Below are 115,343 nucleotides of genomic sequence, written 5' to 3'. Positions count from 1 at the left end.
TACATCGCCTGCCTGGCCGCGATCCTGATGCTGACCTCCGAGTTCAGCGTCCGTTTCGTCTCGCTGTGCTTCGTGGCCGTGCTGTCGGTGTTCGTCACCAATTCCGGCTCCTCCGTCTATTTTGTGCCGGTCATGGTCCTGCTCCTCGGCTACCTGTGGCATTCGAAGGTGCGCCTCATCCATGTTGTCGTGCTGGTCGCGTCGCTGTGCGCCTACCTGCTGCTGTCCGGCGTGCTCGAGCACCTCGAGACGCGCTTCTTCGAGCAGGACGACGGCAGCCTGTCGCACCGGATCGACGGCGTGAACGCGTGGCTGGCGCTGACCCTGGAAGAGAAGCTGATCGGCGTCGGCTTCGCGAACGATCCCTGCGTGCGCTGCTACTACCAGGACATCGGCATGATCTTCAACCTGCTGACCCGCGGCGGCATCGTCGTCGTGCTCGCCTTTGCCCTGGTGATGGGGCGCATGCTCCTCGCCAACGGCCTGGTCCTCTCCGTGCTCCTGATGTTCATCCCCATCAACGAGAAGATGTTCTTCTACGAAGCACCCATCTGGCTCTTCATCCTGTTTGCCATGACGCCCTTCGTGCGCCGCACCGCGCCGCTGCGCAGCCCGACGGACGATGCCGTGGTCGTTCCTGCCGCCGGGGTCGCGCCGGGCCACTGACAGCGCGCCGGATGCGCCTGGTCCGCCCTCCCTGCATTTTATGCCGTGGTTTCAGCACTTCATCGCAAGTCGATGGCTGCGGCGGTGATGCGCCGGTAAAGTTCGAGCATACCAACGCTGCAACACCAAGGGAGAACACCATGAACATCCGTAAAAACTTCGAAGCCATTTTCCTGAGCGCCGCCGCACTGGGCCTGGTCGCCAGCTACGCCACCGCCTCCGCCCGTCCGGTCGAAGTCGTCAAGCAGGAATCGGCGATCCTGATCGACTCGACCGTGCACGTGGTCGTGGTCAAGGCGCCGCGCCTGAGCGTCGCGGAAAAAGCCGGCCTGAAGTAATGCAGGGAAGGGCTGGCGCAGGGCCCGGCAGGACGGTCAAGGATACCGTTGTCGAATCTCGCTAGGATTCCCTGTCGGCTTGGTACAATTGTGTTTTCGACATACGCAAGCCCAACCCGACATGATTGACATCCAACTTCTCCGCAAAGACATCGACACCGTCGCCGCGCGCCTGGCGACCCGCAAGTTCCAGCTCGACGTGGCCGGGTTCAACGCCATCGAGGCGGAACGCAAGGCGATCCAGACGCGAACCGAGGAACTGCAGGGCAAGCGCAATTCGCTGTCCAAGCAGATCGGCATGATGAAGGGCAAGGGCGAAGACACCACGGCTGTGATGGCGGAAGTGGCCGGCCTGGGCGACGAGCTCAAGGCCAACGAGGTCGCCCTGGGCGAAGTGCAGGCGAAGCTGGCGCGCTTCATCGAAGCGGTGCCGAACCTGCCGCACGAAAGCACGCCGCAGGGCACGGACGAATCGGGCAACGTCGAAGTGCGCAAGGTGGGCACTCCGCGCACGTTCGAGTTCGAGGTGAAGGACCACGTCGACATCGGCGAAAAGCTGGGCCTGGATTTCGACACCGCCACCAAGCTGACCGGCTCGCGCTTCTCGATGATGAAAGGCGGCATGGCACGCCTGCACCGCGCGCTGGCCCAGTACATGCTCGACACCCACACCGGCCAGCACGGCTACACCGAGTGCTACACCCCGTACATGGTCAACGCCGACTCGCTGCGCGGCACCGGCCAGTTGCCCAAGTTCGAAGCCGACCTGTTCTCGGTGAAGAAGGGCGGCGCGGAAGGCGAGGGCGAGCACTTCTACCTGATCCCGACCTCGGAAGTCTCGCTGACCAACGTGGTGCGCGACGAGATCGTGGCGCTCGACCAGCTGCCCTTGAAGATGACCGCGCACACCCCGTGCTTCCGCTCGGAAGCGGGCAGCTACGGTCGCGACACCCGCGGCATGATCCGCCAGCACCAGTTCGACAAGGTCGAGCTGGTCCAGGTGGTGCATCCGGAGCAGTCCTACGCGGCGCTGGAAGAGATGGTCGGCCAGGCCGAGTTCATCCTGACTTCGCTGGGCCTGCCGTACCGCGTCATGTCCCTGTGCACCGGCGACATGGGCTTCTCGGCCGCCAAGACCTATGACCTCGAAGTGTGGCTCCCGGCGCAGAACACCTACCGCGAGATCTCCTCGCTGTCGAATTGCGAGGCCTTCCAGGCGCGCCGCATGCAGGCCCGCTTCCGCAATGCCGCCGGCAAGCCGGAACTGCTGCACACCCTGAACGGTTCCGGCCTGGCCGTGGGCCGCACGCTGGTGGCGGTGCTGGAGAACTACCAGCAGCTTGACGGCAGCGTGATCATTCCGGAAGTGCTGCGTCCGTATATGGGTGGGCTGGAGCGTCTGGTGCCTGCTGCCTAAGTTTTTCTGCCGCGGACGAATTTGCTCTTCCGTTTTTACAAGACCATCGCTATAATGCGTGTCTCTTGCAGCGACCACGCCGCACAGAATTAGGAGAGGTGGCAGAGTGGTCGAATGTACCTGACTCGAAATCAGGCGTACGGGTGACCGTACCGTGGGTTCGAATCCCACCCTCTCCGCCAGTATTAATAAAAAAAGGCTCCCTCGGGAGCCTTTTTTTATTTACTGGCGGAGAGGAGGAAGCCCCCCTGCGGGGCTTCCGTGTGGGATTCGAAGCTTGGCGCGTACTCGCGCCAAGGCGGCCCGCGGCACGTGGGCGAATCCTGTCTACCGTTCCAGCAGAGGTATGCAGGCTCCCATCGGGAGCCTTTTTTATTTTCCAGCCTGCCCAATGCGGAGTTCAACGCCTCAACCGATCAGACTGCTGAGCACTTCTCATCCATTCCGAAAATAGTTGGAAATTTTTCATTCCTGGTTGCACACTTACCGCTAGTCCCACTCGGCCAGCGACCAACCATGTTGAAACCTCTCCTCGGCATCGCCCTTCTGCTTACCCTGGCGCCCGCCGGCGCCCAGACCCCGGCCGCGCCCGCCGAACCGGCCGCCCCGGGCCAGGTGGTCAAGATCACCGGTTCCAAGTCGACGCCGACCGGCGAGAGCGCCAAGGTCTACGCCGCCAAGCGGCGCGTCCTGCGCGGGACGCTGGCGCAGAAATGCGCCCTCGACAGCGTCTACTTTTCTCAGCAGGACGACGAGGAAACCTATATCGAGCAGCTCGAGCAGATGCAGGAACCCGGCGAGATCAGCGAGACCGGCACCCCCATGCCGTCCGCGACCTTGCAAAAATTCAATCCGAACGCCCCCTACGGCGACGCATCGAACGCGGTCGACTCCTCGTCGATCACCGGCGCGGCGTCGAGCAACAACGTGGGCCCGTGCGAGGTCGGCGACCGCCGCTTCGCCTCGGGCCGCGAGCGCATCATCCGCAACGACAAATCCTTCGCCCGGGCCCTGGAGCACCTCGATGCCAAGGAATACGACAAGGCAGCAGCCCAGCTGGAGGCCGCCTACAGCAAGATCGGCTATCCGGAAGCCGCCGTCCTGCTGGCGAAACTGAGCCTGGACGGCCTGGGCGTGCCGCGCAGTACCGACAAGGCCCTGTACTGGCTCGACCGCGCCGCCGGCCAGCGCTTCGATGCCAGGAAGGACGCGCTGCGTTTCAACCCGAAGGAGCCGGAAGCCCTGAACGGCATGATCGAAGCGGCGCTGCTGCTCGCGCGGATCCACCAGCACGGCATCGGCGGCGTCAGGAAGGACCAGGCCGCCGCGCGCAAGTGGTACGCCAAGGCCGCCGACTTCGGTTTCGTGCCGGCCCTGAATACCCTGGGGCTGGCGTCGCAGGCCGGCGCCGGCGGTCCCAGGGACCTGAAGCAGGCACGCGGCTACTTCCAGAAGGCGGCGGAAGAGGGCTATGTGCCGGCCCAGTTCAACCTGGCCAGGCTGTATTACGCCGGCGGCGAGGGCGTGGCGCAGGACTATGCCCAGGCGGGCGCCTGGTTCGCCGAGGCCGGCAAGTCCGGCCATGCCAGGTCGCTGTACGCCATGGCCCGCATGTACGACCTGGGCGAGGGCGTGAAGGCCGACCAGTCGAAGGCGATCGTCTACTACAAGGAGGCCGCCCTGAAGCTGCTGCCGGAGGCGCAGAGCGCGCTGGCCACCTATTTCTACACCGGCGAGCAGGTGCCGAAGAACCTGGCGACCGCGCGCCAGCTGTTCAACCAGGCGGCCATGGGCGGCGATTCGGAAGCCATGTTCAATCTGGCCGCCATGCTGGTGAGCGGCGAAGGTGGGGACAAGGACCTGGGCATGGCCTATGCTTGGCTCAGCCTTGCCAAGGCCAGCGGTCTTGAGCGCGCCGGGGCGGCGCTAGGCCAGATCGAACCGAAGCTGTCGGCGGAGGATCGCGCCAAGGCAGGTGCGATCTTGAACCCGAGAACTGGCAGGTAATGAAATATTATTTCATAAAGATTGAATTTATGAAATTTTACTGCGTGTAGCCTTTCGGGAATTGTTTTCATGGAATACATTGGTCTTCCACAAAGCTGAAACAGCCGCTATAATGCGGCCTCGCTTACGGCGACCACGCAGCACCGATTTAGGAGAGGTGGCAGAGTGGTCGAATGTACCTGACTCGAAATCAGGCGTACGGGTGACCGTACCGTGGGTTCGAATCCCACCCTCTCCGCCAGTAAATAAAAGGGCTCCCGAACGGGAGCCCTTTTTATTTGCGGGCGGAGAGGAGCAGAGCCCCTGCGGGCTCTGCGTGTGGGATTCGAAGCTTGGCGCGTACTCGCGCCAAGGCGGCCCGCGGAACGTGGGCGAATCCCACCCGTGAGCAGCCGCACAGTTTGCTATGGGATTCGAAGCCGCGCGCAATATCAAGGCGCGTGATCGGCCGTGGCGGAATGCCCATCCCCATGCTTGCCGCCATGCGCAGGCACCGCATTCTCCCAGCCTCCGCCCAGCGCCAGGAACACCTGCGCCTGATCCGCCGCCAGCTGCGCACTCGACGCCGCCAGCATGCTCTCGGCATTGGCCAGCCCCCGCTCGGCGTCCAGCGCGCTCAGGAAGTCGGTGCGCCCGGCCTGGTACAGCCGGGCCGCCTGCCGGGCCGCCAGCGCGCTCTGGTCGCGCGCCGCGCGCAGCGAGGCGTTGCGCTCGAGCTCGCGGGCGTAGACCGTCAGCGCACTTTCGGTCTCGCGCAGCGCGTTCAGCACCACCGCGTCGAAGCGCGCCAGCGCGCCGGCCGTGTCGGCCCTGGTCTGGGCGATGTGCACCCGCGCCGGGCTGAGCGCCGGCAGGCTCCACGAGACCAGCGGACCGAGGGTGAACTTCCAGGTGCTGGCGTCGCCGAACTGCTCCATGAAGCCGACGCCCCCGAAGGACGCGCCCAGGGTGATGTTCGGGTACAGCTCGGCGGTGGCGACGCCGATCCGCGCGGTAGCAGCGGCCAGCCGGCGCTCGGCCTGGCGCACGTCGGGTCGGCGGCGCAGCAGGGCGGCGCCGTCGCCGACCGGGACTGCCGAGGCCACGCGCGGCGGCGTGGCGCACCGGGCGACATCGGGCGGGAACTGGCTCGGCACCTCGCCGCTCAGGACCGCCAGGCGGTACAGCGCCGTGCGGCGGCGCGCCTCCAGCGGCGGCAGGTTGGCGCGCAACTGTTCCAGCTGGGCCTGGGCACGGCTGTTGTCGATGGCGATGCCGCGGCCGCGCCGCACCCGCTCGGCGGTCAGCCTGGCGAATTCCTGCTGCAGCGCGACCGACTGCCGGGCCACCTTCAGCTGGTAGCCGGCCGAGCAGGCGTCGGCGTAGGCGCGCGTGGTATCGGCCGCGACCATCACGTGGGCGAGGTCGCTGGCCGCCTGCGCCGCCTCCCGGTCGGCATGCGCCGCCTCGATGGCGCGGCGGATCCGGCCCCACATGTCCACCTGGTAGGCGACCTTGATGTCGCCGTCATAGATGCCGGTTCGCGGCAGCTGTTCCGGCAGGCCGATCGAGGCGCCGGCGATGCGGCCGTATAGCGGCGCGGCGCCCATCTCGACTTCCGGGCGCTTGTGCTCCTCGACTTCTTCCAGCACCGCATGGGCGCGTTCGAGGTTGGCGGCGGCCACGCGCAGCTCGGCGTTGGCGCTGAACGCCTTCGCGATCAGGCGGTCCAGCACCGGGGCCTGGTACAGGCGCCACCAGTCGGCCGGCAGCGGGTCGGGCTTGAACGGCGCCTCGCGCGCGCCCATCAAGGGCGCATTCGCGGCCTCGCGCTCCATCACAGCCTCTTGCGGCACGCGGTAGTCGGGGCCGACCGTGGTGCAGGCGGCAAGCAGCGCCAGCGCCGTCAGCGTGAGTGCGGAGCCAGCTGTGGAGAGGGATCGGTGCATCTTCATCCCACGGTGTGCTGCCCCGGCAGCACCTTCACGGTTGCGGTCTGGCCGGCCACCAGGCGTACGCCGGCCGGCACCCGGTCGATCGCGACGCGCACCGGGATGCGCTGGGCCAGGCGCACCCAGTTGAAGGTCGGGTTCACGTTGGGCAGCATGTTGGCGCCGGTGCTGCGGTCGCGGTCGGTGATGCCCTCGGCGAAGCTCTCGACGTGGCCGGCGATCGGCTGGTGCGATCCCATCAGGGTCACCTCGACCTTGTCGCCGACCTCGATGGCGGGCAGCTTGGTCTCTTCGAAATAGCCTTCCACATAGAAGCTGCTGCGGTCGATGAGCGCCATCACCGGACGGGCGGCGGTGGCATAGGAACCTTCGCGCAGGTCGAGGTTGGTCACGATGCCGTCCACAGCCGACACCACGTGCGAGCGTTCCAGGTTCAGCCTGGCCGTGTCGCGGTCGACGATCGCCTGGGCCAGCGCGGCCCGTGCCTGGTCGCTGCGGGTCTGGCCCTGCTCGCGGGTCTCCTGCGAGACCAGGTCGTCCAGCTCGGCATTGCGGCGGTGTTCGCGCAGCGCCTGGGCCAGGGCGGCTTCGGCGGCGCCCACCCGGGCCTCGGCCTGGCGCAGCGCCAGCGCGAAGCGCGCGCGGTCGATCTCGAACAGCGGCGCGCCGGCGGCGACGCGCTGGTTGTCGTGCACGTAGACCCGGGTGACCTGGCCGGTCACGTCGGGCGCCACCTGCACCACATAGGCCTTCACGCGGCCGTCGCGGGTCCAGGGTTCGAGCTCGTAATGGCGCCACAATTGCCAGCCCGTCCAGGCTGCGCCGGCGGCCGCCAGCAAGGTCAGCCCGACGCGGCCGGCCGCCGGAAGGAAGTTTTTCGTTGCCATATCAGGACCAGTTGCGTGTGAGGTAGGCCAGCGCGCCGAGCACGATGACGAACAGGGAAAAATCGAACAGTGCCGGGTGCCACACCCGGCGGTAGAAGCCGGTGCGGGCCAGCGCCAGGTTGAGGATGCGGCACACCACCAGCGCCGCCAGCGCCAGCAGCAGCAGCGGAGGGAGGTAGAGGCCGTAGATGCTGACTTCGCCGATCATGTCGGGTCCTTGCTGGATGGGGTTGGAACAGGCGCCTGGTAAGGCAGCGCGTGCGGGAACAGGTCGCGGCGCATGCCGGTGAGGGCGGCGAGCGCCTCGCGCTGGCTGGCGCCGGCCGGGCCCGCGCAGATCGCGCGCAGGGCGTTGTCGAGGGAGGCCAGCAGGCGCGCTTCGCCTTCCCTCGCAAGGGCCGGCAAGCCGGCGAAATGGCGCGCCAGCTGCGTCATCACGGGCTTGACGGCGGCTTCGCCGCGTCCGAGACGGGTACGCACGGCCTGCAGCAGGGTCATGTTCAGGCCGATGCGCAGGTCGCGCAGGGCGTCGGCCGCCTGCAGGTCCTGGCGCGCGCCGGCCAGCGCCAGGCGCGGCGTGAGCAGGCCGACGCGGTCGACCATGCGCGCCGAGAACTCGGCCGGCGAGGTCACGCGCTCGCCGCTGCCCAGGCGCGACAGCTCGCGCCAGCCGGCCTTGAGCACGCGGCGCGCGGTCCAGGCGGCGCCGACGCTGCGCAGCACCCGGGTGGTCAGGACGGCGGCGGTCAGGCCCAGGATCTGCGCCAGCATGCCGTTGGCGAAGGACACGACATCGGCGTTGTGGGTGTCGACCAGGGCCAGGGCGCCGCAGATGCCGAACACGAAGGGCAGGGCGCGCCCGAAGGTCGAGGGCCGCGCCACCAGCACGCCCAGCACCAGGAAGGTCGGCGCGCAGGCCAGTACCAGCGCCTCGAAACCGTGCACGGCCGGCAGGATGGCCAGCAGGTACAGGGCCGCCACCGGGATCGAGTAGATCGTCCAGGCCAGGAAGCTCTGGATGAAGGGCGCCGGATCGTCCTGGGTCGAGAAGAAGCAGCACAGCACCGCGGCCATCATCGGCGCCGCCGCGCCGGCCGGCCAGCCGGTCAGGATCCAGAACGCGCAGCACAGCAGCACGGCCACGACGGCGGCGAAGGCCGACAGCAGCGCCATTCCGCGGTCCTGGTGCAGGGCGCTGGCCGGAACGCCCGGCAGGTGGCGCAGCGCCTGCGGCAGGCGCCCGTGCACGCCGGCATCGATGTGCTGGCGCAGCGCGCGCGTCTCGACGCACAGGTCGACCAGCATGTGCAGGCGCGCCGCCAGGTTCGTCTCCAGCATGCCGCTCCAGCCGAGTTCGCGGTGCGGGGCCGGGGCCAGCGCGTCGATGCGCGCATGCAGGGCGGCGCCCTGTGCGGCGAGCGAGACTTCCTTCGGGGTCTCGGTCAGCGCCGTCACTTCCTGCAGCAGCGTGCTCCAGCGCGCCGACACGTCAGCAGCGTCGAGTTCGCGCAGCGCCGCCAGCCGGTCCTCGATGGCCGAGACGACGGGCACGAACTGCGCCAGGCGCTCCTGCAGCGCGTTGACGGCCTTTTCGGTCCAGCGCAGGTGCGAGGTGTCGAAGGGCAGGTGGGTGCTCATCAGGCGCAGTTCGGTGATGTCGCCGGAAAGCCTGCGGCGCTCGCCCGCGCTGCGCGGATCGCCCGCCGGCTTGAGCGCATCGCGGATCCAGTGGTGGGCATCACGCACCGCGCCGTCGAGGCGTCCCAGCAGCACCGGGGCGAAGCTCTGCGGTAGCACCAGGCTGTGCACCAGCGTCGCGCAGGTCATGCCCAGCACGATTTCCTCGACCCGCGCGAGCGCGATGTCGAAGATGGCGCCGGGATCGCTCACCGCCGGAAAGCCGATCAGGCCCGCCGTATAACCGGCCAGCATCAGGAGGTAGGAGCGCGGGGTGCGGTCCAGCAGCGAGAAGTACAGGCAGCCGCCGATCCACAGGGCGAGGGCGAGCGACAGCAGTTCAGGGGCATTCGCCAGGTGCGGCACCAGGAGGGTGACCGCGACCGCGCCGAGGACGGTGCCGCCGGCACGGTACATCCCCTTGGAGCGGGTTGGCCCGGCAAAGGGGGCGGAGACGACGTAGGCCGTCATCATCGCCCAGAACGGGCGCGGCAGGCCGATGCGCATCGAGATGTAGACCGCGAGCATCGCTGCCGCGAAGGACTTCACGGAGAACAGGATCTCCGACCTGCTGGCCAGCTTCATGCGTCCCTGGATGCGTCGGCGCCGTCGGAGGTGATGTTGGCGATCGCGGCAGGCAGGCCGGACAGGACGCGCAGGCAGGCTTCCACGTCGCCTGGTGCGAAGGCGCCGAACAGCTTGCGGCGGAAGGGGCGCAGGGCCTGGTCCATCTGTTCCGCGGCCTGGCGTCCGTCGTCGGTCAGGCGCAGGATCCGGGCGCGGCGGTCGTTCGGGTCTTCATGGCGCTCCAGCAGGCCGGATGCGATCAGCTGGTCGACCACGCGCACCAGCGACGAGGCCTCCAGGCCGAGCGCCACGGCCAGCACGCCGGGCCGCACGCCATCCACGCCGAAGCGGCTGATCAGGAGCACCGGCAGGCCGGTCGCCTGCGACAGGCCATAGTCGGCCGCCACCTTGTCCGCCGCGGCGCGGTAGGCGCGCGAGGCATAGGTCAGGGCGGAGGTGAGACTGCCCAGGGTCTGGTCCGACAATTCCATGGTTATTTTGGATGCTGATTGTTGCGGTGCAAAAGTTTAGCATGCGAAGTAATTGCCCGCAACCGGAGGGGCAGACTTGCGCGGCCGGCCTTGGTTGAAATCCGCGCCAAGCGCTACACTGTCGGGCTGGTGCTGTCCGTCATCGCAAGGAGGTATTCATGGTACAGAAACGCTCATTCTTCGGCACGCTCGCCGCGATCGCCTGGTCCTTCATCGGCCTGCGCCGCAAGCGCGATTTCGACGTCGATGCGGAAGGCGCCTTCAACCCGCTCTACGTCTTCATCGCCGCCCTGCTGGCGCTGGTCGTCTTCATCGGCGCCCTGATGCTGGCGGTGCGCTTCGCGGTCTCGTGACGGTGAGCGAACCCCTCGGCGCAGGCCTTGCCGCCTGGCTGGACGAGCATGCCGCCGCGCTGGACGAGGCCGCGGATGGCGGACCGGACCTGTTGCAGCTGCTGGCGGCACACGGCCTGTGCGGGGCCGGCGTGCCGGAAGATCGCGGCGGCCGGGGCGGCACGATCAGTAGCGCAGCGAGCACCGTCGCTGCGCTGGCCGAGCATTCGCTGTGTGCGGCCTTCGTGTTCTGGGCCCAGCGCGCGGTGATCGAATGCCTGCTGCTCAGCCCGAACCGTGGGCTGGCCGATGAACTCCTGCCCCGGCTGCTGGACGGCAGCCTGGCCGCAGCGCCCGGACTGTCGAACGCCATGCGCACCCTGAGCGGCTTCGACCGCCTGCATGTCCAGCATGCCGCAGCGCCTGGCGGCGGCACCCTGACGGGCGAAGTCGCCTGGGCCACCAACCTGGCGCCGCGCGGCATCGTGGCCGCCGTGGCCGCCAGGGCGGATGGTCCGCCGGCCCTGTACGCCGTACCCGGCGACGCAGCCGGCGTGGAGCTGGCGCTGACGTCCGGTCTGATGGGCCTGCGCGCCAGCCGCACCGGCAGCGTGCGGCTCGATGGCGTCCACCTGTCCGATCGTTGGCGCCTGCATGCCGATGCCCGGGCTTTCCTGCCGACGCTGCGGCCGGCTTTCCTGGCCTTCCAGTGCGGCTGGGGCGTCGGGCTGGCGCGGGCCAGCCTGCGCGCGGCCCGGCGCGCCGGCGAGGCGGCGCCATCGATCCTGGCGCCCGAGATCGAACAGCTGGAGCACGCTCTCGATACGTACTGGCGCGATCTGTCCGAAGGCGCCGACGATGGCCGCCTGCAGCGCGAGCCGGCAAGCCTGTTCGGGCTGCGGCTGCGGATGGTGGAACTCGCGACCGCGGCGGTGCAGCTGGAATTGCAGGCGCTTGGAGGCAGGGCCTACTTGCCGCAGCAGGGCGCGGCCTTCGCGCGCCGGTGGCGCGAAGCCGCATTTCTTCCGATCGTTACCCCGAGCGCGGTGCAGCTCAAGACCGAGCTGGCGCGCGCCGGCGAGGGCTAGCGCAGGAAGATGAAATCGTTCCCCACCCGGTGCCGCCAGGTCTGGATCAGGTCGCGGTAGGCTTCGCCCACCGGCCGCACGCGCCGCTCCAGGTCGCACAGGCCGTACTGGTTGACCGTGCCCGCATCCAGGGTGAGCGCGCTGTCCCAGTCGACCTGGTCGACCAGGCTGTACCAGGTAAAACCCAGGATCGGCACGCCGTCTGACTTCAGGCGCACCAGGTTCGACCACTGCTTGTCGAGCCAGGCGCGCGCATCCTTTTCGCCGGTGCCGGCGTCGCGATTGTTGGTCTCGGTGTGCATCACCGGGATGCGGTAGCGGTGGTAGTACTGCTGGGTGATCACGTAGTAGCCGAACAGTTCGCACGACGTGGTGCTGCCGTCCGGCTTGATGACGTGCTCGTTGGTGGCGTAGTAATCGTTGCCCATGATGCAGACCGGCTTGACGCTGCGGTTCAGGAAAAAGTGGTAGTCCTTGCGCGTCATGCCGTGGTCGAACAGGTACTCGTACATCCTGCCGCTGACGTCGTGGCCATAGGTCAGGTCGAGGGCCAGGAAGCGCAGCTCGTTCATGTGGCGCGCGATCTCGGTGGCCTCGGGGGCGGAGGGGTGGTAGTACTCGGACGATTCGCTCTGGATGAACTTGGCGTCCGGCCGCACCATCATGATCGCTTCGGTGGCCAGGATGTTGGCGCGCGCCAGGTTGCGCATGGCGGTAACAAAAGCCCGGTCCGAGCGCAGGCGCTCGTTCCACAGGCCTTCGTGGGCCGAGAACTTGGCGGTGATGTAGATCTCGTTGATCGGCGTGTACAGGTCGACCCAGGGATAGCGCTTCGCAAAAGCGGCCGCGTACTCGGTGAAGTAGGGCACGAACTCGGGGTTCTGGAAGTTGCCCAGCCAGTCGGGCACGCCGAAGTGGCACAGGTCGACGATCGGCTTGATGCCGCGCTCGCGGATCTCGGCGAAGACCTCGTCCGTGAAATCCCAGTCGTAGCGGCCCGGCCCCTGGTGCACCCGGTAGTAGGGCGGGCCGTAGCGCAGCGCGTCGATCCCGAGCGCACTGACCAGGGACAGGTCTTCCTTCCAGTGCCGGTAATGGCCGGTCTTTTCCATCTCGTCGACGCGCAGCCCGGCGCCGTCGCGTCCGGCAACGACCGGGTAGCTGCCTTCGATCCCGGTCGCAAACATGAAGCCTTGCATGGCACACTCCTTATTCCTGCACTGGCGAATCCATCATCCCGCCAAATCAGGGCGACATGCAAGCCCAAAGCCGTAACAATTGGTGTCCGTGGGCGTCCGCGCAACAGTCCCGGATGTGAGCCGCGATCCGCTCAGCGCGCGTAGCTCGGCCGTTTCGGATCGTAGGTCCACTCGGGGAACAGGTAGCGCATCGCCAGCGCATCGTCGCGCGCACCCTGCGCCACCTGCTTGTACAGGGCGTGCGCCGCCTCGATGCGCACGAGGTCCGGTTCGATGCCCAGGCCGGGACGATCCGGGACCGCGACCGCGCCGTCGACGATCTGCGGCGGTTCGCGGGTCAGGCGCTCGTCGCCTTCCTGCCAGATCCAGTGGGTGTCGATCGCCGTGATGCGCCCCGGCGCGGCGGCTGCGGCGTGGGTGAACATGGCCAGCGACACGTCGAAGTGGTTGTTCGAATGCGAGCCCCAGGTCAGGCCCCAGTCATGGCACAGCTGGGCCAGGCGCACCGAGCCGCCCAAGGTCCAGAAGTGCGGATCGGCCAGCGGAATGTCGACCGCGCCCAGCAGGTACGAGTGTCCCATCTGGCGCCAGTCGGTGGCGACCATGTTGGTGGCGGTGCGCACGCCGGTCGCGCGTTTGAACTCGGCCATGATCTCGCGCCCAGAATAGCCCTGCTCGGGGCCGCAGGGGTCTTCGGCATAGGCCAGCAGGTGGCCGTATTCCTTGCAGACCGCGATCGCATCATGCAGCGGCCAGGCGCCGTTCGGATCGACCGTGCAGCGGGCCTCCGGCCGGCGCCGCTTGATGGCGGCGATCGCCTCCAGCTCGTCCTGCGCCGACATGACACCGCCCTTGAGCTTGAAGTCCTGGAAGCCGTAGCGCTCGGCCGCCGCGTCGGCCAGGTCGGCGATCGCTTCGGTGCTCAATGCTTCGCGCCCGCGCATCGCATACCAGTCGTCGCCGCCGCGCTGGGCGGCGTAGCCGAGGTCGGTGCGCCGGCTGTCGCCGATATAGAACAGGTAGGCCAGCATCGGCACGCGCTCGCGCTGCTGGCCGGCGCCCAGCAGTTCGCAGACCGGCACGCCGAGGTGCTGGCCCAGCAGGTCGAGCAGCGCCGCCTCGACCGCGGTGATGACGTTGTCGAGCCGCAGATTGATCTCGTGCGGCTGGCGCAGCACGGCGGCTTCCGCGGCCGAGCTGACCTGGTGCTGCATGCCGCCGGTGTGCGCGCCATGGCTCGCGCGGATCAGGTTCAGGGTGCGCTGGTAGCGCGCGACCTCGCTGCCTTCCACCAGCGGCACCGCCTTCTGCAGCGCCTTCAGGATGCCGTCGCCGCCGGGCACTTCGCCGATGCCCAGGCGCCCGTCGCTCGACTCCAGCAGCACCAGGTTGCGGATGAAGTAGGGGCCATGGGCGCCGCACAGGTTGAGCAGCATGCTGTCGCGGCCCGCCACCGGGATGACGCGCATGGCGGTGATGGTGGGGCTCGAGGAGATAGGTGCAAGGTTCATGGTTCGGATGGCGGCATGCCGTAGTAGTGGGGGGCGCCGTCCAGGACCACGTCAATGCGGTCGAGCACGACACCAGGATCGAGTGCGTACACGCGCAAGCTGTGCACGCCCGGCTTGAGCCTGGCCAACGTGGTGCTGCGCACCGCCATGTTGGACAGGACGTTCTGCTTCCACTCGTCGCTGCGCCCGACGGTGGTGTAGTCGAAGGTCTCGAGCGGCCCGTCGTCGAGCTGGACGGCGATGCGCAGGCGGTGTTCGGACGTGAGGGCGTGCACGGGCACGGCGACGAAGCGGAGAGTAGCGCCGCCTTCGCTGCGGGTCTGGAAGCGGTATTCGAGGGGCTTGGCCTTGGAGAGCGACGCGACGCTGCGCTTCGGCAGGTCGAGGCGGGCGCGCATGGCTTTGCCCGAGGTGCCGAGGCCGGGCTGCGCTTCCCAGTCGCCACCGGCTGCCGCGCTCCCGGCGGGCAGGGTCACGATACGCTCGCGCTCGCCCGGCAAGGCCTGGTCGCCCGCGCTGTGCGCCTGCACGTTCAGCTTGATTTGCTTGCCGCCGCATTCGAGCGCCAGCAGCGGCCTGGCCGATCCGTCGTAGTCCAGCGTGATGCGCTGCTCGTAGCCATTCGATGCGTCCAGCCTGCCGCCATGGACCTGCGCGCGCAGGCCCTGTGCGCCGGGAGCGACCGACCACGCCGCCGCTTCGCCGCCATAGCTGACCAGGGTCACGGTACGGCTGGCCGCCCGGCCGGCCGGCAGCACCAGGGTGCTCGCCTCGACCGAATGCGGCGCGGGATAGACCAGGCCGCAGCCGCGCCGCGCGGACGCCGTCCAGGACGGATAAAGCGGTTCCGCGAACACGGGAAGCCGGCGTGGCGCGATGTCCATCATGTGGGCCCACTTGCCGCCGCCGAGCGCGTTGTAGGCGGCGGCATCGCGCAGCAGCCCCGCATGCGCCTCCTGCGCCTGGCGGGTGTAGAAGGCGGAGGAGGGGCGCTGCTGCAGCGCGTATTCGGCGGCGAGGTCGAGCTTCAGGATGCGTTCGTTGAGCCTGGCGCTGGAGCGCACCGGGTAGAGCACCAGTTGGAAATATGCGTCGCGCAGCTCGGCCGGCAGGCGCTGTTCGATGGCCTCGGCGCGCGCCACCAGCGCGGTGTAAGCCGCCAGGCGCCGCTCGGCCTCTTCGCCGCCGCTGCGCACATACTCCGTGCCGCGCACGGGCCGCGTCGGTTCGGTCTGGCTCCAGCCCATGAATTCGGGGCGGCGCTCCCAGGCCAGGCGGTAGTACTCCTGCTGGATGGCGGCGATCTCTGCACCGTGCTCGGGGCCGAAGGCCTGCGCGGCCCAGGCGCGCAGATGACGCGCCGGGTCCTGGCGCAGCACGCTCGCATCGAAAGCGGCATCGAGGAAGTACTGGGTCAGGTACTCGTTCGGCTTGATGTCGCCCACGTTCACCACCCACATGCGGCGCGCGCCCGTGCTCCAGGCCCGATCGAGCTGGTCGCGGATCAGGGCCGGGTGGGTCGTGCCCAGCCACAGGTAGTCGTGCGGGCGGCCCCAGTAGGAGATGTGGTAGTAGATGCCGTTGCCGCCTGGACGGGCGCCTTCCTTCGCCGTGCCCAGCTGGTGCAGGTAGCCGTAGTTATCGTCCGGCCACACCAGGCTGACGTCGCCGGGCACCTTCAGGCCGGCGTTGTAGTAGTCCAGCACCTCCTTGTACATCGTGAACACGGTCGGAATGCTCGATGCCGGCTTGCCCAGGCTGCGCGCGAGCATGTCGCGCTGCAGCCCAATCACGTGCTGCACGGTGTCGCGCGCATGTTCCGGGCTGGTGGCGCCTTCCATGGCCGAGTCGTGCACGCCGCGCAGGCCGAGCGTGTAGACGTTCTCGAAACCCTTGACCTCCTCGACGCGCTCCTGCCAGTAGCCGAGCAGGCGTTCGCGGTTGCTGAAGAAGTTGAAGGGGCCGTCGGACTTCTTCCATTCGCCGACATTGTTGCGCATCATCGGCTCGGCATGCGAGCTGCCGACCAGGATCGCGTAGTCGTCCGCGGTCTGGGCGTTGCCCGGCACGGTGTAGAAGGCGCGGGTGGAATCATGCATGGCCGGCCACACCAGGTTGGCCTTGAGGCGCCACATCAGTTCGAACACGCGCGCGTAGGTACGCGGGCCGATGTCCCTGGCCGGATCGAAGGTCTTCGCGGCCCAGGGCTGCAGGCCCCAGTCCTCGTCGTTGATGAAGATGCCGCGCCAGGCCACGGAAGGCGCGGGCGACAGGCGGCGCTCCCCATCCAGGGACAGGCCGGCGCGGCGGCGCGGCGTGACGTCGGCCCACCATTCCCAGGGCGAGATGCCCAGTTCGCGCGAAGCGTCCACCACGCCGTAGACGGCGCCGCGGCGGTCCGCCCCGGCGACCAGCAGCACGCTGCGGCCGCCAACCGTGCCGGCGGCGCGGAGGTAGCGCTCCTGCTGGCCGGCGAGCGGCGCCAGGTCGACCCCGATCGCCTGCGCGACCTGCGTTACCAGTGGCGAGCCGATGGCGCCGATCACGATGCAGCGCTCGCGGCAGTCGTCCAGGCTGTCGGTGCGGGTCGCGGAAAAACCGGTCAACTGCTGCAGGTCGCGGCCGAGCAGTTCGCCGGCAAGGCGATAGGTGGCCTGCGCGTCGGTGACGATGACCGGCAGGCGCCCATCGGCGTCCATCGAGAAAGGCGCGGAATGGGCGAAGCCGTGTGCGAGCAGAAGGCTCAGAGCGAGAAGGCGTCGTGTCATGTTGGGCCATTGCGCTAATGTATTAGTGCATTATAACGAGTTTGCATGAGAGATTATGCGTCGATCAGAAACGCTCACGTCGCTGAGTGGGACGCGATGGTCTTCCCGGGCCTGCCCCCACCGAAGACCAGGCCGCCCTCGTTCGACCGGCACTAATGTGCTAGCATCTTGTCAATTCGGCAGGAGCCAGACTGGTACTTCGCCGCCACGCGCCGCGTGGAGCTTCGAATAACAATCATGCAGCCTTTGATGGCTTCAACAATGGAAACAATCGCATTCAGCGGCCCGTTCACCCTCGACCGATCGCGCCAGGCCGCGGTCCAGGTGTACGAATACCTGCGCGAGGAAATCGTCAACCTCACGCTCAAGCCCGGAACCCTCCTGTCGCGCAACGAACTGTCGGCGCATTTCGAGCTGTCCGTTACCCCCATCCGGGATGCCCTGATGCGCCTCGAGGAAGAAGGACTGGTCGACATCTACCCGCAGCACGCGACGCGCGTGCGCGGCATCAGCATCGCCTCGGCGCGCCAGGCCCATTTCCTGAGGCTGTCGATCGAGCTCGAGGTGGTGCGCACGCTGGCCCGGAAGAACGATGCGGCGCTCGGCCAGTCCCTGCAAAGCCTGGTGCTGCAGCAGCGCGCGGCGCTCAAGGCGAACGACCTGGAATCCTTCTACCGGGTCGACCATGCCTTCCACCGCCAGCTCTACGTCGCGGCCGACGTCGAGGAATTGTGGCGCCTGATGCGCCACCGCAGCGGCAACATGGACCGCCTGCGCCGCCTGCACCTGCCGCTCAACGGCAAGGCCGACCAGATCCTGAAGGACCACGGCGCCATCGCCGACGCGGTCGCGCAGGGCGATGCCGCCGCGGCCGAGGCGGCGGTGCGGCGCCACCTGTCGGGCACGCTGTCGGAACTGGATGCGCTGCGCGAGCAATACCCGAACTACTGGATGCCGGGAGCGGACTGAGCGGCGCTACGAGCGGGCTGCGCTTGATCTGCATCACAAAACCCGGGCAATGGCCCAGAACATGCCGACGGCAGCATGCTCCAAAGCGTATCGGCGCCGCGCGAAGCGTGCGTCGCTTCTATTCTGGAGCCGGACATGTACAAACGCATATTGTTACCTACCGATGGATCGGAGGCATCCCGACGCGCCATCGACGCCGGCGTCGAATTCGCCAGGGAAAGCGGGGCGGAGCTCGTCGCCATGACAGCCACGGCGCCGTTCCGGGCCATCACCGCCGATGCCGAGATGCTGGAACTGACCGCGGAGCAGTACGAAGCCAGCAGCCGCCAGCACGCCCAGCGCCGCCTGGACGAGATCGCCAATCTGGCGCGCGACGCCGGCGTACCCTGCACGGCCGTGCAGGTCGTGTCCGACGATCCCGACGAGGCCATCATCGCCACCGCGCGCGAGCGCATGTGCGACCTGATCATCATGGCCTCGCACGGACGGCGCGGCGTCAAGGGTTTGCTGCTGGGCAGCGTGACGCACAAGGTGCTGGTGCACAGCGCGATTCCCGTGCTGGTGCACCGCTAGGCAGGAGGGCAGAGGCAGCATCAATACCGCAAGCTGCGGTATTGATGAGCGCTGCGCATGAATCGCCCGCTTTATTGTTGAGCTGGAGAACTGAATCCCCGTTCAGGGCAGCAGTCCGGCCGCGCGCGCCGCCTCGTCCAGCGTGTCTCCGCCAAGCGCCATGTGCTGGATCGCAGCCAGGCCCCACTGCGCCGAGCCGTTGGTGCTGATGCCGCTCATCTCGTCGACCGGACGCAGCACCGCCGGGCCGTCGATGCGGCGCACCGTATGGCGCGGGCTGCCGCGCTTGAGCCAGTCCGAGGCGAAGAACTCGCGCCAGGCCCGCAGCGCCAGCGCCCGGTCGCCCAACTGGTAGGCGGCGTAGGCGGTCATGCGCGAATTGGTGTCGCTCATGCCGCGCCCGCCCGGATCGCGTCCCAGCAGCGCCACCACCTCCTCCCTCGGCGCATTGTAGGTGCGGCAGTACTGCAGCCAGGTCTTGCGGTACTCCGGCACGTCGACCAGGGTCAGGAGCTCGGAATTCATCTCGACCACGCCGAACACGCCGTTCAGGTTCGAGAACGAGGGCTTGTCGCCGGGGCCGTGGAAGCGCCCGGTAGTGTGGTCGTAGGGCGCGCCGGCCGCGAACCAGCCATACTTGAGGGCCGCGATGCTCTTCATGCCGTTGACGATCTTGTCACGCCAGCGCACGTCGCCGCTGCGTTCCCACTCGGCCAGCCAGGCCGAGATCAAGGAACCCCAGACGGTGCCGAAGGAGGCGCCGATAAAGGCGTCCGGCCGCGCGCCCGCCACCTTCAGCTTGCGCGAGATGTCGACCTTGTGCAGGTCCTTGTCCGAATCGAGCAGTTCGCGCATCAGGTCGCCGACGCGCTCGTCCGCCGTCAGGAAGTAATAGATGCGTCGGTAGGCCGCGTTCGAGACGCGCGGCTGCTTCGACGAATCGGCCCAGTGCTGCACCGCGTGGCGGGTGCCGAAACCCTTGAAAGGACCGAGGTGGTAGACGTCGACCTCGCCGGTATGGCGTGTCATTGCTTCGGCATAGCGGAACAGGTCGGCGCGCCCGGTGCGCAGGTAGCTGTACCACAGCCACAGGTCGGTCGACAGCTCCGAATTGTCCCAGGCGTAGCCGCCGATGTCGTAGCGCCACATGTGGCGGTCGGGGTCGTAGCTGTGCATCACGTCGCCATAGGACCAGAAGCCGTACCAGCGGTGCTGTTCGGTTTCACGCAGGTACTGGTCCAGCTGCAGGGCCAGGCGCTCCTCGATCAGCTTGCGCGCCGGTGTCCCGGCATCGACCGGGTCCCAGTCGCCGAACACGCCGCATTGATGGATGCGCTGCGGCGTGAGCACCAGGCGCGCCGGCCGCGCCACCTGCTCGGCCATGTCGGACAAGGCCTGGTGCGAGGGCGTTCCGCCCAGCACCCACAGCTGCAGCTCGGAGCTGCGGGCCACGCCCGTGGCCGAGTCCCAGCCCGCTTCGTAGTCTTCGTAGGTGATGTTCAGGCCGGCGATCTGCTTCTCGTGCGTGTCCATGCCGTCTTCGCCGCGGTAGGAGCGCACGTCCATGCTTGGGGCCGAGGGCGCCCACATCCAAGCGGTCACCTCGGCCATCGGGCTGGCCGCATTGCGCACGTCCAGCTGCACCGGGGCGCGCTGCCAGAAATCCTTCAGGCCCAGGGCCACGCCGCCCGCGGCCCCGCCGGCGTACAGCAGGCCCTTGCTGCGGGTGCCGGCGTTTGAGTCGATCCAGGCGCGGCCCGCGCGCAGGCGCTTCTGCAGGGTGAAGCCGTCCGGCGAGAGCTGCGCCAGCGTGAAGTCGCCCCATTCGGGGATCCACTGCAGGCCGTCCTGCACCGGCTTGGCCATGCCGGCGAGCGGCGGCAGGGCCTTGCCCGCCACCTGGGCCGCGCGGTAGGCGTCGCCCGGGTCGCGGCGCAGGCCGGTCACCGGCCGCACCGCCTCGCCCCAGACGCCCACACCTTCGCCCGAGAAGCGCACGTGGCGGTCGTAGCTCTGGTCGCTCATGGGCACCTGGGCGCTCACGCCCAGGCCGGCGATGAAGTCCTGCTCCGGATTGCCGTCGTAGATGAAGGAGTGCACGATGCGCACGCTGTCCGAGCCGGTATAGAAGTACAGGCGCACCGAGAAGGGCAGCCAGTCGCGGCTGCCGTCGCTGTGCATGCCGTCGAACTTGACCACCGCGCGCACCGGGCCGCTTTGTTCCACCGTGACGGCAAGCAGCTTGCTGGTGAAGGCCTGGCGCGCCACGCTGCCGCTCTTCTCCAGCTGGGCGCCGTCCTGGCGCAGCGCCACCAGCTTCATGTTCTGCATCGTCACGCGGCCGGCGCGGGTCGCGCTGCGCACCAGCACATCGCCGCGGCGCGGCAGCATCCATGCCAGCTCGCCCGCGGTGACCACGATGTCGTCCGCGCTTTCCTTCACCGAGACCGTGCCGCGCGCCTCGGCGCCGCGGCCCAAGCTGTAGCCTTCGGACGTGGCGCCGCCCGCGACCGCGTGCGCGGTCCACTTCAGCGAGCCGTCCGGCCAGTAGGCCAGCGGCCAGGACTGCATGGCGGGACCGTTCGCGCCCAGCGTGAAGTCGAGCCGTTTGTTCGCGGGCAGGCGCAGCGTGCCGCGCGGCCAGGGCACGCCCAGGGTGCAGCCCTCGAAGCGGGCCGGGGCCTGGCCGTCCAGCCAGCGCAGTGCGGTCTCGGACACGGGGACCGGCTTGGCGCCGGTGTTGGCCGTTACCGCGCCGGCCAGGCCAGGGAAGGAGGCAAGGAAGGGAAGGGCGCTGGCCGAGCGAAGGAAATGTCTGCGCGATGAAATGGGCACTGTCGGTCTCCGTGTCGGCACTGCCGCTGGGCGGCGCGCCGGTCTGTATTGAAGTGGAAGGGGGCGTGGTCGCTGCTGATATATTAGTTGACGAAGCGAATACTAGATCGTCTCTGGCCCGTGGTCGACATGTCGTGCTGAATCACTCAAGTGGATGACTGAACGCGGCCAGGCCATCCGATCACAAGATTGAGTGCATCGACGGCGGTACGCCCTGTAGACTTATGTGGCATACTAATATATCAGCGCCCGTCAACCGACTACCCTGAACCCATGAAAAAACTTTTCGCAGCATTCTGGATCCTCATCGGCACGCTCGCCTGCCTGCCGGCCCTGGCGGACGACCTGCGGCCCGCCTTCCTGCTCACCGGCGCACTGCACCGCGACGGCCAGGACCTGTCGGGCCAGTGGACCTATTCGAAGGATCTGTATCGCACCGGCCTCACCGACATCAACGGCTGGGTAGCCAAGTCGCGCATGCAGCGCTACCGCGACCTCGACGTCGCCGCCATCGAGGCCAAGGGCGGGGTGGACTTCTTCGAGTTCGACCTCGACCGCGGCCCGATCGTCAACGTGCCGGGCGCCTGGAATGCCGCCGCGCCGGAGCTGCGCTACTACGATGGCCTGATCTGGTTCCAGCGCAAGTTCAATGCGCAGGCCCTGGGCGGCAAGCGCGCCTTCCTGCGTTTCGAGGCGGTCAACTACCGCGCCTACGTCTACCTGAACGGCAAGGAAGTGGGGCGCCACGAGGGCGGCTTCACGCCCTTTGTGCTGGAAGTGACCGAGCTTCTCCGCGCCGGCGACAACCGCCTGGTGGTCGGCGTCGACTCGACCCACGACGCCCAGTCGATCCCGACCTCCATCACCGACTGGGACCTGTACGGCGGCATCACGCGTCCGGTACGCCTGATCACCACCCCGGCCACCTTCATCGACGACGCCATGGTCCAGCTGCGCCCGGACGGCCGCATCGCCGGCGAAGTGCGCCTGCAGGGCCCGCAAGCCGCGAACCAGCAGGTCAGCGTGGCGATCGGCGCGCTCGCCACCGTGCGCGCCACCACCGACGCGAGTGGCCGCGCCAGCTTCGAGCTGGCCGCGCCGAAAGGACTGGAGCGCTGGTCGCCCGAGAAGCCGACCCTGTACGAGGTGCGCTTTTCCGCCGCGGGCGACGCGCTACGCGACCGCGTCGGTTTCCGTACCATCGCCGTGAAGGGCAATCAGATCCTCCTGAACGGCAAACCCATCTGGTTGCGTGGGATCTCGCTGCACGAAGAAGAGTTCGGCCCCAACCCGGCGCGCAACATGACGGAGTCGAGCTCGCGCGCGCTGCTGCACGAGATCAAGCATGGCCTCGGCGGCAACTACGTGCGCCTGTCGCACTATCCGCATTCGGAAACCACGGTGCGCCTGGCCGACGAGATGGGCCTGCTGGTGTGGAGCGAGATTCCGGTGTACTGGACGGTGGACTGGGACAACCCGGCGGTGCTGCGCAAGGCCCTGGCCATGCAGGCCGAGACCATCTACCGCGACCGCAACCGCGCCTCGGTGATCATGTGGAGCGTCGGGAACGAGACCCCGGTTGCAGACGCGCGCACGCGCTTCCACAGCGCCATGGCGGACAACGTACGCAAGCTGGATCCATCGCGCCTGGTGAGCGCGGCCCTGCTGGTGAAGCACGATGGCGACGCGCTGGCGATCGACGATCCGCTGGTCGGCAAGCTCGACGTGCTGGCGGTGAACATCTACGCCGGCTGGTACGGTTCCGACACGCTCGACGCCGTCGCCAAGCTCAAATGGAAAGTGCCGAGCGACCGCCCGCTGATCCTGTCCGAGTTCGGCGCCGACGCCCTGGCCGGCTACCGCAACGACGGCATGAAGAAGTTCACCGAGGAATACCAGGCCGAGTACTACCGTCAGACCCTGGCGATGGCCGATCACATCCCGACCCTGCGCGGCATGTCGCCCTGGATCCTGAAGGACTTCCGTTCGCCGCGCCGCGAGCACCCGGTGTTCCAGAACGGCTGGAACCGCAAGGGCATCGTGTCCGAGACCGGGGTGCGCAAGCAGGCCTTCGGCGTGCTGGCCGACTATTACCGTAACAAATAAGCCGCGGCAAATAATTTCATCACATACCTGGAGTCATCCATGAATTCGAACATCAGCGGCGCCCCGGTCGTTACCGCGATGCGGGTCGTTCCCGTCGCCGGCCAGGACAGCATGCTCATGAACCTTAGCGGCGCCCATGGCCCCTGGTTCACCCGCAATGTCGTGGTCCTGACGGACAGCGCCGGCAACGTCGGCCTGGGCGAAGTGCCGGGCGGCGAATCGATCCGCCAGACCCTGGAAGACGCGCGTCCGCTCATCGTCCGCAAGTCGCTGGGCGATTACAACGCCGTCCTGAACGCTATCCGCAGGGAGTTCGCCAAGCGCGATGCCGGCGGCCGCGGCCTGCAGACCTTCGATTTGCGCACCACCATCCATGCGGTCACCGCGGTGGAGTCCGCTTTTCTGGACCTGCTGGGCCAGTTCATGAACGTGCCGGTGGCAGCCCTGCTGGGCGAGGGCCAGCAGCGCGCCGCGGTGCCGATGCTGGGCTACCTGTTCTACGTCGGCGAGCGCCAGCGCACCGGGCTGCCCTACCGCAGCGAAGAGGGTGCGGACGATGCCTGGTTCAGGCTGCGCAACGAAGCGGCACTGACCCCGGAGGCGGTGGTGGCGCTGGCCGAAGCGGCGCAGGCGCGCTACGGCTTCCAGGACTTCAAGCTCAAGGGCGGCGTCTTCTGCGGCGACGAGGAAATGGAAGCGGCCGTGGCCCTGCACGAACGCTTCCCCCAGGCGCGCGTCACGCTCGACCCGAACGGCGCCTGGTCGCTGGAGGAAGCGGTACGCCTGTGCCGCGACAAGCACGATGTGCTGGCCTATGCCGAAGACCCCTGCGGCGCCGAGAACGGCTTCTCGGGCCGCGAAGTGATGGCCGAGTTCCGCCGCGCCACCGGCTTGAAGACGGCCACCAACATGGTCGCCACCGACTGGCGCCAGATGGCCCACTCGATCCAGCTGCAGTCGGTCGATATCCCGCTGGCCGACCCGCATTTCTGGACCATGCAGGGCTCGGTGCGCGTGGCCCAGCTGTGCGAGATGTTCGGCCTGACCTGGGGTTCGCACTCGAACAACCACTTCGACATCTCGCTGGCGATGTTCACCCACGTCGGCGCGGCGGCGCCGGGCAGGGTGACGGCGATCGACACCCACTGGATCTGGCAGGACGGCCAGCGCCTGACCAGGGAGCCGCTCAGGATCGAAGGCGGCGAGGTCAAGGTGCCGGCCCGGCCGGGCCTGGGCATCGAGCTGGACGAAGATGCCTTGGCGGCCGCGCACCAGGCCTACAGGAACATGGGCCTGGGCGCGCGCGACGACGCGGCGGCCATGCAGTTCCTGATTCCGGGCTGGAAGTTCGATAACAAGCGGCCTTGCATGCTGCGATGAGAAAAGCGGCGCGATGCGCCGCTTTTCTTATATCCGCGGGGGATTCTTCGGAATCGGGTGTTCCGAACGGAAGGGGACGGCCGGCAGGCCGGCGCCGTTGACCAGGTTGGGCGTGGCCGCCTCATGCCAGCCGAAGCGTACGAACTTCGGTTCGCTCACGAGCGGGCTGTCGACGAGCACCTCGCCGTCCCGGATCGTGGCCCTTGCGGGATGGTAGCGGCCATCGCTGCCGGCGATCTCGAACCAGTCGAGCGGCTTGCCGTCGCGGGCAGCCAGCCCCTGCGCATGGTCGAAACTGAGGATCGCCTGTCTGCCGGCGAAGCGGATCGCGCGGTAGGTCGGGCCATAGGGCACGATACCCGGCCGCTCGTAACTCTCGGCCAGCGCCAGGTTGGCCAGGCGCAGCCCGACGCTCTGCTTGTCGCGCGGATGGATGTCGCGCAGGTCGTCGGCCAGGTCGGTGGTGACGATCATGCCGGTATTCGGAATGCGCAGCGCATCAAGCTGGGCCTCGCGCAGGCGCGGCAGCGATTCCGGGCCGCCGACACCCTGGTCCTTGCGCACCACGGAATACAGGTGCGGCGCCAGCTGCACGTAGTAGAAGGGCAGATCCTGCCCGAAGGCGCGGCGCCAGCCCCGGATCATCGCTTCCATCTTCGCCGTGTAGGCGGGACCGTCGTCAGTGTGGAGGATGTTCGATTCGCCCTGGTACCAGAGCGCGCCCTTGAGCTTGACGGGCGCCAGGCCGGCGATCATGCCGTTGTACAGCGAGGCCGGCTTGTCCTTGACCGCGGGCGGCAAGTCGACCTGCCCGAGCAGGTCCGGAGGCGTCCACGATTCGATGCGGGTGCCGCCCCAGGTGGCGTCGATCAGGCCCACGGGCGTGCCCAGCTCCTCCTTGATGCGGCGTCCGAAGCTGTAGGCGGCCGCCGAGAACTGGGTCGAGATGAGTGCGGCAGGCGTGCTGCGCACCCAGGCGCCGCTGACGTCCTCGCCCAGCTGGGCGGCCTTGAGCCTGGCCACCTTGAACAGGCGGATCTCGGGCTGCTCGGCGCCGGCGAGCGCTTCCTCGGAGCCGAAGGTGGGCAGCTGGCCCTTCTTTTCGCCGAAGGGCTTTTCCATGTTCGACTGGCCCGAGGCCAGCCACACTTCGCCGACCAGCACGTCCTTGACGACGATCTCCTTGCCGGCGCCGCGCACCGACAGCACGCCTGGCGTCGACGGCGCCTGGCTCAGGTCGAGGTGGAGGCGCCAGCGCCCGTCGCTATCGGCGACCGTGCCGAGCGTCTGGTTCCCGAAGCGCACCGATACCGCCTCGTTCGGCGCCGCCCAGCCCCACACCGGCACCCAGGCCGCGCGTTGCAGCACCATGTGGTCGGACAGGACGCTGGGCAGGCGCACCTCGGCGCCGGCGGGTAGGGCCACCAGCAGGAACGCGACCAGGCCGGCCGCGCGGGCATGAGGGGATCTCATGACGGGTACTTCGGTCCGATGTTCAGGAAGGGGCCACCTTGCAGGAAGGTGGTGAGGTCGTCCGGCGCCGGGTACGTCACCTCGGTAGGCAGCTTGTCGAGGAACCGCGCCGAGCTGTCTTTTGCGACGAAGGCCAGGTGGCGCGAATGGCGGTCGTCCCACCAGCTGCCCGGGTTGCTTGAAACGCCGAAGGCGATGGTGTGGCCGACCCGTGGCGTGACCAGGGAACGGCGCAGCAGTTCGACCAGGTCGTCCAGGCTGAGCCAGGTGACCATCTGGCGGTGGGTGCCGGGTTCCGGGAAGCAGAAGCCGATGCGCATGCACACGGTCTCGATGCCGAATCGGTCCCAGTAGTAGCGCGACAGGTTCTCGCCCCAGACCTTGGACAGGCCGTAGTAGCCGTCGGCACGCGGCAGCATGCCGGCGTCGACCCGTTCGCTGGTCTGGTACATGCCCATGGTGTGGTTGCTGCTGGCGAAGACCACGCGCCGGATGCCCAGCTTGTGCACGGCTTCGTACAGGTTGACCATGCCGAGGATGTTGGCCTGCATGATGGGTGCGAATTCGACTTCGGTCGAGACGCCGCCGAAGTGCAGGATCGCGTCCACGCCTTCGCACATGCGCATGACCTGGTCGCGGTCGGCCAGGTCGCACTGCACCACTTCCTCGCCCGGGCCCGCGGGTCCGATGTCGGCGACGTCGGCCAGGCGCACGATGTCGGCGAATTCGTGCAGGCGTTCGCGCAGGCGGCGCCCCAGGTTGCCGCCGGCGCCGGTGAAGAGGATGCGTTTGAATGGTTTGCTCATGGTGCTCATGGCCTTATAGGACTGGTTGAAACGGATGCGCCATTACCGGCGCATTCGCGGCGGGTGTCAACGTTCGGTCAGCGAACGCTCACGATCTTGAGTAATTCTGCAAATGCTGAACAATAGCACGCTAAGCTACTAATATATTAGCTCAGCGGCCCGGCGAGGCCGTCCTGTTCCCATCTCGGAGACCCTCGATGTTCCGTTCCGCTCCCTTGAACCTGTCCGCCTTTGCGCTGGTCGCCTTCCTCGCGGCCGCCCCGGCCCATGCCGAGCGTGCCCAGTACGACTTCAATCCCGGCTGGAAGCTGATGGTCGGCGACCCGGCGGGCGCGTCCCAGGCCGGCTTCGACGACAAGGCCTGGAAGCCCGTCACCCTGCCGCGCGCCTGGAACGAGGACGACGCCTTTGCCAAGGACATCGTCGACCACTCGACTGGTATCGCCTGGTATCGCAAGCGCTTCAGCGTCAAGGACCTCAAGCCGGGCCAGAAGGTCTTCCTCGAGTTCGAGGGGGCGCGCCAGGCGGCGGAAGTGTTCGTCAACGGCCGCCGCATCGGCCTGCACGAGAACGGCGTCACCGCCTTCGGCTTCGAGATCGGCGGCGCCCTGGTGAAGGGCGAGAACGTGATCGCGGTGCGCACCGATAACCGCTGGGACTACAAGGAGCAGGCTACCCTCCAGCGCTACCAGTGGGCCGACCGCAACTTCAACGCCAACTACGGCGGCCTGCCGAAGAACGTGCGCCTGCACGTGACCGAGCCGCTGTACCAGACCCTGCCGCTGTATTCGAACCTGGGCACCACCGGGGTCTACGTCTATGCGCGCGACTTCGACATCGCCGGACGCACGGCCACCATCGCCGCCGAATCCGAGGTGCGCAATGACGGGCAGCAGGCGCGCAGCTTCACCTACGAGGTCGAAGTGCGCGACAAGGACGGCAAGACGGTGGCGCGCTTCGCCGCGCCTACACAAACCCTGGCGCCCGGCGCCACCACGGTGGCCAAGGCCAGCGCGCAAGTAAGGGGGCTGCATTTCTGGAGCTGGGGCTACGGCTACCTGTACGACGTGCTCACCACCCTGAAGGTCGACGGCAGGCCGCTCGACCGCGTCATCACCCGCACGGGTTTCCGCAAGACCGAATTCGGCAATGGCGTGATCAAGCTGAACGACCGCGTGCTGCAGATGAAGGGCTACGCCCAGCGCACCTCGAACGAATGGCCGGCGATCGGCCTGTCGGTGCCGGCCTGGCTGAGCGACTACAGCAATGGCCTGGCCCTCGAGAGCAACGCCAACCTGATCCGCTGGATGCACATCGCGCCGTGGAAGCAGGACGTGGAGTCGCTCGACCGCATCGGCCTGATGCAGGCCATGCCCGCCGGCGATTCCGAGAAGGATGTCGACGGGCGCCGCTGGGGCCAGCGCGTGGAGACCATGCGCGACGCCATCGTCTACTACCGCAACAATCCGAGCATCCTGTTCTACGAGTCCGGCAACAAGGGCGTGAGCGCCGAGCACCAGCTGGAGATGAATGCGCTGCGCGACCGCTTCGATCCGCATGGCGGACGCGCCGCCGGCAGCCGCGAGATGCTGAGCACCGCGCTGCAGCAGGTGTCCGAGTACGGCGGCGAGATGTTGTACATCAATAAGAGCGCGCGCATGCCGATGTGGGCCATGGAATATGCCCGCGACGAGGGCGCGCGCAAGTTCTGGGACGAACTCAGTCCACCCTTCCACAAGAACGGCGACGGCCCGCCGCACAAGGGCCAGCCGGCGCCGTCCTATAACCACAACCAGGACAGCTTCGCGATCGAGACCGTGCGCCGCTGGTACGACTACTGGCGCGAGCGTCCGGGCACCGGCACGCGCGTCTCGAGCGGCGGCGTCAACATCATCTTCTCGGACAGTAATACCCACCACCGCGGCGCCGAGAACTACCGCCGCAGCGGCGAAGTCGACGCCATGCGCATCCCGAAGGACGCCTTCTATGCGCACCAGGTGATGTGGGACGGCTGGGTCGACGTCGAGCGCCCGCGCGCCCACATCGTCGGCCACTGGAACTACGCGCCCGGCACGGTGAAGCCGGTGCACGTGATCTCGAGCGCCGAGACGGTCAAGCTCACCCTGAACGGCAAGGAGGTCGGCAGCGCACGCCAAAGCGAACGCTTCCTGTTCACCTTCGACCAGGTGGCCTGGGAAGAGGGCGAGCTGAAGGCGGTCGGCTATGACGCTAAGGGCAGGCAGGTGTGCGAGACACGCCTGGCAACGGCAGGCAAGCCGGTGGCGCTGCGCCTGAAGAACATCCCCTCGCCGCACGGCCTGCGCGCCGACGGCGCCGACCTGGCGCTGGTGCAGGTCGAGGCGGTCGATGCCCAGGGCCGCCGCAACCCGGTGGCGCTCGACACCGTGCACTTCGAACTGGATGGCCCGGCCGAATGGCGTGGCGGCATCGCGCAGGGGCCAGGCAACCACGTGCTGGCGCGCTCGCTGCCGGTCGAGGGCGGCGTGAACCGGGTCTTGGTGCGCAGTACCACGCAGCCGGGAAAAATCACCCTGCGCGCCCGCGCCGATGGCCTGGCGCCGGCAACGCTGAGCTTCGCCTCCAAAGCGGTCACGGTGGAGGGTGGCCTGGCCGCGCTGCCGGCGCCGCCGCCGCTGCGCCTGGACCGTGGGCCGACACCGGCTACGGCGTCCTTCACGGTCTCGCGCATTGCGGTGCCGGTGGCCTCCGCGCAAGCCGCCAGCAACGGCGAGCAGGCCGTGCACTCCTTCGACGACGACGAAACCACCAACTGGACCAGCAAGACCGGCGAAGCGGCGGACATCACCTACCGGCTGGCGCGACCCGCGCTGCTGCGCGAAGTGACGCTCAAGCTGGCCGGCTGGCGCGAGCGCAGCTATCCGCTGCGCGTGTTCGTGGACGGCGTCGAGGTCTGGCGCGGCACCACCTTGACGAGCCTCGGCTACGTCACGCTGCCGCTCAAGCCACACCGGGGCAGCCAGGTGCGCATCGCGCTCGACGGCCAGGCCGACGACGCGGGCGCGATCCAGCTCACCGAGGTGGCGAACCAGGCCAATACCGACACCGGCGCCCAGCGCGTTGCGCGCACCGCGTTGGCCATCGTCGAAGCCGAGTTCTACGAATTCCCGGAATCCTGATTGCGGGGGAGCTTCGATGAATCTTGTCGGTATTCCGTTTCGCCTCGACCGCTCGCGCAACGCGACGGTCCAGGTGTTCGAGCACCTGCGCGAGCTGATCGTCAGCCTGGCGGTCGGGCCGGGCACCGTGCTGCCGCGCCCGCAGCTGTGCGAGTACTACGGGCTGTCGCTCAGCCCGGTGCGCGAGGCGCTGCTGCGCCTGGAGGAAGAACACCTGGTCGACATCTATCCGCAGCACCAGACGCAGGTGCGCCGGATCGACCTGGCGCAGGCGCGCCAGGCCCACTTCCTGCGCCTGTCGGTGGAGCTGGAAATGGTGCATACGCTGGCGCAGCGCGGCGATGCCGCACTCGGGCGCGCGCTGCAAGGCCTGGTCGCGCGCCAGCGCGCCTGCCTGGAAGCGGGCGACCTGGCGGGCTTCACGGCGGTGGACATGGAGTTCCATCGCGTCATGTACGACGCGGCGGCGATTCCCGACCTGTGGGCGCTGGCCCGCAGCCGCAGCGGCAACCTGGACCGCCTGCGCCGCCTGCACCTGCCGATGAACGGCAAGGCGCGTTCGATCCTGGCGCAGCACGCCGAGATCGCGGAGCGCATCGCGCGCGGCGACGCCGAGGGCGCGCAGCGCAGCGTGCGCACCCACCTGTCCGGCACCCTGAACGCGATCGACGCGCTGCGCGAGCGCTACCCGGAGCTGCTGCTGCCGGTCGATTACCGGAGCTGAGGCATGCGATCGCGATCGAGCGATAACCTGGCGCGGCCTTGCGATGTCATAAACGGCATCAGTCGCCATCGGCAGATGTGGCGATTTCGCACCAACCGCTCAAGCCCATGAGTGTTTGGCGCAATTAGTTCGAAGCCGGTTGTTGTATTGATTTCATTCAATAACAATCGACTGCGTTCATCGTTGAGCACAACGATCACATAAGACAGACAACAAGGAGGAGAGATGGCACCGTATACCAAGCATGGGTTCCCCGTAAACCGTATCAGTCAGGCAGTCGCCATGGCACTGGCTTCGCTGGTCGCGACTGGCGCATACGCGCAGCAGGCGGCGACGTCGCAGGCATCGTCGACCTCATCCACGGCGGTAGCCGCGGCGGATGGCGCTGTCGAGACGGTGCTGGTGGTCGGCTCGCGCGAGTCGCAGCGCAGCGCGATCGCACGCAAGAAGAACGCCGCCACCGCGCAGGATTCGATCATCGCCGAAGACGTCGGCGCTTTCCCGGACCGTAACGTGGCGGATGCGATCTCGCGCATCGCCGGCGTGGCGGTCGACCGCGGCGAATTCGGCGAGGGCATCAGCGTCTCGATCCGCGGCAACGGCCCGGAACTGACCCGCGTGGAACTGGACGGCATGGGTGTGCAGCAGGCCGGCGGCGCCGACATGTTGGGCGGCATCAGTGCCGGCGCCGACACCTCGGGCGGACGCGCGGTCGAGATGCGCCAGCTCTCCTCGGACCTGATCAAGAGCGTGGACGTGGTCAAGGGCTCGACCGCCGACATGACCGAAGGCTCGCTCGGCGGCGGCGTGCGCATCCAGACCCGCAACGGCCTCGACTTCAAGAAGGACTACCTGTCCTTCCGCGTGGCGGCCCAGCAGAATTCGCTCAACAAGAAAAAGAACCCCAACCTCAACCTGATCGGCGCCAAGAAGTTCATGAACGACCGCCTGGGCGTGCTGGTCAACCTCTCGAAGAGCAAGGTCAACCAGGAAGCCCACTCGATCAACCAGGGCGGCAACAGCGGCGTGGTCGGCCAGTACCGTCCGATGGACTTCGACAATTCGCCGGAGAAGACGGTCGCGCTGCGCCCCGATACCCTGAACCTGAACGACGCGGCCTCGACCACGCCGTTCTACACGGTCCCGTACAGCAATGCGGCGATGGGCAACTGGACCAGCATGACGCCGAAGGACGTGCTGGAAGGTTCGGCCGCGGCCAAGACCAAGGCCGAGTGCTACCAGAAATTCCCGCTGCTGCCGGCCAACGTGGCCAGCCAGCTCAGCACCGGCAACAACGGCCGCACCAATGCCCAGAACATCACCCAGCTGGCGCTGCTGAGCTGCCTGGGCCAGTGGAACGACTGGGTGCCGAGCAATACCCGCTACTTCGTCAACCGCTGGAACGACGACCGCACCAGCGGCGACATCCGTCTCGACTTCAAGGTCAACGATGCGCTCACCGTCTATGCCAAGCATAGCCGCAGCAAGGGCGACGTCATCTCCTACAGCACCAACCTCGGCTACGGCGGCGTCGCCGTGAATCCGGCCACCGTGCGCGGACCGAACGGCTTCAGTGGCGCACCCTTCGTCGACACCATCTCGACCACCCAGCTGGCCAACGGCGCCTGGGGCACCCGCGCCCTGAACCCGGCCTCCGGCTACTACCTCTATCCGGGCGAGCTGACCTACCGCAGCACCGGCGCCCTGAACGGCGCGGTGTCCAACGTCAACCCGAACTCGGTGACCGTCGACGGCAACCACCACGTGACCGGCTTCGAGTTCTCGGACGGCGTCTACGGCGTCGACAACACCACGATCACCACCGGCACCAAGTCCAGCTATACCCAGGCCGGCGGTACCTACAAGAAGGGCATCGTGCGCGCCGAGTTCCTGATCGGCGATTCGAAGTCCGATTTCTACCGCTACGAAAAGCGCATGGGCCAGAGCGCCTACCTCGGCGCCACCAAAGCCACCGTGCTGCCGAACGGCATCTGGAACTATACGGCGGCTGGCTCGGTGGACCTGAGCAACCCGAACAGCTGGCTGACGCTCGCCAACCAGGCTGCGACGGCCGCGGTCGCACCGAGCTTCACCACCCCGGGCGCACCGGCCTATACCGCGGCCCAGCTGCCGCGCGTGAACGGCGCCACCACCCTGGCGTTCCAGAACCCGCGCATCAACGAGTCGTTCGAGAAAACGGCCAAGCTGGACCTGGATGTGTACACCGACGAGTACATCCCCTTCGTCCCCTCGATCAAGGTCGGCTACAGCCGCCGCAAGAGCGGCTACGACCACTGGGGCACCGGCGGCCCGACGGTGCAGGACGCCGTCGGCACCTTCGGCACGGCCGGCTACATCCCGGGCATCTACGTCTCCACCAACAACCTGCGCACCACCTTCCAGGTGTGCGAGAACACGCCGGGTTCGCTGGCGCCGGGCGGCCGCCCCTGCCAGTACGGCTACAACCCGAGCACCGACCCGCGCAACGCGCGCCAGGGCACGATCGTGATCTCGCCGGACCAGTACCGCGCGCTGTTCAACCAGGGCTACACCAAGGAGCCGACCGCGCAGTTCTATGCGGGCGATCCGGACCGTCCAGGCACCCTGACCAACGGCTGGACCGAATTCGATATCGACAAGGTCTACGCGCTGCTGGGCGTGCCGAACTACAACCTCGACTGCATCAAGGAGTGCATCGGCAGCGACGGCCAGATGTACAAGCAGCCGGTGAACTCGATCGTGGAAACCGTCGATGCGGGCTACATGATGGCCAACTTCGAGGTCGACCGCCTGCCGTTCACCCAGCGTTCTCTGCCCTTCGGCATCGTCTTCGACGGCAACGTCGGCGTGCGCGCCGTGCGCACCAAGGTGATTGGCAGCGGCCAGCTGACCTTCCGCTCGATCGTGCCGACCGCGGCCTACAATCCGCTCGACCCGAACAACGTGAACGGCATCAGCACTCGCGTGTACCGCAAGGACACCGCGATCAATGCGACCACCACCGACTACCTGCCGTCGGCCAACCTGAACACCTGGCTGATCCCGGACAAGCTGGTCCTGCGCTACAACTGGGGCAAGACCATCGCCCGTCCGGCCGCCGGCCGCCTGATCCCGAACGGCACCTGCGAATACGACGGCCGCAAGCTGGTCGACCTCGATTCCGAGGGCAACGAAACCGCGATGCGCTGCACCGACGTCATGGGCAACCCGGAGATCAAGCCGCTGACCAACCACAACCAGAACCTGTCGCTGGAATGGTATGCCAACCGCGACATCATGCTGGCCGGCGCTGTCTACAAGCAGGAAGGCGTGACCGGCGCGCCTACCCTGATCGAGACCGTCGACGACATCAAGCCGTTCGCCGGCTCCGACGCTGTCGACCCGCAGACCGGCAAGCCGCTGTCTGACCTGGTGTTCACCCAGCGCCGCTGGACCAACCAGATCCCGTTCACCCGCAAGGGCTTCGAGGTCTCGGCCAAGGTCGCCTTCACGGTCCTGCCGTGGTACCTGCGCTATACCGGCGTGGACGCGAACTACACCCGCAACAAGGCGACCCTGAACGGCGGCGGCCTGCGCGACCTGATCACCGGCGAGCTGCTGCCGGTGGCCGGCGAGCCGCGCCACTCGTGGAACGCCTCGGTGTGGTACGACGACGGCGCCCTCTCGATGCGCGTCGGCCTGCAGGTGAAGGCGGATACCTTCTCGTGCACTTCGGGCTGCAACACCAACTCGGTGAACAACTACCCGGTGGTCGGCATGACCAACGTGCGCTTCCCGACCTACAGCCCGGGTGCGCCGCTGTTCCGCCTCGGCACCCGCTACGTGGACGCCAAGATCGCGTACCGCTTCAACAAGAACATCGAGTTCTTCCTGGAAGGGCGCAACCTGGGCAAGACCCACACCGGTTCCAACACCGGCGGCTACTCGGTGTTCGCGGATGGCACCCCGAACGTGTACACCGACTCGTACGCGGGCAGCACCTACATGGCGGGCCTGAACTTCAAGTTCGGCGGCTGATCATCTCGTAGGGTAGTAAGGCCAATGGCCGCCGCACTTGCGGCGGCCATTTTCGTTTACGGGACGCGGATCCGAAACAATCACCGTATTGATCGGTTGCCGATGCAATTTTGCCATTTCGATCAGTTCGGTGATTCTTTCGACCCTGAATGGATTAACTCGACCCTGCGCACATAGAATGTTTTCAAGGCCAAGCCGTATTTCAAACTACAGAGCCCATGGAGACATCGATGAATCAAGCCATGACCAGCACCTCCGTGCTGCATCCGACCCGCTGCGCCCGTGCAGTCGCCGCAGTGATCGCCCTCCTGGCGGCACAAGCCGCGCTGGCGCAGGAAACCGCGCAAGCACAGGCCGCGCCTGCCGCATCCGCTTCCACCTCGACCGCCCAGGGCCAGTCCGGCGCCGGCGCGACCGCTTCCGGTAGCGCCGGCGACGCGGCGCCCGCGCCGCAGGTCGTCCACATCGCCGGCACCCGCCAGTCGGTGGCCTCCGCCATCACCCGCAAGAAGAACGCCGGCACCGTGTCGGATTCGATCGTGGCCGAAGACATCGGCCAGTTCCCCGACAAGAACGTGGGCGAAGCGCTGTCGCGCGTGACCGGCGTGCAGCTGTCGCGCGATTTCGGCGAAGGCACCCAGGTGGCGATCCGCGGCGTCGAGCCGGACCTGAACCGCGTCGAAGTCAACGGCATGTCGGTGCTCGGCACCAATGGCGGCGCCGGCCGCGGCGCCGAGCTGCGCGAGCTGGCCTCTGAGCTGATCGGTTCGATCGACGTCTACAAGGGCCTGACCGCCGACATGACCGAAGGCGGCGTGGGCGGCACCGTGCAGATCACCACCCGCAAGCCGCTCGACTTCAAGAAGCCGACCATCGGCACCAGCATCGCGGCCGAGCACTCGACCTCGCGCGGCGGCGTCCAGCCGCGCGGCAACCTGTACATGGCCGACAAGTACTTCGACGGCAAGCTGGGCCTGATGGCCAACTTCGTCTACGACAAGGTGCTGACCCAGAACGACTACGCCCGCAACACCTCGTGGCGCTTCCTGCAGGACTGGGACAACTCGCCGGAAAAGACCGTCAACAGCATCGACCCGAAGGTCGCGGCCGTAGGTAGCGCCGCCGCCTGCGCCACCTCGGGCCTCACCGCCGCGCAGCAGACCGCCTGCCGCAGCCAGTGGTTCGACTATTCGCCGGGCATCGCCCGCTACGGCCTCTGGACCCGCGACCACAAGCGCTCCTCGGGCGAGGTCACCGCCCAGTACGCGTTCAGCAAGGAATTCAATGCGTATGCGACCTACCAGGCCAATACCCAGCGGCAGCGCCTGAACGACCGCAACTTCGGCACCGATTTCGCCAACGCAGGCCGCCTGGCCAATACCGGCCGCGCTCCGGTCTACGGCGCCAACGGCGTGCCGACCGCCGCCGGCGCCTGCACCGCGCCGACCAGCGCGACCCCGGGCATGGTGGTCAGCAACCACCACGTGACCGAATACGTCGTCGGCTCCTGCCTGTTCGGCGCAGGCGTGGGCGGGCAGGGCGCCTTCAGCACCTCGGCGCGCGACTTCCAGCTCGACATCGACTCGCGCTACCTGTCGTCGGGCTTCAGCTTCAAGCGCGACCGCCTCGAAGTGACCGGCCTGCTCGGCACCTCGAAGTCGCTGTACGACAGCGACAGCAACAGCATCGTGCTGACCCAGAATGCGCCCGGCCTGAAGGTGGCGCTCGGGCCGGACAGCATTCCGCGCTTCACCTTCCCGGCGGGCTACAGCCCGGACAATCCTGCATCCTATGTCCAGGCCCAGCTCCAGTACCGTCCGAGCGAAACCGAGAACAAGGAACACCAGGCCAAGATCGACTTCAAGTACAAGCTCGACACGCCGTTCTTCAACAAGGTCTGGTTCGGCGCCCAGGCGCGCAAGTCCTCCTCCGAGCAGTTCAACGGCGGCGGCTACCTGGCCAGCAACGGCGCCAACCTGAGCTCGACCGCCGACGACATCAACGTGCGCGGCGCCAACGTCAACCAGACCGCGGTCTACGATCCGCTCTACACCGGCTCGGCGCAGCGTCCGAACGATACCCAGACCTTCATCAACTCGGGCTTCGCCACCCGCTACCTGAACGCGGCCCAGATGGCCGCCCTGGTCACCGCGGTGCAGGGCCGTTCGCCCGGCACCTTCTTCGACGGCTACGACAAGGTCTCCGGCCTGCCGGGCAACTGGATGTCGCCGGTCTACGCCAACGCGACCCAGTTCTTCGACACCTCGAGCTTCAACCACGCCTACCTGCGCAACGCGCCTGGCAGCGACGGCAACATGTACCCGCAGATCCCGGCCTTCATGATCGACGAGCGCATTGCCGCGACCTACCTGCGCCTGGACTACGCCACCCAGGTACTGGGCAAGGAAGTCGAAGGCAACGTCGGTGTGCGCTATACCCGCACCCGCGACCGTTCGACCGGCCTGGCGCGCTATTCGGTGCGTACGCCGAATGCGGGAGGCACGACCTTCAGCGACATCGTCCTCAGCAACTCGGTGGCGACCGTCGAGAACACCTACAACGACGTGCTGCCGAGCTTTAACGGCGCGGCCTGGCTGATCGACAACAAGCTGGTGACCCGCGTCGGCTGGTCGAAGGCCATGGCGCGTCCGCGGATGGACCTGCTGGCCCCGAACGCCACCTGCATCCGCGGCAGCGGCGATCCGGCCTTCGGCGGCGACGGCACCGACGACTGCAGCGCCGGCAATCCGGACCTGAAGCCTTACCGCTCGACCAATACCGACCTGAGCATCGAGTACTATCCGGGCGCCGACAGCCAGCTGTCCGTGGCCTTCTTCAAGAAGGACATCACCAGCTACGTGATGGAGCGCGTGCTGACCCGCGGCGTGGACCTGTTCAAGAACGGTGAGCTGTTCGACGTCACCCAGGCCGTGAACGGCGAGGGCGCCACCACCAAGGGTGTCGAGATCGCCGGCCGTACCGCGCTGACCTTCCTGCCGGGCTGGCTGAACGGCTTCGGCGTCGACGCCAACTACACCCGCATGGACTACAAGTATGCGGCCGGCACCGAGCGCCTGAACGTCCTCGACAACACCGTGCTGCCTTACCCGGGCATGTCGAAGAACGCGTACAACCTGTCGCTGTGGTACGACAAGGGTCCGATCAATGCGCGCCTGGCCTACAGCTACCGCGACCGCTTCTTCACCGGCGGTAACGACGTCTCGGGCAACCCGGTGTTCGAAGCGGCGACCGGCTACCTGGATGCGAAGATCCAGTATCGCTACAACGACAACATCACCTTCGCGCTGGAAGGCAAGAACCTGACCGACGAAGTGAAGCGCCTCGACGCCGGCGACAGCTTCCGCCTGAACGAGCTGGCCTGGGCGGGCCGCCGCTACTACTTCACGGTGTCGATGAAGCTGTGATCGCCTTGTAACGACTCCTGTTCCGGGCTACGCGCCCCGATTTGCCAGTCATCTCGCGATGACTGGCTTTTTTACTTGCCGAGGTCCTGATGAACCGTCCTGCCGTTTTCGCCGCCGCCATGCTGGCGCTGCTCGCCATCCAGCCGATCGCCGCCGCGGAAATCAGCTTCGCCAACCCGCTGGTGCGCCAGCGCGCCGATCCCCACGTCACCCTGCAGCCGGATGGCTGGTACTACTACACCGCCACGGTGCCCGAATACGACCGCATCGAGGTGCGCCGCGCGCGCAGCCTGAACGAGCTGGGCGCCGCCGACGCCAAGGTGGTGTGGCGCAAGCACGCCAGCGGCGAGATGGGCGCGCACATCTGGGCGCCCGAGATGCACCGCATCGACGGCAAGTGGTACATCTATTTCACCGCCGGACGCGCCGACAAGATCTGGGAAATCCGCCTGTACGTGCTCGAGAACGCGTCCGCCAATCCGCTCGAAGGGGAGTGGCTGGAGCGCGGCCAGCTCAAGACCGGCTGGGAGAGCTTCTCGCTCGACGCCACCACCTTCGAGCACCGCGGGCAGCGCTACCTGAGCTGGACCCAGCGCGCACCCGACGGCAGCAAGGGCACCAACATCTACCTGGCCAAGATGGACGGGCCGCTGGCGATCCGCCAGCCGGCGGTGCTGCTCACGCGGCCGGAGTACGCGTGGGAGAAGATCGGCCATGAGGTCAACGAGGCGTCCTCTTTCCTGGTGAAGAACGGCAGGGTATGGATGACCTATTCGGCCAGCGCGACCGACGCCAACTACGCGCTCGGCCTGCTCAGCGCGCCGGCGGATGCCGACCTGCTGGATGCGCGCGCGTGGACCAAGTCGCCCGTGCCGGTGATGCGCAGCAGCGCGGCCAACGGACAGTACGGGCCGGGGCACAATAGCTTCACGACAACGCCGGACGGGAAGACCGACATCCTGGTCTACCATGCGCGCAATTACCGCGATATCGTGGGGGAGCCGCTGCGGGATCCGAACCGGCATACGCGGGCGCAGGTGATTCGCTGGAAGGCGGATGGGTCGCCGGATTTCGGGGAGCCGGTGGCGGACTGATCGTGCTTGGTGACATTTAAAGGATATTCAGCAAACCTTTATTGGTAAGATCGATTGGTTTGCTATTGAATTTTCTCGGATGCACCGTCACTTCGCCTGCCTGTTAGCCGTCTACGGAGCCTGCGCCCATGCCCAGATCGAAGCGTCTGCGCCAGCCCAGAAGGTAGTCGTCAGTGGCGCCCGGACCGACGTCGAAACAAGCCAGGATTTTGTCGCCGGGAAGATCATCATCGGTCAGAAGAAGATCGCCGACAGCGGCCTGCAGAACACCGGCGAACTGCTCCGTCGTGAGCCCGCCATCAGCGTCGACAAGAGCGGCCGCATCGGCCTGCTCGGCCTGCCCGGCTACACCCAGGTGCTGGTGGACGGCCAGGCTCCGGCGGGCGACACCATGAACATCGACCTCGTGCGCGTCGAGCGCATTGAGATCGTCAAGACCACCACTGCCGCCACCGGACCGTTCGGGATTGCGGGCACCATCAACATCGTCCTGCGAAAAAAGCAGCGCAAGACCTCGTCCCGCTTGCACGGCAATGTGCGGACCGAGGGTGGCAAGAAGGGCATGGACTTGACCTGGACGGCCACCGGCGTGAGCGATGGCTCGTTCAGCCATACCTTCACGCTGTCGCGGTGGCGCCGCTTGTCCAGCGCGCACAGTGAATATGTCCAGACCAGCGAACGACCGGGAAGGGGTGCGGTCCGCGAGTACGACGGCCAGGCCCATATCCCGGGCCTGTTAGAGTCGCTCAATGCGAACAGCGTGCTGGTCTGGACCCTGGATGCCGATCATACGCTCACCTTCAGCCCGGAGGTTGCCCGCTACAGCTCCGACAATCACAGCGATGAACAACGGCGCTGGATGACAGGCCTCAGCGCATCGGCAAACCAGACCAGCAAGACACCGACGAACAATCTGAACCTGCCCTTGCTGTGGAACTGGAGGATCGACACGGACAGCAGCCTGGCCCTCAAGCTGGTCGCGAGCGGCTCGCGCTCGGACAGCCGACTGCGCAGGGACGAGCTGTGGTCGCCGGGCGGCCCGCGCCAACGTGTGCATGAGCAGGACCGCAGCACGCGCAACTACTTCCTCGACCTCGACTACGCGCTTGACACCGAGGACGGTCACTGGATCAGCGCCGGCGCCAAGTTCGCGCGCAACGACAGCGATAGCAGCTACACCGACCTGGTCGACGGCCGTCCAGACCCCAGCCTGGCAGTGCTGGGGCCGGAAACGGGATCCCATTTGACCAGTGCACGGCTGTTCATCCAGGACGAATGGCGGATCAACCGCCGCTGGGCCGTCAACCTGGGCGCATCCGGCGAACGGCGCCGCTACCGGCTGGTCGAGGGCCCGGCCAGTAGCCGTCCGCGATTCAAGCTGTGGTCGCCGTCGGCGCACGTGTCGCACCGCATCGGCGGCAATCGCAAGCGCCAGCTCAGGGCCTCGCTGGCGCGCAGCTACCGCACGCCCTTCTTCGACGAAATGCTGCTGCGTCCCACGATCAATCCGTATGCGCCATGCCCGGCCGTGGGTTTGTGCGGCGCCAATGGGATCGACCTGGCCGACAGCAGCGGCAATCCCGCCCTGCGGCCGGAGCGCTCGCTCGGCCTGAACCTGTCATATGCGCACGGCTTCGGCCGCGACAGCGAGGTCAGCCTGGAATTCTACACACGCGACATCAGCGACAAGAACGGCCTGGACGTCGCGCTGGTGGAGGTGCCCTGGGCGAGCGTTCCGCGTTACGTGGCTCGCCAAGCCAACCTGGGCCAAGCGCGGGTGCGCGGCCTGGACCTGGAAGCTCGCCTGGCGGGCAAGGATTTTTCGCCGACGCTGGCGAACCTGGAGCTGAGCGGCAGCATTGGCCTGGCCGATTCGACGCTGAGCGAGCTGCCCGGCCCCGACAACCATATCCCAGGGCAGTCGCCCTGGCGCGCCAAGCTGGGTGGCAGCTACTCACTGCAGTCGCTGCCGATGAAGCTGGGTTTCGATGCCAGCTACCTGCCCGATGACTGGGTACGCAGCAGTGCCAAGCAGCGCGTCTACGAATCGAACCGACGCACGCTGAACCTGAATGCGAGCTGGAGCCTCAGCAAGACCACGGTCCTGCGGCTCAACCTGGATAATCTGCTACACCGGCGTACCTCCCGCATCGACGAATACCTGGAGCGGGACAGCCTCGTCCGCCTGTCGACCTGGAACACGAATCACGCGCGTGTCGTGGTGCGCTTCGAGACCAGTCTATGACCACGAAAGCAAGCATATGAAGAAGATTCTCGCCCTTTGCGCACTGGCGTGCGCGTTCACCCATACTGCCTCGGCCCAGACCAGGGAGCGGCCCAAGAGCGAATGCCTGAAGGCCTGCAATGAGCTGGACGGATTCAAGGGGATGGAGCGGATCGAGCGCAAGCTGGTCGAGGTGCGCGACAGAAAGAAGAACGAAACCGATCCGCGCAAACTGGAACAGCTGGCCAGTCAGGAGCAGGAGCTCGTCGACGAACGCGATGATCGCCGCAAGGACGTCTGCAGCTACATCTGCGAACACAATCCTGCGGGTTGATCGCTACTGCTTCAAGGTCCGCTTCGGGGTGCGTAAGGTGACTATCGACGATTTCAAACCAGACCCGGATGCGTGGCGGGAGCAGTAAACGCATCTCGAGTAGGAGACGTGAGCGCGCGGCAGGCGAAATGTCGTCCGCTTTCGTTGTCCGCTGGGTTACGCAGTTCGAGCACATTGCACGTTCATCAGTGCTGCCCGCCGAGGCTAGCTTTCACATACGCCAGCCACTTGTCTTCGGCGTTTGGCTTGCCACGGACGGATTCGATACGCTCGAAGCTACGCCAGGTAGCGGGGTTCCCGCGAAAAACCAGATAGCGCTCGCCGACCGTAAAGTTGGGCCGTAGCACGCAGTCGGAATCGTTGTACAGGCGCCCTCCGCCACGCTCCCAGAACTCCTTGTCGCTATGGTCTGTCGATCCAGGTCGGGGGCGCGTTTCTCCTCTCGCACCGATAATGACAAAGCGCGGCTCATCTGGTCCGAGGATTCGCTCTTCGACTTCGAATTCGTACTCCACCGATGGGCGGCCGCCAGAAGCAGGAAGAGGAGAAGGAGTTGCCCTGATGACCCTGGCGACGGACACATCGGTCGCGATCGCCATTTGCTGCTCGGGTGTTACCACCTGTTCCATTGGTGGCACCGTGCAGGCATGACCGAACGGAACGACAAGTGCGTTGAAGAGCAGAACGACACAACGACGTTTTACGGTGCCAAGTTTTTGCGGGAGACTCATCATCGCTTGCCATCTCAAGTCAACTGATGGCCGATGATAGCAGTCCGACGTGCGTCCAAAACACTCACTCTGTCACGCGCTGCCCATCGCATCACATTCTTGACTCCTGCAGCCTCCGGCCCCGGGACCAGGCGGAGGCTGCTCACTACCTCAGGTCACCACCAGGCCGCGTAGATGATCACCAGGATCGCGCACACCACCGCCGAACCGAAGGCGAAGCCCGGCTCCACCTTGAACAGGCTGCGCTCGACCTTGACGATCGTCGATGCCGGCTGGCGGCCCAGCAGGCTGATGATGGCCATGCCGATCACGATCATCAGGAACACGATCAGGGTGCGGTCCAGGAACGGGATCTCGTAGACGCCGCTGCCGTTGTTGGCCGCGAAGCCGATCGGCGCCAGGAAGGACAGGTCGACGAAGTCCGGCAGGAATTTCAATACGATCGACAGGCCCACGCTGGCGATGGCTGCGAACATCGCGGCGGCGCCGGTGGTGCGGCGCCAGAAGAAGCCGAGCAGGAACATGGCAAGGATGCCTGGCGAAACGAAGCCGGTGTATTCCTGGATGTACTGGAAGCCGCCTTTCTTGTCGATGCCCATCAGCGGCGCGATCGCCACCGCGATCGCCATCGCGACCACCACCGTCATGCGGCCGATCCAGACCATGTGGCGCTCGCTGGCGTCGGGGCGGAACTTGGGGCGGTAGATGTCCAGGGTGAAAATGGTGGCGATGCTGTTCGCCTTGCCGGCCAGGGAAGCCACCACGGCTGCGGTCAGGGCGGCGAAGGCGACGCCTTTCAGGCCTTCCGGCAGCAGGGTCAGCAAGGTGGGGTAGGCGCGGTCGGGATTGAGTTCGCCGCCCGGGCGCAGCGAGTCGCCCAGCATGCCGCCCTGGTCGAGCGCATAGGCGGCGATGCCTGGCAGGACCACGATCACCGGCATCAGGAGCTTGAGGAAGGCGGCGAACAGCAGGCCCTTGCGCGCCACCGGCAGGCTGGCGCCGAGGGCGCGCTGGGTGATGTACTGGTTGCAGCCGAAGTAGCTCAGGTTGACGATCCACATGCCGCCGATCAGGGTCGACAGGCCGGGCAGGTCCATGTAGTTCGGGTTGTCGCGCGAGAGCACCATGTCGAAGTGGCCACCGGCGCGCTCGAACAGCTCGCGCACGCCGACCATCGCGCCTTCGTTGCCCGACAGGCGCGCCACCAGGTCGAGCGCGATCCAGGTGGTGACCAGGCCGCCGATCACCAGGCAGAACACCTGGATCACGTCGGTGTAGCCGATCACCTTCATGCCGCCCAGGGTGATGATGGTGGCGAACACCGCCAGGAACAGCATGCAGGGCAGCACGCCGATGCCGACCATGCTGTTGATGGCCAGCGCGCCCAGGTACAGGATGGCGGTCAGGTTCACCACGATGTACAGGACCAGCCAGAACCAGGCCATGACGGTCGCCACTTTGGGCCCGTAGCGCTGCTCCAGGAACTGCGGCATGGTGTAGATGCGGTTCTTCAGGTAGACCGGCATGAAGAACACCGCCACGATGATCAGGGTGGCGGCCGCCATCAGCTCGTAGACTGCGATGGCCATGCCGATCCGGAAGCCCGAGCCGCTCATGCCAATGAACTGCTCGGCCGAGATGTTCGAGGCGATCAGCGAGGCGCCGATCGCCCACCAGGTGAGCGAGCCCTCGGCCAGGAAGTAGTCGTGCGATTCCTTGCCGGAGCCGTTGCGCCGCCGGTAGATCCAGATGCCGTAGCCGGCCACGATCACGAAATAGGTGAGGAAGACGAATGTGTCGAGTGAGGAGAACGAATTCATTGGGTAGCGGTGTCTCGTCTTAGCAGTGCGGCGCACTTCCTTGTTATCCGGCCGGCTTCGCGGCGGGCAGAGCGCCAGGGACGGGCTCCGCGGTCCCAATCTTTGCATAACGGGCAAGAACTGCGTGCCCCTGCACGAAATACTCATCCGCTTGAGCGAATGCCCGTATCCGTCCTTACATCCGATCACCCGGCTGATTCTTTCGCCGCTGCGTTGATCGTTGTACGGAAGAGCACCTAGAATGTCCCGCATATAATAAGGAGACAGCATTGCCGAACACCTCCCCAGCCAGGCGCTCGCTCCTGGCCGCAGGGCTTGCCATGCCCGTGCTGGCGGCCTGCCAGCTGCCGCGGCGCAGCGGCGCACTGGCGCAGCGCAGCGTACGGGTCCAGGCGCCCTTCGAGATGCCGGCCATCGCCATCCCCGATTTCTCCGGCAGCCGCCGCTTCCCCATCACCGACTTCGGCGCCGACCAGCAGGACCAGGCCCGTACCGATAGCGCCATCGCTGCGGCGATCGCCGCCGCCAACGCCAACGGTTCCGGCGTGGTCGTGGTGCCGCCCGGGACCTGGCCGACCGGCCCGGTCCACCTCAGGAGCAACGTCAACCTGCACGTGGAGAAGGGCGCGACCTTGCTGTTCTCAAGCCAGCCGCAGGACTACCTGCCGCCGGTGGCGACCACCTGGGAAGGCCTGGAGTGCCTGAATTATTCGCCGCTGGTCTACGCCTACGAGTGCGAGAACGTGGCGATCAGCGGCCAGGGCACGCTGCAGGCGAAGCTCGACGTCTGGCGCGTCTGGTACGCCCGGCCCAAGCCGCACATGGACGCGCTGGTCGCGCTGTACAGGATGGCGGACGCCCTCAGGCCGCTCGCCGAGCGCGACATGACCCGCGGCCAGGCCAACCTGCGGCCGCAATTCGTGCAGTTCAACCGCTGCCGCCATGTGCTGGTGGAGGACATCCACATCGTCGACAGCCCGTTCTGGACCGTGCATCCCTACCTGTGCCGCGACGTGGTGGTGCGCCGCGTGAATATCCGCGCGCACGGCCACAACAACGACGGCGTCGACCCCGAGATGAGCCAGAACGTGCTGATCGAGGATTGCGTGTTCGACCAGGGTGACGATGCTGTGTCGGTCAAGTCAGGGCGCGACCGCGACGCCTGGCGCCTGGCTACCCCCTCGCGCAACATCGTGATGCGCAACTGCCGCGTGAAGAACGGCCACCAGATGATGGCGATCGGCAGCGAGCTGTCCGGCGGCATCGAGAACGTCCTGGTCGACAACTGCCACTTCGACGATGCCGGCCCGCGGGCCAGGACCGCGATCATGAACCTGCTGTACGTGAAGACCAACGAGCGCCGCGGCGGCTATGTGCGCAACATCCACATGAACAATGTGAGCGCGACGAAGATCGAGGGCGGCATCCTGAGCGTGGAGACCGACGTGCTGTACCAGTGGCGCACATTGATGCCCACGAATGAACGGCGGCTGACGCCGATCGCGGGCCTGTACATCAGCAATGTGGAGGTGGCCGAGGCGAAGTTCGTCTGCCAGGTCAAGGGCCAGGCCGAGCTGCCGGTGCGGGACGTGAGGCTGCGCGACCTGCGCGTGCGGACCCTGCGCGGCGCCCCGGTGATCACCGAGAATGTCGAAGGTTTTGTTTACGATGCGAATCTGAAGGAGCGCGCATGAAGTCGTTTGATTCAAGGAGTGACAGGCAGGCGGGGCGCATGCGCGCCCTCGCATTCGCAGTGGCGGCGGCAATCGGCGGTTCGGCCGCGGCCCAGGAGCTCGGCATTCCGCAAGGATCCGGCCAGCAGGCCGGGACGCCCAGCGCCCAGGCCGCGTCGAAGTCCGGCCAGGTGATCCTGATGCCCGCGCTGACCGCCGGCGCCGCGAACACGCTCAGCCTGCTGTCGTCGAACGACGGCGCCAATTTCGTCTCGCTCGCCTCCGAAACCTGGACCCCGCCGTCCGGCAAACTGAATGATCCCACCCTTGCGCGCCATGCCGACGGCCGTTACGTGCTGGCCTATGCCGGCGCCGCACCGGGTTCGATCGGGCTGGCCAGTTCGCAGGACCTGCGCCGCTGGAATGCGACGCGCGAAGTCCAGCTTGCCTCGGGCCAGGTCCGCGCGCCCAACTGGGTGCGCGGCGCCGACGGCCAGCTCCACCTGGTCGTCACCATCGGGCGCGGCAGCCAGGTCCTCACGCCGGACGCGCAGCTGGGCAATCTGTCGGCGCCCGTGCCGATGCGCGGCCTCGAGGACGGCTACACCGACACCGTCGTCGCCCTTGATGGCGACGGCTTCGTGGCGGTGACGCGCGAAGCGGCCAGCGGGCGCCTGGTGCTGGCGCGGGCGGCCGACCTGAAAGGGCCGTGGCGCATCGAAGCGCAGTCGACCCTGAATGGCCTGGGCACGGACATCAAGGCGGCCGGACTGGTGCGCCTGGGCGCGACGCTGCGCCTGTACACCCGCGGCAACGACGGCCAGCGCGCCTGGTTCGCCGACAGCCAGGACGGCGGCCGGACCTGGAGCGCGCAAAGCCGCCTGACGGGCACCGCCGCCATGGCGTCCTCGTTCGGGGTCATGGGTGAAGAGGCCAAAGCCTTCGATCGCATCGCTGCGCCCAAGGGGCGTCCGAAGACGATCGCCTGGGACCAGTATTCGCTGAAGGTCGACGGCAAGCGCATCGTGGTCTGGTCGGGCGAGATCCACCCGTTCCGCCTGCCGAACCCTTCGCTGTGGCGCGACGTGATCCAGAAGATGAAGGCGCTCGGCTTCAACGGCGTGGCCTTCTACTTCGATTGGGGCTACCATTCGCCGGCGCCGGGCGTGTACGACTTCTCGGGCATCCGCAACGTCGAGCGCGCGCTGCAGATCGCGAAAGAGGAGGGCATGTACGTGATCGCGCGCACCGGTCCTTACGTGAATGCCGAGCTGACCGGCGGCGGCTATCCGGGCTGGATGTTCCGCAGCCGCGCCGAAGCGCGCACCGACGATCCGGTCTACCTGTCCGCCGTCGACGAGTGGATGACCCAGATTAATGCGATCATCGCGCGCCACCAGGCCAGCGACGGCGGCGGCAACGTGATCGCCTACCAGCTCGAGAACGAACTGGGCAAGGTGGAGCCGAAGCACGTGCGCCAGATGGAGCACCTGGCGCGCAAGGCGCGCGCAGACGGCATCACCGTGCCCTTCTTCCACAACGCGGCCGGCCGCCTGCCGGACTGGGCGCCGAAGAACTCCAGCGCCCCCTGGGCCAACCAGGGCCCGACCGACATCTATGCTTTCGATGGCTACCCCGGCGGCAGCTGCGACGTGTTCGCCAACCCGGCGGGGGCCAACAAGGCGCCCGACTGGGGCATCTACGCGACGGGCAGCGGCAAGGTCGGTTCGCTCACTTCGCCGGGCACGCCCGGCTTCGCCGCGGAGCTGGGCGGCGGCTGGTTCGACTACTGGGGTTCGAACGGCACCTACAACTGCACCGCCGAGCGCCAGGGCACCGGCTACCAGCGCGTGTTCTACGGCACCAACCTGATCAACCGGATCACGATCCACAACGTCTACATGACCTTTGGCGGCACCTCCTGGGGCTGGCTGGCCGGCCCGGTGGTGTATACCTCCTACGACTACGGCGCGCCGATCTCGGAAGACCGCGGCATGCGCCCGAAAGCCTATGCGCTGAAGCAGCAGGGCATGCTGGTGCAGGCGGCCGAGCAGGTGCTGGCCGAGATGGACAAGGGGCCGGCGCTGGCGCCCGCGGACGGCAAGGTCAAGGTCTACCACAACGTCAACCGGCGCCTGGGCACGCACGTGATCTTCGCCGCCCACAACCCGACCGACGGCAAGGGCGAGGAAGCCTTCAGCGTCAAGCTGGCCACGCGCGACGGCGAGTACAGCTTCGGCACCACGCTGCGCGGGCAGGATGCGCGCATGCTGCTGGCTTCCTACGACATGGAGCGCCAGCGCCTGGTGTATTCGACTTCCGAGCTGCAGACCCACTTCCGCAACGGCGAACGCGATATCGCGCTGCTGCACGGGCGCGACCGGCAGGCCGGCCAGACCGTGCTGCGCTATACCGGCGCGCCGACCGTCGAGGTGCTGGCAGGGCAGGTGACCTCGCGCTGGGATGCGGCCAAGGGCGACCTGGTGCTGGACTACGTGCACGACGGCCTGGCGCGGGTGCGCATCTCGGGCGGCGGCAGGGCGCCGATGCTGCTCCTGCTGGCGGACGAACAGACCAGCCTGCGTTTCTGGACCCAGGAGACCGGCGGCGGACGTGCGTTGCAGCTCAGCCCTGCGCTGGTGCGCTCGGCCCAACTCGTTGGCGGCAAGCTCGCCATGCGCGGCGACGCCGGCGAGGACAGCACGTTCGAGATCTGGGGACCGGCCTTCGAGGCCGCCAGCTTCAACGGCCAGGACCTGGCCTTGACGCGCCAGCCGGACGGCAGCATGCGTGCCGGCACCGTCAAGGGGCCGGAGGCGGTGAACCTGCCGGACCTGGGGCGCCTGGCCTGGACCCGCCGCATGGACAGCCTGGAAAGCGCGCCGCGCTTCGACGACAGCGCCTGGGTGCAGGCCGACCGCCGTCCGTCCGCGGCCCAGACCTGGACCATGCCGGAACGCGGCCAGCCGACCCTGTCGATGAGCGACTACGGCTTCCACCACGGCGACGTGTGGTACCGCGGGCGCTTCACCGCCCTTGACCCGAAGGCGAACCAGCTGGAACTGTTCTACGGCGCCGGCGGCGCGGGCCTGATCCAGGTCTGGATCGACGGCCGCTTCGTCGGCCAGCATGAGCTGGACACCGGCCGCTCCTTCCCGGAGACCACCGACAGCGTCAAGCTCTCGCTGGGCGAGCTGAAGCCCGGCGAGCACGTCATCTCGGTCATGGTGCGCAACAACGCCCACAACTGGAACCTGATGGCCGACGACTACCACCGCGAGGCGCGCGGCCTGATCTCGGCCTCGCTCACCAAGCGCGGCGGCCAGCGCTTCGGCGTGCCGATCGCCTGGCGCATCCAGGGCCGCCAGGGCGGCGAGGAGATCATCGACCGCATGCGCGGCCCGATGAACAACGGCGGCCTGTTCGGCGAGCGCCAGGGATGGCATCTGCCCGTGGCCTCGCCGAAAGGCTGGCAGGCGGCGCGCACCACCGATGCGCCGCCAGCGGCCGGCACCTACTGGCTGCGCACCAGCTTCAAGCTGGACCTGCCGAAAGGGCATGACATCCAGCTCGGCCTGGCCTTTGGCGACACCACCAAGCCGCGTTCGGAGCGCGAAAACCGGGCGCTGATCTTCGTGAACGGCTGGAACATGGGGCAGTTCATCGCCCACATCGGCCCGCAGCGCACTTTCGTGATCCCGCCGGGTATCCTGAACCCGAACGGCGAGAACACCATCGCGCTGGCGGTGACGACCGACGGCCGCAAGGAAAACGCGCTGGAGCCGCTCAAGCTGGTCAAGCTGCGCGCGGTGCGCGGCGGCGTTGACCTGGAGATCATGCAGTAAAACGGAGCCCGCACCGATGCCCACATCTCGCCTGATCCTGGCCGCGCTGGCGGCCGGCCTGAGCTTCTCCGCCGGAGCCCAAGCCGGCGACGCCCTGACGCTGCACTATGACAAGCCGGCCGCCGTCTGGACCGAAGCCCTGCCGGTCGGGAACGGCCGGCTGGGGGCGATGGTGTTCGGCCGGCCGGGCGAGGAACTGCTCCAGCTGAACGAAGCCACGCTCTGGAGCGGCGGGCCGGTGGGCAAGAACATCAACCCCGGCGCGTACGCTGCCCTCGGCAAGGTGAGGGAAGCGCTGGCCAGGGAAGATTACGCCCAGGCCTACGCGCTGTCGCGCCAGATGCAGGGCCTGTACACGCAAAGCTTCCTGCCGCTGGGCGACCTGAAGCTGCAGCAGGATTTCAAGGGCGGCGATGTCACCGGCTACCGGCGCGCGCTGGATATCCGCGACGGCATCCAGACCACGAGCTTCACGGTGAACGGCGTGCGCTACCAGCGCGAGGTGTTCGCCTCCAGCCCCGATCAGGTCATCGTCGTGCGCCTGCAGGCGGACCAGCCGCGCCGGATCAGCCTCGACCTGGGGGCCGCGAGCCCGCTGCGCTCCACCAGCACCGTGGAGCAGGGCGTGCTGCGCCTTGGCGGCAAGGCGCCCGCGCAGGTGGACCCGAACTATGTACGCGACAACCTTGAACCGGTCGTGCAGGACGACCCCGCCGGGTGCCGCGGGATGCGCTTCGCCCTGCTGGTCAAGCCGGTGGTGCGCGACGGCACCGTGACGCAGCAGGACGGGCGCATCAGCATCCGCGACGCCTCCGAAGTGACCCTGCTGCTGTCGGCCGCGACCAGCTTCAACGGCTTCGACAAGTGCCCGGACAGCGCCGGCAAGGACGAGGGGGCGCTGGCCCGCGCTCACCTGGAGCGGGCATCGCGGCGCGATGCCGCCGCCCTGCGCGCGGCCCACGTGGCGGATTTCCGCGCTTTGTTCGACCGCATGTCCCTGGTCATCAATCCGGGGGCGGAGGACCGCAGCGCGCTGCCCCTGGAGCGCCGCCTGCAGGAATACACGGACGGTGGAGCCGACCCGGCGCTGGAAGCGCTGTACGTGCAGTTCGGTCGCTACCTCTTGATCTCGTCCTCGCGCACGCGCGGGGCGCCGGCCAATTTGCAGGGCATCTGGAACGCCTCGGTGAGACCGCCCTGGAGCAGCAACTACACCACCAACATCAACGTCCAGATGAACTACTGGCCGGTGGAGAGCGCCAACCTGGCCGAGCTGTTCACGCCGCTGGACGACTTGATCCGCAACCTGGCCGTCACCGGCAAGGAGACCGCGGCGTCCTACTACCGCGCGCCCGGCTGGGCGCTGCACCACAATTCCGACATCTGGGCCGCCAGCAATCCGGTCGGGAACCTCGGCAAGGGCGACCCCAAATGGGCCAACTGGGCCATGGGCAGCCCCTGGCTGGCGCGGCACCTGTGGGAGCACTACCAGTTCACGGACGACCGCCGCTACCTGGAAAGCGCCTATCCCATCATGAAGGACGCGGCGCGCTTCCTGCTCGCCTGGCTGCAGCCGGATGCCCAGGGCCGCCTGGTCACCGCGCCCTCGACTTCGCCGGAGAACGATTTCTACTACGGCGAAGGACGCAAGGGTAATGTCACCGTCGCCTCCACCATGGACCTGGGGATCGCGCACGACCTGTTCGAGAACGTCGCCGCCGCCAGCGAGGTGCTCGGGGTCGATGCCGCGTTCCGTCGCCAGCTCAAGGATGCGCGCGCCAGGCTGTTGCCGTTCCAGGTCGGCGCCCGGGGCCAGCTGCAGGAGTGGCACAAGGACTTCGAGGAGGTCGAACCGCATCACCGCCACGTGTCGCACCTGTATGCGCTGCACCCGGCGCGCGTGATCTCGCCCCTGTCGACGCCGGAACTGGCCGCCGCCGCGCGCCGCACCCTCGAGCTGCGCGGCGACGACGGCACCGGCTGGAGCCTGGCCTGGAAAGTCAATTTCTGGGCGCGCCTGTACGACGGCAACCACGCCTATACGCTGTTTCGCAAGCTGCTGCGCCTGACCAAACCGGGCGACAAGCACGGCGGCGCCTACGCCAACCTGTTCGACGCCCACCCGCCGTTCCAGATCGACGGCAACTTCGCCGGCACGGCCGGGGTGATCGAGATGCTGCTGCAGAGCCAGAACGGCGAGCTGCACCTGCTGCCGGCGCTGCCGGACAGCTGGCGCGACGGCCGGGTGAGCGGCATGGTCGGGCGCGGCAACCATGTGGTCGACATCGACTGGGAGGCGGGACGCCTGAAGTCCGCCCGCATCACCGCCCGTGTGGGCGGACGCACCGCGATTCGCAGTCCGGTGCCGGTGGTGGTCGAGGGAACGGGCATCCGCAGCAGGCCGGACAGGATCGGGCACACGCTGTCGTTCACGGCCGTCAAGGGCCGGACCTACGTGCTGCGCCCGCGCTGAGTGCTCAGCGCTGCGCCAGCCGCGACTCCAGCACCACACGCTGGCCAAGGCGCAGGTCGGGCACATAGCTCATTCGCATGTCCGCGCCATCGGAGCCGCGGTTGAAGTCCATGGTGATGTTGCCGTCTCCCGAGACGAAGCGGTAAGGCGCAATCGCGGCCAGGCGGATCGGCTTGTTATCGTCGATGATGGCATCGATGTAATGCGCGGACGTCAGCACGCGCAGATACCAGCCATTCGACATCTCGTAGGCACCGGATATTTTTTCAGCCTCCGCAGCGCGGATCCGTGCCGCCTTGCTGGGAGCACTGACCTGGACCGAGGCGATCGGCGCCGTGTCCGCAGGCGGGTAGGGCATGGTTTGGGCATCCGCGCCGGTGGCCGACAGCAGCAGGGATGCGGCAAGGAGGATGGGGGAGCGCATGGTGGTTCCTTCACGAAGCGGAAATGGACCCTGGGGCGCCGGGATGCGTCCATGCGCATCCCGGATGATTCAGTCTAGGGCGTCCACCACGGCGTGCAAGGACCAAGACGGACACATCACCAAACAATCTGAATCGGCGCAAAGCAAGACAGGTGCGACATGATTCAAAAGCCGGGGGCGGCAGTCCAGTTTTGCGTCATTTTCAAGGCACATCATTCAACGTTGCGCGAGCCGCGAGCTGAGCACCATGCGCTGGGCAAGCCGCCCGTCGGGCTGGTAGCTCATGAGCATCTCATCGCCTGCCGCGCCGCGCTTGAACTGCATGCTTACCTTGCCGTCACCGGACACGAACCGATACGGCGCAACCGGCACCAGGCGCAAGGGCGGCTGGTCGTCGATGATGGTGTCGATGTAGCGGCGGCCGGTGTGCACGCGCAGGTACCAGCCGTTCGACATCTCGTAGGCCCCCGAGATCTGCTGCGCTTCGCGGGTCGCGATGCGCGGGGCAGTGGAGGGCGCCGTCACCTGCACCCACGAGATCGGCGCGGTGTCGGGCGGTGGGTAGGCCATGGCCTGGGCGCCCGCGCCGCCAGCGGGCAGGAGCAGGGAGACGGACAGGAGCAAGGAAAGGGGACGCATGATCGTTCCTTCGCGAAGGGGGAAGCGGCCTTCGGAACAGGCGTCGCGCGCGGGCGCGGTGTCGACCGTCGGGATGCCGCGCTGCGCAGGGCGCAACGCGGATGATTCAGTCTAGGATGAGGCCCGCGGCGCGCAAGGGCGCGCGGCGGCCCATCACGAATCAATCTCAGTGCCGGTCGAACCAGAACGCTGCGAAATGATTCAGATTCCGTGGCATTGCACGGATTTTCGAATCATATTTGAGCGTGCCGCTCAACCGGCAGCAGCGACCGGAACGCCGGCCTGCTGCAGCGCCTCGCGCCACTTGGCGCGATAGGCTTCCAGCCCGGCCAGCGCACGCGGCGGCTTCGGCACGCTCAGGCCCGGCGGCGTGGCGTCGCGGTAGCGCAGCAGCCAGCCGCCGCAGGTGGTGCCGCTGGCGTCGTCCGAATAGCTCAGCGCCTGCTGCGGCCTCAGGCCGGCGAGCAGGGGGCCGAACCAGGGATTGGCGGTGAAGCTGCCCTCGACCGTGATCGGGCCGCGGGCGCCCAGCGCGTCGAGGCAGTAATCCGTCATCAGGACGCAGTACAGCGTGGCCAGTGCAAAGCGCTCGCCCGCATCGCGCGGCGCCAGGCCCTCGATGCGCCCGGCACGGCCGGCGAAGGGGCCGCCGCTCTCGGCAAAGCAGGGAATCGCCATGCTGGCGCGCGCCACCATCTGCTCGAGCTCCAGGTAAGAACAGGTGGCCGGCTGGTCGCCCGCCAAGGCGCCGAATTCGCGCCCGCCCATGAAGCGCATGCAGGCGACCGGCTGGCCCAGCGCACTGGTGTTGGCCAGCATGTCGGCGTCTTCGCGCAGGCCGTCCAGGCCCGTGCCGAAGGCGGCGGCGATGACCCAGGTGCCGGTCGAGAGCACCGTGCGCGGCCCGCCGGCGGCATCGCTGCCGAGGTAGCGCACCAGCGAGGCATTGCTGTCGTGGATGCCGCACAGGACTTCGCAGTTCGGCGGCAGGCCGGTTGCTTGCGCGACTTCCGGCAGCAGGGTGCCGAGCGAGGCCGACGGGGCGGCGATCGGCGGCAGCTTGTCCAGCCAGCCCATGCGCGCCGGCAGCGACGAATACGCCTGGTGCACCGGATCCCACAGGTCGGTGTGACAGCCGAGGGAGGTCGCTTCGCCTGCGGCCGTGCCGCACAGGCGCCAGGCCCAGTATTGCGGGTACATCAGGATGTGGCGGCTGCGTGCGAACTGTTCGGGATGGCGCTGCTGGAGCCAGGCCAGCTGGCGGCCCAGGTTCAGGCCGGCCGGCAGCAGGGGCGAATAGGTCTCGGCGTAGGCCGGGCGCAGGGACGCGTAGTCCAGGCCGGGCAGGGCGGCTTCATAGTCGAGCACCGGCAGCACCAGGCCTGCGTCGTCGACCAGGGCGGCGGTGGCGCCGTGGGTCACCGGGACGATCGCCGACACCTGTGCCTGTTTCGCGAAGCCGCGGCAGGTCGCCAGCATCCACTGCCAGATGCCCTCGACGTCGTGGTGCGGGTAGGGTCCATCGTTCAGGATGGCGTTCGGGCGGCGCGCTTCCGCGATGGCGCGGCCGCCGGCGTCGACCAGGGCCAGCTTGACGTTGGTCTTGCCGATGTCCAGAACGATGAGGGCGTCGCCCGTCCTTGCTTGCATTGGGTGCTTTCCTGGGTCAGTGGCGGGTCGGCTTGCCGCGCACCAGGCGCGACACGGCGATGGTGGCCAGCAGCAGCACGCCCACCACGATGGTCATGTAGATGCCGGGGACGTTGGCCAGGGCCAGGCCGTAGGTCACGGCGCCCATGGTCAGCACGGCCAGCATCACGCCGCCGATGGTGCCGGCGCCGCCGGCGATGCTGACGCCGCCCAGGATCACCATGGTGATGATTTCCAGTTCCCAGCCGGTGGCGATGTTCGGGCGGGTGCTGTCGATGCGGCCGGTGAGCAGGAAGGCTGCCAGGCCCGCCATGGCGCCGGTGAGCATGAACAGGCCGAGGCGGTAGCGGTCGACGGCGATGCCGGAGAAGCGCGCCGCGTCCGGGTTGTTGCCGATCGCGTAGATGCGACGGCCGGTCGAGGTCCAGTGCAGCACCAGCGCGAACAGCAGGGCGAAGCCGAGCAGGATCACGAAGGAGCGCGGCACCATGCCGAAGAACACGCCCTGGCCCCAGCTGGTCATCGCTTCCGGATAGTTGGTGAAGGCCTTGTCGCCCAGCACCACGCTGCCCAGGCCCCGGTACAGCGAGAAGGTGCCGATGGTGACGACGATCGAGGGCAGCATGAAGCGGGTGACCAGGAAGCCGTTCAGCCAGCCGCACACCAGGCCGGTGCCCAGCGCCACGAACAGCAGGCTTCCCGCCGGGGCGCCGGCCTGGTGGGCCAGGCCCATTGCGACCGAGGACAGCGCCAGCGTGCCGGCCACCGAGATATCGATCTCGCGGCAGATGATCAGGAGGGCCATCGGCAGCGCGATCAGGGCCTTCTCGCTGAAGTTGGCGGTACCGTCCAGCAGGTTGTACGGATCGAGGAAGTGCGGCAGGGTGACGCCGCCGGCCACGAACACCGCCAGCAGCAGCACGGCCAGCAGGCTCTCCCAGCGCGCCGCCAGGTGGCGCAACGCCGGCTTTTCGCGGTCCAGGATGGTGTAGCGCGAGGTGCTGGCTGCGGCTTCGCTGGCCGCCTCGGTTTGTGCAATGGTGGTCGCGTTCACGCGGCGCTCCTCAGGTTGTCAAGCTTGTGCAGCGGCAGGATCTGGCGGCTGCGGTTGCGGTTGCCGCGCGCATTCATCAGGACGGCGACCAGGATCACGGCGCCGGTCAGGGCGCTTTGCCAGAAGGGCGAGACCTGCAGCACCGGCAGCGCATTGCCGATCACCGACAGGAACAGCGCGCCCAGCATGGCGCCCAGCACCGAGCCGACCCCGCCGGCGATGCTCACGCCCCCGATCACGCAGGCGGCGATCACGGTGAGTTCGAAGCCGTAGGCGATCTCGGTGTAGGCGACCGCGTAGCGCGCCACCCAAAGGTAGCCGCACAGGCCGGCGACCATGCCCGACAGGCCATAGGTCCAGAACAGGCGTTTCGCGGTCGGAATGCCGATGTAGGCGGCGCAGTGCGGCGCGTTGCCGATGGCGTACAGGTCACGGCCGAAACGCGTGTAGCGGGCCACGAACACCATCAGCAGGACGGTGGCCAGGGCAATCCACACCAGGTGCGGCAGGCCGAACAGGCGCTGCAGCGGGAAGGCGACGAAGCCGGCCGGCATCTGGTGGGCCGAGACCCAGGTCCCGCCCGAGATCACGAACACCAGGCCGCGGTACACGCTCATGGAACCGAGCGTGACGACGATCGGCGGCAGCTGCAGATAGCCGATCAGCCAGCCGTTCAGCAGGCCGGCGACCAGGCCGGTGGCGGTGGCGGCCAGCATCACGAGCACCAGCGGCAGGCCGGGGTTGGCACTCGCCAGCATGGCCGCGACCATGCCCGCCAGGGCCAGGGTCGACGCGACCGACAGGTCGATGCCGCGCGTGACGATCACCAGCATCTGGGTCAGCGCCAGCATCACGAGCAAGGTGCTATCGGTGAGCAGGTTGGCGAGCGAGCCAGCGCTCACGAAGACCGGGGCGCGCAAGCCGACCAGCAGCACCAGCGCGACCACCATCAGGGCGAGCAGGGGCTCGCGTTGCTTCAGGATGTACATATTCATGCTGCCACCTCGTTTGCGGCATTGAGCTCGACGCCGGATGCGGCCGCGACCACGGTTTCGGGCGTGGCGTCCTGGCGCGCGAACTCGCGCACCACGCGGCCCTGGCGCATCACGACCACGCGGTCGGCCAGGCCCAGCACTTCGGGCAGTTCGGAGGACACCAGGATCACGGACAGGCCGCGCTCCACCAGTTCGCTGATGAAGCGGTGCACCGCGGCCTTGGAGCCGATGTCGATGCCCTTGGTCGGCTCATCCAGGATGATGACTTTCGGATCGGTGGCCAGCCACTTGCCGAGCACCACCTTCTGCTGGTTGCCGCCCGAGAGTTCGGCGACGTTCTGCTGCAGGTGGTGGGCCTTCAGTTCGAGCTGTTCGGCGAAGCGGCGCGCCACTTGCGCCTCCGCACGGGCGCGGGTGAAGAAGCCGAAGCGCGACAGGATCGGCAGGGTGATGTTGTGGGCGATCGGCTGGCTCAGGTGCGCGCCGTGCTGCTGGCGGTCTTCCGGCACGTAGGCCAGGCCGGCGGCGATGGCGTCGCGCGGGGCGCCGAAGCTCGCGTCCCTGCCTTCCAGGTGCACGCTGCCGCGCACATTGCTGGTGAGGCCGAACAGGGCCTGCATCACTTCCGAGCGGCCGGCGCCCACCAGGCCGTAAAAACCCAGGATCTCGCCGCGGCGCAAAGTGAAGCTGACGTTCTGGAATTCGGTCGGGTGGCACAGGTCGCGCACTTCCAGCAGCGGCGCGCCGATCTCGACCTGGGCCTTCGGGTAGGCGTGGTGCACGGCGCGGCCCACCATCAGGGCCACCAGTTCCGGCTCGCCGATGTCGGCCAGGCGCCCTTCGGCCACGAACTGGCCGTCGCGCAGCACGGTGTAGCAGTCGGCCACCTCGAAGATCTCGTCGAACTTGTGCGAGATGAAGATGACGGCGGTGCCGGCGGCCTTCAGCTGGTCGATGATGCGGTACAGCTCGCGGATCTCGCGCTGCGACAGGGCGGCGGTCGGCTCGTCCATGATCACCACGCGCGCATCCTGCGACAGGGCGCGCGCGATCTCCACGAAGTGGCGCTGGGCCACCGACAGGTCGCGCACGCGGGCGCGCACCGGCAGGGCGACTTCCAGGCGCGCGAACAGGCGCTCGGCCTCGTCTTCGATGTTCTTCCAGTCGATGCGCCTGGTGGGGCCGCGGGTCGGATGACGGCCCACGTAGATGTTCTCGGCGACGGTCAGTTCGTCGAACATGACCGTCTCCTGGTGCACCGCGGTGATCCCGGCCGCCATCGCCTCCTGCGGGCTGCCGAAGGCGACTTCCTTCCCGTCGAGCAGGATGCTGCCGGCGTCGGGGCGGTGGATGCCGGTCAGGGTCTTGACCAGGGTCGACTTGCCGGCGCCGTTCTCGCCGATCAGGGCCATGACTTCGCCCGGGCGGATGGACAGGCGCACGCCATTGAGCGCGTGGACGCCGTTGAAGCGCTTGGTGATGCCGCTCAGCTGGAGGACCGGTGCTTCGGCAAGATTCGCGGATGCTGCGTTCGCGCCGGGTAGGGGAGGGCTTGCAAGTTGGGTCACTGGCATACGGGTGTCGCTAAAGGTAAAAGGCGCCGCGCGGAAAAGACATCGCGCGCGGCGGCGGGGCCGGTCAGAACAGCTTGGCGAACTGCTCGACGTTCTCGGCGTTGTAGGTGAACGGCGGGCCGAGGGCTGCTTCGCCGTTGGCATCCAGGGTCACGTTGCCGAGGCGGCCGACCGAGACGCTGGCGCCGTCCTCCGCCTTGGCCTTGCCGGTCACGAACTGGTGGGCGGCATAGGTGGCGGCGTAGCCGAGGTCGATCGGGTTCCAGATCGCGAATTCGCGCACCGCGCCGCTCTTGACGTGGCCTGCCATCTCGGACGGCAGGCCCAGGCCGGTGACGAACACCTTGCCCACCAGGCCTTCGTCGGCGACCGCCTTGCTGGCGGCGACGATGCCGACCGTGGTCGGGGCGATGATCGCCTTCAGGTTCGGATGGCTGCGCAGCAGGCCGATGGCTTCGCGGTAGCTCTTGTCGGACTGGTCGTCGCCGTAGACGGTGGCCACCAGCTTCAGGTCCTTGTATTCGGGCTTTTCCAGCACCTTCTTCATGACGCCGATCCAGAGGTTCTGGTTGGTCGCCTGGGCCGAGGCCGACAGGATCGCCAGCTCGCCCTTGCCGTTCATTTCCTTGGCCGCCATCTGGATCTGCTTCTCGCCGATCATCTCCGGATTCGACGGGTTCAGCTGCATCTGGCGACCGCCGGGGGCCAGGCCGCTGTCGAAGGAGATCACCTTGATCCCGCGCTGCATCGCCTTCTTGGTGATCGGGACCAGGGCGTTCGGATCGTTGGCCGAGACCACGATGGCGTCGACCTTCTGGCTGATCAGGGAATTGATGATCTCGATCTGGCCTTCGGCGCTGGGCGTGGTGGGGCCGGTGTAGATCACCTCGACGCCGCCGATCTGGCTGGCCGCTTCCTTGGCGCCGGTGTGGGCGGCGTCGAAGAAGCCGTTGCCCAGGCTTTTCACGACCATCGCGATCCTGGTCTGTTGCGGCGCTGCCGGATCGGCCTTCTTTTCACCGCAGCCGGCCAGGCCGGCGAGGATGCCGACGGCGGCCGCCGCGAGCAGGAAGTGTTTGAACGGCTTGATCTTCAATGGGAAAGCTCCATCAGGGCAGCGGACTGCAAGTCATAGGGCGCGCTGTAGCGCGGGGCGTTTTGGGCGATTGGATCGCCGTCGGGTTCGACGGTGACCACCTTCACGCCGTACTGCTCGAGCAGCTGCACGGCCTTGTCGGAGGCATTGGTATCGGTGATGACGGTGGACACGCGGTCCAGGCCGCACAGGATCAGGCCGGCCTTGCGCGCGAACTTGGAGCTGTCGGCCAGCACCACCAGTTCCTCGGCCTGGCTGATCAGGCGCTTCTCGGCCTGGATCAGCAGCGGGTCGGCTTCCATCAGGCCCAGCAGCGACAGGCCGTACACGCTCATGAACATCTTGGTGGCGTAGTGGTGCTGGGTGATGTCGTTATCGAAAGGCGAGAGGATGACGTTCTGCTCGCGGTACACGCGGCCGCCCGGCACGATGATCTCGTTCTCGCTCGAGACCAGAAGGCGCTCGGCCATCAGGAAGGAATTCGTGAGGATCTTCAGGTGCTTCTCGGTCAGGAACTCGGCCATCATGAAGGTGGTCGTGCCACCGTTGATGATGATCGTTTCGCCGTCGGTGCACATGCCGGCCGCATGGCGGGCGATGGCACGCTTGCGCGCGGCGAAGCACTGGATGTTGTTCTGGAAGGTCTCGCTGGTCAGCGAGAACTGGCGCGTCTTCGGCAGCAGGTTCTCGGCGCCGCCGCGGGTGCGGGTGAGCAGGTTGCGGCCAGCCAGCCAGCTGATGTCGCGACGGACCGTCGCGGGGGATGCGTTGAGCCATTCGACAAGCTGCTGGACCGTCGCCGTCTGATGCTCGGCAAGCAGCTTCAGCAAACGCTTGCGGCGTTTGTGATTCACCATGTTGTCTCCTCCGAAAGCCGTCTGTTTTTAATGCGGCATGTCCGTCGTTCCTGCTGGAATCGCGGTGTGTATCAAAAGTATTAATCAAGCACTGCCGTAACGTCAATCACCAAATGATCAAGGGCCTGATTATTTTCCTTCGCTGCAACGCACAAACGCGCAATTCGCTCAAGTCGATGATTGATTGGGACTTGGTCAGCAAGTTGATTATTTCTGCGTTGACACCCCTTGCCCGGCTGCTTTCTACTGTCTGTCGATGCCGCGAACGTGGCGGTTGCAGGACATTGGAAGAGAGACGCATCGTCCGCTCGGACGATGACAAAACAATCAACTTGGAGAATATCTTGATGGGCGCAATGAGCGAAACGAAACAACGCGAAGCAATCACTTCGCGCTGGGACGACGGTGTGGCCGCGAACATGAGCGAGCCGGAGCTGTTGCTGTACCGTTCGAACCTGCTGGGTTCGGACCTGCGCATTACCAATTTCGGCGGCGGTAATACCTCGGCCAAGGTCACCATGACCGACCCGCTCTCGGGCGAGCAGGTCGAGGTGCTGTGGGTGAAGGGCTCGGGCGGTGACCTGGGTTCGATCAAGATGGACGGCTTCTCGACCCTGTACATGGACAAGCTGCAGGCCCTGAAAGGGCGCTACCGCGGCCTGGAGCACGAAGACGAGATGGTCGGCTACCTGCCGCACTGCACCTTCAACCTGAACCCGCGCGCGGCCAGCATCGACACCCCGCTGCACGCGTACATCGCCCACAAGCACGTCGACCACATGCACCCGGATTCGTGCATCGCGATCGCCGCCTGCAAGAACAGCAAGGAACTCACCGCCAAGATCTTCGAAGGTGAGCTGGGCTGGCTGCCGTGGCAGCGTCCGGGCTACGACCTGGGCCTGAAGCTGGAACAGGTGTCGCAAGAGAACCCGCAACTGAAGGGCATCATCCTGGAAGGCCACGGCCTGTTCACCTGGGGCGACACCTCGAAGTCGTGCTACGAAACGACGCTGGCGATCATCAAGCGCGCCGAAGATTGGCTGGCTGCGAACATCCAGCAGCCGGTGTTCGGCGGCCAGGCCAAGCAGGCACTCCCCTCGAACGAGCGCGCCGCCCTGGCAGCCCGCCTGATGCCCCTCCTGCGCGGCAAGATCAGCCAGGACGAGTACAAGCTTGGCCACTTCGACGACAGCGACGCCGTGCTGGAATTCGTCAACTCGCAGGACCTGGCGCCGCTGGCGGCCCTCGGCACCTCCTGCCCTGACCACTTCCTGCGCACCAAGATCCGCCCGATGGTGCTGGACTTCGACCCGGCAGCGCCGGACTTCGATCGCCTGGTCGCCGGCCTGGACCAGGCACTGAGCGACTACCGCGCCGATTACACCGCCTACTACGAGCGCTGCAAGCGTTCCAACAGCCCGAAGATCCGCGATGCCAACCCGATCATCTACCTGATCCCGGGCGTCGGCATGCTCTCCTTCGCCAAGGACAAGGCAACCGCGCGTATCGCCGGCGAGTTCTACGTCAATGCGATCAACGTGATGCGCGGCGCGAACGGCGTCGACAGCTACGTCGGCCTGCCGGAACAGGAAGCCTTCGACATCGAGTACTGGCTGTTGGAAGAAGCCAAGCTGCAGCGCATGCCCAAGCCGAAGAGCCTGGCCGGCCGCATCGCCCTGGTGACCGGCGGCGCCGGCGGCATCGGCCAGGCGGTCGCCCGCCAGCTGCTGCAGGAAGGCGCCTGCGTGATGGTGACCGACATCGACAGCGAAGCCCTGGCCGCTGCCCAGCAGGACCTGAGCAAGGTGGCAGGCAAGGACAACGTCGCTGTCGTGCGCGGCAACATCACCAGCGAGGAAGACGTCGCCCAGGTGCTGGCCGACACCGCCCTGCGTTTCGGTGGCGTCGACCTGCTGGTGTCGAACGCCGGCATCGCTTCGGCGGCGCCGCTGGACGAAACCACGCTCGATATCTGGAAGCGTAACCAGGACATCCTGGTGACCGGCTACTTCCTGGTCAGCCGCAGCGCCTTCCAGATGATGAAGCAGCAGAAGCTGGGCGGCAGCATGGTCTTCGTGGGCAGCAAGAACGGCTTGGTGGCGTCGGCCGGCGCATCGGCCTACTGCACCGCCAAGGCGGCCGAACTGCACCTGGCGCGCTGCGTCGCGCTGGAAGGTGCCGAGCACGGCATCCGCGTCAACGTCGTCAACCCGGACGCGGTCATCAAGGGCTCGCGCATCTGGGACGGCAAGTGGAAGGAAGAGCGCGCCGCATCGAACAAGATCGGCACCGACGACATCGAAGAGTTCTACCGCAAGCGCTCCATGCTGAAACTGAGCGTGCTGCCGGAAGATATCGCCGAAGCCGTCTACTTCTTCGCCAGCGACAAGTCGGGCAAGAGCACCGGCAACATCCTGAACGTCGACGCCGGCAACGCCGGGGCATTCACCCGCTAAAATAGAAGGCTGCGCAGCGGGCATATCGTTCGCTAGCGCAGCATGAAGGAGACACGCATGAAACACCTGATCGACGCCGGCCTGGTGCAAGACCAGAACGCCAAACTGGAAGCCAATCTGCAGGCTGACTACGACGCCCTGGGCGGCGTGCTGTCGCGCCGCGGCCTGGACATCGACAAACTGACCGCACTGGCCCAGACCTTCGAAGTGGCGGTCCCGAGCTGGGGCGCAGGCACCGGCGGTACGCGCTTCGCGCGCTTCCCGGGCCGCGGCGAGCCGCGCAACGTGGTCGAGAAGCTGGAAGACTGCGGCGTGATCAACCAGCTGACCCGCGCCACCCCGGCCGTGTCGCTGCACTTCCCGTGGGACAAGCCGAGCGACGCGTCCGAACTGCGCGGCGTCGCCGAAGAACTGGGCCTGGGCTTCGACGCCGTCAACTCGAACACCTTCCAGGACCAGCTCGGCCAGGAACACACCTATAAATACGGCAGCCTGACCGCCAACAACGCCCAGGCACGCGCCCAGGCAGTGGCCCACAACATCGAATGCATCGAGCTGGGCCAGGCGCTCGGTTCCAAGGCGCTGACCGTCTGGGTCGGCGACGGCGCCAACTTCCCGGGCCAGAGCAACCTGCGCGGCGCGCTGGAACGCTACCTGGACAGCATGCGCGAGATCTACGCCGCGCTGCCCGAGGACTGGAACATCTTCATCGAGCACAAGCTGTTCGAACCGGCCTTCTACGCCACCACCATCGCCGACTGGGGCACGAGTTTCGCCTGCGCCACCACCCTGGGCCCGAAGGCCAAGTGCCTGGTCGACCTGGGCCACCACGCACCGAACACCAACATCGAGATGATCGTGGCGCGCCTGGCGCAGTTCGGCAAGCTCGGCGGCTTCCACTTCAACGACAGCAAGTACGGCGACGACGACCTGGATTCGGGCTCGATCAATCCGTTCCAGCTGTTCCTGGTCTTTAACGAGCTGGCCGACGCCGCTCTGCGCGAAGGTCCGGGCTTCAAGCCGGCCTACATGCTGGACCAGTCGCACAACGTGACCGATCCGATCGAAAGCCTGATGAGCAGCGCCGTCGAAGTGCAGCGTTCCTTCGTGCAGTCGGCCCTGGTCGACCGCGCCGAACTGGCTTCGCTGCAGGAGCAGAACGACGTGCTGCAGGCCGCCCAGTGCCTGAAGCGCGCCTTCCGCACCGACGTCGGCCCGATCCTGGCCATGGCGCGCGTGCGCGCCGGTGGCGCCGCCGACCCGGTGGCGGCCTACCGCGCCAGCGGCTACCGCGACCGCGTCGCCAGCGCCCGTCCGGCCAAGGCCGGCGCAAGCAGCAGCGGCATCGTCTGATCCTGAAGACATGAGCACCACGACGCGCGCATTCCGGATGAAACTCAAGCCGGGCAACGAGGAAGAATATCGCCGCCGCCACGACGAGATCTGGCCGGACCTGGCCGCGCTGCTGAAGGGGGCAGGGATCCACGATTATTCGATCTTCCTGGACGAAGAGACGCTGGACCTGTTCGCGGTCATGAAGCTGCATCCGGGGCACCAACTCGGGCCGCTGCCGGAACATCCGGTGATGAAGCGCTGGTGGGATTACATGGCGGACTTGATGGAAGTCGAGCCGGGGAACCGGCCGAAGGAGTGGCCGTTGAAGCAGGTGTTTCACCTGGCCTGATTGCTTCTATACCGTAGCGTGGGCGGCTTTGCCGCCCACGCGTTCAACCAGTTGAAGAATAGCCGCGCAGGCTGCAGCACGGTGATTTGAACGCGTGGGCGGGAGACCCGCCCACCCTACGTTTATCTGGCCTTGTCGAGCAACCCACGCATCTTCAACCATTCCTCCGCCCGCCGCGGCCAGCTCGACGCCGTCCCCAGCCCATCCCGCATCCCCATCCCGTGCGACCCCTGCTCGAACAAGTACATCTCCGCCGGCACCTTGTGGCGCGTGAGCGCCTGGTACAACAGGATGCTGTTCTCAACCGGCACCGCCTGGTCGGCCTGGGTGTGGATCAGCAGCGTGGGAGGCGTCTGCGGCGTCACCTGGCGCTCGGGCGACATCAAGGCCAGGTCCGCCGCGGACGGCGAAGCCCCCAGCAGCGCCTTGCGCGAGCCGGCGTGCATCGCGGGGCCTTCCATTGCGATCACCGGGTACATCAGCATCAGGAAGTCGGGCCGCGCGCTCAGTTTGTCGAGCTCCGCACCGGTGCGCCCGAGCGGATGCTCGTACAGGGTGCCGGCGGTGGCCGCCAGGTGCCCGCCGGCCGAGCTGCCCATCACGCCGATGCGGTCCGGCTGCACCTTGAAGCGCGCCGCCTGCGAGCGCACCAGGCGCACCGCGCGCAGCACGTCGCGCAGCGGCGCCGGGTGGCCGAATTCCTGCTGGCGGTAGGTCAGGACAAAGCTGGCGATGCCCAGGGTGCCGAGCCAATGCGCGTACTGCTCGCCCTCGCGCCGGGTCGACTGGCGCACGTAGCCGCCGCCAGGGCAGATGATCACGGCGGTGCCGTTCGGCCGGTCCACCGCCGCCGGGTAGACGGTCAAGCTCGGCTCGGTGATGTTGGTGGTGCGGCCATCCTCGTCCACCTTGTTGGGCCCGAGCTCCGGTTTGGCGTCGGGCACGCCTTCGGGCCACAAGGGCAGCACCAGCGGTCCCGCCGACGTGGCGGCGTCCGCGGCGGGCAAGGCTCCAAACGTCGTGAGCGCGAGGCCGGCAGCCAGCTGCGTCATCGTGCGTCTCCTGTTTTCATTCATGGAATATCCTCTTATGGTAAAGCTAACTGAACTTTGCAGTATCTTTGCATCCGTCGCCCTGCTGGCCGGCTGTGCCAGCCAGGGCGTGCGTCCCTTCGACAATGCGGGTGAGCTGGAGCTGGTGAGCGCCCCGGGCATCGACCCGTCGACCGTCTGGTCACGCGGCGCCGATGGCGTCGTCAAGGTGAGCGGCAAGCCGGCCGGCTACATCGCCACTCGCGCCAGCTATGTCAACTACCGCATGCACGTCGAATGGCGCTGGCCGGGTAAACCTGGCAACGCCGGCGTGCTGCTGCACGTGGCGTCCGGCCCGAAAGATGGCGCCTGGCCGCTCAGCCTGCAAGTGCAGACCAAGCACGGATTCGCCGGCGACATCCTGCCGATGGCCGGCGCCGGCTTCGCTGAGCCGCTCACGACGGCGCCGGGCGCCTACCCGGCCATCAAGGGGCATACGGGACCGGACAGCGAACGGTTGGTGGGCGAATGGAACAGCGCCGACATCCTGGCGCGCGATGGCGTGATCGAGGTGAGCGTCAACGGCGTGCCGCAGAACCGCGTCAGTGCGGTGAAGCCGGCAGCCGGCCGGATCGGCTTCCAGCTCGAGGGCGTGCCCTACGAGCTGCGCAACATCACGATCACGCCGATCGACTGATCACTTTCGCTTCAGCCAGGCGTCGGGAACGGGCACCACGACGATGTTCATCGAGCGGCCGTCTTCCGACAGCATGGCCGACTGGATCTGGATCTTGGTGCCGTCCGCGCTGAAGGTCGGGTGCGGGTGGTCGGCCGCGGTGGTCTTGTGGCCGGTGGTGAGCATCATCATCTCGCGGGTCTTGCGGTCGATCAGGTAGACGCTGCGGCTGAAGTCGTCGCCGACGGCGAAGCGGCCGTCGCTGGAACCGTGCACGTGCCACAGGCCACTGCCGGAAGGGGTCTGTCCAACGATTTGCATCTGCCGGGTCCGCAAATTGACGATCGCCAGGCCGGTTGGCTTCTCGCGGGTGCCGGTCTGGCCCCAGCCGTCGTCCTGGCCCGGGTTGGCGCCGCCGACGTCGGTGGCGGGACCTTCCACGGCCTTGGCCGCGCCCGGAATCGGACGGTGGCCCATGATCGCCATCGCCACTTCATCCTTCGAGATCACCGCCTCGTGCGTCACCCATTCGTAAGAAGCCTCCGGGTACAGCGGGCGCAGGCCGCTGCCGTCCGCCATCACGGTCCAGGTGCGCTGCGGCGACTTGCCGCCGGTCTCCCAGCAGAACACGATCTCGCCCGGGTTGTACAGGTTGGCCTGGATGTGGCCGACCTGGAAGGGCACCGAGACCACGTGCTTGACTTCGCCGGTCTTGACGTTCAGGCGCGCGATGCCCTGCGGGCCGGCACCCATCTTGCGCGGGCCGAAGGCCGGCTCGATCTTGGTGCCGGGCGCCAGGTGCTTGGCGGCCTGGCCCGGACCGACCTTGAAGTAGACCCATTCCTCGTCCGCGTCCAGGGCGAGGTCGCCGCCGGCTTCCAGTTCCGGCGGCAGGTTGGCGGTCACGCGCTGGTAGCTGCTGGCCGGCTGCATGCGGCCGGCGGCGCTGTCGGCGAAGACGCGCGCCAGGTCGGTCTCGACGATCTGCAGGATCTTGTCGTTGTCCGGCGCCTTGCGCATGTAGTACAGCTTCATCGACTTCTGCGCGAGATTGAGCATGCCGGTGTAGCCGCCCTCGGTCACCTGCACCAGGTCGCCGGTGGCCTCGTTTACGGCCACCGCTTCGCTGCCGGCCAGGCGCGATCGGAACACCAGCCACTTGCCGTCCGAGGTCCATTGCGGGTGGGTCGGGTAGATCTTCGAGTCGCCGTGCGGCTTGCTGGTCAGGAAGGTGAGCATGGTGCCGGTCACCGGGTCCTTGACGACTTTGCGCTCGGACGGGAAGCGCTTGCCGATCTGGGCGGACGCGTCGAGGCTCAGCGTGAGCGCGGCGGAAAGGCAGAGGAGGGTGGCTAAGCGGGATGGCATGGTGGGGTCTCCATATTGTGATGTTGTCCGCTCATTCTCCCAGCAGGAGTTGCTCAGATCTAATCATTCTGGTGATTCTTTCTGCGTCTTTACTGCCGGGTTGAGCGGTGGCGCATAGAATCAAGGGAAAGCTATAACACATGGAGACCCGTCGATGTCATACCTAGACGCCTTGATTCGCGCCGGCGCGATCCTATTGCTGGCCTGTGGAATCGCACAAGCGCAGACCCCGGCACCGGCCGTCAATACCGACCCGGCGCGCGCCCAGGTCAAGCTGCCCGAGCCGGCCAACCCTGCGCTGCCTTCGATCATCCTGATCGGCGATTCCACCGTGCGCAACGGCCATGACGACGGCCAGGGCAAGGGCGCGGAGGGGCAGTGGGGATGGGGCAATCCGCTCGCCGCCTACTTTGATCCGGCCAAGGTCAACGTGGTGAACCGCGCGGTCGGCGGCCTGTCCAGCCGCACCTACGTCACCTCGGGCCACTGGGAGCGCACGCTGGCCTTCGTGAAGCCGGGCGACATCGTCCTCATGCAGTTCGGCCACAACGACGCCTCGGCGATCAACGACGACAAGCGCGCCCGCGGCAGCATCCGCGGCATCGGCAGCGAGTCCCAGGAGATCGACAACATCCTGACCGGCAAGCGCGAAACCGTGTACAGCTACGGCGGCTACCTGCGCAAATACATCGCCGAAATCCGCGCCAGGGGCGCCACGCCGGTGGTGGTGTCGCTCATTCCGCGCAAGGCCTGGGTGGAAGAAGGACCGGATGCCGGCAAGGTCCGCCGCAACAAGGGCGACTACGCCGGCTGGGCCGAGCAGGTCGCCCGCATGGAAAAGGTCGGCTTCATCGACCTGAACGAGCTGGCGGCGCGCCGCTACGACGAGATGGGCCGCGAGGGCGTGATGAAGATGTTCCCGACCACCGTGCCGGACGAGCGCATCCACACCAACTGGGCCGGCGCGGCGCTCAATGCCCAGCTGGTCGTCGGCGGCCTGAAGGCGCTGGGCGATCCGCGCACGGCGAGCTTCCTCAAGCCGGTCGAAGACGTGCGCCCGGTGGTCGACGCGCGCACCGTGCGCGAAGAAGCGCCGCTGGATGCCAAGTTGCCGACCCTGTTCCTGGTGGGTGACTCCACCGTGAAGAGCGGCGGCCAGAACGGCGCCATCGGCTGGGGCGAGCGCATCGCCCAGTACTTCGATACCCGGAAGATCAATGTGGTCAACGCCGCCATCGGTGGGCGCAGCAGCCGCACCTTCTTCACCGAAGGGCGCTGGGACCGCGTGCTCGGCCAGATGAAGCAGGGCGACATGGTGGTCATCCAGTTCGGCCACAACGACGGCGGCCGCATTGGCGACCCGGCCAACAAGAACCGCGCCTCGGCGCCCGGCATCGGCCCGGAGACGGTCGAGGATACCCGTCCAGACGGGATTAAGGAGCAGGTGCACAGCTTCGGCTGGTACACCGCCAGGTACATCGCGGACGCGAAAGCGAAGGGCGTGACCGTCGTCATCGCCTCGCCCATCCCGCACCGCGACAAGTGGCAGCAGGAGCGCGATTTCACCAACTTCGCCGATTGGGGCCGCCAGGTTGCCCAGGCAGGCGGCGCGCACTTCATGGACCTGACCATGCTGGTCACCGACGGCTACCACAAGATCGGCGCCGAGCGCGTCGACACCTTCTTTTCGGACGCGCGCACCCACACCAATGCCGCCGGCGCCGAATTTAACGCGCAGCGCGTCGTCGCCGGCCTGAAGGCGCTGCCGGGCAATCCGCTGCGTCAGTATTTCTCCGACAAGGCAACGGGCATCCAGTGATGAAGGCATTGTTCGCGACCTTGCTGCTCGCCGCGGGCAGCGCGCAGGCGGCCTGTGAGAGTTGGGGCGAGAAGGGCGCTTTGCTCCATCAGGACAATTTTGACGGTTCGCTGGAGGGCTACGTCAGCGAATATGTGCGCAAGCCGGTCAACTTCATCGGCAACCGCGACGGCCGCCTGGTCATCGATGTCGACTCGGGCGCCACCGTCTGGCTCGACAAGCCGCTATCCGGCGACATCCTGATCGCCTACACGCGCCGCGTCGTAATGGCGGGCGGCCCGAACGACCGCCTGTCCGACCTGAACCACTTCTGGATGGCGCGCGACCCGGCCAACAAGAACCTGTTCACCCGCTCGGGCAAGTTCGAGGACTACGACGACCTCGACATGTATTATGCCGGCGTCGGCGGCAACCACAACGAGACCACCCGCCTGCGCCGCTACGCCGGCGGCCAGCGCGTGATGGTCGCCGAGCGCCTCGGCGCGGACTGGATGCTCCAGCCCAACCGCGACTACCGGGTCGAGATCGCGGTCTACCGCGGCTGCACCCGGATGCTGCTCGACGGCCGCGAAGTATTTTCCTATCGCGACCCTCACCCGTTCACCCAGGGCTACATGGGATTTCGCACCACCTGGTCGCGCCACACCATCGATAACCTGACGATTCACCAGCTGAAATAAAAAGGAGACACCCAAGATGACCACCCCCATGCCGCGCCGTGCACTGATCGGCCTGCTCGTTGCGAGCCTGTTCCCGGCCATGAGCGCCATTGCCCAGGACGCGCCGGCGGCCCAGGAAAAAGGCCCGGCCGCGGCCGATGCGATGCTGCACGCCCTGGACGTCAAGTACCCGACCCGCTACCAGCCGATGGAAGCGGGCGAGGTCAAGGCCGTGCTCGACCGCGTGTTCGCCTACCTGGACCGCACGACGCCGGCTGAGCTGATCCACAAGGGCGACAATTCGCCGATCACCGACCTGAGCAAGGCCGAGCCGGACGCTGTCTTGAGGCCGGGCGACTTCCGCCTGACCAGCTACGAATGGGGCGTCACCTACCTGGGCATGCTGGCCGCCGGCCAGGCCACCGGCGACCAGCGCTATACCGACTACACCCAGAAGCGCCACGCGCTGCTGTCGCAGCTGACCAGGACCTACCTGCCGGTGGTGCAGGCCGACCGCGCCAACTCGATGGCGCCGATCAAGAGCTTCCTGAACCCGCACGCGCTGGACGACGCCGGCGCCCTGTGCCACAGCTTCCTGAAAGCCCAGGTGGGCGGTTCGAAGGTCGACTACAGCCAGATGGTCGGCATCTGCGGCGACTTCGTCACCAAGCACGAGTACCGCCTGAAGGACGGCATCCTGGCGCGCGGCGGACCGGACGGCAAGGGCGGCCGCAAGATGCGTCCGCTGCCGGACACGATCTGGCTGGACGACATGTTCATGGGCGTGCCGACCATGGCCTACCTGGGCAAGGTCACGGGCAACCGCAAGCACTACGACGACGCCGTCAACCAGGTGCTGCAGTTCTCGAAGCGCATGTTCAACCCGAAGCTGGGCATCTACATGCACGGCTACGTCGAAGGCATGCGCGACCATCCGGAGCTGCGCTGGGCGCGCGCCAACGGCTGGGCGGTGATGGCCATGGTCGAGGTGCTGGAAGTGCTGCCGAAGGACCACAAGGGCTACAACCAGGTGCTGGCGCAGCTGCGCGCCCACATCAAGGGCCTGGCCGGCTACCAGACCAAGGAAGGCTTCTGGCACCAGCTGATCGACCGCAACGACACCTACCAGGAGACCTCGGCCACCGCGATCTACACCTACGCCATCGCACGCGCGGTCAACCGCGGCTACGTCGATGCGCAGATGTACGGTCCGATGGCGAACCTGGCCTGGAACGCGGTGGCCAGCAAGGTCACGACCGCCGGCCAGATCGAGGGCATCTGCGTGGGTACCGGCATGGCCTTCGACCCGGCCTTCTACGCCTATCGTCCGACCAGCGTGAAGGCGGCGCACGGCTACGGCCCGACGCTGCTGGCCGGCGCCGAGATCATCGAGATGAACAAGAAGTACAAGTTCGGCTTGAATGACAGCGGCCTGATGTTCCAGGGCGCGCGCTGACCGATGTGATGGCCGGGTCCGACCCGGCCTGCTGAAAAACTCGGGGGGTGATCGGCGTTGCCGGTCACCCCCCGTGTCGTTTATGGTTTCGCGGCCCTGATCCTGTCAACCAAGCTGGCCGGCACCGCGAATGCCGTCCCATGCCGCACCCGCTGCTTGGTGCCGGCGCCCGGGAAGCGCAGCTTCGCCGTCACGTCCTCCCAGTTCACCATGTCGCGCGTGCGCAGTGCGCCGTAGTACCCGGCCGTATAGGCGTCGTAGTACACGATCACCTCGTCGCCCACCTGCAGCACGCTCGGCCCCTCGCTCCACAGCCCGGACGGCGTGATCGGCGCACCCAGCGCACCGAACGGTCCCTCGAAGCTGGACGCCTGCGCCACCCGCAGGTGCTTCATCGGCGGATAACGGGTCTCGTCCTTCACCAGCAGCCAATCCTTGCCGAAAGCGTGCGCCAGCGTGGCGTCGATCACCGAGAAGCCCGGGTCGTAATACAGGCGCGTCGGCGTGAAGCTGACGAAATCCTCCGTCGTGGTGGCATAGATGCGGTGGTTGTACTTTTCCTCGCTCTTGCCCTCGGTTTCCGGGAAGCGCCCCGGGACCGTGGACGACCACAGGATCAGGTAGTGGCCCTGTTTCGCGTCGTAGAAGAGCTCGGGCGCCCAGGCGTTCAACGCGGTCGGCTCGTGGCCCATCACCGGGATCTCGCGCTGGGGTGACCAGTTCAGCAGGTCGGGCGAGGAGGCGTAGCCGATGCCGCGGTCGTTCCAGCCGCTGGTCCAGACCATGTGGTACAGGCCGTCCGGCCCGCGCACCAGGCTCGGGTCGCGCATCAGTTTCGCGCCGCCCACGGTGGGCGTGAGGAAGCTGGCGCCGCCGTGCAAGGCTTCCCACTGGTAGCCATCAGTACTGGCGGCCAGGTGCAGGCCGTCGGCGCCGTTGCCGATGAAGTAGGCGAACAGGTAGGCCTGCTTTTCCCCGCTGCGCAGCAGCGGCGCGCAGCCGGCCAGCAGGGCGGCGCCGGCGATCGCGCCGAGGGCGGCGCGGCGCTTCATCGGGCACTCCCGGTGCTGGAGACGCGCACCTCGCGGTTGCTCTCGTCGCCGGCCGGTCGCTCGGCCTTGCGGCCCGGGCTGGGCGGCACGGCGAAGGCGCTGACCGGGTCGGGACGGGCCGGGTCGAAGGCGAAATCGTCGACCACGTGGCTGGCCACCGGCAGTTTCGCCTGGCGCATGCCGAGCACGATGGCCTTGGCCAGCACGTAGCTGCCGTAGTTGTTGTGGTGGGTATTGTCGAGGCGGTCCGGTGCGGGCAGGGCGAAAGCGGCCTTCGAGCCCTCGACGCCGAGCGCTGCATACATGGTCTGGCTCATCGCATGCAGGTCGATGAAGGGCACGTTCAGTTCCCGAGCCGACTGGCGCGCCGCTTCGGCGTAGTCGGTCAGGGTGAGCTGGATTTTCCCCGCCGGGTCGAAGCGGCGCCGTTCCATCGACGAGACGATGACCGGCAGCCCGCCCCGGGCGCGCACCATCTCGACGTGGGTCTTGATCTCGGCCTTGTAGGTGGTGAAGGGGCCGCCCTTGCCGGAGGCGATCTGCTTCTGGTCGTTGTGCCCGTACTGCATCAGGAGCGTGTCGCCCGGCTTCATCTGGCTCAGGATCTTGTCGAGGCGGCGCTTGGACAGCGAATCGCGGTAGGTCTCGCCCGACTGCGCATAGTTGGCCACCGCCACCGAGGGCTTCAAGAAGCGCGGCAGCATCTGGCCCCAGCTGTTGTAAGGCTCGCCCGGCTGGTCGCTGACGGTGGAGTCGCCCAGCAGGAACAGGGTCGGCACCTGTACCGGCGTGATCTCCACGGTCCGCACCGCCGGGCGGGCGCCGTTGAATTCCAGGGTCAGGCGCTGGTCCCAGGCCCAGGCTTCGCTGACGGTCTCGCGCGGGACGTTGAGCTTGACTTCGCCCGGCGCAACGCCGTTCGCCGCAGGGATCTGCGGAGTGCGCACGTTCACGATGAAGCTGCGCTCGAGCTTCTGGCCGGGTGCGGCCTGCACGTTCTCGAGCGCCAGGCGGCGCAGTTCGGACTTGATGGTGGTGGTAGACGGCTGGGTGTCATCGCCCAGGGTGACCGTCACGCGGTAACTCCCTTCCGGGAGGTCGACCGAAAAATAGCTGCCCTGGGCCGCGCCCGGCTCGAAGCCGTAACCGCGGCCGGCGTCGTAGGTGGTGCTGGTGCTTACCGGGGTGTAGCCGGCCGGGGCCGCGCTCCCGAAGGCGAAGCGCTTCGCCTGGTCCGCCCGGGGCTGGGAAGCGCAGCCCGCCAGCAGGAGGGCGCCGATGGCGGCGCCAAGGATGGTCAATCGCATGTTCGTCCTTTCAAGACGCCGGCAGGGCGTCGCCCACCAGTGCCAGGTTCTGGATCGCGGCCAGGCCCCACTGGGCGGTCTCGTTGGTGGTCACCCATGGCACCTCGTTCACCGGCTTGAGCACGGCCGGACCGGCCACGCGCCGCGGCGCGAAGGGCGGATACGGCCGGTTGGCGCCGGCGAATTCTTTCCAGGCGCGCCGCGCCAGCTCGGGATCCTTGCGCTTCCAGGCCGCGTAGGCCGTCATGCGCGAGTTGCCCTGGTAGATGGCGTCGGTGCCGCCATGGGTCTTGCCCAGCCTGCGGCGCTGTTCCTCGGCGGGCGCGTTGTACAGTTCGCAGTACTCGATCCAGGCCTTCTCGAAAGCCTTGTCGCCGGTGAGGTTGATCAGTTCGTCGAAGATCTCGATGGCGCCGAACACCGCGTTCAGGTGCGAAGCCTTGACATCGGTGCCGATCATATTGTGCAGGCGCCCGGTTTCCAGCTCGTAGCCCATGCGCTCGGCATTGAAGAAGCCATGCGGCATGGCGGCGATGTCGCGCATGCCGGTCAGGATGCGGTCGCGGTACTTCGTGCTGCCGCTGCGTTCCCATTCGGTGAGCCAGTTGGCCACCAGCGAGGCCCAGTCGGTGCCGAAGCTCGCCCGCACCGGGAACTGTCCCTTGGGCGGCTGGTTCGGGAGTTTGCGCACCGGGTCGACCGCCTCCAGGCGCTGGTCGGCGTCGAGCGTCTCGCGCATGACGTCGCCGATGCGTTCGTCGGCCGTCAGGAAATAGTACATGCGGCGGTAGACGGCGGTGCTGATGCGTACCTGCTTGGCGCTGCAGCCCCAGTGCTGGACGTTGTGGCGCGTGCCCAGTCCGGCGAAGCGGCCCAGGTGATAGGTATCGACGTCGCTGGTGTGGCGCACCATGGCTTCGCCGATGCGGAAGATGTCGGCGCGGCCGGTACGCAGGAAGGAATACCACAGCCACAGGTCGGGCGAGAGTTCCGAGTTGGCCCAGGCATAGCCGCCGACGTCGTAGCGCCACTCGTGGCGGTCAAGATCGTAGGTATGGCGGAAGTCGCCGTGGTCCCAGAAGCCATACCAGCGGCGCTGCTCGACTTCGTTGCGGTAGAAATCGAAGTGGGCATCCAGCCGGTCCTCGATATTCGCCTTTGCGGGCGTGGAGCGGTCGGGCAGGGACCACATGTTGCCGAACACGCGGGTGGCGAGAATGTGGGCGGGCGCCGCCACCAGCTGTGGCGGCGTCTGGACATGGGCCGCCATCTGCACCAGGCGCTCGCGCGCCGGCGTCGCGCCAAGGGCCCACAGGGTCAGCTCGCTGCTGCGCGCGACGCCGACCGGGGTGCCGAAGCCTTTTTCGTAGTCCTCGTAGGTGATGTCGAGGGCCTGCAGTTCTTCGGCGTGGGTGTCCATGCCCATGCCGTCGTGGTAGAAGCGCAGGTCCATGGCCGGCGCGTCGGGCGACCACATCCAGAGCGTGACCTGGGCCGCGTCGGTATGGGCATTACGGATGTCGAGCTGGGTCGGGTGGCGCTGCCAGAAGTCGCGCATGCCGAAGGCGACGCCGCCGGAGGCGCCGCCGATGTAGCCCAGGCCCGGCGCACGCCGGCCCCAGGCCGCGTCGATCCAGCCATGGCCGGCCTTGGTGCGCTTGCGGATCCGGAAGCTGTCGGCGGACAGTTGCGACAGGCTGTAGTCGCCCCAGGCCGGCACGTACTGCATGTTCTTGCGCACGCGCTCGGCGATCTCGGAGACTGCCACGCCCTGGCCCGCCAGCTGGGCCTTGCGCACCGCTTCGCCCGGGTCGCGCCGCAGGCCGGTGAGATTGCGCACGCCTTCGGCCCACAGGCCGCCGCTGTTATCCTGCAATTCGCCGCCGAAGCGCACGTGGCGGTTGTGCTCTTCGTCCGTCAGCGGCACGTCGAAGCGCAGGCCGATCCCGCGCACGAAGTCTTTCTGCTCGTCGCCGTCGAAGACGAAGGTGTGCATGATGCGCACCGACTCGGCGCCGGCGTAGAGGTACAGGCGCACGGTGAAGGGCAGCCAGGCGCGGCTGCTCTTGAGGTCGCGGTGCATGCCTTCGAGTTTGACCACGCTGCGCACCGGGCCGCGCTGCTCGAGCGTGACCTTGGCGAGCTGGCTTTCGTAGGCAGTCTGGCGCGTGCTGCCGTCCGGCTGGTCGTCGCTCAGCGCCACCAGCTTGCCGGCGCGCGCGATCTCGGTCTTGCCGCGCCGGATGCTGCGGATGATGTCGGCGCCCTGGCGCGGCACGACGCATTCGATGACGCCGGTGTCGATCATGATGGTGTCCGGAGATTCCTTGACGGCCAGCGCCTGGGCGGGCAGGCGCGCCTTGCCGGGCTTGAGCTGCAGGCGTCCCGGCATCGCGCCCTGCGCGGGCAGGGCGTGGGCGGTCCATTTCAGGGAACCATCCGGCCAGTAGGCGAGCGGCCAGCTCTGGCAGGCCAGTTCGCCGCCAGGGCTGGACAGGGCAAAGGCCTGGTCCTTGCGCAGGGCGCCGCGTGGCCAGGGCACGCCGAAGGTGGTGCCGGTCATGAGCGAGGGCGCGCCTTCCAGCCAGGACAGGTCTGCGATGGTCGGGGAGGACGGCGCGGTGGGTGCGGCGACGGCGTCGACCGCGCGCATGCCGAAGGGCAGCGCGGCGGCCAGTGCGCCGGTCTTGAAGAAGCTCCGGCGGGACAGCGGGGCCATGCTCAATTCCCTTTGGCGAGGGTGATTGCAACCGGCGCACGCAGGCGCGCCGCCTCCTCTGCCACGTGGCGCTGCCAGTCGGCCTGGGTGGCGAAGGGGCTGCCGCGGGTCCAGGCGGCGCCCACGTGGTAGCTCAGCGGTTGGCCGGAGCTGACCGGCGCGATCACCAGGCCGTTGCGTTCGTCGGCGGCAAAGCCGGAGGCGCTCGGCACGATCACCGCGACGCCGAAGTCGCCGAAGCTGCGCTGGGTGACCCATTGCACCAGGCTGCCGTCCTTCTTGTTCTCGCTGAAGTCGACCTTGACTTCCTGGCCCTTGTCGCTCGGGCGCTTGTTCAGGCCCACGGCCGCGTTCAGGCTGGCCGGGCCCGTGAAAGTGAAGGTGCTGTCGATGCGGTCGAAGTAGCGGCCGGCGTCGACGGTGAAGCGCTTGACTTCCGAGACCTTGGTGCCCTGGGCATCCCAGCCGTCGTAGTGCAGCTCGAACACGGTGCGTACCGGGCCGTTGGCCAGGATCTTCCAGGTCTTGTAGTTGGTGCCGACAAACAGCTTTTGACCGTCCCAGATGCCGGTGCCGCCCGCGCCGCGGGTCGGGCCGACGTTGTACATGTCGATGCCTTCGCCTTCGTCGACGTGGTAGTGATCGTGGCCGATGTTGTACCAGCGGTCGACGATGGGGTAGGGCACGCGCTTGAACCAGATGTCCATGCCGCTCGTGACCAGCACCTCCTTGTCGCTGCCGACGGGTGCCGGAGCGGCGAGGGCCGGGCCATAGGTGCGGTGGGCCAGCTTGTCGTTCTCCCAGGCGAAGTCGTCGAGGCGTTCCTGCACGAAGCGCGCGTAGGTCTTGGCCGGGAAGGGCGGTACGGTGGCGCCGGCCTTCTCGATGGTGACCGTGGTGCGCTTCTCGCCGGCCTTGAACGCGACCTGGAACAACAGCTCGCCGTAGCCGGCGCCGATCATCTTCGGGTCCTTGCCGGTGGGAGCGATATTGGTGACCTGGTAGGGCAGCACGCGTCCCGCGGCGTCCTTGACCACCAGTTGCTGGTTCAGGGCCTGCGGCAGGGCCTCGTTGACCTTGGTCCAGGGGATGGCAATGGTCTCGGCCGGGCGGGCGATGTCCAGCGTGTGGCTGACGGTGACGGTGAGGCGTTCGGCAGCGTTGGCGCCGGTGGCGAACAGGGCTGCAAGGGCGATGGCGGACAGGGCGAAGCGAGTAGTCATGTCGGAATGCGCTTATCGAGATGGGTGACTTATTTGGACGAATGCGGCGGCGGGGTCATGCCTTCGCCGAGGAAGAAGCTGGGATGGGGCGGCTGGTTGTAGCCGGCGTTCTGGGCCGCCACCTGCACCCGGTACTGGGCGTCATGCATCAGGGTCGGCAGGCGGTGCGTGGTCGGCACGGTGGTGCTGAACACCAGCAGGGCGTCGTCCGTATTGCTGCGCCAGACGACTTCCTCGCGCCAGTCGCCGAACAGGTCGGCAGAGATGACCGGGTTGGCCTTGGTGCTGTTGTTGGACGCGGCGCGCAGCGGCGCGGCGTCCAGCAGCAGGTCGAGGCGCTGGGCCTGCGGGTTCCACTTCTCGATCCTGGTGCCGTCGAGCGATTCGCGCAGCAGGTCGCCGTCCCACCAGAGGCCGAAGTTGTAGGCGCGCGGGCGCACCGCCGAGATCTGCTGGCCCTTGGCGTTGTACAGGCCGCCGGCCGGATTGGTGATGCCGCCGATCGCGGCCCAGCATTCGTTGCCCGGATGGGCCGCGTCGATGTCCATGCAGATGCCGCGGCCGACGTCGATGGTGCTCGGGATGCCCCACAGGACCTTGCCGGTGGCGGCATCGCGCATGGCGGCGCCGTTGCCGCGGTAGCACTTGGGCGATTCGTGCACCATGAAGACCTGCAGGCCCGGCAGGCTCGGGTCGTGCTTGGTGACGTGGAGGGCATCGCCGTGGCACAGGTTCGACGAGTACATCAGCTTGCCGCTGCTGGCGATGGTGGCGGCGCCGTAGACGATGTCGTCGCGGCCGTCACCGTCGGCGTCGGCCACCGCCATCCAGTGCGCGCCTTGGCCGGCGGCCTCGCCGTTGCCGGGCGTGTCGCTGTCGAATACCCAGCGCTGCGTCAGCTTGCCGTCGCGCCAGTCCCAGGCCGCCAGCACGGCGCGCGTGTAGTAGCCGCGCGCGAACACCGCGCTCGGCTGCTTGCCGTCGAGGTAGGCCACGCCGCCGAGGAAGCGGTCGACCCGGTTACCGCGGTTGTCGCCCCAGGACGCACCAATGCCGCCGCGCGCCGGCGTATAGCCGGTGGTGGCCAGCGCGGCGCCGCTGCGGCCGTCGAACACGGTCAGGAATTCCGGACCATCCAGGATGAAGCCGTTCTTGTTGCGGTAGTCGGCCTTGGCGTCGCCGATGACCTTGCCCTGGCCGTCGACGCTGCCGTCGGCGGTCTTCATCATCACCTCGGCGCGGCCGTCGCCGTCGAAGTCGTAGGCGAGGAAGGTGGTGTAGTGGGCGCCGGCGCGGATGTTCCTGCCCAGGTCGATGCGCCACATGAAGCTGCCGTCGAGGCGGTAGGCGTCGATATAGGTCGAGCCGGTGTGGCCGCTGTGCGAATTGTCCTTAGCATTGGTCGGCTGCCACTTGACCAGCAGTTCGTAGCGGCCGTCGCCATCGAGGTCGGCCGCCGAGCCGTCGTTCACCTGGTAGCTGTAGGCCACACCGTCCGGCGTGACGCCATCCTGCGGCTTGCGCAGGGGGATGCTCAGGAAAGGCTGCTGCCAGGCGGCGACCGGCTTGGCGTCCTCGCCGGCTTCGGCATTGCCGTGCACGCCCCGCACGCTGTAGCTCGCCCCTGGAGCGGCGCCCTTGTCGACGAAGTTGGTGGCGGCCAGCGGCGCATCGTTGAGGCGCTTGCCGTCGCGGTAGAGGTTGAAGCTGGTGGCCGCGTCTTCCTGGCCAAGCAGGCGCCAGCTGACGAAGTTGCCGTCCTGGGTGTGGATCGCGACCACGCCGCGGTCGAGTCGTTCGAGCTGCTTGCCGGCGAGCTGGGTGAGGGCGGGCGCCGTGCTCGTGGTCGCGCAAGCGGTGCAGGCAAGGGCCAGCATGCCGAGGGCGATGCTGCGCTTGCTGGTGTCGTTACAGGTCTTGGGTGCCATGGTGTCCGGGGTTGGGCGTCGAGGGTAGCTCATCCGAGTATTGGATGCCATGCCGACAGTGTCAACAATCGGGGGGGGGCGGCGGGACATTTAATCAGTCGCTTGAGCGGATCCTGCGCCGTGTGAATACAGCGCGAGCGCTCCCTTGCGCTCAAGGCGCTGATCGAAGCAGGGCTTGAGCAGAGCGGGATATGGACGCTCATGCGCATGCCAGCGTAGACTGTGCGGATTCGTTCTCTACCAGCCAGACCATGATCATCTCGTCCGCCACCGATTTCCGAGAGGCCGCACGCCGCCGGCTGCCGCCTTTCCTGTTCCATTATCTCGATGGCGGCGCCGGCGCCGAGCAGACGCTGCGCAGCAATGTCGACGACCTGCAGGCGGTGAAGCTGCGCCAGCGCGTGCTGCGTGGCTCCGAGCAGCTGGACCTGGGCGTGCAGTATTTCGGCCAGGATTACGGCCTGCCGATCGCGCTGGCGCCGGTCGGCCTGACCGGCATGTATGCGCGCCGCGGCGAAGTGCAGGCGGTGCGCGCGGCCTGCAAACGCAACATCCCCTTCATCCAGTCCACCGTCTCGGTATGCCCGCTGGCGGAAGTGGCGGCCCAGGCCTCGAATCCGATCTGGTTCCAGCTCTACGTCCTGAAGGATCGCGGCTTCATGCGCGACGTGATGCGCCGTGCCTGGGAGCTTGGGGCCACCAACCTGGTGTTCACGGTCGACATGCCGGTGCCGGGCGCGCGCTACCGCGACGCCCACAGCGGCATGAGCGGCCCCAACGGCCCGCTGCGGCGTGTACTGCAGGCGATGACGCATCCGCGCTGGGCCCTCGACGTGGGCGTGTTCGGGCGTCCGCACGATCTCGGAAACATTTCGGCCTACCGCGGCAGCGCGACCGGGCTGGCCGACTACATCGGCTGGCTGGGGGCGAACTTCGATCCTGGCATCAGTTGGCCCGACCTGCAGTGGATTCGCGACGAGTGGAAGGGCAAGTTCATCGTCAAGGGCATCCTCGACCCGGAAGACGCGCGCGATGCGGTCGCCTTCGGGGCCGACGGCATCGTCGTGTCGAACCACGGCGGGCGCCAGCTGGACGGGGCGCCGTCCTCGGCCCAGGCGCTGCCGGCAATCGCGGCGGAAGTGAAGGGCAAGCTGGCGATCTTCGCCGATGGCGGCGTGCGTACCGGGACCGACGTGTTCCGGATGCTGGCGCTGGGTGCGGATGGGGTGCTGATCGGGCGGGCGTTTGTCTATGCGCTGGCGACGCAGGGGCAGGCGGGCGTGGAGCGGCTGCTGGCGATCATGGAGAAGGACTTGCGGACCAATATGGTGCTGACCGGGGTGCAGAAGGTAGCCGAGATCGGGCCGCACTTGCTGGCGAAGTGAGGTTGAGCGGGGCAGGGCTGCGCGATCATTGATGCGCGGCGTTTGCATCGCGGCGATCGGCCGTGGCGATGGCAGCTACGTCCGCTATCGACCCATCGCGTATCCAAGTCAGCTTGTGGTTCATCGTGGGAACTGTTGAGCCGAACTTGATGGGCTGACTTTCCTAGTCAGGCTATCATCCTCTCCGAGTATCGATAGCATTAAAATGATTCTGGAGCAGGGTATATACCTGATCATATGAGACCGGCTTAGCCAAGTGAACATCAAATCCGGCCTCTAAGGACTTGCCAACGGTTCGTGCGTCATTCCAACCGCTCACAGCGACAAGAAATGGTTGAGTCCACGAACCAGACCTGATCGCTAGGGCTAGGTCATGACCACTGAGCCCTGGCATTCCAATATCAGAAAAAATTACATGCGGGGAAAAGCTTAAGATTTTATCAAGTGCATCTGTTGCCGAATAAACAGTTTCGACGTCATAACCTAATGTTGAGATCAATGCGGAAAAAAGCTGCGCCAAGTCCGCATTGTCATCGACAACAAGAACTCGGCCTAGTGGCAGAGTCATCACGACGTACGGGCCTATGAGTGCGGCGGACCAAGGCACGGCGCAGAGGAGGGAAGACTATCTGAGGAAGATAGGGGGGAGAAGCGCCAGACTAGCACAGATTGCTGTAGAGCGCGCGCAGATGAATGCCAAGCCCGGCGAGTTTCGCTCCTAACCGATCCTGCTCATACATCAGGATGAGGCGCTGGAACGACTGGCACGGCGTCGAACCGGGCTGCCAGCAATCAACATTCGAACAAGCGCGCTTGGAGGGATGCCCTCTTTGAGAGGGGGATATCGGTTGCCCTAATGCCCGCGCCGCCCAATCCGCTGATGCACCCGCCGCTGCGCCACCCACACCCCGACCGCCACCACCGGCACCAGAATCCCCAGCATCAGATCCGGATTGATCGGCACCCCGGCCGCCTTGGCCGCCTTCCCCGCATAGCCGAGCAGCCCGACCAGGTAGTAGGAGATCGCCGCCACCGATAATCCTTCAACCGCCAGCTGCAGCCGCAGCTGCTGCGCCGCACGCGCATTCATCGATTCCAGGATGCGCCGGTTCTGCAGCTCCTGCACGATGCCGACCCGGGTGCGCAGCAGGTCGTTGGTGTCGGCGATGCGGCGCGCCAGCGCGTCCTGGCGCGCGCTGACCGCGGCGCAGGTCTGCATGGCCGGCGCCAGGCGGCGTTCCATGAATTCCTCCACCGTGGGCGTGCCCTCGATGCGCACTTCGCGCAGCTCCTCGATGCGCGCCTTGACCAGGCCGAAATAGGCCTTCGAGGCCGAGAAGCGGTAGCCGTTGTCGAGCACCAGCTTTTCCAGGCGTGCCGCCAGCCGCGTGATCTGCCCTAGAAGGCGCTGCTCGTCCTGCGCGCCATGTTCGACGGGCGCCATGTCGGTCGCCACCATGGCGCTGGCCAGCGAGGACAGTTCCGCTTCGATCGCGTCCAGCTCGGTGCCGACCGTGCGTGCGGCGGGCAGGCCGAGCAGGGCCATCATGCGGTAGGTTTCGATCTCCAGCACCCGCTGTACCAGACGTCCGCCCTGCAGGTGGCGCATGCCGAGGTCGCGGATCACGAAGCGGCTGAAGCCGTCGGACTGGATCGCGAAGTCGGTCCACAGCTCGGCGCCCTGCATCACCGAGGAACCGGCCAGGCCGTTGCGCTCGAACACCGAGGGCAGGCGCGAGGCGTCGGCCGCGCCCTTGACCAGCGCCACGTGGGCCGCAGCCATCAGGCTGCCTTCCAGGCTGGCCAGCCAGCTGGCGGGCAGGAAGGACAGGGGCACGTGGGAGAAGGCCTCGTACGCTCCCATGTCCGGCGGGAGCGGCGTGGTCACCGTATAGGTGGCGAACTCGGTATGGCATTCCCACTTCAGGCGGAAGCTGCCGAAGTCGTGGAAGAAGTGGCTGCTGCCCGGGCCGGGGGCGGCGACGCCGAAGTGGCCGCACAGGGCTCCCAACAGCTGGTGCTGGGAATGGCGCCCCGGCGGACCGGCTTGCCCGCCGTGATAGACCGCCAGGTGGGTGATCGCCTCGGGCGCGTCCAGACGCATGAACGGGCGCGAGTGAAGTTCGGCGGCGAGCGGCACCCGCAGGGGATGGTTCAGCGATACGTTGAAGTCTCTCACTCGACGCTCTCTCAGTAGTATTGAAGTATTCCTTTTCGCTATTCTGTCATTACTTGACGTTTTGTGCGCTGCATCAAATGATTAACATCGAACACTCAGGAGCTTGAGCGGAAAGTGTTGGAAATGATCATCAGACATAGCTTTTACTCACCCGACTCACTTTCCCGGGTTGCGTTCCTGCACATGCTTTGAGCACGGTCAGGCGGCCAGCGTTTAGCGGCGCTTTCATTTCTAGGCGAACTCATCTGTCAGCATTTCGTCAGACGCCCGGCCGAGGATCGATCTGTCAAGCCCGCACCATTCTGGTGCAATTTGGCAATCCATCCAGGAGGAAAACATGACTACCCGCAGCTTCCTGCGCCGCAGTTTTCACCACCCCTGCCCGCTCCGCCAACCCCGACTTTCCCTGCTCGCGTTCGCCGTCGGCGCGGCCCTGCTGTCCGCCTGCCAGTTTCCCGGCGGCGGCCGGGTCGATGAGCTGAACAACCTGCGCGGCCCTACGCAAGACCTCACGGTCGAACTGCGCGAAGGCACCAACATGGCGGCGGCGCCATCGCCGGACGGCCGCCTGATCGTGTTCTCGGCCCAGGGCGCGCTGTGGATCATTCCGCGCGAAGGCGGGCAGGCGCGCCGTATCACCGACTGGCGCGTCGAGCCGACCGCGCCGGTGTGGTCGCCCGATGGCAGGCGCATCGCTTTCCAGAACTACGCGCCGGAAGGGAACTTCCATATCTGGACGATCTCGCCGGACGGACGTGATCTGCGCGAGCACACCACCGGTCCGTACGATGACCGCGAACCGGCCTGGCTGCCGGACGGCAGCGGCCTGGTGTTCTCGTCGGACCGCAGCGGCGACGGCCAGTACAAGATCTGGCGCGTGGACGTGAATGGCGGCGCGCCGGCGCAGATCACCACCGGTCCTGGGGCCGAGAGCAATCCGGTGGTGTCGCCGGACGGCGCCCGCCTGGCCTATGTCGACGGCGCCAACGTCGTGACCGCCCCGATCGGTGGCGGCGCGCCGACGGTCGTGGCGCCGGGCACGGCCCCGGCCTGGACCCCGGACGGCAGCGCGCTGGTCTACCAGAACGCCGCGCGCCAGCTGGTGGTGGGCGGCACGGCGGTGACGACCGACGAGGACATCTTCCCGTTCCCGGTGCGCTTCCTCCCGGACGGGCGCTTCCTGTACACGGCCGATGGGCACATCCGCATCCGCGACGCCAGCGGCGCCAATCCGAACGACGTGGCTTTTCGCGCCGAACTAAGGCTGCGCCGGCCCGACATCCGCGAAGGCAAGGACCGCAACTTCGACAACTTCAGGCCGCGCCAGGTGAAGGGCATCAGCGCCCCGGTCCTGTCGCCGGATGGGCGCAGCATCGCCTTCGTGGCCCTGAACGACGTCTGGGCCATGCGGATCGGCGAAGCGCCGGTGCGGCTGACGAACGATCCGGACCGCGACGTCAACCCGCAATGGACCGCGGACGGGCAGGCGGTCTACTTCTCGTCCGAGCGCAACAATGCCGGCCAGCTGGCGGTCGACCAGGTCGACGTGGCGACACGCGCCCGCACGCGGCTGGCCGCCATCCCGGGACGCTCGATGGCGCTGCCGAAGCTGTCGCCGGACGGCGGGCGCATCGCCTACACCACCTTGTCGGGCCAGCTCGAGATCTGGAACCGCGCCGCCGGCACCTTCGAGGTGATCCTGCCCTCGGTGAGCACCCAGGTCAGCACCCCGCAATGGACGCCCGACGGCCAGCGCATCATCGTGGTGGACAACGAGCGCATCAACAACCGCTTCCGCGAGGGCTACAACAAGCTGCGCGTGATCGACCTGGCCACCCGCACCGGCACCTTCTACGCGGTGGCGCCGGCGCCGCGCCAGATCGCCGAGCGCGACGAGGGCGCTGCCGTGCTCTCGCCGGACGGGACCCGCGTGGCCTTCATCATGGATTCGCGCCTCTACGTGATTCCCGTCGGTCCGAACGGCGCCCCGACGGGCGAGGCGCGCCGGGTTACCGAGGACATCGCCGACCTGCCGTCCTGGGGCGGCGACTCGCGGACCATCCTGTACAAGTCGGCCGAGCGGGTGCGCACCGTGCGCGTCGACGGCAGCGGCACCCGCGAGATTCCGGTCAGGCTCGAGTATCGCCAGGCGGTGCCGGAAGGGCGCACCGTGATCCGTGCGGGGGCGCTGTGGGATGGCGTCGGCAGCAGTTTGCGCCAGAACGTCGACATCGTCATCCAGGGCAACCGCATCGTGTCGGTCGGACCGCAGACCGATCATCCGGCCGGGGTGCGCGTGGTCGACGCCAGCGGCCTGACCGTGATGCCGGGCCTGATCGAAACCCACCTGCATCCGCTGACCCTGTACCAGGGCGGCCAGTTCGGCCAGATCGCCCAGCTGATGCTGTCCTACGGGATCACGACGGCGCAGTCGGTGGGTGGTCCGCTGCACCAGAGCGTGGAGATGCGCGAGTCGCTCGAGGCCGGGAACCTGCTGGGGCCGCGCCTGTTCGTCTCGCCGCCGCTGTGGGAGGGCAACCGCCAGTTCTACCATTTCGCGCGTACGCTGCGCACGCCGCTCATCGCCGAGCTCGAGATCGCCAAGGCCAAGCGCTTCGATGCGGACTTCTTGAAGAGCTACGTGCGCGCGCCGATCCCGATCATGGAGCGGATCGCGCAAGGGGCGCTCGACCTGCGCGTGCCGAGCGGCACCCACATGGTGCAGCCGGGCGCGGCGACGGGCCTGGGCGGCACCACCCACCTGTCGGCGACGCAGCGCATGGGCTACGGCTGGTCGAAGTCCTTCGCGCGCGCGATCACTTACCAGGACGCGGCCGACATCTACGGCAAGGGCGACTTCCACCTGATCGACACCCTGTTTTCAAGCAGCGCGCTGGCGGGGCTGGATCCGGGCATCGTCACCGATCCGCGCTTCATCCTGGTGCCGCCGAACTTCGTCCCTAGCCTGCAGAACGCCCAGCCGCCCACCGCGACCCAGCTGGCCAGCATCATCAACGACGCCACCCAGCAGGCCAAGGTGCGCGCCGCCGGTGCGCTGGTCGCCAACGGCACCGACTCGCCCCTGGTGGTGCCGGGCATTTCGCTACACCTGAACATGCGCGGGGCGGCGATCGTGCAGGGCAACCTGACGGCCCTGTACTCGGTGACACGCGACGCGGCCCGCATCGCGCTGGTGGGCGACGACCTCGGCACCGTGGAAAGCGGCAAGCTGGCCGACCTGATCGCCGTGGGCGGCAATCCGCTGGCGGACCTGCGCGCCGCCGCCGACGTGCGCTTCGTGGTCAAGAATGGCCGGGTGATCACGGTGCCGGAGATCCTGGCGCCGGCGCAGACGCCGGAGCAGCTCGAGGCGCGCCGGCAGGCCCTGGCCGCGCGGGAGACGCTGTGCCGCGAGGAGCCGCATCACTGCGAGGAGCCCGGCGGGGGCCACGCGCACTGAGCGCGTAATCCCGCTAGCCGGCCTCCTTGCGCGCCCGCGCATCGAGGCCGGCCAGCACGTCGATCGGCAAGGGGAAGACGATCGTGGACGACTTGTCGCCCGCGATCGTGCTCAGCGTCTGCAGGTAGCGCAGCTGCATCGCGCCCGACTGCTGCGCCAGCACGAAGGCGGCCTGCTGCAGTTTTTCCGAGGCCTGCAGTTCGCCTTCCGCGTGAATCACCTTGGCGCGCCGTTCGCGCTCGGCCTCGGCCTGGCGCGCAATCGCCCGTATCATCGATTCGTCCAGGTCGACGTGCTTGATCTCGACGTTGGCCACCTTGATGCCCCAGGCGTCGGTCTGGGCGTCCAACACCTGCTGGATGTCGAGGTTCAGGCGTTCGCGCTCGGCCAGCATCTCGTCGAGTTCGTGCTTGCCGAGCACCGCGCGCAGCGTGGTCTGGGCCAGCTGGCTGGTGGCTTCCATGAAGTTGGCGACCTGGATGATGGCGCGCTCCGGGTCCACCACCCGGAAGTAGATCACGGCGTTGACCTTGACCGGGACGTTGTCGCGCGAGATCACGTCCTGGGTCGGCACGTCGAGCACGATGGTGCGCAGGTCGACCCGCACCATCTGCTGCAGTACCGGGATCAGGATGATCAGGCCCGGCCCCTTCACGCCCCAGAAGCGGCCGAGCTGGAAGACGACGCCGCGTTCGTATTCGCGCAGGACCCGGATCGACGTGACCAGCAGCGCCAGCAGCAGGAAGAACAGGACGCCAAGGCCAAGGCCGATACCGGTGATCATTGCATTCTCCTAGCTGTTCTCGACAGGGATCACTTCGAGCTGCAGGCCGGTGCGGCCGACGATGCGCACGGTTTGCTCCCGGCGCAAGGGCGTGCTGCTGATGGCGCGCGCAGACGATGCATCGTCTGCTCACCCTCGACCTTGACCCAGGCCTCGTTGGCGCGCCGTTCGCCGACCTGTTCGACCGTGCACAGCGTTCCGATCAGGCTTGCGGCGCCACTCCTGACCGGGCGGCGGCGCGTCCTGAGCGCCAGGCGCACGGTGCCGAACAGCAGCAGGGCGCTGGCGGTGGCCAGCGTGCCGACCAGGCCGGGCGGGATGCCGTAGCCGGGCAGGTCGGTATCGATCAGCATCAGCGCGCCGGCCACGAAGGCGGCGATCCCGCCCAGGCCGAGGATGCCGAAGCTGGGCAGGAAGGCTTCCGCGCCCATGAAGGCCAGGCCGAGCACGATCAGGGCCAGGCCGGCGTAGTTCACCGGCAGCAGCTGCAGGGCATACAGGCCCAGCAGCAGGCAGATCGCCCCGATCACGCCCGGCGCCACCGCGCCCGGGTTCATGAACTCGAACACCAGGCCGTAGATGCCGACGGTCATGAGGAGCAGGGCGAGGCTGGGATTGGCGATCGCGGCCAGTGCCTTGGTGCGCCAGTCGGGCGCGAACTCGACCAGCAGCGCGCCTTTCGTTTGCAGGCGGCGCGGCTGCCCCAGCACATTGACGCTGCGGCCGTCCAGCCGTGCCAGCAGGGTCGGGACGTCGGGCGCCACCACATCGATCACGTTCAGGCGCAGCGCTTCCTCGGCAGTGAGGCTGACCGATTCGCGCACCGCGCGCTCGGCCCAGTCAGCATTGCGGCCGCGCAGCTGGGCTAGGCCGCGCAGGTAGGCGGCGGCATCGTTGAGCGCCTTGGCCTGCATGGGCGAGGCCTCCTTTCGGGCGGCCCTGGGGGCGTCCTTGCCGTTGTCTCCTGGCGCGGGCTGGCCGGCGGGGGGGCGATGGCCCGATGCCGATCTCGACCGGCGTCGCCGCGCCGACGTTGGTGCCGGGCGCCATCGCCGCGACGTGGCTGGCGTACAGGAGGTAGGTGCCGGCGCTGGCGGCGCGTGCGCCGCTGGGGGCGACGTAGACGGCGACCGGCACGGGTGCGGCGAGGATGGCCTTGATCGCGGTGCGCATCGAGGTGTCGAGGCCGCCCGGCGTGTCCATCCGGATGACCAGTAGCGCGTGCCCGAGCGAGGCGGAGCGCGCGATGCCGCGCACGACCTGGTCGGCGCTGGCCGGGCCGATGGCGCCGTCGATGGTGAGCAGGCCAACGGCGGCAGGCCTGGATGCAGGGGCGGATGCTGCCGGGCCGGCGCCGAGGAGCGCAAGCAGGGCTGCGAGCGAGAGCGCGGCCAGGACCGGCAGCAGCGCGGCGAGCTTGTGGCGCAACACGGTCGCCTCCCAGGATCAGGCCTTGCCGGCCGCGAACCGGACCGGTCAAGACTTGGACCGCGATCCGCATCCGGGTGTTCCCGGCTTGCGCCCATCCGCTTACGGTTGAGTCGATAACGAGAATGCATTATCATTAGAGCCTTGTCCCTGCTCCGAGGTGCCCGATCCATGAAATACCCCTTCCTGCCGATGCTGCTGGCCCCGGCCCTGTTCCTGTCCAGCCAGTGCGCGTTTGCCGACGATCCCGTGATGGTGATGGGCGAAGTCCGGGTGAGCGCCCAGCGTCCCGGCGGAGCGCTGCTCTCGAATAGCGTCATGAGTTCGGTCGACGTGCTCGGCGCCGACAAGCTCGAGGACAAGAACGTCGCCAACAGCTGGGAACTGCTCGGCCAGCTGCCCGGCATGCAGCTCACCGAGACCCGCATGGGCGCGGAGTCCGGCAAGGCGAGCTTCCGCGCCTTCAATGGGGAAGGCTATATCAACGGCATCAAGGTGCTGATCGACGGCGTTCCCAGCAATGTCAACAGCGGCAACCAGCGCTTCATCGACATGGTCTTCCCGCTCGAGGTGGACTACATCGAAGTGGTGCGCGGCACCAACGATCCGCGCTACGGCCTGCACAACATCGGCGGGAACATCAACTTCGGCACCCGCCAGGGCGGCAACTACCTGGACGGGCGCCTGAGCGTCGGCAGTTTCGCCAGCCGCGAAGCCCAGCTGGCGTTGGGACGCGAGAGCGGCGGCCTGGCCCAGAACTACTTTTTCGCCAAACAGCAATCGAACGGTTCCCGCGCGCACAGCGGCTCGGACAAGTACACGGTGGGCGCCAAGTGGTTCCTGAGTTCGCCCGACAAGGCGCTCAAGGCCGGCCTGGTGCTGCGCAGCTACCGCCACGATGCCGAGGAACCGGGTTTCCTCACCGCGCAGGAGCTGTCCGGCGACCGCCGCCAGTCGCCCGCGAAGAACGCCAACGACGTCAGCGAGCGCGACATGCGCCATGCGAGCGCCCACCTGGACTGGCAGCTCACGCCGCAAACCTTCTGGAGCAACAAGCTGTACTACAACCGCTACCTGGATGACCGCCGCGTCACCTTCACCAGCAATCCAGCGGGCACCGCGCCGCGCCAGCGGCGCCTGTGGGACGAGGCCCAGACCGGCTTTCTCAGCACGCTGACCTGGCGCGCCCACGCCGCTTTGGTGGTCGAGAGCGGCATCAGCGCCGAGCGCCAGGACAACGCGTATGGCCGCCTGCGCTACAGCTTCGCGCTGCCGACGAATTTCACCACCCCGGCCGCCGTCCAGAACGACGACAGCTATACCCTCGACAATACCAGCGCCTACGTGCAGGCGATCCTCAGGCCGCTCGAATCGCTCAGGATCATCCCGGGCTTCCGGCTGGATAAGTTCAGCGGCGGCTTCCTGAACAATGCGAATGGACTGCGCGCGCGCCTGCAGGACTATGGCTGGATCCGGCAGCCCAAGCTCAGCATGGTCTACAGCCCGGCGCAGGAACTGAGTCTGTACGCCAACTGGGGGCGCACCTTCCAGATCCTGACCGGTTCAGGCGCGCCGGCCTACCTGACCCCGGGACAGGAAGGCTTCGCGCCTTCGATCAATACCGGCAAGGAGCTCGGCGTCAAGTTCAAGCCGGCGCCCGGGGCCGACCTGCGCATCGCGGCCTGGCAGCAGGACGCCACCGGCGAAGTGGCCAACATGCCGGCCACCGGCACCACGGTCGGCCTGGGCGAGACCCGTCGCAAGGGGCTCGACCTGCAGGTGTCAAGCCGCATCGGCGAGCGCGTCGACCTGACGTTCTCGCACTCGCTGCAGAAAGCCGAAGTGGTGAGCGCGTTTACCGCCGACGGGGTGTCGCTGGCCGGGAAGGAGGTATTTCACACGCCGCGCCACATCACCAACCTCGGCGCCGACTATCATCTCTCGGAGCGCTGGCGCTTCGGGCTGCAGGGACGCGCGCAGGGCAGCTACTACATCGACAACGCGAATGCGCTCGGCAAGTTCGGCGGCCTCGTGCTGTTCGACGCCAGCGTGCGCCATCAGCTTACCCGGACCGTGAGCCTGGACCTGCAGCTCAAGAACCTGGCCGACCGCCGCCATGCCTACGCCTGGTACGATAACTTCTTCTGGCCTGCCGCCCAGGCCCAGCCGATGTTCTCGGCGGGAGCGGGGCGCGCCGCCTATCTGTCGCTGAACGTGAAGCTGTAAGGCCATGACGAAGCTGCTCCATTCCCGCATCATGGGCATCGACGCGCTGCGCGGCCTGGTGATGGTGTTCATGCTCGCCGACCACGTGCGCGAGACCTTCCTGCTGCACCTGCAGGTGTCCGACCCGATGGACGTGGCGACGACATCCGGTCCGCTGTTCGCCTCGCGCCTGCTGGCGCACCTGTGCGCGCCGGTGTTCGTGTTCCTCACCGGCCTGTCCGCCTTCCTGTACGGAGCGCGCCAGCAGGACGGCGCAGGCGCGGCGGCAGGCTTCCTGTGGAAGCGCGGCCTGTTCCTGGTGGTGCTGGAACTAACGGTCGTCAACTTTGCCTGGACCGCGAGCTTTCCGCCCAAGGTGATCTACCTGCAGGTGATCTGGGCGATCGGCCTGTCGATGCTGGCGCTGGCGGCGCTGGTGCGGCTGCCGCGCGCATTCCTGATCGCGCTCGGTCTGGCGATCGTCGCCGGTCACAACCTGCTGGACCCGCTGCACTTCGCGCCCGGCCATCCGCTGCACGCCATCTGGGCGGTGCTGCACGAGCGCGGCTGGCTGGAGTTCGGCGACACGCTGCGCCTGCGTACCTCCTATCCGGTACTGCCCTGGATCGGCATCATCTGCCTGGGCTATGCCTGCGGGCCGTGGTTCGGCGCAAGCTTCACGCCGCAGCGCCGCGCAAGCCGACTGCTGGGGTGGGGTATCGGAGCGCTGGTCGGCTTCCTGCTGCTGCGCGCGGCGAACGTCTACGGCGACCGGCCGTGGAGCGCCGGCACCACGGCGGTTGACACGGTGATGGGCTTCTTCAACGTCACCAAGTATCCGCCTTCGCTGCTGTTCACCGCGCTGACGCTCGGAGCGGGCCTGTTGCTGCTGCGCGCGCTGGAACGCCGGCAGGGAGCACTCGTGCAACGGCTGGCGGTGCTGGGCGCGGCGCCGATGTTCTTCTACATCGCCCACCTGTACGCGCTCAAGCTGCTCTTGATTGCCTTTTCCGCATTCGACAAGGACGCGGCCCGCTTCGACGGGGTAGGGCCGGTGTGGGGCGTGAGCGCGCTGCTCTGTGTGGCGCTGTATCCGGCAGTGGCAGCGTTCGCACGGCTCAAGGCACGGCGGCGCGATATCGCCTGGCTGAAGTACCTGTAGGCCGCCGCGTGCTACCATCGGGGGTTATGAAACACCGATTATTCCTGTTCGACCTGGACGACACGCTCCTCGACTTCAAGGCCTCCGAACAGCTCTCCTTTGTCCGTACGATGGGCGAGCTCGGATTGCAGGGGGACCTCGAACCCTTGTTCCAGCAGTACCAGGCGATCAACCTGGCGCTCTGGCGCGCCTTCGAGGCCGGCTCGGTCTCGAAGGAGGTGCTGAAGGTCGAGCGCTTCCGCCGGACCTTTGTCGGCAACGGCCTCGACCTGGACCCGGCGAAGGCGAGCAGCCTGTACCTGGAATCCCTGTCCGAGACGGTGGTGCTGGTCGACGGTGCGCAAGCGCTGTGCGAGAGCCTGGCCGCTTGTGGCGAGGTCGGCATCATTACCAACGGCGTGCACCACATCCAGCACCGGCGCATCGCCAGCTCGGGATTGAAAGGGCACATCTCCTTCGTCGCGACGTCGGAGGCCTGCGGCCACGCCAAGCCGGACAGCCGCTTCTTCGAATTCAGCGCCCGGATGGCGCGCGCGCGGCCCTTCGCGAGGCACGAGACCGTCATTGTCGGCGACCGCCTGGACGCCGACATCCTTGGCGCCAACCGCTTCGGCATCGACAGCTGCTGGTTCAACCCCGGCGGCCTGGCCAACGACAGCCTGGCGCTGCCCAGCTGCGAAGTCCGCGCCCTGGACCAGGTCGTCCCCGCGCTGAGGCAGCTGGCGCTGGCCGCCTGAGACTTTTTGGCAACAAAAGGCGCCGGCATCCGTGCCGGCAATTTTTTTGGCGCTGTCAGCGTTAGCTATGGATGACTCCCATCGCGATGCGCAGCAACTGCTCCACCGTCGTGATCCGTCCACCGTCGAGCGTCCGACGCCATCCGAGGTAGTTCGGCAGGTAGCGCGAAGCTACTCCGCGGAAGCGGCTCAACCATTGCCGGAAGCGCTGGTGGTAGGCGTTTACGTTCTGCACATGGATGGCGCCGGCAACGCCACGCCGTACCCGCACGCCTGCACGCAGGTTCACCGCCTGGTGCGCAATGCCATGCTTGCGGGCGAAACTGCGGTACGCCGCATGGGCGTCGCTGACCAAGAGCACCTGCCGGTCGAGCCGGGGCAGCAGGTGGCGCTCCAGCTGCGCCGCCGTCAAGGAGCCACGGCCGACCACGGCATCGACGGTTTGGCCACCGCGGTCGCGAGCGACCAGAATGCAGTCCAGTTCGCGTGAAATGCCGCGCTTGCCCGCCCGGCCGCCACGCCGGCGTGCCGGACGGTTCAGCTTGCGCGCGCCTTTCTGCGATTCCAGCATGAACATCTCGTCCGCTTCGGCAATGCCGCCCAGACGTGTCGGCTGGGCATGCCTGGGGCGCTCCAGGAAGCGGTGGCGCCAGCGGAAAGCGGTATTGCGGTGCACGCCGACCTCGCTGGCGGCTGCGCGCACCGATTTCGAGTCGAGCACAGCGCCCAGGTAATCGAGCCATTTTTCACGTAGCCGGAGCCGCGCCAGCGGCGTGCCGCTCAGGTCGTTATAAGTGCGGCCGCAGGCGCGGCAGCGGTAGCGCTGCAAGCCGTTCGCTTGCCCATGCCGGTAGTAACGTTCGCAGGCACAACTGGGGCAGCGACGCACCGCTCCGCCGATCTGGCCGATAAGGGCGATCACCTGGTCCAGCCCGGCAGCGGGAAGCAGGGCGGCCAGCGTTTGCAGGCGCTGGGGCAGGTTCAGTGCAGGGAGTCTGGCAAACCACTTCTTGAAATGCGGTGCGCGCATGGTCGTTCCCGTCTGTGGTGACAGGCGTTCGACCATGAAGCAGCTCAGCAGTTCCGCGCTCATCCATAGTTAAGGTTGACAGCGCCATTTTTTTTGCGCGGCAGGTCTTGTAATACTCCCCTTATACTCCACCTGGAGTACAAGGAGAAGATAATGCACCCAACCGTACGTGTTCCCGAGAGTGAGAAAGTCACCGTCAACGTCGGCCTGGTCGACCTGGCCCAGGTCGACCTCCTGATCAACGAAGGCTTTTATTCGAACCGGACCGACTTCGTCCGTACCGCCCTGCGCAACCAGTTGCTGGCCCACGCCGACGCACTGCGCCAGATCGTGGTGCGCAAGCGCTACGTGCTCGGGCAGCACCGCTATACCCGCAAGGAGCTGGAGGAGGTGGTCGCCAGCGGCCAGCGCCTCGAGGTCCATGTGCTCGGACTGGCCGTGATCGAAGACGACGTGACGCCGGAACTGGCAAGCGCTGCGATCGCCTCGGTCCAGGTCCTGGGCGCCTTCATCGCGTTGCCCGCCGTGAGGCAGGCGCTTGCCGACCGTATTCACACATAGAACAGGATTCCCATGAAACCCATCGACGAATTCGTGCGCCAGATGATGGCCTCGGCCGAGCGCGTCCGCGCCGGCGACCCCGGCGCCGCTACCGACGTCATCCAGCGCGCACTGCAACAGGCAGGCTTGATGACCCCGGCGGCGCCGGCTGAGGACACGCCCACCATCATCGACATCAATCCGGCACCCGGCGCGACGCAGGCGCCGCCCAGGGCCAAGGTCCGGCCGCGCTCACCAATGACTGGTGCGCGGCCAGGCTGGCAGCGCCAGCCGCATGCCCCCGCCGACCTCGGACCGGGCCGCTTCATCGACGGCAGCTTCGCCTGCCCGGAAGGCCGGCGCCGCTACAAGCTGTACGTGCCGGCCGGCGCCGCCGAGGGTCCGCGCCCGCTGGTGGTGATGCTGCACGGCTGTACTCAGAATGCCGACGACTTCGCTGCAGGCACGGCGATGAATTCCATCGCCGAGGAACACGGCTGCCTGGTCCTGTATCCCGAACAGGACCGCTCCGCCAACCATAACAGCTGCTGGAACTGGTTCGAGCCAGGCCAGCAGCGGCGCGGCAGCGGCGAGCCGGCCATCCTGGCGGCCATGACGCGCGAGATCCTCGCCGAGCACGGCGCCGATCCGCGCCGCGTGTATGCGGCGGGCCTGTCGGCCGGCGGCGCCATGGCGTCCATCCTCGGCGCGGAGTATCCGGAACTGTTTGCGGCGATCGGCATCCATTCCGGCCTGGCGGCCGGTACCGGCAAGGACATGATCTCGGGCCTGCATGCGATGAAGCATCCGCCTTCGCCCACGCCAGCCGGACAGGGCGTGCCGGTCATCGTCTTCCATGGCGATGCCGACCACGTGGTCAACGCCGGTAATGGAGAGGCGGTGCTGCGCCAGTTCAGCGGCGCGCAGGCGGGGAGCATGCAGCGCGAGCGCCAGGACGGCAATGCCGGCGGGCGCCGCTTCACCCGCAGCTGCTGGCGCGACGCGCAGGGCCGGCGCCTGGCCGAGCACTGGCTGGTGCATGGGATGGGGCACGCCTGGGCCGGCGGCAAGGCGGCCGGTTCGCACACGGACGCCAGCGGACCGAACGCCTCGAGCGAGATGCTGGCTTTCTTCCTTGAGCACGGCCGCTAGGGCCGTCCGGCGTCAGCGCTTGATCGCGTGCAGCCACACGGCCGCGATCCGCTCCGCCTCTTCGTAGCCGGGCTCCCCCAGCTGGCCGCCGAAGATGTCCGGGTCCAGCTCTTCATAGCTCCAGTGGTCGCACTGGGCTTCCAGCTCGGGCCGGATCGCTTCCAGGAATTCGTCCTGCGCGCCGGTGATCGCCACGCCCGTGTACAGCATCAGGTTGCCGCCCCGGCGCAGCCGTCCCAGGCTTTCCTTGACGATGCGCACCGACAGCTCGGCGCCGCGCATGCCGCCGCCGTGGCGGTAGGGCAGTTCGCTCGGATCGAGCACGTAGGGCGGGTTCGACACGATCAGGTCGAAGTCACCAATCAGGCTGTCGAACAGGTTGCTGTGACAGGCCTGCAGGTTCGGCAGTTCCGCCAGCCGCGCGTTCACCACCGTCAGCGCCAGCGCGCGCGTGTTGATGTCGGCGCCGATCACCTCGGCGTGCGGGAAGTGGCGCGCGATCGCCAGCGCGCCGGCCCCGCCGCCGCAGCCGATGTCGAGCGCCCGCACCGGACCGGAACCGAGCCAGGGAAAGGCGCGTCCCATGGTGCCGACGAAACGGTAGGTATCGGGACCGAAGAAGACGGCGTCGTCGTCGTCCGTGGGATAGGCCGAGTGGAAGGCCAGCAGTTCGCCCAGGCTCGAGGCGCGCAGCGTCGAGCGCAGCAGGGCGCCGTCGGGCTCGACGATGCCGGCCTCGCGCATCAGGTCCAGCAGTTCCGGCGCCACGTCCTCGGCGGCGAAGGGCCGGCTCCAGCCGAAGATGCCGCGCAGATCCAGCGCCCGTTCGTTGCCGGGGCGGCGGTTGATGCGGCGGTGCGTGGACGGGGTCACCGTGATGAAACGGTAGTCGTGCTCGCGCAGGTAGCGGCCGAGGGCGACGAGGGCATGGGCGTGTGGACTTGTCATGCCTGCCAGCGTCGCATACCGTATGCGGTGCTGCTGTGCGCGAGCTAACGCTGATCGTGAGCTTGGCAATGGGAAATTGCCGCGCATATGTGAACATGCGAACAGTCCAATACGGCAGGGGTGTCCATACTCGATCACACGGGGGCGGCATGGCCGCCTGGCCCGACAACAAGGAGGGGAACATGGCGAACAGGGACGGGATCGAAGGGCCGCTCGGCCGCGTGGAACGTGAAGTCGCCCGCGAACGCCACGAACGTGCCCTGCACGACGAGGCGCGCAGCGGGCTGGCGCCGCTGGAAGAGGAATTTCGCCTGAAAGATGCGCGCGAACGCGCCGACACCAGCAATTTGAAACGGCATCAGGGGCGCTGATGGCGCCGCCACTGGCCATGAGGAGAACAGGCGATGAAATGGGAAGGTGATCGACAGAGCGACAACGTGGAGGACCGCCGCGGCGGCGGTGGCAGCGGTGGTTTCGGCTTCGGCGGCAAGACCGTCGGTATCGGCACCCTGGTCATCGCGCTGATCGGCAGCGTATTTTTCGGCATCGATCCGAGCGTGATCCTCGGCGGCGGTGGCGGGCCGGTGCAGGTGCAGCAGGCGCCCCAGGGACCCCAGGGCGCACCGGCGAACGACCGCGAGACCCAGTTCGTCAAGACCACGCTGGCCTACACCGAAGACGCCTGGGCCCAGATCTTCGCGGAGCAGGGCGCGCAATACCGGCCGGCGAGGCTGGTGTTGTTCGAGGGCGCGACTCCGACCGCCTGCGGCACCGGCCGCAGCGCCACCGGCCCCTTTTATTGCCCGGCCGACGGCCAGGTCTATATCGACCTGAGCTTTTTCCGCCTGATGCAACAGCGCTTCAACGTGGCCGGCGAGTTCGCCCAGGCCTACGTCATCGCGCACGAAGTCGGCCACCACGTGCAGAATCTGCTGGGCCTGTCGGACAAGGTCCACAACGCACAGCAGCGCGCTTCAGAGCGGGAAGGCAATGCCCTCTCGGTGCGCCTCGAACTGCAGGCCGACTGTTTCGCCGGCGTCTGGGCCAACCGCACCAACAAGCGCGAGCAGATCCTGGAGGCGGGCGACGTCGAGACTGCTCTGGCGGCGGCCACCGCCATCGGCGACGACGCCCTGCAGCGCCAGTCGCAGGGCACCGTGGTGCCGGATTCGTTTACCCACGGCAGCTCGGCCCAGCGGGTGCGCTGGTTTACGCGCGGCCTGGAGACCGGCAGCGTGGAACAGTGCAATACCTTCGAGGCGCGCCAGCTATAACAGACCAGCTCCGGCTGTGACCATCCGCGAAAAGCGGGTCGCTTGTAGGACAAGCCCTCGTCGAGCGGCCCGTTGCCCGGAAAATCCGCAAAACGCCCCGTTCGTTTCCGTGCGCGTATCGCCATCCTTAGTGTTTTGACATAACGTATTTGCACGAGCCCGCCAAGCTGGCGGGCGTTTTGTATCCCGTTGCAAACAATCATCGAGGAGGAGTTATGCTGGCAATGAACTACCGCGGGCCTTACCGCGTCCGCGCCGATCACAAGCCCGACCCCGTCATCGAGCACCCGGGCGACGCCATCGTGCGCGTCACCCGGTCCTGCATCTGCGGCTCGGACTTGCACCTGTACCATGGCCTGGTGCCCGACACCCGCGTCGGCCACACCTTCGGCCACGAGTTCATCGGCGTTGTGGAAGAGGTCGGCTCCGGTGTGCAGCACCTGAAGGTCGGCGACAAGGTGCTGGTGCCATTCAACCTGTTCTGCGGTTCCTGCTTCTTCTGCGACCGAGAACTGTACGGCAATTGCCACAATACGAATCCGCAAGCCACCGCAGTCGGCGGCATCTACGGCTACTCGCACACGGCGGGCGGCTACGACGGCGGCCAGGCCGAGCTGGTGCGCGTGCCGATGGCCGACGTCGGTCCGATGGTGATTCCCGACGACATCCATGACGACGACGCCGTGCTGCTTACCGACGCGGTGCCGACCGGCTACCAGGCGGCCGAGATGGGCGACATCAAGGAAGGCGACACGGTCGTGGTGTTCGGCGCCGGCCCGGTCGGCATCTTCGCCGCCAAGTCGGCCTGGCTGATGGGAGCAGGGCGCGTGATCGTGGTCGACCATATCGAATACCGCCTCGAGTTCGTCAAGCGCTATGCCCAGTGCGAAGTGGTCAACTTCAAGGAAGTGCAGGACATGGCCTTGCACATCAAGAAGATGACCGACTGGATGGGGGCCGACGTCTGCATCGACGCGGTCGGCTGCGAAGCCTCGGGCAGCGCCATGCAGACGCTCACCGGCCGCTACACGATGATGCAGGCCGGCGCCGCGACCGTGCTGCACTGGTGCATCAACTCGGTGCGCAAGGGCGGCAACGTGTCGATCGTCGGCGTCTATGGCCCGACATTCAACGCGGTCCCGATCGGCAACGCCCTGAACAAGGGCCTGACCCTGCGCATGAACCAGGCCAGCGTCAAGCGCCACCTGCCGCGCCTGATCGAGCATATCCGCGCGGGACGCCTGAATCCGAAGGAAATCATCACCCACCGCGTGCCGCTGGAAGAGGTGTCGGATGCCTATCACATCTTCTCGGGCAAGCTCGACAACTGCATCAAGACCATCCTGATCCCGCCAAACGCCAACCAGGTCAAAGCGGTCTCGGCCAGCGCAATGCATTGAGGAGCGAACATGGAACCACGCAGCGATATCCAGGAACACCACCATCACGCGCATGGTCACGACCACGACCACGACCACCTGCAGCGGCACCCGAGCCAGGGCCACATCGCGCCGCGCCGCGCCTCGCGCCAGGAACTGCAGCACATCAACGGCTGGGGCGCCGACCTCGACCGCAAGAACCGCCCCGCCGTGCCGATGGAACGCACCCCGCCGCGCTTCATCAACCAGCCCGAGGGCGATCCGGTGCAGCAGCAGGAAAAAGTGGAAGTGCTGGTCTCTCCGGAACGCCCGGGCATCACCCAGATCTTCGGCACCGTGCAGCCACCTTCCGGCCTCTCGGGCATGATCCGGCGCCTGGCCTTCAAGTCGACCGAGAACGACCTGCGCCACTGGCTGCTCCTGCTGCTGGCCGACCGCGTCAACGTGGTCGAAGGCATCGCCGACGACCTGGCGCACGGGAAGGTCCCGAACGTGCTGGGCGAGATGGGCATCAAGGCCGAAATGAAGCACAACCCGGCCGGGCTGGCCAAGAAGGTGGCGATCACCGCCGCCGTGGTGGGCACGGCGATCTACCTGATGAAGCGGCGCGACCGCGACGACGATCGCTACGAGCGCAGCCGCTACGAGGGCGACCGTTACGGCGATCGTTACTACCGCTGAGCCTCAAGCGCTCCGATGAGCAGGGGCAGCGGGCCCTGGCGGGCCTGCTGCTTGCGCTCAACCGTAGCGTGGATCGTTCAGTACGGGCGACGCCTCGGTCTGCACCAGCACCGGTGCAGGGCGGGGCGCCGCCACCTTGGCGGGCGCCTTGCGCTTGGCCGGCTTGCGGCGGAACTTGATCCAGACCACCAGGCCGGTGATGAAGAACAGCATGGGCGTGAGGCCCACCACGCTGATCAGGATGCGCCCGGCCAGGCCAAAGGCTTCGCCGGTGTGCAGCGGGAACAGGGTGCTGACGAACCAGTCGCCGCCGCGGGCCGTGAGCGGGTCGATGGCGCGTACTATCTCGCCGCTGCCGGCATCCACGCTCACGCGGGTGGCGCCTGCACCGTGGCGCAGCTCGCCCGGCTGGCGCACCCGCACTTCATAGGGCTGGTCCGGCTTGGCCGGGATGCCGATGCGCGACACCCGGCCTTCCGGGTAGCGCACCTGCGCCGCCGCCATCGCCGCACCGGCGTCGATGCGCGGAACCTCCTTCGCGCTGGTATTCAGCGCCTTCTCGTTCTTGGTCAGCGGCGCGACGGCGCGGATGGCCGGCGTCACCCAGTCCGGGGCGTTGAAATAGACCCCCGAGAAGGCCAGCACCAGCAGCACCGGCGCCACGTAGAAGCCGGCGGCGCGGTGCAGCTGGAAGTTGAACTTGGGCCAGTTGCTGCCGCGCCGTACCGAGATCGCATGCCAGAAGGCCGATAAGGTCATCTTCGGCCACCACACCACGATGCCGCTCAAGCACAGGAGCATCAGGGCCAGGCCCTGCACGGCGATGACGATCTTGCCCGCATCGCCCGCCATCAGGTAGCGGTGCAGGTGGAACAGGGTCGGCATCAGGAGCGGCCGCGACAGGCCGGCTTCGCCCCAGTCGCGCTCCCCCAGGATCGCCAGGTTGGCCGGGTCGACCATGACCTGGCGCGTCACGCCCTGCGTCCAGCTGGAATCCGGCTTCTGCGGCCGGTACCAGGCGACGTACACGTCTCCATGCACTTCCGGCAGGAACAGGGTGTCGGGCCGTCCATAGCCGGGCTCGTCCTGCAAGCGCGCCATCACCGCCGCCACCTGGGCCGGGGCCGGGCGGGCTTCAAGGCCGGCGGGGGCGCCTGCGGGCGGGGCCACCCTCAGCAGACCCGGATTGAGCCAGGCATCGAGTTCATGGCGCCAGCCGATGACGGTGCCGGTGAGCCCTTGCAAAACAAGGATGGTGCCGAAAATCAGGCCGGCCCAGAGGTGAACGGTGCGGATGAGCGGTTTCATGTCGGGAATGATAACCTAAATGAGAATGATTCTCGATCTTGCGTCATTACATGATAACGATTATCATTTAGGAATTCCTGCTGAGCAAGCGTATTTCGTATCCATGAATAAGAACAACTCACTTAAAGCGATCCCCGCCGCCGTCGCCACCGCATGCATGTTGATGGCCTTACCCCACGCCATCGCACAAGAACAGACGCCGCAGGAGAACAAGGAAGAAAACCTTGCCTCGGTCGTCGTCACCGCCACCCGCACCGCCAAGGCCGTCGACAAGATCCCGGGCGCGGTCTCGGTCATCACCCAGCAGGAACTCGCAACCCAGTACCTGATCGCCGACGATCCCTCGCAGGCGCTCGCAACCTACGTGCCGGGCTACGCCCCGAGCCGCCAGAAGATGACCTCCACCGGCGAGTCGCTGCGCGGCCGCCAGCCCTTGATCCTGTTCGACGGCATCCCGCAATCGAACCCGCTGCGCGCCGGCATGCGCGAAGGCTATTTCGCCGACAGCGCGATCATCGAACGCATCGAAGTCATCAACGGTGCCTCGGCCATGCAGGGCATGGGCGCGACCGGCGGCATCATCAACTACATCACCAAGACCCCGCGGGTCGAGGGCACCACGTACACGGTGAACGCCCGCCTGGCCAGCCAGTTCGAATCCGACAACCTGGACTGGAAGACCGGTCTGACCGTCAGCCACAAGTCGGGCGACTTCGACATGCTGGCCTATGCCAGCGTGCAGCGGCGCGGCATGGGCTACGACGGCAGCGGCCGCCGCCTGGGCATCGACGCGGTCCAGGGCGATACCATGGATTCGCACGGCAACGACCTGTTCGTCAAGATGGGCAAGAACTTCGGCGACCAGCGCCTGCAGTTGACCCTGAACCGCTTCGACCTGGCCGGTGACGGCGACTACCGCAGCGTGCCGGGCAACCTGGCGCAAGGCCTGCCGACCAGCTCGGCACCCGGCACGCCGATCGGCATGCCGCCGCGTAACAAGGTGCGCAGCGCCAGCCTCGACTATCGCCACAACGACCTGGGCGGCGGCTACCTCACCGTGCAAGTGTTCGGCCACGAGTTTTCCGCACTGTACGGCGCCACCAATACCTCCACCTTCCAGGACCGGGCCATCGCCCCGGTCGGCAGCCTGTGGGACCAGTCGCAGGTGGTGACCGACAAGCGCGGTTCGCGCATCACCTGGGTGCGACCGGACGTCCTGGTGCAGGGGCTGGAGCTGACGGCAGGTGTCGACTGGCTGCAGGACAACCCGCAGCAGCGCCTGGCCGGTACTGGCCGCACCTGGGTGCCGGAACTGAAATTCCGCTCGCTGGCGCCCTTCACCCAGCTCGAGTACGAGTTCGGCCCGGTGACCGTGCGCGGCGGGGTGCGCTTCGAGGACGCCAAGCTCGATGTCGACACCTACACCACCCTGGCCGCCTACGGCAGCCGCCGGGTGGAGGGCGGTTCGGCCGAGTTCTCGAAAGCTGTGAAAAACATCGGTGCCGTGTGGCGCTTCGCCCCGGGCTGGTCGGCCTTTGCCGGCAGCTCGGAAGGCTTTGGGCTGCCGGACGCCGGCCTGGTGCTGCGCGGCGTGGCCGTGCCGAACCAGTCGGTGTCGAGCCTGATCAGCCTGCAGCCCATCGTTACCCGCAACAACGAGGTCGGCATCAACTGGCGTGGTCCCAAGGGCCAGTTCGGCCTGTCGCGCTACGATTCGCGCTCCAAACTCGGCAGCGTGATCCGCATTACCTCGGCCGGCATCGGCCTGGTCGAGCGCGTGCCGACCACGGTCAAGGGCTGGGAAGCAAATGCCGAATGGCGCCCGAGCAAGGAGTGGAGCGTGTTCGGCACCTGGGCCACCCTCGACGGCAAGACCGCCGCCACGCAAGGCGCACCGATGGACCTCGACCTGGGCGCCCGTTCGCAGGGCCCGGACAAGTCGGTACTGGGCGCCAACTGGATATTCCGTCCCCAGACCCAGTTGCGCCTGCAGGCCACCCACCTGCGCGACCGCGACATCAACATCGGCCGCCGCGTCGGCACCAGCAACCTGGAAGAGCACTTCAAGGGCTACACCCTGGTCGATGCCGCCCTGACCTGGGACAGCGCCTACGGCCGCTTCGGCCTGAGCCTCGAGAACATGTTCGACAAATACTACGTCGGCTACTACTCGCAGTCGGCATCTGCAGTTGATGTCAATGCCACCTACGCCGGCCGCGGCCGCACCCTGGCCCTGAGCTGGAACCGCAGCTTCTGAGGCCGCCAAGGCAGGCCGGCAGCCTTGCCGCCAGCCTGCCTGCATGAGCGTTGCGCTCAAGCAAATACTTTCTGCTGAGCTCGTCCAAACTGTCCGGTGGGCGGTCCATCCCAGGACCGCGTTTCCACGATAGGGGACGAGATGAGAACGCACACCACCTTCCCGGCAGCGCTACTCGGCGCCGCCCTGCTGTTCCTGCCGCCGGCGCAGTCCCTCCATGCGGCTCCGATGATGAGCCCGCCCACGACGCTGAGCGCATCCGTCAAATCCGCGCTGCTGGCCCAGCTGGCGGCGCAGCGCCAGGCCAAGGGCCTGGACGCCGACCACCACTACCGCATCACGGCCCAGCATCCGGGCGCAAACGGGACCCAGATCGTGCGCGCGGCCCACACCTGGAAGGGCCTGCGCGTGTTCGGTTCCGAATCCGTGGTGGTGATCGACAAATCCCTGAAGATCCTGTCCGAGTCGGCCTCGGAGCGCCGCCAGCACCTCGGCACCGGCAGCGCCAACCGGCTCGGCGCGCTCACCGCGAGCTTCAGCGTCCAGCCGCAGATCAACAGCCGTGCGGCGATCGCGGCGGCGCTGGCCTCGCTGGCGCCCGCCTTCAGCCAGAATCCGGTGACCGTGGCCAAGCCGACCGCCGAACTGCTGATCTACCCGGTGATGCGCATGCAGCGCGTGGTCGGCGCCGGCGCCAAGGAAGAAGCGGAGCTGAACGCCCTCGACGTGCAGGACGTGGTCGAGCGCTACGAGCTGGCCTACCTGGTGCGCACCCGCCTGCGCGTGGGCGACCAGCCGGTCTACCACGACAGCATCGTCAGCGCCAGGGACGGCGCCATCCTCGACCAGTGGAGCATGGTGCAGACCGTGATCGGCGTGGGGAAAAGCCAGTACAACGGCGAGGTCCCGATCAGCACCACGCTGGCGAACGGCGTCTACCAGATGCTCGATCCCGAGCGCGGCAAGGGCGGCACCTTCGGCGCGATGGCGATCACCAATGCCAACAACGGCAGCAGCGCTGGCAAGGTCTATACCAATGCCACCAATGTCTGGGGCGACGGCAAGCAGTTCGAGGGCGGCAGCACGGTCGGGCCGAACGGCCAGACCGCGGCCGTGAATGCGCTGTGGGGCCTGATGAACACCTACGACGCCCACAAGAACGTGCTGGGCTGGCTCTCGCTCGACGGCAAGAACACCGCCACCACCATCGCCGTGCACGTGAATCGGGGCTACGACAACGCCTACTACAGCGACACCTGCAAGTGCATGTTCATCGGCGACGGCACTTACTTCACCAGCCTGGGGGCGATCGACGTGGTCGGCCACGAGATGGGACACGGCATCACCGCCTCGACCTCGGACCTGATCTACAGCGGCGAATCGGGCGGCCTGAACGAATCGAGCTCGGACATCTCGGGCGAAGTGGTAGAAGCCTATGCGCGCGCCGGCAGCAAGGGCGATAAATTCCCGGAAGAGGGCAACGACTGGCAGCTGGGCACCGAGATCAGCCGCAACGCCACGCCGCTGCGCTGGATGTACCGTCCGAGCAAGGACGGCAGCAGCCCGGATGCCTGGAGCACCTCGCTGCGCCGCCTCGACGTGCACTACAGCAGCGGACCGAACAACCGCATGTTCTACTTCCTGTCACGCGGCTCGAAGGCCGACAGTGCGGGTGACTACTACAGCAAATACCTGGTGAAGCAGCCGAGCGCGATGACCGGCATCGGCATGGACAAGGCCTTCCGCATCTGGTTCCATGCAAATACCACCAAGTTCACCTCCTCGACCAACTACGCCGATGCGCGCGCGAAGATGATCGAGGCGGCCGAGGAGCTGTACGGCAAGGCCAGCGTCGAGTCGGTGGCGGTGCAGCGCGCCTATGCCGCCATCAATGTCGGCGCCGACGTCGACGAGCCGGGCGCCGTCGCCACGCCTTATTGAGCGGCGACGGTCTGTGCGTCCGACATCAGGGGGAAGGGATTCAGGGGAGTCCCTTTCCACCACTGCTTCTCGGGCGTCAGCTCGAACACCGCGAAATGCAGGTGCGGCGCGTTCGGATCGGAATTGCCTGTCACGCCGACATAGCCGATCACGTCGCCGCGCTTGATGTCCATGCCTTCCTTGATGCCGTCGGCGTAGCGGTCCAGGTGCGCGTAGTAATAGGCGTACTTCTCGCTCGGGTCGAACTGGTACAGCGTGGTGCCGCCCGGCTTACTCGTGAACAGCTTGGCCACCTTGCCGTCGGCGGCCGCCAGCACCGGCGTGCCCTTCGGCGCCATGATGTCGAGGGCTTCATGGTGGCGCTGGGTGCCGCGCGGCTGGTCATAGGTGTCGCTGAGGTTGGCGAGCTTGATGCCCTGCACCGGCACCAGGAGCTTGCCATGGACTGCAGTCGCCACCGCATCGGCCGGCGACTGCGGGCCGGAAGCACCCACTGCAGGGGAGGGAGGACGCAGCGGCAGGTCGAATTCGCTCAGGTCGGCCTGGATGCTCGGCGGACCCGGCAGTTGCGGATCGATCTGCGCCGCCGGCACGCCGGCAGCCGGCGGCGCGGTGGCCACGCTTGGCGCCGGCTCATCGGGCACGGCGCGCAACATCACGAACAGGCCGCCGGCGCCGACCAGCACGCCGAGCAGGAAGGTCATCAACCATCTCATGTCATCCTCCGTTGGGTGTCAATCCAGTTAACTCTCCAGCACCACCTCCAGGCCCGCGCCGACCGCGCCCGCCACTTCGGCGGCGCTCCAGTTGGTCAGGCGGATGCAGCCGTGCGACTCGGTCTTGCCGACGTGGCCCGGCACCGGCGTACCGTGGATGCCATAGTGTTCCTTCGACAGGTCGATCCAGACCACGCCGACCGGGTTGTTCGGCCCCGGTGCGATCTTGGCCTTCTTGTCGCCCGGCTCGGCGTCCCAGAACAGCTTCGGGTTGTAATGGTAGGTCGGGTTGGCGTGCACGCCATTGATCTTCCAGGTGCCGATCGGCAGCGGATCGTTGGCGCTGCCGGTCGAGACCGGGTATTGCGCAATCAGGCCGCCCGCCGCGTCGTACAGCTGCAGCACCTTCGGCCCTTCCTTGACCACCACTTTCGCGGCCTTCGGCAGCGGCTGCTTGCCGTGGACGTTGGGGACGACGATCTGCTCGCCGGCGCGGCCGAAATCCTTGCCCGGATTCAGGCGTTCCAGCATGGCCGGCTTGGCGTGGAATTTCTCGCCCAGGCCTTCGAGCACGTTGGCATAGCCCAGCTCGGGCAGCTTGGCCTTTTCCATCATGTCGCTCGGCACCGGGCGGAACGGACCGGCCACGTCGGCCTCGACCAGGGTATAGGTGACCAGGTGCGGGCTGTTGTCGGCATTCAGCGCCTCCCAGGTGGCGGCATCGAGCTTGCCGGTCACGGGCAGCTTGCGCAGGGACTGGAAGGTGTTCAGGGCCTGGCGCATGTTGGAGCCGTAGGCGCCGTCGATCTCGCCGGGCGACAGGTTGGCGCGGTCCAGCAGGACCTGGGCGCGCAGGTTGCGTTCGAATTCGGCCTTTTTCGCGGCGGCCGGATCCACCGGTGCGCCAGCCTGGGCAGGCGCCTGTCCGGCCACTGCCGGCGTCTGTTGCTGTGGCGCCGGCGCGGGCTGCTGTTGCGCAGGGGCGGGAGCGGGCACCGCCTGCTGTGCATGGGCCAGGGGAAGGGTGCCCAGCAGGGCAGCCACGAGGAGGGGGAGGGCGTGCGATTTGCTCATTTTGGTTTCCTGCAATGCTTGCTTTTGGAAACGTCAGGTTAGGCCTGCGGCCGTACCGGGTCTGTGCGAGAACGAACTCAAGCAGTCGGGGCCGCTTGTTGCCCGAGGCAAGCTACAATCGCGCCATGAGCACCCACACCATCGTGCTGCAGCCCAGCGGTTTCGCCTGCGAGGCGGGCGAAGACACCAGTATCCTCCACGCTTTCGAAGCGGCCGGCATCGAGCTGCCCAATTCCTGCCGCAACGGCACCTGCCGCACCTGCATCTGCCGGGTGCGCAGCGGCGAGGCCACGCACCGGATCGAGTGGCCGGGGCTCTCCTTCGACGAGAAACGCGAGGGCTACATCCTGGCCTGCGTGGCGGTGGCGCGCAGCGAGCTGGTGATCGAGGCGCCGGTGGCGCACCGCATCGATTGGGGCGATTGAGGGGCTTGACCGGCCTGTCAGTCCTGAACAGCTTAAGGTTGCGGCCGGCCCAACGCCTGCTCGATTACACCCAGCACCTGCGGCCAGGCATGCGAACTCGCCGCCACCTCGTCGTAGTGGCTGGCGCCCGGCAGGATCACCACCTCGGCAGCATCACCCGCCTTGCGCGCCCGCGCCGCATAGTCGTGCGCGACGCGCGGCGGCGAGATCGTGTCGAGTTCGCCCGTGACCAGCCAGGTACGGCTGCCGTTCGGCATGAGTTCCGCCGCATTGGTGTCCACGAAGACGTCCGGCCGCCCGGGACCGGGACTGCCTGCCAGTTCCACGGTATCGCGCCCGCAGCTGGACTTGATCAAGGCAGCTTCACTGCGCAGGTCGGCCAGGCCGCCCAGGCTGACGACCGCCGGCACCTTCAGGATCGGCGCACGATGCAGCGGGCTACCGGCCGGAATCCGGGAGCGTCCCGCCATCCACTGCACCAGCTGGCCGCCGGCCGAGTGGCCGACCGCGACCAGGCGCTGCAGGTCGAGAGGATAGCGCCCGGCCTGCTTTTCCAGGGTCTCGAGCGCCGCATGCATGTCCAGGTAGGTGCCCGGATAGCCGCCGCCCGCTTCGTCGGTGCGCCGGTATTCGACGTTCCAGACCGCGATCCCGCGCGCCGCCAGCGCCCCGGCCATGTTGCGCAGCTGGGTGATGCCGCCGAACTTGCTGGTCCAACAGCCGCCGTGCACCAGGACCGCGACCGGGAAGGGGCCGCTGCCCGGCGGCAGGAACAGTTCCGCGTACTGCGAGGGCGCTTCGCCGTAGGGAATGCGGGCGCTCGGCGCGGGACCGTTCAGGGCCAGGTAATCGGCCAGCTTCATCGGGGTGGCGGCGGATGCGCCGTGGATGCCGGCTGCAAGCAGGGCTGCGAACAGGATGGGGCGAAGATTCATGGTCGGTGAGGAAATAGTCGAGCAAGCACTATAGCCGAGGATGCCAGGGCGCGGCGGGTCGCCTTCAGCGCCGCACGATTGAAAAACCCGGCTTCGGCATCCATGCTAGGCTGCATCCAAAGCCAACCACGTCAACAGGAGGAGTGCGATGAGCCAATCGAAATCCGGCGGAAGCCAGACCAACAAGCAGTCGGACAACATGTCCGAGGAAGACATGGCGAAGCAGCGCGCGGGCCAGAACACGCAGAAAAGCAGCTACGACCACATGTCGGACGTCAAGGCCGGCAAGGGTGAGGGCGCCGGCGGCGGGGCCAAGCAGAAGCATCAACGCTGATTGACACCTGTGCTCGCCGCACGGCGCGACCAGCATGCGCCGTGCGGTGGGCTTCACCCGCGGGTGCGCCCGCACCATCCGAGAGGCTGACCATGACCATGCTTGCTCAAGAAAACAAGCTGCACGGATCAACCCCCGTGTACGCCCACAGTACCCCCGAGCCGGACGTCCCGGACCCGACGCCGACGCCCGACCCGCGGCCGCCCGTGCCGGACGATGTCCCCGACCCGGTCAATGCCCCGGTCGAGGAGCCGCGCTTCCCCGAGCCGCCGATCCGGGCCGCCTGACCCGTCGCCCAGGCCGGCCCGGGCGCGCAGCCCGTGGCCGGCCGGCCAGACCCGTGCCGCCAGCCGGACAGGGTCTCAAAACCTCGTAGTTCCGAGGATGACGCGATGAACCGTGATTGCCACTCGGCCGTCCGTCGACCTGCCACGTCGGACAGGACGGAAACGGACAGCTAGAAGCGGGGTGGCCGGGCGGGGAAGACGCCGGTCGTGAAGGCCGGCATGGAAGCTCAGTTGCGCGGCTTGTCCTGGCTTCCGGACGAGCCCTGGCTGCCCGATGGCGGCAGCGGCGGAATCTGACGGATCATTTCTTCGGTTTCCAGTTCTCCAGGGGATTTCTCACCGCTGCCGATATCGGATTCGTGCAGCACGTTGGGGCCTTTTGCCGCGGGGTCGACTTGGCGGGTTGCGTTGCTCATGGTGCGCTCCAGGTGGTTGTTCGACAGGATGATCCTAACAGGGCCGGACGGTCATCGGCGCGCGGGACGCCGCACTGCAACATTCGGTCCGGCCCGCAGCGGCGTGCCGATCCATGTCATGTTGCCGACATCTAGGCCTGCCTATAATGGATCGGAGATATGGAGCACAGAAGGACCCCACAACAAGCACTGCCAGATGCCGGAGGAGACCATGGGCCGTACCCTGCACAACACCATCTACCTGGGCCGCGGCCCGCTCTACTACTCGCGCCGGGCGCAACTGGCGCTGGCGCTCGGCGTCGCGGCAAGTGCCGGCCTGGGCTGGCTGGCCTTCCGGGCGCTGCGTTGATGCTTGCCCTCGGCCGGCGCGCCGGTTACCATGGCGCGCCCTGGCCGAATAGAAAACAGCATGAAGAACGAACAACTGACGACGGACGAATACGACGCCCTGGAACTGGTACGCCGCGGCGTGAAGCGCGACACGGCGGGTGCCTGCGTGGGGCGCAATGCCAAGCGCCTGTCGGGATTGAAGATGCTCGAATACACCCGCGACGGGCGTATCGTGCTCACGGAAAAGGGGCAGCAGGTGCTGTTCCTGCGCCGCTGCATCAAATCGCTGACTGCCCTGGCGGATGACCCGCAGGCCGCGCTCGACGGCGACGTGGTCCGCTTCTTGAGCATCAAGTCGCACATCGCCCCGCTCGAAGGCGGGGGCTACGCCCTGACCGACAAAGGCCGCGAGACGCTGGACGACATCACGCGCCAGCAACAGCAGCAGCGCCGCTAGGCGCCTTTAAAGCGCCTCTTAATTGATCCGGCGGCGGTTCGGATAGACCAGTACCCGCACGGCCACCTCGGCCGGCACGTTCATGGTCGCCAGGAACTCGGCGGCGCGCTGCAGTCCGAGCGTGGGGATCGATGCCACGGCCTGGTTGATCAGGTCGCGGGTGCGGATGTCGGTGCGCTGGCGGCGTACGCCACTGACAGTGCCCGCTGCGGCGGCGACCGGAGTCAGCTCGCGGGTGTCATTCATCATGATGGATATCCGTTATGTCTGAGGTTGCTAAAGAGACACGGCTATTCTAAGGCTAACAATGTTGTTTAGGCTACAAATAAATAGCCTATAAGCAGCTTAGCGGATAAATGACGATGGGAAACTTGAGCCGGATCAAGCCTCGGCGATTTCCGGCGCGATTTCCGGCGCCGGTTCGGGCTCGGTTTGGCGCGGCGGCGGCAGCGCCTTGCGCTGGACCAGCAGCTGTTCGAACTCGTCGGCCGCCAGCGGCTTGCTGAAGAAATAGCCCTGCATTTCGTCGCAGCCATGGCTGCGCAGGTAGTCGAGCTGCTCGAGCGTCTCGACGCCTTCGGCGATCACGGCCAGCTTCAGGTTATGCGCCAGCGCGATGATCGAGGTGACGATCGCGGCGTCGTTGGCGTCAACGGTGATGTCGGCAACGAAGGAGCGGTCGATCTTCAGCACGTCGATCGGGAAGCGCGACAGGTAAGACAGGCTCGAATAGCCGGTGCCGAAGTCGTCGATCGACAGGTTCACGCCCAGCGACTTCATGCGGTGCAGCAGGTCCACCGCCGGCGTCACGTCGCTCATGAACAGACTTTCGGTCAGCTCGATCTCGAGGCAGTCCGGGTCCAGCATGGTATCAAGCAGCACCGACTCCAGGCTGGCGACCAGGTCGGCGGCGCCGAATTGGCGCGCCGACAGGTTGACCGCCACGCGCAGGCGTCCCAGTCCCGCATCCTGCCAGGCCTTGTTCTGGGCGCAGGCGGTGCGCATCACCCAGGCGCCGATCTGGACGATCAGGCCGGTCTCCTCGGCGATGCCGATGAAGCGGCCGGGCGGCACCATGCCCAGCTCCGGATGCTTCCAGCGGAGCAAGGCTTCCATGCCGACGATCTGGCCGGTCTTGAGGTCGACCTGCGGCTGGTAGTGCAGCACGAATTCGTTACGCTCGAGGGCGTTGCGCAGCGCACTTTCGATGCGCACCCGCTCCAGCGACTCCTCGTTCATGGCCGGCGTATAGAACTGGAAGTTGTTGCGTCCCATCTTCTTGGCGCTGTACATCGCGATGTCGGCGTGTTCGATCAGGCTGTCGGCCGGCGTGCCCTCGCTCGGGTAGACCGCCACCCCGATCGAGCAGGTGACGAAGAATTCCTTGGTGCCCAGCATGACCGGCTGGGCCACCGAATCCATCACGCGCTGCACGATCTCGGGCGAGAGCGGCTCGTCGTGGTGCTCGGACAGGATCACCACGAATTCGTCGCCCGACAGGCGCGCCACGGTGTCGGTGTCGCGCAGCGAGCCGGTCAGGCGCGCCGCCACCGTCATCAGGAGCACGTCGCCGGCCTTGTGGCCCATCGAGTCGTTGACGAACTTGAAGCGGTCGAGGTCGATCAGCATCACCCACATCGGGCGGCCGCTGCGGTTGGCATAGGCGATCGCCTGGCCGAGGCGGTCCTGCAGCAGCGAGCGGTTGGGCAGGCCGGTCAGCACGTCGTGCTGGGCCACGTGGTGCACGCGCTGTTCGGTGAGCTTGCGTTCGGTGATGTCGCTGCCGGTGCCGCGGTAGCCCAGCAGCTCGCCGTGTTCGTCGAACACCGGCTGGCCGTTGACGCAGAACCAGCGGGTGTCGCCCTGCGCGTCGACCACCTTGTATTCGAGGTTGGCGAAGGGTTCGTGCGCCTTGACCTGGGCGATATGGGCGCGCCCGGCCTCGGTCTCGAGCAGGGCGGGGGCGTGTTCCCAGCGCGTCTTGCCGAGCACCGCCTCGACGGCGACGCCGGCCTTTTCGGTGAAGCCGCCGGTGACCATGGTGAAGCGCAGGTCGCGGTCCTGTTCCCAGTACCAGTCCGAGGACATCGACACCAGCTGGCGGAAGCGCTGTTCGCTCTGCTGCAGGGCGCGCTCGGCGCGCTCGCGCGCGGCCATGTCCTCGACCAGGCGGCGGTTGGTGCGGCGCAGGTCGGCGGTGCGCTGGCGCACCAGCTGCTGGACCTTGCGCGCGCGCTGGCCCGAGGCCTGCACGAAGGCGGTGCCGAGCAGGGTCATCAGGATGCCGCCCACCAGCAGGGCGGTCGAGGCCATGTGGTCGTGCAGGAAGGGGCGCGGCGCGCTGGCCACTTCGATGCGCCAGGGCTTGCCGGCGATGCGCAGCAGCTTGCTGGCATGGCCGGGCTGGCCCGGTGCGAGGAAGCCGGCCAGCCAGCCCTGTTCGGGCTTGCTGGTGTCGCCGGTGGAAAACAGCAGGTTCGCCGGGCTGATCCCGTCGCCGGCATAGACCGACACGAAGATTTCGCTGGAACCCTCGCGCGGATCGAGCAGTCCGGTGGCGGCCAGCGAAGCGCGCACCAGTTCCGGGCCGCGGATGACGATCGCGGTGTCGCCGGCCAGCGTGCCGTCGCGGTCGAGCACCGGCATGACCAGGCTGAAGGCCGGCTGCTTGCGCTCGTCCTGGGCCAGCTGGAACAGGTCGGTGGCGGCGGCGCGGCCCTCGCCGCGCGCGATCGCCAGCGCGCTCATCACCTGCACGTTCTCGCCGGCATTCAGCCCGAAGGCACGTTCGTTGCCGGCCATCGGTTCGATGAAATCGACGATGTGGTAGCGCGCACGCGGCGGCGCCGCCACCAGGCCCTGGGCCTGCAGCTCGGTGAACACGGTGCCCGGGCGGATCCGCTGCAGCTCGCGTTCCACGGCCGCGCGTTGGTCGCCCGGCACCGTGCGGTGGACGTTGAAGGCCTGGATGTAGCGGTGGCGCTGAAGCAGGGCGGCGGTGAAATCGCGGAAATGCTCGCGGCTGACCGGCTCGCCGCGCGCGAACAGCTGGTTGGTCACGGTCAGCACTTCGACGGCCTGGTCGATGCCCTGGCGCACCGCGGCCACGCGCTCGTCGGCGCGCTGGGCGAAGCCGAGCGCCATGTTGTCGTACTCGAGGTGGCTCACTCCCAGGAACAGGGCGCCGGATGCGGCCAGGCCGCCCCCGAGCGTGAGGGCTGCCGCGAGCGTCAGCGACAGGGGCAGGCGAGGCGCCATGGATGTGTCCAGAAGGTCCGTGATAACGACGTGCGCAAGATGCCTAGAGGCTTGCCAGTAGGCATCAATACGTGGAGTGTGTCACATCCGGACAGTTTTCGGCAAACGAAATGTCGCAAGCGCGCGCCAGGCGTTTGACCCGCGCGCTTCAACGGCGCTGCGGTCGCCATGCCAGCCAGGCAAGGACCAGGCGTGCCAGCAGGCGGTTGGCCGGCGCACTCCCGAGTCCACGATTCCCCAGTGTGTCTCGCAGGAAGCGCAGGGCCCGCCCTGGCGCGGCGCCGGGGAGGGAGGGGCGCTGGGCGAGCAGGATCTGGTTGTTGCCGGCGATGCCGGACAGCCAGCAGACCTGGCCATCGAAGGCCGCCTGCAGGCGTTGCACCGCGGTCACATAAGCGGGATCGTAGGTGAAGATGTTCGCCACCAGCACGCCGCCGCGACGCAGGGCGCGCCGGCAATGCGCATAGAAACTGGCGCTGGCGAGTGCCGGCGGCAATCCGGCCGCGTCGAAGCCGTCCACCAGCAGCACGTCGACGTCGCCAGGCGCGTCAGGCTCGCCGGCGCCGGCCCGGGCCAGCCAGTCGGCCGCGTCGCAATGCAGCACGCGCAGCCGCGCATCGTCGGGCGGGACCTGGAACTGCGCGCGCAGCGCGATCACGTCGGCACGCACTTCGAGCACCGTGATGCGGGCCTGGGGAAACCGGCGGCGGCAGAACTTGACCAGCGAGCCGCCTCCCAGCCCCACCATGAGGATATGGCGCGGGCGCGGCGCCAGCAGGGCAAAGCAAATCATCGCGCGCGCATAGGGCAGCACCAGGGCGTCGGGGCGCGACAGCCGCATCTCGCTCTGGATCTCGCCCGGGGTGAATTCCAGCGTGCGGCGGTCGCCCCGGGTGGTGACGATCGGCGGGGGGAGGGGGGGGGGGCGGGCGGGGGGGGGGGGGAAGACGGCGGGAGAGGACGGGGGGGTCCCCCCAGGGGGAGGTGGTGGTGTGGCTCAGCTTTTTGTGACATGGCCATCCCGAGAACAAGACACTCCCCCACTTCCCGCGCGC

The 115,343-nt window shown here is 67.3% G+C and carries 88 protein-coding genes and 2 tRNA genes (1 of these 90 running past the window's edge); 47 read left to right on the top strand and 43 right to left on the bottom strand.

Annotation, left to right across the window (positions count from 1 at the left end):
• The 6 genes from FG94_RS11360 to FG94_RS11335 form a co-directional block, all read left to right on the top strand.
• Nucleotides 1–666, top strand: the 3' portion of a protein-coding gene (locus FG94_RS11360; protein WP_036211303.1) for an O-antigen ligase family protein. 510 nt of this gene lie to the left of the window's left edge; 666 of the gene's 1,176 nt are visible here — the last part of the coding sequence; its start codon lies off the left edge, out of view; its stop codon occupies nucleotides 664–666.
• Nucleotides 667–806: 140 nt separating this feature from the next.
• Nucleotides 807–1,004, top strand: a complete 198-nt coding sequence (locus FG94_RS11355) for a hypothetical protein (RefSeq protein ID WP_036211300.1) — start codon at nucleotides 807–809, stop codon at nucleotides 1,002–1,004.
• Nucleotides 1,005–1,125: 121 nt separating this feature from the next.
• Entirely contained in the window at nucleotides 1,126–2,421 is a 1,296-nt protein-coding gene (gene serS / locus FG94_RS11350; protein ID WP_036211297.1) for a serine--tRNA ligase, read from the top strand.
• Between the two features lie 92 nt (nucleotides 2,422–2,513).
• Nucleotides 2,514–2,603, top strand: a tRNA-Ser gene (locus tag FG94_RS11345).
• A 334-nt stretch (nucleotides 2,604–2,937) separates the two neighbouring features.
• Nucleotides 2,938–4,428, top strand: coding sequence for an SEL1-like repeat protein (locus tag FG94_RS25995; RefSeq protein WP_051996499.1), 1,491 nt, complete (start codon nucleotides 2,938–2,940; stop codon nucleotides 4,426–4,428).
• Between the two features lie 151 nt (nucleotides 4,429–4,579).
• Nucleotides 4,580–4,669: transfer RNA gene (locus FG94_RS11335), tRNA-Ser, on the top strand.
• Between the two features lie 190 nt (nucleotides 4,670–4,859).
• On the opposite strand, the gene FG94_RS11330 is transcribed toward FG94_RS11335, so the two are convergent.
• The 5 genes from FG94_RS11330 to FG94_RS11310 are packed head-to-tail and all read right to left on the bottom strand — an operon-like array spanning nucleotide 4,860 to nucleotide 9,981.
• On the bottom strand, nucleotides 4,860–6,356 hold the full coding sequence (locus FG94_RS11330) for an efflux transporter outer membrane subunit (RefSeq protein WP_051996549.1): 1,497 nt from the start codon (nucleotides 6,354–6,356) through the stop codon (nucleotides 4,860–4,862).
• Nucleotides 6,357–6,358: 2 nt separating this feature from the next.
• The gene (locus tag FG94_RS11325) at nucleotides 6,359–7,246 is read right to left on the bottom strand and encodes an HlyD family secretion protein (protein ID WP_036211294.1); all 888 of its coding nucleotides are present in this window, start codon (nucleotides 7,244–7,246) and stop codon (nucleotides 6,359–6,361) included.
• Between the two features lies 1 nt (nucleotide 7,247).
• On the bottom strand, nucleotides 7,248–7,454 hold the full coding sequence (locus FG94_RS11320; RefSeq protein WP_036211291.1) for a DUF1656 domain-containing protein: 207 nt from the start codon (nucleotides 7,452–7,454) through the stop codon (nucleotides 7,248–7,250).
• Complete coding sequence (locus FG94_RS11315; protein ID WP_036211288.1) at nucleotides 7,451–9,508, bottom strand: FUSC family protein; 2,058 nt, start codon at nucleotides 9,506–9,508, stop codon at nucleotides 7,451–7,453. The genes FG94_RS11320 and FG94_RS11315 overlap by 4 nt, the downstream gene beginning before the upstream one ends.
• Nucleotides 9,505–9,981, bottom strand: coding sequence for a MarR family winged helix-turn-helix transcriptional regulator (locus FG94_RS11310; RefSeq protein ID WP_036211285.1), 477 nt, complete (start codon nucleotides 9,979–9,981; stop codon nucleotides 9,505–9,507). Before FG94_RS11310 ends, FG94_RS11315 begins: the two co-directional genes overlap by 4 nt.
• Before the next feature lie 158 nt (nucleotides 9,982–10,139).
• Between FG94_RS11310 and FG94_RS11305 the strand changes: the two genes are divergently transcribed.
• Entirely contained in the window at nucleotides 10,140–10,334 is a 195-nt protein-coding gene (locus tag FG94_RS11305) for a DUF2970 domain-containing protein (RefSeq protein WP_036211282.1), read from the top strand.
• 2 nt (nucleotides 10,335–10,336) lie between these two features.
• Nucleotides 10,337–11,401 (top strand): acyl-CoA dehydrogenase family protein, encoded by a 1,065-nt coding sequence (locus FG94_RS11300; protein ID WP_036211278.1) that lies wholly within the window; start codon nucleotides 10,337–10,339, stop codon nucleotides 11,399–11,401.
• Here the strand turns inward: FG94_RS11300 and FG94_RS11295 are convergent.
• From FG94_RS11295 to FG94_RS11285, 3 genes are all read right to left on the bottom strand, one after another.
• The gene (locus FG94_RS11295; protein WP_051996497.1) at nucleotides 11,398–12,600 is read right to left on the bottom strand and encodes a family 1 glycosylhydrolase; all 1,203 of its coding nucleotides are present in this window, start codon (nucleotides 12,598–12,600) and stop codon (nucleotides 11,398–11,400) included. The genes FG94_RS11300 and FG94_RS11295 overlap by 4 nt on opposite strands.
• Nucleotides 12,601–12,731: 131 nt before the next feature.
• Nucleotides 12,732–14,111 carry an enolase C-terminal domain-like protein gene (locus FG94_RS11290; protein WP_036211275.1) on the bottom strand — a complete coding sequence of 460 codons (1,380 nt, stop codon included), beginning with the start codon at nucleotides 14,109–14,111 and terminating at the stop codon, nucleotides 12,732–12,734.
• Nucleotides 14,108–16,879 (bottom strand): glycosyl hydrolase 115 family protein, encoded by a 2,772-nt coding sequence (locus tag FG94_RS11285; RefSeq protein ID WP_036211273.1) that lies wholly within the window; start codon nucleotides 16,877–16,879, stop codon nucleotides 14,108–14,110. Before FG94_RS11285 ends, FG94_RS11290 begins: the two co-directional genes overlap by 4 nt.
• A gap of 261 nt (nucleotides 16,880–17,140) precedes the next feature.
• Between FG94_RS11285 and FG94_RS11280 the strand changes: the two genes are divergently transcribed.
• Nucleotides 17,141–17,848: a GntR family transcriptional regulator gene (locus FG94_RS11280; RefSeq protein WP_036211270.1), complete on the top strand. Its 708-nt coding sequence runs from the start codon at nucleotides 17,141–17,143 to the stop codon at nucleotides 17,846–17,848.
• A gap of 135 nt (nucleotides 17,849–17,983) precedes the next feature.
• Nucleotides 17,984–18,421, top strand: a complete 438-nt coding sequence (locus FG94_RS11275) for a universal stress protein (RefSeq protein ID WP_036211267.1) — start codon at nucleotides 17,984–17,986, stop codon at nucleotides 18,419–18,421.
• 102 nt (nucleotides 18,422–18,523) lie between these two features.
• On the opposite strand, the gene FG94_RS11270 is transcribed toward FG94_RS11275, so the two are convergent.
• Nucleotides 18,524–21,256, bottom strand: a complete 2,733-nt coding sequence (locus FG94_RS11270; RefSeq protein ID WP_051996495.1) for a hypothetical protein — start codon at nucleotides 21,254–21,256, stop codon at nucleotides 18,524–18,526.
• A 273-nt stretch (nucleotides 21,257–21,529) separates the two neighbouring features.
• Here FG94_RS11270 and FG94_RS11265 point away from each other — a divergent pair, with 273 nt between their 5' ends.
• Both FG94_RS11265 and gudD read left to right on the top strand, forming a co-directional pair.
• On the top strand, nucleotides 21,530–23,362 hold the full coding sequence (locus FG94_RS11265) for a glycoside hydrolase family 2 protein (RefSeq protein ID WP_036211264.1): 1,833 nt from the start codon (nucleotides 21,530–21,532) through the stop codon (nucleotides 23,360–23,362).
• Nucleotides 23,363–23,401: 39 nt separating this feature from the next.
• Nucleotides 23,402–24,742: a glucarate dehydratase gene (gene gudD, locus FG94_RS11260; protein ID WP_036211262.1), complete on the top strand. Its 1,341-nt coding sequence runs from the start codon at nucleotides 23,402–23,404 to the stop codon at nucleotides 24,740–24,742.
• Nucleotides 24,743–24,769: 27 nt separating this feature from the next.
• On the opposite strand, the gene FG94_RS11255 is transcribed toward gudD, so the two are convergent.
• Entirely contained in the window at nucleotides 24,770–26,215 is a 1,446-nt protein-coding gene (locus tag FG94_RS11255; RefSeq protein WP_036211259.1) for a sialate O-acetylesterase, read from the bottom strand.
• Nucleotides 26,212–27,021 (bottom strand): NAD(P)-dependent oxidoreductase, encoded by an 810-nt coding sequence (locus FG94_RS11250; RefSeq protein ID WP_200879965.1) that lies wholly within the window; start codon nucleotides 27,019–27,021, stop codon nucleotides 26,212–26,214. Before FG94_RS11250 ends, FG94_RS11255 begins: the two co-directional genes overlap by 4 nt.
• A gap of 197 nt (nucleotides 27,022–27,218) precedes the next feature.
• Here FG94_RS11250 and FG94_RS11245 point away from each other — a divergent pair, with 197 nt between their 5' ends.
• The 7 genes from FG94_RS11245 (at nucleotide 27,219) to FG94_RS11215 (ending at nucleotide 41,997) form a co-directional block, all read left to right on the top strand.
• On the top strand, nucleotides 27,219–30,179 hold the full coding sequence (locus FG94_RS11245; protein WP_081925931.1) for a DUF4982 domain-containing protein: 2,961 nt from the start codon (nucleotides 27,219–27,221) through the stop codon (nucleotides 30,177–30,179).
• 16 nt (nucleotides 30,180–30,195) lie between these two features.
• Complete coding sequence (locus FG94_RS11240) at nucleotides 30,196–30,903, top strand: GntR family transcriptional regulator (RefSeq protein WP_036211253.1); 708 nt, start codon at nucleotides 30,196–30,198, stop codon at nucleotides 30,901–30,903.
• A gap of 282 nt (nucleotides 30,904–31,185) precedes the next feature.
• Nucleotides 31,186–34,920 carry a TonB-dependent receptor gene (locus tag FG94_RS11235; RefSeq protein WP_051996493.1) on the top strand — a complete coding sequence of 1,245 codons (3,735 nt, stop codon included), beginning with the start codon at nucleotides 31,186–31,188 and terminating at the stop codon, nucleotides 34,918–34,920.
• A gap of 230 nt (nucleotides 34,921–35,150) precedes the next feature.
• On the top strand, nucleotides 35,151–38,345 hold the full coding sequence (locus FG94_RS11230; protein ID WP_051996490.1) for a TonB-dependent receptor: 3,195 nt from the start codon (nucleotides 35,151–35,153) through the stop codon (nucleotides 38,343–38,345).
• A gap of 89 nt (nucleotides 38,346–38,434) precedes the next feature.
• On the top strand, nucleotides 38,435–39,439 hold the full coding sequence (locus FG94_RS11225; protein WP_036211250.1) for a family 43 glycosylhydrolase: 1,005 nt from the start codon (nucleotides 38,435–38,437) through the stop codon (nucleotides 39,437–39,439).
• A 79-nt stretch (nucleotides 39,440–39,518) separates the two neighbouring features.
• A complete protein-coding gene (locus FG94_RS11220) occupies nucleotides 39,519–41,684 on the top strand; it encodes a TonB-dependent siderophore receptor (RefSeq protein WP_036211247.1) in 2,166 nt (721 codons plus the stop codon).
• A gap of 16 nt (nucleotides 41,685–41,700) precedes the next feature.
• A complete protein-coding gene (locus tag FG94_RS11215) occupies nucleotides 41,701–41,997 on the top strand; it encodes a hypothetical protein (protein WP_036211244.1) in 297 nt (98 codons plus the stop codon).
• A gap of 185 nt (nucleotides 41,998–42,182) precedes the next feature.
• Here FG94_RS11215 and FG94_RS11210 read toward each other — a convergent pair whose 3' ends face one another.
• Together FG94_RS11210 and FG94_RS11205 are read right to left on the bottom strand one after the other, a co-directional pair.
• A complete protein-coding gene (locus FG94_RS11210; protein ID WP_152570946.1) occupies nucleotides 42,183–42,728 on the bottom strand; it encodes a hypothetical protein in 546 nt (181 codons plus the stop codon).
• A gap of 155 nt (nucleotides 42,729–42,883) precedes the next feature.
• On the bottom strand, nucleotides 42,884–44,548 hold the full coding sequence (locus tag FG94_RS11205) for a sodium/solute symporter (RefSeq protein WP_036211240.1): 1,665 nt from the start codon (nucleotides 44,546–44,548) through the stop codon (nucleotides 42,884–42,886).
• A 269-nt stretch (nucleotides 44,549–44,817) separates the two neighbouring features.
• Between FG94_RS11205 and FG94_RS11200 the strand changes: the two genes are divergently transcribed.
• The 3 genes from FG94_RS11200 to FG94_RS11190 are packed head-to-tail and all read left to right on the top strand — an operon-like array spanning nucleotide 44,818 to nucleotide 52,539.
• Nucleotides 44,818–46,242: a glycoside hydrolase family 28 protein gene (locus FG94_RS11200; protein WP_036211238.1), complete on the top strand. Its 1,425-nt coding sequence runs from the start codon at nucleotides 44,818–44,820 to the stop codon at nucleotides 46,240–46,242.
• A 38-nt stretch (nucleotides 46,243–46,280) separates the two neighbouring features.
• The gene (locus tag FG94_RS11195; protein WP_081925929.1) at nucleotides 46,281–50,066 is read left to right on the top strand and encodes a beta-galactosidase; all 3,786 of its coding nucleotides are present in this window, start codon (nucleotides 46,281–46,283) and stop codon (nucleotides 50,064–50,066) included.
• 16 nt (nucleotides 50,067–50,082) lie between these two features.
• Nucleotides 50,083–52,539, top strand: a complete 2,457-nt coding sequence (locus FG94_RS11190; RefSeq protein ID WP_036211236.1) for a glycoside hydrolase N-terminal domain-containing protein — start codon at nucleotides 50,083–50,085, stop codon at nucleotides 52,537–52,539.
• Between the two features lie 4 nt (nucleotides 52,540–52,543).
• Here the strand turns inward: FG94_RS11190 and FG94_RS11185 are convergent, their stop codons facing one another.
• From FG94_RS11185 to FG94_RS11150, 8 genes are all read right to left on the bottom strand, one after another.
• Entirely contained in the window at nucleotides 52,544–52,963 is a 420-nt protein-coding gene (locus FG94_RS11185; RefSeq protein ID WP_036211233.1) for a hypothetical protein, read from the bottom strand.
• A gap of 216 nt (nucleotides 52,964–53,179) precedes the next feature.
• Nucleotides 53,180–53,602 carry a hypothetical protein gene (locus tag FG94_RS11180; RefSeq protein WP_152570945.1) on the bottom strand — a complete coding sequence of 141 codons (423 nt, stop codon included), beginning with the start codon at nucleotides 53,600–53,602 and terminating at the stop codon, nucleotides 53,180–53,182.
• A 252-nt stretch (nucleotides 53,603–53,854) separates the two neighbouring features.
• Nucleotides 53,855–55,252 (bottom strand): FGGY-family carbohydrate kinase, encoded by a 1,398-nt coding sequence (locus FG94_RS11175; RefSeq protein WP_036211227.1) that lies wholly within the window; start codon nucleotides 55,250–55,252, stop codon nucleotides 53,855–53,857.
• A 16-nt stretch (nucleotides 55,253–55,268) separates the two neighbouring features.
• Nucleotides 55,269–56,306, bottom strand: a complete 1,038-nt coding sequence (locus FG94_RS11170) for an ABC transporter permease (RefSeq protein WP_081925928.1) — start codon at nucleotides 56,304–56,306, stop codon at nucleotides 55,269–55,271.
• Entirely contained in the window at nucleotides 56,303–57,295 is a 993-nt protein-coding gene (locus tag FG94_RS11165; protein WP_081925927.1) for an ABC transporter permease, read from the bottom strand. Before FG94_RS11165 ends, FG94_RS11170 begins: the two co-directional genes overlap by 4 nt.
• A gap of 2 nt (nucleotides 57,296–57,297) precedes the next feature.
• Complete coding sequence (locus tag FG94_RS11160; protein ID WP_051996486.1) at nucleotides 57,298–58,875, bottom strand: sugar ABC transporter ATP-binding protein; 1,578 nt, start codon at nucleotides 58,873–58,875, stop codon at nucleotides 57,298–57,300.
• A 64-nt stretch (nucleotides 58,876–58,939) separates the two neighbouring features.
• Nucleotides 58,940–59,971, bottom strand: a complete 1,032-nt coding sequence (gene rhaS / locus FG94_RS11155) for a rhamnose ABC transporter substrate-binding protein (protein WP_051996484.1) — start codon at nucleotides 59,969–59,971, stop codon at nucleotides 58,940–58,942.
• Nucleotides 59,968–60,828: a DeoR/GlpR family DNA-binding transcription regulator gene (locus FG94_RS11150; protein ID WP_036211220.1), complete on the bottom strand. Its 861-nt coding sequence runs from the start codon at nucleotides 60,826–60,828 to the stop codon at nucleotides 59,968–59,970. The genes rhaS and FG94_RS11150 overlap by 4 nt, the downstream gene beginning before the upstream one ends.
• Nucleotides 60,829–61,175: 347 nt before the next feature.
• On the opposite strand from FG94_RS11150, the gene FG94_RS11145 reads away from it, so the two are divergent.
• The 3 genes from FG94_RS11145 to FG94_RS11135 are packed head-to-tail and all read left to right on the top strand — an operon-like array spanning nucleotide 61,176 to nucleotide 64,968.
• Nucleotides 61,176–63,284 (top strand): bifunctional rhamnulose-1-phosphate aldolase/short-chain dehydrogenase, encoded by a 2,109-nt coding sequence (locus tag FG94_RS11145; protein WP_152570944.1) that lies wholly within the window; start codon nucleotides 61,176–61,178, stop codon nucleotides 63,282–63,284.
• A gap of 57 nt (nucleotides 63,285–63,341) precedes the next feature.
• Nucleotides 63,342–64,637 carry an L-rhamnose catabolism isomerase gene (gene rhaI, locus FG94_RS11140; RefSeq protein ID WP_036211216.1) on the top strand — a complete coding sequence of 432 codons (1,296 nt, stop codon included), beginning with the start codon at nucleotides 63,342–63,344 and terminating at the stop codon, nucleotides 64,635–64,637.
• A 10-nt stretch (nucleotides 64,638–64,647) separates the two neighbouring features.
• On the top strand, nucleotides 64,648–64,968 hold the full coding sequence (locus FG94_RS11135) for an L-rhamnose mutarotase (protein WP_036211213.1): 321 nt from the start codon (nucleotides 64,648–64,650) through the stop codon (nucleotides 64,966–64,968).
• A 122-nt stretch (nucleotides 64,969–65,090) separates the two neighbouring features.
• Here the strand turns inward: FG94_RS11135 and FG94_RS11130 are convergent, their stop codons facing one another.
• Nucleotides 65,091–66,020 (bottom strand): alpha/beta hydrolase, encoded by a 930-nt coding sequence (locus FG94_RS11130; protein ID WP_229445920.1) that lies wholly within the window; start codon nucleotides 66,018–66,020, stop codon nucleotides 65,091–65,093.
• Between the two features lie 37 nt (nucleotides 66,021–66,057).
• Here FG94_RS11130 and FG94_RS11125 point away from each other — a divergent pair, with 37 nt between their 5' ends.
• Nucleotides 66,058–66,696 carry a DUF1080 domain-containing protein gene (locus tag FG94_RS11125; RefSeq protein ID WP_051996480.1) on the top strand — a complete coding sequence of 213 codons (639 nt, stop codon included), beginning with the start codon at nucleotides 66,058–66,060 and terminating at the stop codon, nucleotides 66,694–66,696.
• Here the strand turns inward: FG94_RS11125 and FG94_RS11120 are convergent, their stop codons facing one another.
• Nucleotides 66,697–68,043, bottom strand: a complete 1,347-nt coding sequence (locus FG94_RS11120; protein WP_036211210.1) for a hypothetical protein — start codon at nucleotides 68,041–68,043, stop codon at nucleotides 66,697–66,699. It abuts the gene before it with no gap.
• A gap of 154 nt (nucleotides 68,044–68,197) precedes the next feature.
• Here FG94_RS11120 and FG94_RS11115 point away from each other — a divergent pair, with 154 nt between their 5' ends.
• Genes FG94_RS11115 through FG94_RS11105 form a run of 3 tightly spaced genes read left to right on the top strand, consistent with a single transcriptional unit; the run spans nucleotide 68,198 to nucleotide 71,977 of the window.
• Complete coding sequence (locus FG94_RS11115) at nucleotides 68,198–69,862, top strand: rhamnogalacturonan acetylesterase (RefSeq protein ID WP_036211207.1); 1,665 nt, start codon at nucleotides 68,198–68,200, stop codon at nucleotides 69,860–69,862.
• Nucleotides 69,862–70,542 (top strand): DUF6250 domain-containing protein, encoded by a 681-nt coding sequence (locus tag FG94_RS11110; protein ID WP_051996478.1) that lies wholly within the window; start codon nucleotides 69,862–69,864, stop codon nucleotides 70,540–70,542. The genes FG94_RS11115 and FG94_RS11110 overlap by 1 nt, the downstream gene beginning before the upstream one ends.
• Nucleotides 70,543–70,558: 16 nt before the next feature.
• Nucleotides 70,559–71,977 carry a glycoside hydrolase family 105 protein gene (locus tag FG94_RS11105; RefSeq protein WP_036211204.1) on the top strand — a complete coding sequence of 473 codons (1,419 nt, stop codon included), beginning with the start codon at nucleotides 70,559–70,561 and terminating at the stop codon, nucleotides 71,975–71,977.
• Nucleotides 71,978–72,057: 80 nt separating this feature from the next.
• On the opposite strand, the gene FG94_RS11100 is transcribed toward FG94_RS11105, so the two are convergent.
• From FG94_RS11100 to FG94_RS11080, 5 genes are read right to left on the bottom strand one after another with little or no spacing between them, the layout of a single operon-like run.
• Entirely contained in the window at nucleotides 72,058–73,029 is a 972-nt protein-coding gene (locus FG94_RS11100; protein WP_036211201.1) for a glycoside hydrolase family 43 protein, read from the bottom strand.
• Nucleotides 73,026–74,336 (bottom strand): GDSL-type esterase/lipase family protein, encoded by a 1,311-nt coding sequence (locus FG94_RS11095; RefSeq protein WP_036211198.1) that lies wholly within the window; start codon nucleotides 74,334–74,336, stop codon nucleotides 73,026–73,028. The genes FG94_RS11100 and FG94_RS11095 overlap by 4 nt, the downstream gene beginning before the upstream one ends.
• Before the next feature lie 10 nt (nucleotides 74,337–74,346).
• Nucleotides 74,347–77,055 (bottom strand): hypothetical protein, encoded by a 2,709-nt coding sequence (locus FG94_RS11090; protein WP_036211195.1) that lies wholly within the window; start codon nucleotides 77,053–77,055, stop codon nucleotides 74,347–74,349.
• A 2-nt stretch (nucleotides 77,056–77,057) separates the two neighbouring features.
• Nucleotides 77,058–78,278: a DUF4861 family protein gene (locus FG94_RS11085; RefSeq protein WP_036211192.1), complete on the bottom strand. Its 1,221-nt coding sequence runs from the start codon at nucleotides 78,276–78,278 to the stop codon at nucleotides 77,058–77,060.
• 29 nt (nucleotides 78,279–78,307) lie between these two features.
• Nucleotides 78,308–80,206: a rhamnogalacturonan lyase gene (locus FG94_RS11080; RefSeq protein ID WP_081925925.1), complete on the bottom strand. Its 1,899-nt coding sequence runs from the start codon at nucleotides 80,204–80,206 to the stop codon at nucleotides 78,308–78,310.
• Nucleotides 80,207–80,457: 251 nt separating this feature from the next.
• Here FG94_RS11080 and lldD point away from each other — a divergent pair, with 251 nt between their 5' ends.
• A complete protein-coding gene (gene lldD / locus FG94_RS11075; protein ID WP_036211189.1) occupies nucleotides 80,458–81,591 on the top strand; it encodes an FMN-dependent L-lactate dehydrogenase LldD in 1,134 nt (377 codons plus the stop codon).
• A gap of 175 nt (nucleotides 81,592–81,766) precedes the next feature.
• Here the strand turns inward: lldD and FG94_RS26595 are convergent, their stop codons facing one another.
• Nucleotides 81,767–82,159, bottom strand: coding sequence for a response regulator (locus FG94_RS26595; protein WP_081925924.1), 393 nt, complete (start codon nucleotides 82,157–82,159; stop codon nucleotides 81,767–81,769).
• 285 nt (nucleotides 82,160–82,444) lie between these two features.
• Nucleotides 82,445–83,770 (bottom strand): DUF3422 family protein, encoded by a 1,326-nt coding sequence (locus FG94_RS11070; RefSeq protein ID WP_036211186.1) that lies wholly within the window; start codon nucleotides 83,768–83,770, stop codon nucleotides 82,445–82,447.
• A 337-nt stretch (nucleotides 83,771–84,107) separates the two neighbouring features.
• Between FG94_RS11070 and FG94_RS28455 the strand changes: the two genes are divergently transcribed.
• Nucleotides 84,108–87,230, top strand: coding sequence for an amidohydrolase family protein (locus tag FG94_RS28455; RefSeq protein ID WP_051996476.1), 3,123 nt, complete (start codon nucleotides 84,108–84,110; stop codon nucleotides 87,228–87,230).
• Nucleotides 87,231–87,243: 13 nt separating this feature from the next.
• Here FG94_RS28455 and FG94_RS11060 read toward each other — a convergent pair whose 3' ends face one another.
• From FG94_RS11060 to FG94_RS28180, 3 genes are read right to left on the bottom strand one after another with little or no spacing between them, the layout of a single operon-like run.
• Entirely contained in the window at nucleotides 87,244–88,014 is a 771-nt protein-coding gene (locus FG94_RS11060; RefSeq protein WP_036211183.1) for a slipin family protein, read from the bottom strand.
• 29 nt (nucleotides 88,015–88,043) lie between these two features.
• A complete protein-coding gene (locus FG94_RS28185; protein WP_229445919.1) occupies nucleotides 88,044–88,928 on the bottom strand; it encodes a nodulation protein NfeD in 885 nt (294 codons plus the stop codon).
• Complete coding sequence (locus FG94_RS28180) at nucleotides 88,855–89,442, bottom strand: hypothetical protein (RefSeq protein WP_229445918.1); 588 nt, start codon at nucleotides 89,440–89,442, stop codon at nucleotides 88,855–88,857. Before FG94_RS28180 ends, FG94_RS28185 begins: the two co-directional genes overlap by 74 nt.
• A 171-nt stretch (nucleotides 89,443–89,613) precedes the next feature.
• Here FG94_RS28180 and FG94_RS11050 point away from each other — a divergent pair, with 171 nt between their 5' ends.
• The 3 genes from FG94_RS11050 to FG94_RS11040 are packed head-to-tail and all read left to right on the top strand — an operon-like array spanning nucleotide 89,614 to nucleotide 93,546.
• The gene (locus tag FG94_RS11050) at nucleotides 89,614–91,668 is read left to right on the top strand and encodes a TonB-dependent receptor (RefSeq protein WP_051996474.1); all 2,055 of its coding nucleotides are present in this window, start codon (nucleotides 89,614–89,616) and stop codon (nucleotides 91,666–91,668) included.
• 4 nt (nucleotides 91,669–91,672) lie between these two features.
• On the top strand, nucleotides 91,673–92,809 hold the full coding sequence (locus tag FG94_RS11045; protein ID WP_036211177.1) for a DUF1624 domain-containing protein: 1,137 nt from the start codon (nucleotides 91,673–91,675) through the stop codon (nucleotides 92,807–92,809).
• A 26-nt stretch (nucleotides 92,810–92,835) separates the two neighbouring features.
• On the top strand, nucleotides 92,836–93,546 hold the full coding sequence (locus FG94_RS11040; protein WP_036211174.1) for a YjjG family noncanonical pyrimidine nucleotidase: 711 nt from the start codon (nucleotides 92,836–92,838) through the stop codon (nucleotides 93,544–93,546).
• Between the two features lie 61 nt (nucleotides 93,547–93,607).
• Here the strand turns inward: FG94_RS11040 and FG94_RS11035 are convergent, their stop codons facing one another.
• Nucleotides 93,608–94,576 carry an IS1595 family transposase gene (locus FG94_RS11035; protein WP_036211466.1) on the bottom strand — a complete coding sequence of 323 codons (969 nt, stop codon included), beginning with the start codon at nucleotides 94,574–94,576 and terminating at the stop codon, nucleotides 93,608–93,610.
• 153 nt (nucleotides 94,577–94,729) lie between these two features.
• On the opposite strand from FG94_RS11035, the gene FG94_RS11030 reads away from it, so the two are divergent.
• Entirely contained in the window at nucleotides 94,730–95,137 is a 408-nt protein-coding gene (locus FG94_RS11030) for a CopG family transcriptional regulator (RefSeq protein WP_036211171.1), read from the top strand.
• Between the two features lie 12 nt (nucleotides 95,138–95,149).
• Entirely contained in the window at nucleotides 95,150–96,268 is a 1,119-nt protein-coding gene (locus FG94_RS11025) for a PHB depolymerase family esterase (RefSeq protein ID WP_036211168.1), read from the top strand.
• A 12-nt stretch (nucleotides 96,269–96,280) separates the two neighbouring features.
• Here FG94_RS11025 and FG94_RS11020 read toward each other — a convergent pair whose 3' ends face one another.
• A complete protein-coding gene (locus tag FG94_RS11020; protein WP_036211165.1) occupies nucleotides 96,281–97,216 on the bottom strand; it encodes a class I SAM-dependent methyltransferase in 936 nt (311 codons plus the stop codon).
• 182 nt (nucleotides 97,217–97,398) lie between these two features.
• Here FG94_RS11020 and FG94_RS11015 point away from each other — a divergent pair, with 182 nt between their 5' ends.
• The 4 genes from FG94_RS11015 (at nucleotide 97,399) to FG94_RS11000 (ending at nucleotide 100,550) form a co-directional block, all read left to right on the top strand.
• Complete coding sequence (locus FG94_RS11015) at nucleotides 97,399–97,587, top strand: hypothetical protein (protein ID WP_036211463.1); 189 nt, start codon at nucleotides 97,399–97,401, stop codon at nucleotides 97,585–97,587.
• A gap of 33 nt (nucleotides 97,588–97,620) precedes the next feature.
• Nucleotides 97,621–98,490: a neutral zinc metallopeptidase gene (locus tag FG94_RS11010; RefSeq protein ID WP_036211162.1), complete on the top strand. Its 870-nt coding sequence runs from the start codon at nucleotides 97,621–97,623 to the stop codon at nucleotides 98,488–98,490.
• A gap of 215 nt (nucleotides 98,491–98,705) precedes the next feature.
• Nucleotides 98,706–99,890 (top strand): zinc-dependent alcohol dehydrogenase, encoded by a 1,185-nt coding sequence (locus FG94_RS11005; RefSeq protein WP_036211159.1) that lies wholly within the window; start codon nucleotides 98,706–98,708, stop codon nucleotides 99,888–99,890.
• A 9-nt stretch (nucleotides 99,891–99,899) separates the two neighbouring features.
• Nucleotides 99,900–100,550 carry a hypothetical protein gene (locus FG94_RS11000; RefSeq protein ID WP_081925923.1) on the top strand — a complete coding sequence of 217 codons (651 nt, stop codon included), beginning with the start codon at nucleotides 99,900–99,902 and terminating at the stop codon, nucleotides 100,548–100,550.
• A gap of 57 nt (nucleotides 100,551–100,607) precedes the next feature.
• On the opposite strand, the gene FG94_RS10995 is transcribed toward FG94_RS11000, so the two are convergent.
• Nucleotides 100,608–101,858 (bottom strand): PepSY domain-containing protein, encoded by a 1,251-nt coding sequence (locus FG94_RS10995; protein ID WP_081925922.1) that lies wholly within the window; start codon nucleotides 101,856–101,858, stop codon nucleotides 100,608–100,610.
• Nucleotides 101,859–102,021: 163 nt separating this feature from the next.
• On the opposite strand from FG94_RS10995, the gene FG94_RS10990 reads away from it, so the two are divergent.
• Together FG94_RS10990 and FG94_RS10985 are read left to right on the top strand one after the other, a co-directional pair.
• Nucleotides 102,022–104,115 carry a TonB-dependent receptor gene (locus tag FG94_RS10990; protein WP_229445917.1) on the top strand — a complete coding sequence of 698 codons (2,094 nt, stop codon included), beginning with the start codon at nucleotides 102,022–102,024 and terminating at the stop codon, nucleotides 104,113–104,115.
• A gap of 141 nt (nucleotides 104,116–104,256) precedes the next feature.
• Entirely contained in the window at nucleotides 104,257–106,056 is a 1,800-nt protein-coding gene (locus FG94_RS10985; RefSeq protein ID WP_036211156.1) for a M4 family metallopeptidase, read from the top strand.
• On the opposite strand, the gene FG94_RS10980 is transcribed toward FG94_RS10985, so the two are convergent.
• On the bottom strand, nucleotides 106,050–106,772 hold the full coding sequence (locus tag FG94_RS10980) for a M23 family metallopeptidase (protein ID WP_036211153.1): 723 nt from the start codon (nucleotides 106,770–106,772) through the stop codon (nucleotides 106,050–106,052). The two genes, FG94_RS10985 and FG94_RS10980, sit on opposite strands and share 7 nt — an antisense overlap.
• 27 nt (nucleotides 106,773–106,799) lie before the next feature.
• Nucleotides 106,800–107,846, bottom strand: a complete 1,047-nt coding sequence (locus FG94_RS10975; RefSeq protein ID WP_036211150.1) for a L,D-transpeptidase — start codon at nucleotides 107,844–107,846, stop codon at nucleotides 106,800–106,802.
• 125 nt (nucleotides 107,847–107,971) lie between these two features.
• Here FG94_RS10975 and FG94_RS10970 point away from each other — a divergent pair, with 125 nt between their 5' ends.
• Entirely contained in the window at nucleotides 107,972–108,271 is a 300-nt protein-coding gene (locus FG94_RS10970) for a 2Fe-2S iron-sulfur cluster-binding protein (protein ID WP_036211147.1), read from the top strand.
• A 32-nt stretch (nucleotides 108,272–108,303) separates the two neighbouring features.
• Here the strand turns inward: FG94_RS10970 and FG94_RS10965 are convergent, their stop codons facing one another.
• Entirely contained in the window at nucleotides 108,304–109,206 is a 903-nt protein-coding gene (locus tag FG94_RS10965) for an alpha/beta hydrolase (RefSeq protein WP_036211144.1), read from the bottom strand.
• A 148-nt stretch (nucleotides 109,207–109,354) separates the two neighbouring features.
• On the opposite strand from FG94_RS10965, the gene FG94_RS10960 reads away from it, so the two are divergent.
• Nucleotides 109,355–109,540, top strand: a complete 186-nt coding sequence (locus tag FG94_RS10960; protein ID WP_036211142.1) for a hypothetical protein — start codon at nucleotides 109,355–109,357, stop codon at nucleotides 109,538–109,540.
• A 92-nt stretch (nucleotides 109,541–109,632) separates the two neighbouring features.
• Complete coding sequence (locus tag FG94_RS10955; RefSeq protein ID WP_036211139.1) at nucleotides 109,633–109,827, top strand: hypothetical protein; 195 nt, start codon at nucleotides 109,633–109,635, stop codon at nucleotides 109,825–109,827.
• 227 nt (nucleotides 109,828–110,054) lie between these two features.
• Here FG94_RS10955 and FG94_RS10950 read toward each other — a convergent pair whose 3' ends face one another.
• Nucleotides 110,055–110,243 carry a hypothetical protein gene (locus FG94_RS10950; RefSeq protein ID WP_036211137.1) on the bottom strand — a complete coding sequence of 63 codons (189 nt, stop codon included), beginning with the start codon at nucleotides 110,241–110,243 and terminating at the stop codon, nucleotides 110,055–110,057.
• Nucleotides 110,244–110,454: 211 nt separating this feature from the next.
• On the opposite strand from FG94_RS10950, the gene FG94_RS27885 reads away from it, so the two are divergent.
• Together FG94_RS27885 and FG94_RS10945 are read left to right on the top strand one after the other, a co-directional pair.
• Complete coding sequence (locus FG94_RS27885) at nucleotides 110,455–110,592, top strand: hypothetical protein (RefSeq protein ID WP_169728098.1); 138 nt, start codon at nucleotides 110,455–110,457, stop codon at nucleotides 110,590–110,592.
• Nucleotides 110,593–110,652: 60 nt separating this feature from the next.
• Complete coding sequence (locus tag FG94_RS10945) at nucleotides 110,653–111,030, top strand: hypothetical protein (RefSeq protein ID WP_036211134.1); 378 nt, start codon at nucleotides 110,653–110,655, stop codon at nucleotides 111,028–111,030.
• Between the two features lie 18 nt (nucleotides 111,031–111,048).
• Here the strand turns inward: FG94_RS10945 and FG94_RS10940 are convergent, their stop codons facing one another.
• The 3 genes from FG94_RS10940 to FG94_RS10930 form a co-directional block, all read right to left on the bottom strand.
• Nucleotides 111,049–111,279, bottom strand: a complete 231-nt coding sequence (locus FG94_RS10940; protein ID WP_229445916.1) for a hypothetical protein — start codon at nucleotides 111,277–111,279, stop codon at nucleotides 111,049–111,051.
• 132 nt (nucleotides 111,280–111,411) lie between these two features.
• Nucleotides 111,412–114,288 carry an EAL domain-containing protein gene (locus FG94_RS10935; protein ID WP_036211128.1) on the bottom strand — a complete coding sequence of 959 codons (2,877 nt, stop codon included), beginning with the start codon at nucleotides 114,286–114,288 and terminating at the stop codon, nucleotides 111,412–111,414.
• Between the two features lie 148 nt (nucleotides 114,289–114,436).
• Nucleotides 114,437–115,129 carry a transferase spermidine synthase gene (locus tag FG94_RS10930; protein ID WP_229445915.1) on the bottom strand — a complete coding sequence of 231 codons (693 nt, stop codon included), beginning with the start codon at nucleotides 115,127–115,129 and terminating at the stop codon, nucleotides 114,437–114,439.
• Nucleotides 115,130–115,343: the final 214 nt, after the last annotated feature.

The organism is Massilia sp. LC238 (genome assembly GCF_000735635.1).
Lineage (GTDB): Bacteria > Pseudomonadota > Gammaproteobacteria > Burkholderiales > Burkholderiaceae_D > Telluria > Telluria varians.
The sequence above is the reverse complement of the archived record's forward strand: the minus strand, read 5'-3'. Positions and strand labels throughout refer to the sequence as shown.

What these genes read in the sequence shown, in the direction of transcription:
- FG94_RS11230 (WP_051996490.1), top strand. Translation starts at nt 35,151, where the DNA reads ATGAATCAAGCCATGACCAGCACCTCCGTGCTGCATCCGACCCGCTGC.
- FG94_RS11015 (WP_036211463.1), top strand. Translation starts at nt 97,399, where the DNA reads ATGGCGAACAGGGACGGGATCGAAGGGCCGCTCGGCCGCGTGGAACGT.
- FG94_RS11175 (WP_036211227.1), bottom strand. Translation starts at nt 55,252, where the DNA reads ATGCAAGCAAGGACGGGCGACGCCCTCATCGTTCTGGACATCGGCAAG.
- FG94_RS11020 (WP_036211165.1), bottom strand. Translation starts at nt 97,216, where the DNA reads ATGACAAGTCCACACGCCCATGCCCTCGTCGCCCTCGGCCGCTACCTG.
- FG94_RS10935 (WP_036211128.1), bottom strand. Translation starts at nt 114,288, where the DNA reads ATGGCGCCTCGCCTGCCCCTGTCGCTGACGCTCGCGGCAGCCCTCACG.
- FG94_RS11050 (WP_051996474.1), top strand. Translation starts at nt 89,614, where the DNA reads ATGAAATACCCCTTCCTGCCGATGCTGCTGGCCCCGGCCCTGTTCCTG.
- FG94_RS11035 (WP_036211466.1), bottom strand. Translation starts at nt 94,576, where the DNA reads ATGCGCGCACCGCATTTCAAGAAGTGGTTTGCCAGACTCCCTGCACTG.
- FG94_RS11000 (WP_081925923.1), top strand. Translation starts at nt 99,900, where the DNA reads ATGGAACCACGCAGCGATATCCAGGAACACCACCATCACGCGCATGGT.
- FG94_RS11030 (WP_036211171.1), top strand. Translation starts at nt 94,730, where the DNA reads ATGCACCCAACCGTACGTGTTCCCGAGAGTGAGAAAGTCACCGTCAAC.
- FG94_RS10955 (WP_036211139.1), top strand. Translation starts at nt 109,633, where the DNA reads ATGACCATGCTTGCTCAAGAAAACAAGCTGCACGGATCAACCCCCGTG.
- FG94_RS11315 (WP_036211288.1), bottom strand. Translation starts at nt 9,508, where the DNA reads ATGAAGCTGGCCAGCAGGTCGGAGATCCTGTTCTCCGTGAAGTCCTTC.
- FG94_RS11265 (WP_036211264.1), top strand. Translation starts at nt 21,530, where the DNA reads ATGAAAAAACTTTTCGCAGCATTCTGGATCCTCATCGGCACGCTCGCC.
- FG94_RS11100 (WP_036211201.1), bottom strand. Translation starts at nt 73,029, where the DNA reads ATGAAGCGCCGCGCCGCCCTCGGCGCGATCGCCGGCGCCGCCCTGCTG.
- FG94_RS26595 (WP_081925924.1), bottom strand. Translation starts at nt 82,159, where the DNA reads ATGACTCTGCCACTAGGCCGAGTTCTTGTTGTCGATGACAATGCGGAC.
- FG94_RS11115 (WP_036211207.1), top strand. Translation starts at nt 68,198, where the DNA reads ATGTCATACCTAGACGCCTTGATTCGCGCCGGCGCGATCCTATTGCTG.
- FG94_RS11025 (WP_036211168.1), top strand. Translation starts at nt 95,150, where the DNA reads ATGAAACCCATCGACGAATTCGTGCGCCAGATGATGGCCTCGGCCGAG.
- lldD (WP_036211189.1), top strand. Translation starts at nt 80,458, where the DNA reads ATGATCATCTCGTCCGCCACCGATTTCCGAGAGGCCGCACGCCGCCGG.
- FG94_RS11090 (WP_036211195.1), bottom strand. Translation starts at nt 77,055, where the DNA reads ATGGCCCCGCTGTCCCGCCGGAGCTTCTTCAAGACCGGCGCACTGGCC.
- FG94_RS10950 (WP_036211137.1), bottom strand. Translation starts at nt 110,243, where the DNA reads ATGAGCAACGCAACCCGCCAAGTCGACCCCGCGGCAAAAGGCCCCAAC.
- FG94_RS11080 (WP_081925925.1), bottom strand. Translation starts at nt 80,206, where the DNA reads ATGGCACCCAAGACCTGTAACGACACCAGCAAGCGCAGCATCGCCCTC.
- FG94_RS11285 (WP_036211273.1), bottom strand. Translation starts at nt 16,879, where the DNA reads ATGACACGACGCCTTCTCGCTCTGAGCCTTCTGCTCGCACACGGCTTC.
- FG94_RS11160 (WP_051996486.1), bottom strand. Translation starts at nt 58,875, where the DNA reads ATGCCAGTGACCCAACTTGCAAGCCCTCCCCTACCCGGCGCGAACGCA.
- FG94_RS11250 (WP_200879965.1), bottom strand. Translation starts at nt 27,021, where the DNA reads ATGAGCAAACCATTCAAACGCATCCTCTTCACCGGCGCCGGCGGCAAC.
- FG94_RS11290 (WP_036211275.1), bottom strand. Translation starts at nt 14,111, where the DNA reads ATGAACCTTGCACCTATCTCCTCGAGCCCCACCATCACCGCCATGCGC.
- FG94_RS11220 (WP_036211247.1), top strand. Translation starts at nt 39,519, where the DNA reads ATGCACCGTCACTTCGCCTGCCTGTTAGCCGTCTACGGAGCCTGCGCC.
- FG94_RS10945 (WP_036211134.1), top strand. Translation starts at nt 110,653, where the DNA reads ATGAAGAACGAACAACTGACGACGGACGAATACGACGCCCTGGAACTG.
- FG94_RS11205 (WP_036211240.1), bottom strand. Translation starts at nt 44,548, where the DNA reads ATGAATTCGTTCTCCTCACTCGACACATTCGTCTTCCTCACCTATTTC.
- FG94_RS11210 (WP_152570946.1), bottom strand. Translation starts at nt 42,728, where the DNA reads ATGAGTCTCCCGCAAAAACTTGGCACCGTAAAACGTCGTTGTGTCGTT.
- gudD (WP_036211262.1), top strand. Translation starts at nt 23,402, where the DNA reads ATGAATTCGAACATCAGCGGCGCCCCGGTCGTTACCGCGATGCGGGTC.
- FG94_RS11005 (WP_036211159.1), top strand. Translation starts at nt 98,706, where the DNA reads ATGCTGGCAATGAACTACCGCGGGCCTTACCGCGTCCGCGCCGATCAC.
- FG94_RS11040 (WP_036211174.1), top strand. Translation starts at nt 92,836, where the DNA reads ATGAAACACCGATTATTCCTGTTCGACCTGGACGACACGCTCCTCGAC.
- FG94_RS10990 (WP_229445917.1), top strand. Translation starts at nt 102,022, where the DNA reads ATGGCCTTACCCCACGCCATCGCACAAGAACAGACGCCGCAGGAGAAC.
- FG94_RS27885 (WP_169728098.1), top strand. Translation starts at nt 110,455, where the DNA reads ATGGGCCGTACCCTGCACAACACCATCTACCTGGGCCGCGGCCCGCTC.
- FG94_RS10980 (WP_036211153.1), bottom strand. Translation starts at nt 106,772, where the DNA reads ATGAGATGGTTGATGACCTTCCTGCTCGGCGTGCTGGTCGGCGCCGGC.
- FG94_RS11325 (WP_036211294.1), bottom strand. Translation starts at nt 7,246, where the DNA reads ATGGCAACGAAAAACTTCCTTCCGGCGGCCGGCCGCGTCGGGCTGACC.
- FG94_RS11105 (WP_036211204.1), top strand. Translation starts at nt 70,559, where the DNA reads ATGACCACCCCCATGCCGCGCCGTGCACTGATCGGCCTGCTCGTTGCG.
- FG94_RS11130 (WP_229445920.1), bottom strand. Translation starts at nt 66,020, where the DNA reads ATGACGCAGCTGGCTGCCGGCCTCGCGCTCACGACGTTTGGAGCCTTG.
- FG94_RS10965 (WP_036211144.1), bottom strand. Translation starts at nt 109,206, where the DNA reads ATGAATCTTCGCCCCATCCTGTTCGCAGCCCTGCTTGCAGCCGGCATC.
- FG94_RS10975 (WP_036211150.1), bottom strand. Translation starts at nt 107,846, where the DNA reads ATGAGCAAATCGCACGCCCTCCCCCTCCTCGTGGCTGCCCTGCTGGGC.
- FG94_RS11095 (WP_036211198.1), bottom strand. Translation starts at nt 74,336, where the DNA reads ATGCGATTGACCATCCTTGGCGCCGCCATCGGCGCCCTCCTGCTGGCG.
- FG94_RS11245 (WP_081925931.1), top strand. Translation starts at nt 27,219, where the DNA reads ATGTTCCGTTCCGCTCCCTTGAACCTGTCCGCCTTTGCGCTGGTCGCC.
- FG94_RS11145 (WP_152570944.1), top strand. Translation starts at nt 61,176, where the DNA reads ATGGGCGCAATGAGCGAAACGAAACAACGCGAAGCAATCACTTCGCGC.
- FG94_RS10995 (WP_081925922.1), bottom strand. Translation starts at nt 101,858, where the DNA reads ATGAAACCGCTCATCCGCACCGTTCACCTCTGGGCCGGCCTGATTTTC.
- FG94_RS28455 (WP_051996476.1), top strand. Translation starts at nt 84,108, where the DNA reads ATGACTACCCGCAGCTTCCTGCGCCGCAGTTTTCACCACCCCTGCCCG.
- FG94_RS10970 (WP_036211147.1), top strand. Translation starts at nt 107,972, where the DNA reads ATGAGCACCCACACCATCGTGCTGCAGCCCAGCGGTTTCGCCTGCGAG.
- FG94_RS11165 (WP_081925927.1), bottom strand. Translation starts at nt 57,295, where the DNA reads ATGTACATCCTGAAGCAACGCGAGCCCCTGCTCGCCCTGATGGTGGTC.
- FG94_RS25995 (WP_051996499.1), top strand. Translation starts at nt 2,938, where the DNA reads ATGTTGAAACCTCTCCTCGGCATCGCCCTTCTGCTTACCCTGGCGCCC.
- FG94_RS11280 (WP_036211270.1), top strand. Translation starts at nt 17,141, where the DNA reads ATGGAAACAATCGCATTCAGCGGCCCGTTCACCCTCGACCGATCGCGC.
- FG94_RS10960 (WP_036211142.1), top strand. Translation starts at nt 109,355, where the DNA reads ATGAGCCAATCGAAATCCGGCGGAAGCCAGACCAACAAGCAGTCGGAC.
- FG94_RS11185 (WP_036211233.1), bottom strand. Translation starts at nt 52,963, where the DNA reads ATGCGCTCCCCCATCCTCCTTGCCGCATCCCTGCTGCTGTCGGCCACC.
- FG94_RS11150 (WP_036211220.1), bottom strand. Translation starts at nt 60,828, where the DNA reads ATGGTGAATCACAAACGCCGCAAGCGTTTGCTGAAGCTGCTTGCCGAG.
- FG94_RS11045 (WP_036211177.1), top strand. Translation starts at nt 91,673, where the DNA reads ATGACGAAGCTGCTCCATTCCCGCATCATGGGCATCGACGCGCTGCGC.
- FG94_RS11310 (WP_036211285.1), bottom strand. Translation starts at nt 9,981, where the DNA reads ATGGAATTGTCGGACCAGACCCTGGGCAGTCTCACCTCCGCCCTGACC.
- FG94_RS11235 (WP_051996493.1), top strand. Translation starts at nt 31,186, where the DNA reads ATGGCACTGGCTTCGCTGGTCGCGACTGGCGCATACGCGCAGCAGGCG.
- FG94_RS10940 (WP_229445916.1), bottom strand. Translation starts at nt 111,279, where the DNA reads ATGATGAATGACACCCGCGAGCTGACTCCGGTCGCCGCCGCAGCGGGC.
- FG94_RS11295 (WP_051996497.1), bottom strand. Translation starts at nt 12,600, where the DNA reads ATGCAAGGCTTCATGTTTGCGACCGGGATCGAAGGCAGCTACCCGGTC.
- FG94_RS11240 (WP_036211253.1), top strand. Translation starts at nt 30,196, where the DNA reads ATGAATCTTGTCGGTATTCCGTTTCGCCTCGACCGCTCGCGCAACGCG.
- FG94_RS11190 (WP_036211236.1), top strand. Translation starts at nt 50,083, where the DNA reads ATGCCCACATCTCGCCTGATCCTGGCCGCGCTGGCGGCCGGCCTGAGC.
- FG94_RS11225 (WP_036211250.1), top strand. Translation starts at nt 38,435, where the DNA reads ATGAACCGTCCTGCCGTTTTCGCCGCCGCCATGCTGGCGCTGCTCGCC.
- FG94_RS11085 (WP_036211192.1), bottom strand. Translation starts at nt 78,278, where the DNA reads ATGACTACTCGCTTCGCCCTGTCCGCCATCGCCCTTGCAGCCCTGTTC.
- FG94_RS11120 (WP_036211210.1), bottom strand. Translation starts at nt 68,043, where the DNA reads ATGCCATCCCGCTTAGCCACCCTCCTCTGCCTTTCCGCCGCGCTCACG.
- FG94_RS11010 (WP_036211162.1), top strand. Translation starts at nt 97,621, where the DNA reads ATGAAATGGGAAGGTGATCGACAGAGCGACAACGTGGAGGACCGCCGC.
- FG94_RS11330 (WP_051996549.1), bottom strand. Translation starts at nt 6,356, where the DNA reads ATGCACCGATCCCTCTCCACAGCTGGCTCCGCACTCACGCTGACGGCG.
- FG94_RS11275 (WP_036211267.1), top strand. Translation starts at nt 17,984, where the DNA reads ATGTACAAACGCATATTGTTACCTACCGATGGATCGGAGGCATCCCGA.
- rhaI (WP_036211216.1), top strand. Translation starts at nt 63,342, where the DNA reads ATGAAACACCTGATCGACGCCGGCCTGGTGCAAGACCAGAACGCCAAA.
- FG94_RS11255 (WP_036211259.1), bottom strand. Translation starts at nt 26,215, where the DNA reads ATGAGATCCCCTCATGCCCGCGCGGCCGGCCTGGTCGCGTTCCTGCTG.
- FG94_RS11215 (WP_036211244.1), top strand. Translation starts at nt 41,701, where the DNA reads ATGAAGAAGATTCTCGCCCTTTGCGCACTGGCGTGCGCGTTCACCCAT.
- FG94_RS11110 (WP_051996478.1), top strand. Translation starts at nt 69,862, where the DNA reads ATGAAGGCATTGTTCGCGACCTTGCTGCTCGCCGCGGGCAGCGCGCAG.
- FG94_RS10985 (WP_036211156.1), top strand. Translation starts at nt 104,257, where the DNA reads ATGAGAACGCACACCACCTTCCCGGCAGCGCTACTCGGCGCCGCCCTG.
- FG94_RS11305 (WP_036211282.1), top strand. Translation starts at nt 10,140, where the DNA reads ATGGTACAGAAACGCTCATTCTTCGGCACGCTCGCCGCGATCGCCTGG.
- serS (WP_036211297.1), top strand. Translation starts at nt 1,126, where the DNA reads ATGATTGACATCCAACTTCTCCGCAAAGACATCGACACCGTCGCCGCG.
- FG94_RS11125 (WP_051996480.1), top strand. Translation starts at nt 66,058, where the DNA reads ATGGTAAAGCTAACTGAACTTTGCAGTATCTTTGCATCCGTCGCCCTG.
- FG94_RS11355 (WP_036211300.1), top strand. Translation starts at nt 807, where the DNA reads ATGAACATCCGTAAAAACTTCGAAGCCATTTTCCTGAGCGCCGCCGCA.
- FG94_RS28185 (WP_229445919.1), bottom strand. Translation starts at nt 88,928, where the DNA reads ATGCAGGCCAAGGCGCTCAACGATGCCGCCGCCTACCTGCGCGGCCTA.
- FG94_RS11060 (WP_036211183.1), bottom strand. Translation starts at nt 88,014, where the DNA reads ATGATCACCGGTATCGGCCTTGGCCTTGGCGTCCTGTTCTTCCTGCTG.
- FG94_RS11180 (WP_152570945.1), bottom strand. Translation starts at nt 53,602, where the DNA reads ATGCGTCCCCTTTCCTTGCTCCTGTCCGTCTCCCTGCTCCTGCCCGCT.
- FG94_RS11320 (WP_036211291.1), bottom strand. Translation starts at nt 7,454, where the DNA reads ATGATCGGCGAAGTCAGCATCTACGGCCTCTACCTCCCTCCGCTGCTG.
- FG94_RS10930 (WP_229445915.1), bottom strand. Translation starts at nt 115,129, where the DNA reads ATGCGGCTGTCGCGCCCCGACGCCCTGGTGCTGCCCTATGCGCGCGCG.
- FG94_RS11135 (WP_036211213.1), top strand. Translation starts at nt 64,648, where the DNA reads ATGAGCACCACGACGCGCGCATTCCGGATGAAACTCAAGCCGGGCAAC.
- FG94_RS11195 (WP_081925929.1), top strand. Translation starts at nt 46,281, where the DNA reads ATGCGCGCCCTCGCATTCGCAGTGGCGGCGGCAATCGGCGGTTCGGCC.